The organism is Solwaraspora sp. WMMA2101 (assembly GCF_049179175.1).
In the GTDB taxonomy this organism is placed as follows: Bacteria; Actinomycetota; Actinomycetes; order Mycobacteriales; family Micromonosporaceae; genus Micromonospora_E.
Map to the genome: position 1 here is coordinate 3,665,291 of NZ_JBMHMA010000006.1, position 113,201 is coordinate 3,778,491.

Consider the following 113,201-nt stretch of genomic DNA (forward strand, 5'->3'; position numbering starts at 1 on the left):
GGTCCGCGTCGAGGTCGGTCTGCTGGATCCCGACCGGGTCCAGCCTCGACCACAGTGGCTCGACCGGCTGTCGGCGGCGCTCGACGCGGTACTCGACGGGGGCCGGTCCACCGCCGTACCGGAGCCGGTGGGGATCCGCCGGTCGACGCAGCCGCCACCGGAGTTGCTCAACAGCGGATGGACGCGGGTCGGTACCCGGCTCTACCGGCACACAGCCGAGCCCCAGTTGGTGGCGGAGGTCTCCGCAGCCGGCGTCCTGCTACGCAGGGCGGACGAGTTCCGCCGCGCGGACCTGGCCTTCATCGACCCGGCCACCGGCATCCTGAGGCCCGATGCGGCGGCGTCGCGGCCACTGATGGCGGCGCTGCGCCGGGTCGTCGCGATGGCTCCCGACGGTCTGCTGGTCGACCTGGGACCGGAGCAACCGGTAGCCGTACGGCCGGCCGGGTCGCAGCCCGACCGACCGGTCGAGGCGTCGACGGGGGAACCGGTCGAGAAGGGGTACGTCGACCAGTCCGCCGCCGGGCCTCCGCCGCCGGCCGATGCAGCACCTCGCTCGACTGTGCCGTCGCAACCGGCAGTGGCGCGCCGGCCAGCCGTCGCGTCTCGACCAGTGACACTCGCGCCGGGACTGGACCCGGTCGGGCCGGTGCCGCAGTCGGCGCCACCGCACGTGTCACCGGCGCCCGCACCGGCATCACCTGCGTCGCCGGTGCTCGCACCCCCTCCGACGTTCCCGGCGCCCGCACATCCCGCACATCCCGCACCGACCCCGATCCCGACGCCCGCACCGCCACCGCCGTCGTTCGCCTACCCGCCGGTGATCACCAGCTCCGGACCGGACCCGGACGTGGCCGAGGACGAGCGGCCGGACGACGTCCCAGCGACGGTGGACGTACTACCGCCGGCGGTGATTCCGCTGCCGGCAACGTCCGCCGGGGAGTCCGCCGTGGCGGACAGCGACCACGCCGGACCGGCCGGCCGGTACGTGCCTGCTGTCGCGACAGCGGTACCGGACCGTGACAGTACGCCGGCCGAGCAGCGTGAGTTCACCGCAGCCCTCGGATCGGCGTACACGGATTCGATCACCACGGTGAACGCAGCGCTGGCCGCCTGGCCCTCGCTTCGCCAGGACATCTCGGCGACCGCGAAGACCGACCTGGTGGCGATACGGGTCTACTTCGGCCGGTCGGAGCTGGGCGCGGCACGACTCAACGCCGGGTTGCGGGCCGGGCGGCAGCCGGAGCTGACCAGCTATCTGTCGTGCCTGGTGTCCGGGTTACGCCGGCTGCCGCCGTGCCGACGGGCGATGCTCTGCCAGAGCCGGTTGGCGGTGCCGGCACGACAGCTCTACTCGGAGGGGGCGACGCTGGTCGAGCCGGGCTTCCGCAGCGTGAGCGGAGCCGGGCTGGCCGTCGAGGGTGCCGACGTCGACTATCTGGTCTGGTCCCGTACCGCCCGTCAGGCCGGCGCCCTCGCCGAGCGACAGGAGCTGGACGAGGCGGTCTTCCTGGCCGGGGCCCGGTTCAAGGTGCTCGCCGTGCGGGACATCGGCAAAAGGTGTGTCCATTTCGGCATCGGCCTTGCCGCCTGCCGGGCGGCCTGCCCCGACACCGACAACAGGCCAGCTCGAGCCCGGTAACCTGCCCCGGGGCGGCGCGGCACCATCTCCATGTCGATCTCCCGCAAGAGTCGACCGCGCCGCCCCACCAACCCCAACACCCCACCAACCACCCGACGCCCCAGCACGACCACCGACCACACGCCCGGCAACACCGCCCACCCGCCAGCCGCAAACATCCGACAACCCAGGTAGCAGACAGGCCGACGTAGGGCCCGCAGCCAGGCGGAGTAGGGTAGGCCCTTGACGGGCCGTTAGCTCAATCGGCAGAGCTGAGGACTTTTAATCCTTAGGTTCTGGGTTCGAGTCCCAGGCGGCCCACCACCTGAACTGGGAAAATATAAGTTCATAAATGGAAGGCTCGGCTTTATCGAGCCGGGCTTGTCGGAAATGTGAGCTCTGCGGGGAACACCCAAGGAACACCCAGGTGCCACGACGGCATCGGCTGCGCGGGAGATGCTGGACCAGTGACCGCGTTCGCCGCCGAGTTCAGCCAGGTCATTCCCGGTAGCATGGGGGTGTGTGCCGAGGAGCGCCAGCACTGGACTCGGTCCTCCTCGGTGGTACTGCCCGTCTGATCGCGACGCCCGGTGCTGTCGTACTCGCCGTCACCGCTTGACTGGCGCGGATACCCACGCGACCGATTGGCCCGCCGCATCGGCGGGCGAGGGCCCCACCACACCGGCTACTCCTTGACCGGCTCGACCCTCCCATTGCCCAGGTGGGAGGGTGTCCTCCGTAGCGGCGCGGTGCCCGGTGTCGGCGTACAGGTAGCAGTCCACAGCCAGGTACCCCGTCAATAGGCCTAGGGCCAGTGGGCGTCGTCGCTGCGCTACCACGACGGCATGTTCTACGTCGCGTTCAACACCAACAACCTGGGCGGCGCCTACATCTACCGTACCGACGATATCGACGACGGCGCCTGGCAGCGGACCGCGCTCGGCCGCGGCCTGCACGACCCGTCGCTCTTCTTCGACCTCGACGGCACCCCGTACATCTTCTACGGATCCGGTGGCACCAGCGCGGTGCGGCTCAACGCCGACCTGACCGCCATCGAGCAGAACTACCCGAACATCTTCACCGCCGCCGACTACGCCGGCCAGCCGTTCATCGGCGGACTGTTCGAGGGCGCCCAGTTCTACTACATCGACGGCTACTACTACGCGGTGATCATCACCTGGCCGTCCGGGCAGGGCCGGCAGGTCGTCATGTTCCGCTCGACCGAGCTGCTCGGCCGCTACACCTCGGCCGGTGGCGTCAACACGTACGTCGCCCGTGGGGTGCTCAACTCCAACGGCTTCGCCCAGGGCAGCCTGGTGCCGATCGCCACCGCCGACGGCGGCACCGACTGGCACGGCATGTTCTTCCGCGACACCTTCCCGATCGGCCGCATCCCGGCGCTGATTCCGGCCGTCTGGTCCGACGGCTGGCCGGTCTTCGGCACCAACGGCGTGGTGCCGGTCGGCGGCGCGTTCGACAAGCCGATCCGGCTCGACCCGGCCGAGGAGAGCTACCAGCGGCAGCAGAGCATCGTCGCGTCCGACGACTTCGCCAACGACGCCCCGCACAAGGCGTACCAGGATGAACAGTGGACGATCCCGGACCCGCCGCCGACCGGCGAACCCCCGACCGAGGCGGAGATCGCCCCCAACGGTTCCCGGCTGGACATGGCCTGGCAGTGGAACCACGCCCCGGACAACCGCTACTGGTCGCTCACCGACCGCGACGGCTGGCTGCGGCTGACCACCGGCAAGGTCGTCACCGGCGGGTACGTCTACACGAAGCTGTCCAACCGGGCCGAGCTGGCCTGGTTCGAGGAGGCCCGCAACACGCTGTCGCAGCGGACCTTCGGCCCGCGCCAGTCGGCCGAGACGAGGATGGACGTCTCCGCGATGCGCGACGGCGACGTCGCCGGGATCGCCGCCTACAACCGGGGATTCTCGTACGCGGCGGTGAAACGCGTCGCCGGCGTCAACACCCTCGGCGTGGTCAACCGGGGCCAGCCGTTCGCGGTCGACCTCGACCAGGCGACCCTGGAGAACTTCCTGCCGGGCAGCACCGTGCCACTGGGCGACGCCACCGAGGTGCACCTCAAGGCGGACCTGGACTTCGCCGCGCCGACCGGACAGCTCTGGACCACCTTCCACTACAGCCTCGACGGGCTCAGCTGGCACCAACTCGGCAGCCGGGTCGGCCCGCAGACCCTCGACGGCTCGCTGGCGCACTTCATGGGCCACCGGGTCGGCCTGTTCAACTACGCGACGCAGACCACCGGCGGGCACGTCGACTTCGACCACTACCTGCTCAGCGACACACTGACCGCGCAGGGCCGGCCGCTGGACACCGGTGCGCTCGACGACGCCATCGCGTACGCGGCGACGCTGCGCGAAGCCGACCACCCGGCGGACGCCTGGGCGGCGATGCGGGCCGCGCTGGACGACGCGGTGACCGCGCGGGCCGGTCAGTTCGGCACCCAGAACCAGATCGACGCGCCGGAGCGGGCGCTCAGCTACCAGCTGGCCCGTCTCGGCGTGCTCCGACTGGACACACCGAGGCTGCTGTCGGTCACCACGTCGAGCCGCTGCCTGGCGAAGAAGGTGCAGCTCGTCGTGGAGCTGACCGGTGTCGCACCGGCACGGGTGACCGGCACGGTCGCCTCGCCGTACGGCACCAAGGAGTACGGGGTCGCTCCGTCCGCGAGCAAGGTGCGGACCTTCCCGACCGGTACGGCGTCGATGCCGGCCGGTGCGGTGACGGTGACCGCGACGGCCCGCGTCGACGGCACCCCGGTCAGCGCGACCGTGACCGTGCCGTACGCCGCGCGGACCTGCCAGTGACCTGTTCTTCCACCGGCAGTCAACTCGCAGATCAGAAGGGATCCTCGTGAGACCACCCGTGCACCGCACCACCCGCCGGCGCGCCACGGCGCTCGTCGCGGTCAGCGCCCTGGTAGTCGCCGGGTTCGTCGCCCCGGCGTCGCCAGGGTACGCCGACGACGCCGATCTCATCGTCAACGGCGGCTTCGAAACCGGCCTCGACGGCTGGTTCGTCAACAACGGCAACGCCACCGACAGCGCGACCCGCTGGAACCGGGGCAGTGACCTTGACATCGCAACTCCCTTGATCAACTCAGGTGTTGCGACGACCCATTGAACCCGAGCGCCGAAAGTCGTCACCCGCCCACGGCCGACTTTGATACACGCCCTAGTCCTCGGATCCTGTCCACGGTCGGCGCGGACAGGTTCCGAGTACGGGCCGGTGCCGGTCAGCGGTGGGCGGTGCTGAGCTGGGTGACGAAGGTCGACCAGGCGGTGGGGTGGAAGGTGAGGGTGCCGCCGGTGCGGTCCTTGCTGTCGCGGACCAGTACGCGGCCCGGCAGGTTGTCGGCGACTTCGACGCAGTTGCCGCCGTTGCTGTTGCTGCGGCTGGCGGTGCGCCACGCTGGCTCGGTCATGATCTGCCCTGCCGATCTTCGCGGTCGGATGTTGGCGGCTACCCGGCCTGCGGGGGCCTGCCCGGCCGAGGCGTGGGCAGGCCCCCGCAGCGGGTGTCGATGGTCGACGGCGTCGGTCAGTGGCCGGTGGCGCTGACCTGGGTGACGAAGGTCGACCAGGCGGCCGGGTCGAAGGTGAGGGTGCCGCCGGTGCGGTTTTTGCTGTCGCGGACCAGCACCCGGCCCGGCAGGTTGTCGGCGACCTCGACGCATTCGCCGCCGTTGCTGTTGCTGCGGCTGGCGGTGCGCCACGCTGGCTGGGTCATAGCTCTTCTGCCATCCTCGCGATCAGGTCCCGGGACGCGTCCCGGGGCAGTGCTACCGAGCGTATCGCCTCCCATGCGTTGACGAAGGCGCCGACCTTCGCCGGCTCCTCGTAGGTGCGGCCGTCCACCGGGTTTTCCGTGTAGGCCACCGTCGTCCCGTCCGGCAGCGTGCCGAGGATGAAACTGCCGAGCTGGCCGGTGTAGAGCCCGGCGTCGAGCGGCACCACGTGCAGCAGCAGCCGGTCGCGCCGCGACATCTCCACCAGGTGCAGCAGCTGCTCCTTCATCACCACCGGGTCGCCTCGGCGCAGCGCCGCCTCGTCGACGATGAACGAGGTGACCGGCGGCGTCCTGCGGTCGAAGACGGTCACCTGGCGGGCGAGCCGGTGCGCCAGCCGCTGCTCGGCCACCTCCGGCGGGAGCATGCCGACGGCGAGCACCGCGCGGGCGTACGCCTCGGTCTGCAGCAGGCCGGGGACGTAGGTCGACTGGTACGCGCGCAGCATCTCGGCCTCGGCCTCGTACTCCGGCCAGGGCTGGAACCAGTCCGGTGGGACGGCCCGGCGGGCGTCGTCGGCGGTCTCCTGCACCAGCGTGCCGCTGCCGAAGACCTCGTCGATCTGCACGGCGGTGTCCGGCAGCGGGATCTGCCGGGCCGTCTCGAACTTGGCAATCAGCGAGGTGGAGACGCTCAACCGCTGCGCCAACTGCTCCTGCGTCATGCCGCCGTTGAGCGTACGGAGGAACTTGAGGATGCGAGGAACCCCGTTGGTGGTCACGAATTACCGGTCCTTCCCGATTCAAGATCGAAACTTCGGAACGGGTTCTGTTGGTGGAAATCCTTCCACTGCGGACCGGCTGCGTCCAGGGTGGATGTCGTCGGGATCACGGAACGGGAGGGATTCGATGATCAATAAGGAGTCGGGCTCCGATGCGGACGTGGATGTAGACGCGGACGCCGAACGGGTGTTGCGGCACGCGCGGGAGACCGCCGAGAAGCACCTGCCGCTGCGGACCGGCGAATGCCCGGCCTGCGGATCGGCGGCGTTCTGCGCCCCGTTCACCATGGCCCTGGCGATCCTCGACCGGCGTGACGTGCCGATAGCCCGCCGGATCCGTACGGTGCTGATCGTCGCCGGGTTGTCGCCGCCGGAGTTTCCGCACCCGCCGCAGAACGGTGACGACGGGCGGTCCGACCGTGCCCAGTGAACCGTTGATCAAAGTCGGCGACGTGCTGCGGCTGCGCGCCGAGGACTGGGCGTTCGGCAACGGCCCGGTGGCAATCCGGATATCCCATCTGCGGCACGGTCACGACGTTCCGCAGGTGACCATGATCGCGGTCATGGGTACGTTCGTCACCGGTCCCCGGACCGGTCAGATGATGCTGCTGTCGGTGTTCAAACATGCCCTCCGGCGACCTGGAGTCGTCGAACGCGACGGCCGTCCCGTGATCACCGCCGAGCAATGATTCCTCGAAGGGACCGATTCGTCATGCGTCGACTTCTGCACCTTTTGCTGTTTCCTCGGCGTACCCGCCGACAGGCCCGGGTGCTCGCGGACCTCGCCGCCCAGGCACGGCCGCCGGCCCCGGCGCGGCGCGGCCGCAACGCCGCCGCCCACCGCTACGTCGGTGCGGCGCGGCCGTCGATCAGCCCCAGCCAGGTCCGCGACCGCTGGTTCAGCGAGCGCACCCGGCGAGGTTGCGACCCGACCGAGGTACGGGCGTTCCTGCACCTGGTTGCCGACGAGTTGACGGCGGTGCGGGACGAGCTGGCGGCCACCCGGGACGAGAACGTACGGATCAAGCAGGCGTTGCGGGACTGGCAGTCGCAGCAGTTCCAAGCGGCGTCCTGACCGTCGCCGCGCTGTTCGCCGCCGTGGTCGCGTTGGGTGGAGCCTCCCCAGAACCCACCTGCTCGCGACTAGTCGAACGTCCAGAAGAAGTAGTAGACGGAGGGCGGGTAGCCGTACGCGCGGTACTGGCAGAGGTACGAGCTCCACATGTCGTTCTGGATGCCGTAGTTGCCGTACCAGTGGCAGAAGCTCAGATCACTGTAGACGTTGCGGAGCGTGCCGCCCGGCGGATCCGGGTAGTCCGCTGACGCCGGGGCGGCGGTGGTCGCGAACAGGCCGGCCATGGCGATCGTGAACGCCACCAGCAATGTGGTCAGTCTTCGCATACATACTCCCATCGGGTCGTTCGTCGACCTTCACGGCCCTGATGCCATGACATCGACGCATAACGATCACATGATTCCATTGTGATCGATGCGATGGAAGGGGTGCTGTCAAATCATCGGTCGAGGCAGAACTCATTTCCCTCGATGTCGCGCATAACACGGCACGACTCGCTAAAACCATCTGTGGCCAGCAATTCCACCCGTACCGCGCCGAGCGCGACCAACCGGGCGCATTCGGCTTCGAGCGCGGCCACCCGCTCGTCACCCATGAGTCCGGTGCCGACCGCTCGGGCTGGGAGTGCACCGCGGTGGCCTGGTGGTGTCGCTGTAGACCGTGACGCTGGATCGCCCGTTGCTCTGGTAGCCCTCGGTTGCCATGATCATGTAGCCCATGGGCGCATCGAGGTTCAGGCCGGCGCGGGCCCACGCGTCGAAATGGTCGCCGGTGTTGATCGTTCCGCTGGACCGCGGCTGCTGCCGGACGCTGTAGTAGCGGTAGTACGGCGTGATGCCGACGCCGAGAATTTGTCGGTAGATGTCGTAGGTGCTGCCCTCGCTGACGACGGTGCCCATCGCCGTACCGGTGGGCCGCCAGGTTCCCCAGTTCTCGACGACGTAGTACTCGGCGATCGGTGATGTCGTGTACCCGTAGAGCGATAGGAACGAGACGCCGCCCGGCTGGAAGGTCGCGCAGTAGTTGAAGGTCCGGCGATGACCGGTCGCCCAGCCCTTGCCGCCGAACCAGTTGAAGACGCCGTTCCAGTGAGCGCTGTACTGGCCCTGCGGGCCCAAGGTCATGGTGGCGTTGCCGACGTCCTTCCAATAGGCGTAGAAGTAGCCGTCGTGGGTGCCGGTCTGGTTGGAGGTGATGACCGGGCGGTCGGGCGGCAGCTGTGTCACGTGCGTCGTGTCGAGGTGGGCACCGACGTGCGTCGTATCGGCGCGTGTGCCAGCGTACGCCGTCGTATCGGCGTGCGCCGTGTCGGCGTGGGCGCTGGTGACCGGTGCTGTTACCAGGAGCGTCAGGATCGCGGTGCAGGCGACGCCGACAGAAAGTCTGGTGCGGCCGCGCCGACTGCTCGCCGACCTCACGTCGGGTGTCTCGCTCATCGGTCCGTCACTTCCTCTCGGATGCGGGCACCGACAATCGCCACCGATCGACCACAGTCGATGTATTTCGATCGAGTGTCGACCGGACTACGGTGATGTGTCAACGGTTGGCTGGGTGGTCCACCAGGCCTGTCTGTGCGCCCCGCGTCCAACGGCCGGAAGTGCCGTCTGCGTCGAGATGTGGCCGGTCAGTCGAGGCAGAACTCGTTGCCCTCGACGTCGCGCATCACCAGGCACGACTCGCTCAAGCCGTCGGCGCGCAGCAGTCGTACGCGCTCCGCCCCGAGCGCGACCAGTCGGGTGCATTCGGCCTCAAGTGCGGCCAGCCGCTCGTCGCCCGCGAGCCCGGTGCCGACCCGTACGTCGAGGTGCACCCGGTTCTTGACGGTCTTGCCTTCGGGGACGCGCTGGAAGAACAGCCGCGGGCCGACGCCGGTCGGGTCGACGCAGGCGAACGCCGACCCCTGGCGCTCCGGCGGCAGCGCCTGATCGAACTCGTCCCAGGAGGTGAATCCTGGCGGCGGTGGCGGCACGACGTACCCCAGCACCTCGCACCAGAAGCGGGCGACGCGCTCGGGCTGCGCGCAGTCGAAGGTGACCTGGAACTGCTTGACCGACGCCATCGGCTCACCATAGATGCAGGTGCACTTGCCTGTCGCCCGGTTTCACCCGGCACGCCGGGCTTGACTTTGTCCCACAGTCTGTCGCAAGCTCATGGGACAAAGTCTGCGACAGAAGGATGTGTTGACATGAGCCAGACGGCGCACCCGGAGACCAGACAGTGGCTGGACCGGCACGGTCTCACCGAGGCGGAGCCGACCCCGCTGCTTGCGGCGCGGCTGGCCGTACGCCGACAGGCCAACTCCTACGGCAGCCTCCTGCTGGCCACGTTCATGATCGGCGCGTCGCTCACCCACGTCTCCCGGCTCGGCGACGGCACGTCCGCCGAGTTCCGACTCCTGGCACTCTCCGCGCTGGTGGTCGCACTGCTGACCGGCCAGTGGCTGCTCGGCTGGTGGATCCGTCGCGCCGATCAGCGGGCCGGCGCCGCGCTGCCCCGACGGGTGGCCCACCCGGTCGGCTTCGGCTGGCAGGCGGTGCTGGGCCGGCCGTACGCCGTCTTCGCGGTCGCGACGTTCGCCGGCGCGCTGCTGCTCGCGCTCAGCGTACTGCCGATCTCCGATCCTGACCTGCGCGCCGGGGCGGCCGTCGTCCTGATCGGACTCGCTGGTGCCGCCGCCGGCGCCGTGCTGCAACTACGCCAGGTGCTGACCAGCCCGGCGGTGGCGCAGGACGAGGCGTCGCTCACCGCCGACGTCATCATGCGAGTCGAGGACGCCCGCGCCCTGGTCACCCCCAACCTGGTCTGGATTCTGCCGGCGATTTTCCTGTACGGGGAGTCGCTCGGCTGGTGGAACGCGGTCGCGATCGGCCTCGTCCCGGTCGGCGTCGTCGCGCTCGCCCTGATCCACCGCCGGACTGCCGACGTCGGGGCGACTGCCCGGCAGGCCATGATCGTCCGATGATCGTCATCGACGCCGCGTCGCCGACGCCGCCGTACGAGCAGCTGCGGGCCCAGCTCGCGAAGCAGATCCAGGACCGGTCGCTGGCCGTCGGCACCCGGTTGCCGACGGTCCGCCGGCTCGCCGCCGACCTCGGTCTCGCCGTGAACACCGTCGGTCGGGCGTACCGGGAGTTGGAGGAGGCCGGCCTGATCGAGACCCGGGGGCGGGCCGGCTCGTTCGTCTCGGCCGCCGGTGACCAGGCTCTCGAACAGGCCCGCCGCGCCGCCCGCGACTACGCGACGATCATCAGCCGGGTCGGCATCGACCCCGCCGAAGCGGTCCGGATCGTCCAGGCGGCCCTGGCCCACCCGACTTCACCGTAGACACCTGCGCTAGGTGTGGGCGGTGCCGGCGGCCGTCGGTTGCTGGTCGCGGCGGTACCGCCGCCAGCGGTCGATGCCGAGGTGCATAAGCACCAACGGCAGTACGCCCACCGGGTACCACGCCAGATCGGTGGCGTCGAACTGGACGCCCAGCACCAGCCGCGCGATGACGCTGCGCTCGGACAGCGCCGCCGGGATCCCGGTCAGCTGCAGAAGCTCGACGAGCCAGCAGAAAGCGACGGCCACCACGCCAGCCACGACCGGCGTGACCCGGGGGGCGAGGACGAAGACGCCCGCGTAGACCATCGACGCGTACAGGGCGGTGCCGGAGTGCTGCTGCAGCACACCGGAACTGTCCAGCACACCGTCCCCACTGGCCAACAATCGGATGCCGAGGGCGATCGCGAGGAACCCGCCAGCGGCCGCCAGGGATGCCAGCCGCACCCGCCACCCCGGCACCCATGAGCTCCGATCCGTCACAGCGCCCAACCGTAGCCGCCTCCACAGTGCTCCCGACAGGCATGATCAAGATCAATGTGAGCGTCGTTGTTGTCAACAGCGCGAGATGACAGCAACGACGCTCACATTGATCTTGCGTCAGGGCGCCTGGGCCGGGCGGCGCAGGGTCAGCGACTGGAAGCGGAAGCCGCCGTCGACGTCGAGGGCGTGGAAGTCGACGAGGTCGAAGACGTCGGTGGCGTACCGCCGGATCTGTTCGTCGGTGCGCATCGAGAAGAACCGGGGCGGGTCGTGATCGTCCCAGTCGGCGACGCCCTCGCTGCCGTCGCCGCCGTAGACGCCGAGGAAGAACAGCCCGCCCGGCCGCAGCACGTCTCCGATCGCCGTCAGGGCGGCCGGCAGGTCGGCGTTCGGCACGTGCAGCAAACAGTTCATCGTGTAGACCGCGTCGAACGACGCCACCGGGAAGTCCATGGCCAGGACGTCCATCAGCCGGGCGTCGAGGCCCTTCGCCCGGCAGGCGGCGACCATCGCCGGGGTGAGGTCGGTGGCGACCACGTCGAAGCCCTGCTCCTGGAAGTACCGGCTGTCCTGTCCGGTGCCCGCACCGATCTCCAGCAGGGACCGGGCCCCGCGTCGCGCCAGCCGGTCGCCGAACGCGGATCGCTCGGCGATCTTCCACGCCGACTTCGGATGCTGGTCGCGGGCGGCGGCGCCCGTGTCGTACGCCCGGCGTAGTCGTTCCAGCATCGCGTGGCGGCGGTCACCCGTCATCGGGCCCACCCTAGCCTGGGATCGACAGGTCCTGGCAACGATCCACATCGGTGATCAGGGTGGAAGGGCAGCCGACCGGTTGCCCGCCACCGGGTTCCACCCGGCGCGCCCCGTCCGACGCCGTTCGGAGATGATCGATGATTCCAGGTTGGCCGCCAGCAACCTGGCCGACTACATGGTCCCCGTCAACGCCGACATTCCGGTCATCGACGTTCACTTCATCGACCGGCCCGACCCGGTCGTCAACGGTCTCGGTGCGCGTGGCGTCGGTGAACTCGGCACCGTCGGGTCGGCGGCAGCGATCGGCAACGCCATCTACAACGCCACCGGGATCCGGGTGCATGATCTCCCCATCACCCTCGACAAACTGCTGTGAGCTGCGGACACTCCGCTGCGTGCTGTCCGGTACGCGAAGTATCCGCACCGTGTGATGATCAGCTTGGCATGGAACTGAGGGTAATGGATATTGATATGACCATGTGACTAATGGTGCAGTTGTGCTCACTAGCGGAGTCCTCCCCACCCCCAGGAGGTCTACATGCGATTCCGCGCACCATCTGCGAACGCCGCCGGCTCGTGGCGCAGGACCACCGTCCTGCTGATCGCCACCGTCGTCGGCCTGTTCGCCGTCGTGACCGGCCCGGTATCGGCCGATCCCAAGCCCAGCGGCGTCGACCGGGACTCGATCGCCGGTCCGTACCGGGTCCTCGGGCCGAAGACTTTCGCCGACCGCGACGCGGTGGCGAAGACCGGCGCCGCCATCGACTTCATCGAACACGGCGTCATCAACGTCACCGCGACCCGCAACGAGGTCACGGCGATCCAGGCGCTCGGCTTCGACGTCGAAGCGGTCCGTGCCCCGGTCCGTGCCACCGACGACGTGGGCACCCTGGACTTCCCGCCGTCGGACTCGGCGTACCACAACTACGCGGAGATGACCGCCGCCGTGAACCAGGTGGTCGCGGACCATCCGAGCATCGCCCGCAAGGTCAGCATCGGTACGTCGTACGAGGGTCGTGACCTGATGGCGGTCAAGATCTCCGACAACGTCGGCACCGACGAGAACGAACCGGAGATCCTGTTCAACTCCCAGCAGCACGCCCGCGAGCACCTCACCGTCGAGATGGCGATCTACCTGCTGAACCTGTTCACCGACAGCTACGGCAGCGACTCGCGGATCACCAACATCGTCAACAACCGGGAACTGTGGATCATCCCCAGTGTCAACCCGGACGGCAGCGAGTACGACATCGCCACCGGCTCGTACCGGTCCTGGCGAAAGAACCGGCAACCCAACAGCGGGTCGTCGTTCGTCGGCACCGACCTCAACCGTAACTGGGGCTACCTGTGGGGCTGCTGCGGCGGCTCCTCCGGATCGCCGTCGTCGGACACCTACCGTGGCCCGTCGGCGTTCTCCGCCCCGGAGACCCAGGCGCTGCGCAACTTCGTCAACAGCCGGGTCGTCGGCGGCACCCAGCAGATCAAGGCCAACATCGACTTCCACTCCTACTCGGAGCTGGTGCTCTGGCCGTTCGGGCACACCACCGCCAACACCACCACCGGGATGACCGTCGACCAGTACAACACCTTCGCCACCATCGGCGGCCAGATGGCGGCCACCAACGGCTACACCCCGGAGCAATCGTCGGACCTCTACATCACCGACGGCAGCAGCATCGACTGGATGTGGGCCCAACACGGCATCTGGGCGTACACCTTCGAGCTCTACCCCCGGGGTGCCGCCGGCGGCGGCTTCTACCCGCCCGCCTCGGTCATCAACCGGGAGACCACCCGCAACCGGGACGCGGTGCTGATCCTCAGCGAGTACGCCGACTGTCCGTACCGGGCGATCGGCAAGCAGTCCCAGTACTGCGGCGGCGGCGACCCGGACCCCGACCCGGGCACCACCGTCTGGTCGGACACCTTCGAGACCGCCACCGGCTGGACGACCAACCCGGCCGGCACCGACACCGCCACCGCCGGGCAGTTCGAGCGCGGCGTGGCGCAGGCCACCAGCTCCGGCGGGGCCCTGCAGCTGACCGCCTACGCCGGCAGCAACAGCCTGGTCACCGGCCGGCTCGCCGGTAGCTCCGCCGGTGTGCACGACGTCGACGGCGGGGGCACCAGCGCCCAGTCGCCGGCGATCACGCTGCCGTCGAGCGGCACCCTCACGCTGTCCCTGGCGTGGTACCTCGCCCACCTCAACAACTCGTCGTCGGCCGACTACCTGCGGGTCAGCGTGGTCCACAGCGGCGGCACCACCACCCTGCTCAACCAGTCCGGGGCGGCCAGCAACCGGTACGGATCCTGGTCGACCAACAGCTACAACCTGACCCCGTACGCGGGCCAGTCGGTGCGCATCCTGGTCCAGGCGGCGGACACCTCCACCGCCAGCCTGGTCGAGGCCGCCATCGACAACGTGACGATCACCCGCTCCTGACCCTCCGGCGACACCCTTCTACGACCAGGGCTGCCGTGCGGCGAACATCACCGTACGGCAGCCCTGGGCTGTCGCGATGACGACCCGGCGGCACCGGTGGGTTACCGTGCTAACGACCGCCCCGCAGCGAAGCCGGTGTGAACCCGGCGCTGTCCCGCAACTGTGATGCCCCGACCGGCGAGCGCCGCCCGGGGTGAGCCAGGTCGCCTGCGGTGTGGTCGCGAACCGCGCTCTCGAGGAAGGGCGCCTCGCCAACCTGGCCGGGGCCAGCCCAGCGGCACCCCGGACCTGTCGGCGAAGCAGCACCCCTCGACCGACAGGAGGACCAATGAGGACACCATATCGGCTGCGGGCGGCGCTGCTGCGTACCGCCGCGGTCACCGCCGCCGCCACGCTCGCCCTGGCCGGCTGCGGCTCCGGCGACGCCGACGACGCACAGCCCGGCGCGAGCCCGCAGGCGGGGGCCAGCTTCCCGGTCACCGTCGGCGACCTGACCCTCGACGTACGGCCGGAGAAGATCGTCTCGCTGTCGCCGACGCTGACCGAGATGCTCTTCGCGATCGACGCCGGTGACCAGGTAGCCGCCGTCGACGACAACTCCAACCACCCGGCCGAGGCACCGACCACCGACCTGTCCGGGTTCACCCCGAACGTCGAGGCGATCGTCACCTACGAGCCCGACCTGGTGGTGCTCTCCACCGACGCCAACGGGGTGGTGGCCGGGCTGGAACGGCTTTCGGTCCCGGTGTACGTCGCCGACGCCGCGGTCACCCTGGAGGACACGTACCGCCAGATCACCGAACTGGGCGCGCTCACCGGGCATCCGGACGCGGCGGCCGACCTGGCCGACAGCATGCGTACGGAGATCGACAAGCTGGTCGCCGACGCGCCGGAGCTGGCCGAGCCGCTGACCTACTACTACGAGCTGGACCCGACGTTCTACACGGTGACCAGCCAGACCTTCGTCGGTTCGCTGTTCGCCATGGTGGGGCTGACCAACATCGCCGACGCGGCCGACCCGCAGGGCGACGCCGGCGGCTACCCGCAGCTGTCCGCCGAGGCGCTGATCGACGCCGACCCGGACCTGATCTTCCTGGCCGACACCAAGTGCTGCGAGCAGGACGCGCAGACCGTGGCGGCCCGCGCCGGCTGGTCCACGATCACCGCCGTACAGGCCGGCCAGGTGGTCGAACTCGACGACGACATCGCCTCCCGGTGGGGCCCGCGCGTCGTCGACCTGGTCCGGGCGATCGTCGACGCGGTCGACGCGGCGACGAACTGACATGCTCCGGACGGCCCGCCGGCCGTCGGCGGGCGGACTGGACGGCGGCCGCCACCGGCCGGGCCTGACCGTCGGCTGGTTCGCCGCAGCGGTGACCGCCGTCGTCCTGGCGGTGCTGGCCGGGCTCGCTTTCGGCCCGGCCAGCCTGCCGCCGCTGGCGGTCGGCGTCGAACTGCTCGACCAACTCCCCGGGGTGGAGCTCGACAGTGGACTGACTGACCGGCAGGCCGCGATCGTCACCCAGCTGCGGCTGCCCCGGGTGGTGCTGGCGCTGCTGGTCGGCGGCATGCTGGCCCTGGCCGGCGGCTGCTACCAGGGGGTGTTCCGCAACCCGCTGGCCGACCCGCACCTGCTCGGGGTCGCCGCCGGGGCCGGGCTGGCGGTGACTGCGGTGATCGCGCTTCGCCCCGGCACCGGAGTGCTGACCGGGCTGCCGGTCACCGTACCGGTGGCCGCCTTCGTCGGCGCCGTCGGCGCGGTCGCGCTGACCTACCTGCTCGGCGCGGCCGGCGGCCGGGACCGGTCCACCGCGACGCTGATCCTGGCCGGCGTCGCGGTCTCGGCGTTCCTCGCCGCCGGCCAGACCTACCTGCTGCAACGGCACGTCGACACGATCCGGGAGGTCTACTCCTGGCTGCTCGGCCGGCTCGCCACCGACGGCTGGCACGAGGTGCGGCTGATCGCCCCGTACGCGGTGCTGGCCGGCCTGGTGGTGCTGGTGCACGGCCGGGAACTCGACGTACTGTCGGTCGGCGACGAGGAGGCCGCGAGCCTCGGGCTGCACCCGCAGCGGTCCCGCTATCTGCTGCTCGCTGCGGCGTCGCTGGGCACCGCGGCGGCGGTGTCGGTCTCCGGGCTGATCGGGTTCGTCGGGCTGATCGTGCCGCACCTGGTCCGGTTGGTGGTCGGCAGCAGCTACCGGGTCATTCTGCCGCTGTCGATGCTGCTCGGCGGTGCGTTCCTGACCGTCACCGACGTCGTGGCGCGGACCGTCGCCGCCCCCGCCGAGATCCCGATCGGCGTGGTCACCGCCTTCTTCGGTGCCCCGTTCTTCGTCCTGGTGCTGCGCACCACCCGCCGGACGGTGACGCTGTGACCGCCCGATCCGCCCCCGACCCTGCCGGTCCCGTCGCCGACTCCGTCGTGGTCCAGGTTCGTGACCTGCGGGTACGCCTCGACCGTACGCCGGTGCTCGACGGAGTCGACCTGACGGTGCGCGCCGGGGAGTGGGTGGCCGTGATCGGCCCCAACGGTGCCGGCAAGTCGACCCTGCTGCGGGCGGTCGGCGGGCTGGTGCCGGCCACCGGCACCCTGGAGCTGTTCGGTACGCCGATCGCCCGGCTCGGCCGGCGGGACCGGGCACGGCGGGTCGCCACCGTCGTGCAGTCCCCTGTGGTGCCCGCCGGGATGGCCGTCGCCGCGTACGTCCTGCTCGGACGGACCCCGTACGTCCCGCCGTTGGGCCGGGAATCGGCCGCCGACCTGGCGGTGGTCGACGAGGTGCTGGACCGGCTCGACCTGTCCGGGTTCGCGCACCGGCAGCTGAGCACCCTGTCCGGCGGCGAACGCCAGCGGGTGCTGCTGGCCCGGGCGCTCGCCCAGCAGGCCCCGCTGCTGCTGCTCGACGAGCCGACCAGTGCGCTGGACATCGGCCACCAGCAGGAGGTGCTGGAGCTGGTCGACGAGCTGCGCCGCGACCGGGGGCTGACCGTGCTGGCGACCATGCACGACCTGTCGGTGGCCGGTGAGTACGCCGACCGGCTGGTGCTGCTCGCCGCCGGCCGTGCGGTCGCCGACGGCCCACCGGCGCAGGTGCTGACCGAGGAGAACCTGGCCCGCTACTACCGGGCCCGGGTACGGGTGCTGCCGGGCGCCCACGGCCCGCTGGTCGTCCCGGTCCGCGACCGGTCGACCCACGCGACCGGGCAGCCGTCAGTCCCCGGCGATGCGGATGACCGAGAAGAACGCCCCCTGCGGGTCGTGGAGCACGGCGAACCGGCCGTGCGGCAGGTCGGTGGGGGCGACTGACACGGTGCCACCGAGCGCGGTGGCGTGTTCGACGGTCGCGTCGCAGTCGTTGACCGCGAAGTAGACCATCCAGTGGGCGGGCAGCTCGGCCGGCCAGTCGTCGCCGACCATCGGAATCATCCCGGCGACCGGCTGCTGCTCGACCAGCCACTCCGTGTACATGATCGGGGGGAACGGGGTGTCGCGTACCTCCCAGTCGAACACCTCGCCGTAGAACTCCTTGGCACCGTCGGGGTCGCGGGTGGTCAGCTCGTTCCAGCAGAGCGCACCGGGCACGTTCATCAACTCGGCACCGACCATCCCGACCGGCTGCCAGACGGCGAAGCTGGCACCGCCCGGGTCGGTGAAGACGGCGGCCCGCCCCCGGTCCAGCACGTCGAACGGCGGCATCAGTACGGTGCCGCCGGCCGACTCCACCAGTTTGGCGGTGGCCTGGGCGTCCAGGGTGCCGATGTAGGTGGTCCAGGTGGGCGGTTGCCCGTCGGTGGAGACCGCGCCGGCACCGGCGACCAGCTTGTCGTCCTTGCTGAACAGGACGTACCCCTCACCGTCCGGCTCATCGGGCATCCGGGCGGTCCAGCCGAACAGTTCGCCGTAGAACCGGATCGCACCAGCCAGGTCGGGGGTGCCGAGATCGACCCAGGCGGGGACCCCGGCTGCGGCGACGGACATGACGGCCTCTCCTCCTGCGGGACGTCGGGCGCACCCCACTGACCGCATCGTGGCACCCGACCGGGCCGTGGCGCGCGCGATCGGGCCGAAACGACCGGCGGTACGGCGAATCTTAGGCGCGGTGTCGGGTATCCGCGCCACAGGCGGGCGGCCACCCAGCGGCGGTGGCGCGCGGGACGGACGCGACCAGGGGGAGCGATGGGACAAGTGATCGAGGCGCTGCCGGGTGACATCGACCGGGCGATCCGCGACGACCACATCCTGCTGGACCGGATCTTCCAGCGGCTGGAGGCAGGCCAGGGGGACCGGCGGATCCTCGCCGACCAGGTGGTGTTCCGGATGTCCATGCACCTGGTCGCCGAGGAGCAGACCCTCGACCCGGTACTCGACGAGCCCGAGGTGGCGCAGCGGATGGCGGCCGGCGGGCTGCCGGCCGAAGCGGTGGCCGATCTGATCGGCCGGGGCCGGGACACCCGGCAACGGATCAAGGAGGCGGCGGCGGAGATCGACCGGTCCAAACCCGGCAACCTGGACTTCGAGGAGGCGCTCAACCACCTGATCGCCGACGTCCGGCGGCAGGCCACCGAGCAGGAGGGCATCCTGCTGCCGGCGTTGCGGGCCGCCGTCGGACCGCAGCGGATGGCGCAGCTGGGGGAGCAGTTCAGCGCCGCCAAGCACCGGGCACCGACGCACCCGCACCCGCAGGCACCGAACACCGCCCGGGGCGGTCGGCTGCTGGGCGGGCCGACCGCGCTGCTCGACCGGCTGCGGGACCGGACGTCGGGGCGGCGCGGCTGGGTCGCCACCGACGCCTCCGGGTTGCTGGAGCCGCAGTCGCAGGCGCTGCTGGACGCGTTCGCCGCGCTGGGGCCCCGGCCGACCGAGATCCTCGACCCGGCGGAGGCCCGCCGGCAGCCGACGCTCACCGACGCGGTGGCCCGGATCCGCGCCGACCGGGGCGACCTCGACGAACGGGAACCGGTCGACTCGGTCTTCGACTACGTGATCGACGGGCCCGGCGGCGGGCTGACCCTGCGGGTGTACCGGCCGACGTCGGCCTCACCGTCGGCCGGCCTGCCGGTGCTGGTCTACCTCTACGCCGGCGGCTGGGTGGTCGGCAGCCTGGACACCTACGACGCCACCCCCCGGGCGCTGTGCAACCGGGAGCGGTGCATGGTGGTCGCCGTCGACTACCGGCACGCGCCGGAGCATCCCTTCCCCGCCGCCCACGACGATGTCCTCGCCGCCACCCGGTGGCTGCTGGCCAACGCCGGGGAGATCGGCGGGGATCCGCAGCGGATCGCGATCGCCGGGGAGGCAGCCGGCGGCAACATGGCGGCGGCGACCTGCCTGCAACTGCGTGACGCCGGCGAACGGCTGCCCCTGCTCCAGGTGCTGATCTACCCGCTGACCAGCATCGTCGTCGATGACGACTCGACCGTGGACGCCGCCGACGCGGCACCGTTGAACCGGGCGATGCTGAGCTGGTTCGCCCGGCACACCTTCCCGTCGGCGCAGCTGCTCGCCGATCCCCGGGTGGCGCTGCTCGACGTGCCGGTGCAGCGCCTCGCCGGACTGCCGCCAGCGGTGGTGATCACCGTGGAGCGGGATCCGCTGCGCAGCCAGGGGCAGGAGTTCGCCGCCCGGCTGCGGGCCGCCGGGGTGCGGGTCGAGCACATCCACTACGACGGCGTACCGCATGAGTTCTTCGGCATGGGGGCGGTGCTGGACGTGGCGGTGCAGGCCCAGGACCGGGTGGCGGCCGCACTGCACGCGGCGTTCAACCCGTCCGGTCAGTCGTCCAGTGGCTGGCCCACCGGGATCTGACCCCGGCGGCTGCGGTTCAGCGTTCGACGAGGTCGGCGACGGTGTTGACCAGGCCGGCCACGGTCGCCGCGTCCCGGGTGCTCGCCACGAGGTAGCGCCCGCCGGACAGCTCGACCCGCACCCCCGGGCCGGATCCGGTGATCAGGCCGCGACCCCGCATGTCGGGATGCAGCCGGTATCCCCAGCCGCCCCACTCGGCGACCCGGACGGTGGTTTCGACCGCGCCGGCGATCTCCCGCGCCGGGACCGTCAGCCGGGGCCAGCCGAACGGGCCGAACCCGATGTGGATGCCGGTCCGGTCGATGCTCAGCCGGTTGACCAGCGTCAGGCCCACCAGCGCTGCGGCGAACAGCGCCGGGCTGGCCGCCCAGATGTTGAGCCAGAACGCGACCAGCGCGGTCAGCAGCAGCAGCGGGACCAGCAGCCAGAACCCGTGACGGGACACCGCCGCCGGCGCGGTCCAGCTGCCCGTACCGGGCGGCAGCGGCACCCGGGGCAGGTCGGCGGCGGGTCGGCCGGCTGCGGCCGGTGCCGCCGGTGGTGGGCCGCAGGCCCGGTACGCCGCGAAGGTCCAGCCGCTGACGCCGATCAGCAGCGCCGGCACGTGCCAGCTCGGTGCCGGTGCCTGCGCCGGATCCAGTACGTCGATCGACAGCGACACGGTGGTCAGCCAGATCGCGGCGACGAAGGCCGCCACCGCCGCCCCGATGGTGATCAGCCACCGGCGGAGCCGCCACCGCAGCCCCAGCGGCAGCACGCCGACGGCGGCGAGCACCGCCCCGACGGAGGCCCCGATCGTGTACCCGGTGACGCTGTTGGTCAGCGAACTCGTCGCGTCGACCACGTCGGCGGCGTTCCAGTGCATCGGCAGCCGGTGCGGCAGCCGGTGGCGCAGCAGTTCGGCGGTGATCGGCACCAGGGCGACCGGTACGACGGCGAGCAGGAAGGCGAGCAGCCGGCGCAGCCCGCCGCCGGTCGACTTCTCCTCGCTCACCTGGCGATTGTTCCGCAGCGGTCGGTGCCGGACCGGGGCGGGTCCGGGGTGGTCACACTCAGTCGTCTGCTAGCGCCGCCGACGGGCTGGCCGGCGCGCCCAGCCCGGCCATGAGCGTGGCGGTGACCGCCGGATCCGGTAGCTGGTCGACGGTCCGCTGCGGCCAACTGCGCTGCACGCTCTGGAAGATGACCCGGTCGAACTCCGGCACCTGACCGGCGCGGGCCATCGGCAGGAAATCGTCCCAGTGCAAGGTGTGCAGCTGCGCGAAGTACGGTGTCAGCTGCGCCTCGGCCAGGTAGAAGAACGAGTCGTACACCACCAGGGTCCGACCGGGCACCATCGGCGTACCGTCCGGGGCGACCGTGGTGTGGACCCGCTCGGTACGCCCCGAGGCCAGCTCGGTGGCCGTGGTCTCCACGGTGACACCCTCCCGGCGCACGACCCAGTTCGCCACCTTGTCCTTGCGGGGGATGCCCATCAGCGGGTAGAGGTCGCCGGCCAGGCTCCGGTCGGGCCGCTGCTGCGCGCCCGGTGCGTCGCGCAGCTCGTCCGGCGCACCGCCCCGGACGGCCAGTCGCTCAAGTACGGCACGGGTGAACATCATCGCGCCCTGGTAGCTCCAGTGGCTGTCGCCGGTCTGCCAGATCCGACCTGGTTCGGCCAGCTCCGCTTCGGCGAACTGTGGCCAGAGGGTCACCACCGGCCCGGCGTGGTCGTCGCCCCACTGTGCCTGGGACTGCTCCCGCACCGGGTCGGCGCAGACCATCAGCACGTCCGCCGGCCAGCCGAGCTTGTGCCGCAGTACGGAGGTCTTGTCCGGCGCGACGACGAAGAGCACGTCCTTGCCGGAGGCCCGGGCGGTTTCCTCGAACGACCGCAGGCGGGCGTCGACCGCCTCGGCGTCGAAGGGCGTGAGGCAGGGTTTGGTGAAGTCCTCCGTGAAGAACGGCACCTGGTCCTCGCCGACGTAGACCCTGCTGCTGAAGCTGGTCCCCAGCCCGTCGTACCCGACTTTGCCGACCGCCTTGACCACCTGACGCCGCAGGGTCAGCCGGTCCCGCAGGGCCGCGTCGAACTGGCGGTAGGTGTCGGTGTCGGCGACCGTGTCGGAGTTCAGCTCGGGGAAGGGCACCGAGGCCCGGTTCTCCACCGCGTCGTCGGCATCCCGGATGCTCATCAGGGTCGGCACCAGCAGTAGTGCCGCCAGCCCGAGGGTGAGCAGCCGGGCCGCGAGTCGACTACGCCGACCGGCCTGCGCCGTACCGTCGGCCGGGTCGCCGGGGTCGGTCGTGGTGCCCGGGCTGTCGGTCTGCCCACGGTCGCGTGCGAGATTCGGCGTCTGGGTCATCGGAATCCTCAGAACTGGAAGTAGAGGAACGGGCTGAAGTCGATCCAGAGCGCGCCCACGACCGCCACGCCGAGCAGCACCGGGGCGGTGACGGTGGCCACCCGCATGCGGAAGCCCTGGAACTGGCCGTGCACCAACTGGAAACCGGTCGTCGACCGGGGCGCGAAGAACGCGGCCACGCCCAGCAGGATCGCCGCGACGGTCAACGGGGTGAGCGTGACCAGCACCACCGGCGGTGGCGCGGCCAGCCCGCCGGTCACCATCGCGTTCCAGATCTGCCCGGTCTGGGTCATCGTCTGGGACCGGAACGGGACCCAGGCGGCGATGATGAACACGGCGGTCACCACTCGACGTAGCCAGGTCAGCCGGGTGCTGTCACGAACGCCGGTGATCCGTTCGACCAACAGACCGAGGCTGTGCAGCCCGCCCCAGACCAGGAACGGCCAGGTGGCGCCGTGCCACAGCGAGGTGAGCAGGAAGGTGATCAGCAGGGCCGCGTACTCCCGCCGGAGCCCGTGTCGACTGCCGCCGAGCGGGATGTAGACGTAGTCCCGGAACCACCGGGACAGCGTCATGTGCCAGCGCCGCCAGAAGTCCGCCGGCCCCAGCGCGGTGTACGGCGCCCGGAAGTTCTCCGGGAAGCGGAACCCGAACAACATGGCCAGCCCGATCGCCATGTCGGAGTATCCGCTGAAGTCGAAATAGATCTGGACGGTGTAGGCGACGGCGGCCAGCCATGCCGTCGGGGCGGACATGTCACCGCCTGCCGAACCGAAAGCGGCGTCCGCGACGATACCTGCGGAATCGGCGATGCACACTTTCTTCGCCAGACCCCAGGCGAATCGGGTGATCCCGTACACCGCCATTTCCAGGTGCACGTCGCGGCGGCTCTTCAGTTCGTCGACGATCTCCGCGTACCGGACGATCGGGCCGGCGATCTGGTGTGGAAAGAGGAAGAGGTAGAGCAGGTAGTCGCGTAGCGACCGTTCTGCCGGGATCGCGCCCCGGGCGGTGTCCACGACGTACGAGATGGCGTGGAAGGTGAAGAACGAGATACCCAGCGGCAGCGCCCAGGTGACCGGACCGACGCCGAACCGGTCGCTCCACCCGATCGAGTCCGCGAAGTCGGCCAGGGGTGGCAGATATTTGAAGAGGAAGAGTGGTACGAGAAGCAACGCGATCAGCGAAACGATCGCGGCCTTCGGCATTGCGGCCCGGCCCCCGGCGTCCTGCGCGGCCTGGGCCCGTCGCCCGGCCCGCCATCCGATCAACGCCCCGAAGAAGCTGATCAGCCCCACGTAGAGCAGGACGCCGATTTCACCGCCGGCACCCCAGAAGTAGAAGAGCATGCTCGCGGCCAGCAGCCACAGGTTGCGCAGTCGGGCCGGCGCGGCCAGGTAGCCGAGCAGGGTCAGCGGCAGGAACAGGAACAGGAAGGTAGGGGACGAGAAGGCCATTCTCGGACTTCCAGGTGAGTGGGGGGGGCGGGCAGTGGCGGTACGGGGTGGGTCTGAGGCGAAAGGGTGTGGGGAGAAACGCGTCATGCTAACGGCAACTCGCGGTCGCCCCGACGCCGACTCCCAGTCGAGTGCGGACAGTGAAGTCGTTGTGGCCGAAGGTGTTTGGTGGACGGTGTTCGGGGCGCAGCGGCCGGTCAGTCGTCGGCGAGTGCGTCCGGCAGCGGCGCGCTGTGCAGCACCACCAGCCGGGACACCGCGCGGGTCAACACGACGTACAGCCGGTGCAGGCCGCGTGGCTCGGCGGCGACGATCTGTGCGGGCTCGACGACGATCACGTGGTCGTACTCCAGGCCCTTGACGTCGGTGGCGGCGACCACGGTCACCCGTACCGCCGGGTCGGGGTCGTCGACGTCGGTGGTCGCGACGCCGGCGGCGGCCAGCGCGTCCCGCAGGCCGGCGGTCGTGTCCCGTGCGGCGATCACCCCGACCGAGCCGTCGTGCGTCAGGGCCGCGCGGACCTCGGCCACCGTGGCGGTCGCCAGGTCTGCGACGGTACGCACGGACAGCGAGCCGTCGCGCCGCAGTGACACGGCCGGGGGCACGTCCACCCCGAGCGCGGGCAGCAACCGGTTCGCCAGCGCCACCACCACCGCCGGCACCCGGAACCCGACCGACAGCGGCACCACCCGGGTCTGCGGGCGGCCCAGGTGGGTCAGGGCGTCGCGCCAGTCGGTGGCCGCCCACACGGCGGTGCCCTGCGCCAGGTCACCGAGCAGGGTGATCGAGCCGTGTTCGCTGCGCCGGGCGATCACCCGGCACTGCATCGGGGACAGGTCCTGTGCCTCGTCGACGATGACGTGGCCGAACCCGGCCGGCCGGTGCAGCAGCCCGGCGACCTCGTCGATGAGCACCAGATCGGCGTCGGTCCACCGCACACTGCCCAGCGAGCGGGCCGCCGGACGGATCAGCGCCGCCTGCTCGGCGTCGTCGAGCACCCCGGTCGCCGCGTCGGCCAGTCGGCGCGCGTCGGTGAGCAGCGCCGCCACCACCTGCGGTGCGGTCGGTGCGGGCCAGACCTGGTCCAGGAAGCCGCGTACCGGCGCGACCCGCGCCATCCGCCGCAGCCAGGCGTCGCTGGGCGACTCCGCCCGCCGGGTCTCGGCCTGGCGTTGCAGCAGCGCGACGACGCGGGCCAGCACCCGTTCCCGGCCGAGCAGGTACGGCGGATTCTCGGCGCGGACCGTGGCGACGACCCGGTGCAGGGCCTCGGCACCGATCCGCCAGCGGTACGAGCCGTCGGCGACGGTGATCGGCTCCTGCGGCTCGCCGAGGTACGCGGCGACGGCCCGGCGCAGCACCTCGGCCATCCGGGGGTCGTGTTTGAGCGCGGCGACGGCGGGGTCGTCCACGCCCCGGACCGGCACCGCGTCGATCAGGTCGGCGATCGTGCACTGGGCGACCTCGACCTCGCCGAGCGCGGGTAGCACGTTCGCGATGTACGCCAGGAAGGCCCGGTTCGGTCCGATGATCAGCACTCCGGCGCGGCGCAGCCGCTCCCGGTAGGCGTACAGCAGGTATGCGGCCCGGTGCAGGCCGACGGCGGTCTTGCCGGTGCCGGGCGCCCCCTGTACGCAGATCGAGGTGCCCAGGTCGGCGCGGACCAGCGCGTCCTGTTCGGGCTGGATGGTGGCGACGATGTCGCGCATCGGTCCGACCCGGGGCCGTTCGATCTCGGTGGTGAGGATGCGGGAGCTGGTGCCGAGCTCCTCGCCCCGGTCGAGGTGTTCGTCCTCGAAGCCGGTGATGTCGCCACCGACGTAGCCGAACCGGCGGCGGACCCGTACCTGCTGCGGGTCGGCGGCGCTGGCCTGGTAGAAGGCGCGGCTGACCGGTGCCCGCCAGTCCAGGACGAGTGGTTCGCCGGCGTCGTCGGCGACGTGCCGCCGGCCGATGTGGTGGCGGCCTGTGATCTGGTCCGTCGGTGCGGTGGCCTGGTCCGTCGGTGCGGTGGCGTCGTCGGCCGGGCCGAAGTCGAGGCGGCCGAAGAACAGCGGGGTGTGCGGGTCGTCGGCCAGTTCGGCGACCCGTCGGGACAGGTGCCGGCCGAGGGTCTCGGCGGTGTACGCGTCCCCGGCGACGGTGTCCCCGGCGGCGAAGAGGGTCTCCGCCCGCTGCCGCATCCGCTGCAGCGCGGCGCGGGACGCGGCCAGGTGGGCGCGTTCGGTGGCGAGTTCGGTGTCGAGATCTGGTACGGGCATGCGGACTCCAGCGCGGATCGTCGGCGTGCTCGCTCGCGTGTCCGGGTCGCCCGTCGGGGCCCCGGCGCGGTGACGTCCGTCAGCGGTGCCTGTTCACCATGGCCGTCAAGCGACCAGTGACACTACTCGCCGTCGTCGACGTCCTCCACCGATTTCGACCCGTACGCCGTCCGCCGGGTGTGGCGTCCGGACCGGCGCGGCGACCTCACAGGTCCAGGTGCAGCCGGATGGCGGCGTCGAGGTCCCGGAGCTGCTCCGGGGAGAGTGCACCGAGCCGGCGATGCACCCGGGCGACGTCGATGGAGCGGATCTGCTCGGCCTGGCATTTGGAGGCCACGGTCAGCCCGGTACCCGGATCCGGCGGCAGCAGGATCTGAAACGGGTAGACCCGGGAGGTGTTGCTGGTCACCGGCGCGACGGTGATGACGCCCCGGCCGCGCGACACCGCGCTGCGGTTGGCGGCGTCGTTGCTGACCACGACCGATGGTCGGCGCTTGGCCGCCTCCGCTCCGATGATGGGGTTGAGGTCGACCAGGACCACGTCGCCCCGTTTCACCGCAGCAGGTCTCCGGTCACGGCGTCCCAGACGTCGGCCTCACCGCTGGACACCCATTCGTCGTTCGCCGACTCGTACTCGGCGGCCAGGTCGCGCCGACGCAGCAACTGGACGGCCTCGTGCAGGACGGCGGAGCGCGTCTTGCCACGGTCGCGGGCATAGCGTTCCACGAAGGCGAGGTCGTCGTCGGGCAGACTCACACTGACCTTCATACCGCGATGCTACCGCGTTCCTACCTTCGTTGCTACCGTCTCGCGGGCGGCCACGGGGTTGTCCCGGCAAACGGCGACGAATATCCGGCCGGGTCGTCGGGTCGCCCCGGACTGCGTGGTACGCCACTCGCCGGCCGTGTACCCGCGCCGCCCGGCGGACCGCCCGATACGGTGGGGATCATGAGTCGTGGTGACGGGGGAGCGGGCGGCGAGCTGCGCCGGCCCCGGGTCGGGCACATCCAGTTCCTGAACTGCCTGCCCATCTACTGGGGGCTGATGCGCTCCGGCGCGCTGCTCGACGTCGACCTGCACAAGGACTCGCCGGAGCGGCTCAGCGCCGCGCTGGTCGCCGGTGACCTCGACATCGGTCCGATCTCGCTGGTCGAGTACCTGCGGCACGCCGACGAGCTGCTGTTGCTGCCGCAGATCGCGGTGGGCAGCGACGGCCCGGTGCTGTCGGTGAACGTCGTCGCCACCCGGCCACTGGAGGAGCTGTCGGGCCGGCCGGTCGCCCTCGGCTCCACCTCGCGTACCGGGGTGTTGCTGGCCCGGATGCTGCTGGCGCAGCGGTACGGGGTCACCCCGGAGTTCTTCACCTGCCCGCCCGACCTCACCCAGATGCTGCTGGAGGCGGACGCGGCGGTGCTGATCGGCGATGTCGCGCTGCGGGCGCACTACGAGGCCCCCGCCCGTGGTCTGACCGTCACCGACCTGGGGCAGGCCTGGCGGGACTGGACCGGTCTGCCGATGGTGTTCGCCGTCTGGGCGGTCCGCCGTGACTTCGCCGCTGCCCATCCTGGCCGGGTCAAGGAGGTCCACCAGGCCTTCCTACGCTCCCGTGACCTGTGCCTGGCCGAGCTCGACGACGTGGCGCAGGCAGCCGCCCGGTGGGAGCCGTTCGACGCGGCGACGCTGGCGTCGTACTTCCGGGTGTTGGATTTCTCCCTCGGCGACCGGCAGGTGGCCGGTCTGCGGGAGTTCGCCGGTCGGGCCGCCCGGCTCGGCGAGGCGCCGCCGCTACCCGCCGACGGCCCGGAGTTCTTCCTGGCCTGACGGCCGGCCCGCCCCTGCGCCGGTGCCCGTGCCGTCGACCTCGACGTCCGGCGGTGCCGCGGACTCCGCAGGTGTCGCTGCCTCCGCAGACGTCGCTGCCGCCGCGCGGAGCTGGGCGGTCACGTCCTGGCACACCTGGCCGCCGTAGCTGTAGTCGTGGCTGGTCGGGAAGCGGACCATCACGCCGATGCTCCAGCCGTCACCGATCGCCAGGCAGTTGACGTGCCACTGCCGTTCCTCGTCGCGGATCACCCAGCCGTTCTTGATGGCGATGTCGGCTGCCTCGGCGCCGTCGAAGGCCTGCAGTACGCCGAAGTCGCCGGGGCTGCGGACGGTACGCATCTGGGTCAGCAACCAGTCCGTCCAGGTCGCGCCGGCCGCCCGCCCGTCGGCGATGCAGGCGCCGAGCCGGGCGACGTCGCGGGGGGACAGCAGGGTGGTGCTCCACCGGTTCTCGGTGGAGCTGCTGTCGGTGAGTCCGCAGATGTCGATCATCCGGTCGATCGCCGCCGACCGGCCGATCTCCTGCCAGAGCTGCTCGGCCACCGCGTTGTCGCTGTCCCGGATCATGATCTCCAGTTGGTACATCCGGTAGTCGTCCGGCGTACGGCCGTCCTCGGCGGCCCGGCGCAGGTAGTCGGCACCGATCCAGGCCTTGATCAACGACGCGGTGGTGCTGGTCTCGGCCAGGTTGGCCGACCCGTGGATCTCCCCGGTGCGCTGGTCGAGCAGCGCCCACGACCACCAGCCGTCGACGTCGAGTTGTACGTCGGCCGGCGCCACCGCCAGCGGTGGCAGCGTCGGGCTGGCCTGCGGGGTGGGTGTGGGATCCGACTGCGGTACGCCGTCGTGCCACTGCCCGGCGGCGGGCTGCTCGGCGGCGCTGGCCAGCGGCGCGTCGGGGACGAACCGTAGAGCGGCGACCGTGACGGCGATCATCACCAGCACCCCGGCCAGCGCCAGCGGCACCGGCCAGCGGCGTCCGCCGAGGCGCCGGCCGGGTCGCCGGCCGTGGCGGGCGATACCGGTCGGTCGGGTGTGCGTGACCGGGATCCGGGGGTGTGGGACGTCACCGGCCCGGTCGGTGGGGTGTCGATCCGCCATGTCAGCTACGGGGTGCCGGCGTGGCGGCGGTGGCGGGAAGCTGGATCGACGCGCCGGCGTGCGGGGTGACCAGCTGCCGGGTGACGTCGCGGCAGAGGTTGGCACCGTAGTCGAGTCCGTACTCGCCGGGGTAGCGGGTCAGCACGGCGAGCACCCAGTCGTCGGTGACCGCGAGGCAGTTCAGGTGCCAGGAGGCATCGGCCCAGATCCGGGTCCAGCCGTTCTTGATCCCGACCTCGACTGAGTCGAGGAGGCTCTGTGGCAGCCCGTCGACGATCCCCCAACGGCCGCCGCCGGAGCGGGCCTGCTGGTCCGTCGCCGCGGTGCTGCCCCGGACCTGCGCCATCTCGTTCAGCACCCAGTCGGTCCATTTCGGCCCGGCGGCGGTGCCGTTGCGGACACACTCGCCCATCAGGACGGCGTCGCGGGCGGACATCTGGGTGTAGCTCCACCAGATGTTGCGTTCCCCCGGCGGGATCACCGCCCGGGTCTGCGCCAACCCGCACATCTTGATCATCCGGTCGAGCACGATGTCGCCGCCGGCGGCGTAGTAGAGCCGGTTGGTCGCGTCGTCGTCGCTGTCCCGGATGGCCAGCTCGGCCTGCGCCAGGTTGTCCGGGCTCGGCTCGGCCTCGCCCAGTTCGCGCAGGTAGTCGGAGACGATCCAGATTTTGATCATCGACTCGGTCGAGCTGGTCTCGGTGATGTTGTCCGAGCCGTTGATCTCGCCGCTGGCCCGGTCCAGCAGTGCCCAGGAGAGGAATCCGTCGACGGGGACGGAGACCGGTGCGGCCCGCAGCGTCGGTACGGCGGGCGGCTCAGGAGACTCGGGGGCGGTCGGCGTCGACTCGGTCAGCGCGGTCGCCGGCTGGTTGTCGGCGTTCGACGTCATGTCGCCCACCAGGCGGGCGGAGGCGGTGGGGATCATCAGGACTGCGCCGACCACCAGGGCTGCCAGCACGACAGTGACCGTCACGCGTGAAGTCATTGGGGGCTGCTCCGGGAGGTGAGCGTGGATGATTCTGCGTCGGATGTCCTGATCGACGGTGGGTGTCCGGCCTGGCGCGCTCGGTGTGGCCCGACGCGACACAGGGCAGTTTACGTCGGGAATCTCGATCGGCCAGTGGAGGGAGTTTCAAGTTCAGGTTAATTGCGGCGACAATGAACGTTTATGTCCAATTAGTTCCATAATAATGGCACAATAGGTGGATCGGAATCATGTCCGTGGTGAGTTGCCTCATGGGATCGCCGATGGTGCATCTCCCTGCCGTCCGATGCTGCCCGGAGTCTGGACTGTTTTGTTACAGGCCTTGGCGTACGGGTGGGTCAGTTGTAACACTGGACGGGTGGACGGCGATCACCCCCAGTCGATGCGTGAGACACCGGGCGGCATCCTCGGCGAAGTCGAGGCCGCCGAGGCGGAGCTGCGAGCGGCCGCAGCCCGGCACCGGGCCGGGCCGACTGCCGACCCGGGGCGGCATGACGACCCCGCCACGTACTTCACCGGGACCATCGAGGCGGACCAGAAGATCGAGCCGCGCGACTGGATGCCGGACGGCTACCGGCGCACCCTGATCCGGCAGATCGCCCAGCACGCGCACTCGGAGATCATCGGTATGCAGCCCGAAGGGAACTGGCTCAGCCGGGCCCCCAGCCTGCACCGCAAGGCGATCCTGCTGGCCAAGGTCCAGGACGAGGCGGGCCACGGCCTCTACCTCTACGCCGCCGCCGAAACCCTCGGGGTGACCCGCGAGGAACTTGTCGACCTACTGCTGTCCGGCCGCCAGAAATACAGCTCCATCTTCAACTACCCCACGCTGACCTGGGCCGACGTCGGTGCCATCGGCTGGCTGGTGGACGGCGCCGCGATCATCAACCAGGTGCCGCTGTGCCGCTGCTCGTACGGCCCGTACGCCCGCGCCATGATCCGCATCTGCAAGGAGGAGTCGTTCCACCAGCGTCAGGGGTACGAGATCCTGCACACCCTCGCCCACGGCACCCCTGGCCAGCGACAGATGGCCCAGGACGCCATCGACCGCTGGTGGTACCCGTCCCTGGCGATGTTCGGCCCACCCGACGCCGACTCCACCCACTCGGCCCAGTCGATGAGCTGGAAGATCAAGCGTTTCTCCAACGACGAGCTGCGGCAACGCTTCGTCGACATGTGCGTCCAGCAGATCGGGTCCCTCGGCCTGACTCTGCCGGATCCGCACCTGCGCTGGAACGAGCAGCGTCAGGCGTACGACTTCACCGCTCCCGACTACGCCGAACTGCACCGGGTGATCAGCGGCGACGGCCCCTGCAACCGGCAGCGGCTCGCCCACCGTCGGGCGGCACACGACGACGGCGGGTGGGTGCGCGCCGCCGCCCGGGCGTACGCCGACAAGCAGGCCGCCCGGTCCGCGACCGCGACCCGGTCCGCCGCCGCGACGGCCGGGGCGGGCGCCCGATGAGCGAGCAGGCCAACGCCACCACCCCCACCCCGCTGTGGGAGGTCTTCGTCCGCCCCCGGCGCGGTCTGGCCCACACCCACGTCGGCAGCCTGCACGCGCCCGACGCGGTGCTGGCCCTACGGCACGCCCGCGACCTCTACACCCGCCGCCAGGAAGGCGTCTCGATCTGGGTGGTGCCGGCCGAGGCGATCACCGCCTCCAGCCCGGACGAAAAGGACGCCTTCTTCGACCCGGCGGCCGACAAGGTCTACCGGCATCCGACCTTCTACGAGGTGCCGGACGGGGTGCGTCACCTGTGAGCGGCAGCACCCCGGTCGACCAGCTGCTCTGCTGGGCCGACGACGCGTTGATCACCGCCCAGCGGTTGACCTGGTGGTGCACCCGGGCTCCCGAGCTCGAAGAGGACGTCGCGCTCGCCAACGTCGCGCTCGACCAGCTCGGTGTGGCCCGGCTGCTGCTGACGTACGCCGCCGAGCAGCTGCCACCCGGTGCCGTGCCGGCCGCCCCGGCGGACGCCCCGATCACCGAGGACACCCTGGCGTATCTGCGTACCGACCAGGAGTTCCACAACTGCCTGCTGGTCGAACTGCCCGACGACGACTTCGCGGTCGCCATCGGCAAGCTGCTGTTCGTCGCCGCCTACCAGAGCCAGCTCCACGCCGTGCTGCGGTCCGGCCCCGACTCCCGGCTCGCGGCGATCGCCGGCAAGGCGGCGAAGGAATCGGCGTACCACTTCGACCACGCCCGGATCTGGACGCTGCGACTCGGCGACGGCACCGAGGAGTCGCACCGGCGGATGCAGCGTGCGGTCGACCAGCTGTGGCCGTACACGCACGAGCTGGTCGCCCCGCCGCCCGGCGGCGGGGTCGCCGACCTGCGCGAGAGCTGGCTCGGCATGGTCGGACCGGTCCTCGACGAGGCGACACTGCGCCGGCCCGACGACGGCTGGCGGCCCGACGGTGGCCGGCACGGCCGGCACACCGAGCACCTGTCCTACCTGCTGGCCGAGATGCAGGTGGTGCACCGGGCACATCCGGGAGCGCGGTGGTGAGCGCCACCGAGAGCGCTGCCCGGGCGGCGGCCGCCGCGGTGGTCGACCCGGAGATCCGCGTCCTCACCATCGACGACCTCGGCATCCTGCGCGGCGTCGAGCTCGACGCCGCCACCGGTGCGGTCCGGGTGACCATCACCCCGACCTACACCGGATGCCCGGCGATGGAGCTGATCCGCAGTGAGATCCGGGCGGCACTGGCCCGCGCCGGCTTCGCCGAGGCGACGGTCGTCACCGTGCTGGCCCCGGCCTGGAGTACCGACTGGATCTCCGCCGCCGGCCGGGAGAAACTCGCCGCCGCCGGGATCGCCCCACCGCATCCGGTGACCACCGGGCCGGTGCCCGTGCCGTTGACCGTGCGCTGCCCCGCCTGCGGGTCGCCACGGACCGAGCAACTCAGCCGGTTCGGCGCGACCGCCTGCAAGTCGCTGTGGCGGTGCCAGGCCTGCGCCGAACCGTTCGAGCAGATCAAGGCCCTGTGATGGCGGGCGAGGGGGGGTGCCGCGATGGCGGTGACGATCAGCCGGCCGGTGCGGCGGCGGCCGGTGTTCCACCCGCTGCCGGTCTTCGCCGTCGACCGGCTCACCGACGACGCGGTCGCGGTCACCTTCGCCGTACCGTCGGCGGTCCGCGAGACGTTCCGGTTCGCCGCCGGGCAGCATCTGACCGTACGGCTGGTCGACCCGGCCGGCGGCCCCGACGTGCGCCGCTCGTACTCGATCTGCTCCACCCCGGCGGAGCTCGACGACCACGGCCGGCTGCGGATCGGCGTGCGGCAGGTGCCCGGCGGCGCATTTTCCGGGTACGCGGTGCGTCAGCTCACCGTCGGGGCGACCGTGGACGTGCTGCCGCCGCTCGGGAACTTCACCACCGGGTTCGCCCCGCAGCGCAGCCGGCACTACGGCATGCTGGCCGGCGGCTCCGGCATCACCCCGGTGCTGTCGCTGCTCGCCACCGGACTGGCCACCGAGCCGGCCAGCCGGTTCACCCTGATCTTCGGCAACCGGTCGGCGCACACCGTCATGTTCGCCGACGAGATCGCCGACCTGAAGGACCGGTACCCGACGCGGCTGCAGGTGGTGCACGTGCTCTCCCGGGAGGTCACCGGCGCGCAGCTGTTGTCCGGGCGGATCGACGCCGCCCGCTTCGGCCAGCTGTTGGACACCCTGGTGCCGGGTGACCGGATCGACGAATGGTTCCTCTGCGGACCGTACGGTCTGGTGACTGCGGCCCAGCAGGTGCTCGGCGACCGGGGTGTGCCGGCCGGGGCGGTGCACAGCGAGCTGTTCCACGCCGGCGACGCGCCGACCGTCGCCACGCCGGCCGAGCCGGTACCGGCCGCTGCCGAGGCGACCGGCGCGGAGGCGACCGGCGCGGAGGTGACCGTGCTGCTCGACGGACGGGCCTCGACGGTGCGGATGCAGCCGGGGGAGCGGGTGCTCGACGCGGCGCTGCGGGTCCGCTCCGAGCTGCCGTACGCCTGCCGGGGCGGGGTCTGCTCCACCTGTCGCGCGAAGGTGGTCGACGGCGCGGTCACGATGGTCCGCAACTACGCCCTGGAGCCCGACGAGCTGGCCGCCGGCTACGTGCTGACCTGTCAGTCCAGCCCGACCACCGACCGGCTCACCGTCGACTACGACGCCTGACGGCGCAGCTCGACGCGGGAGTTCACCGGTCCAGGTCGTGCAGCAGTCGTCGGGCCTGGGCGTGTGCGGTGATCCGGACGATCCGCAGGTGACTCCAGCGCGGGTCGGTCAGCGCGGCCTGGTAGCGGCTGCGGTAGTGCGGGTACTGCTGCCACGCCCAGACGACGATCGAGTGTTCCGGGTCGCGGCTGAGCAGGTTGGTCCAGCGTTCCCGGTTGCCGTTCCACAGCTCGACCCGACTCCACGCCCGGTGCACGGTGCGCCACACGATCTGGCGCATCACCTGCCAGCGGGGCAGGTCGTACCAGATCACCGTGTCTGCGCGCTGCCAGATCGTCTCCTGCACCGACGAGTAGTTGCCGTCGGCGACCCAGCCGTCGCCGGCGGTCGCGTCGGCCACCGCGGCCCGGAACTCCTCGGGCGGCGTCGGCTGCCAGTCCGGCTGATGGAACAGCGCGTCCAGCTCGACGTGCGGTACGCCGAGCCGGGCCGCCAACGCTGTGGCCAGGGTGGACTTCCCCGACCCTGGCACCCCGACCACCGACACCCGCCGCACGACCGATCAGGCTAGCGGCGGGCCGCCAACTCGGCATCCGGATTCGGCACCTGTTCGACGTCGCCGGCCCGCTGGCCGGGGACCGGGGCTGCCGACAGGGCGACCTCGACGGTGCCACGGGTGCCCCAGCCGGTCTTCCAACAGGTGGCCACGCCGTACCAGCGGGTGGCGCGCAGCACCAGCATCGCCCAGGCCACCGCGATCGGCGCGAGCGCCCAGGTGCCCCACTGGTACGCCGTCGACTGGTCGGACCGGCGGATCGTCAGGTACCGCAGGCACTGCGCGTACCCGATGACGATCGGGACGCTGACCAGCCAGGGCAGGGCGGCCAGCGACGGCTCCCGGATCGGGATCACCACCGCAACGGTCACGAACAGCGTGGTGGACAGCAGCGTCGTCGCCCACCGGATCAGGTGCAGCCAGTAGGCCCACGAACGCAGCGGCAGGTACCGCATCCGCCACAGCGACCGGATGAACGAGCCCCGCATCCAGCGGACGAACATTCGCAGGAAATGGCCGGCCTTCTCGGGCATCAGCGCGAAGGCGAACGCCGAGGGCTGCTGGACGGTCCGACCCGCCAACATGGCGAACAGGGTCAGCATCGAGTCGTCACTGAACGGCACCCGCCGCCCGGCGAAGGTCTCGTTGAGGTAGCTGTCCAGGTTGTCGCGGATCACCCGGCCGCGGTAGACCGCGATCGGTCCGGAGTTGACCCAGACGGCGTTGAGGACGGAGAGGCTGGACCGGTCGGTCAGCTGCCCGGTGACGAACCACAGGTCGGTGAAGCGGGTCAGCAACGACGACCGGACGTTGGCGGCCATCACGATCCCCGCGACCGACTGCACCGCCGGGTCGGCCAGTGGCGCGAGCAGCTCGCCGAGGGCGTGCGGATCGCTGATCGTGTCCGAGTCGACGGTCCAGTAGACGTCGGCGTCGGGTGCGGAGACGACGGCGGCGGCCTGGGCGTGGCGTTTGCCCGCGTTGTCCTGGCGTCGCCACACCGGCCGGATCCCGGCCTGGGTGGCGGCCGGCCCGAACCAGTCCCGGATCTCGGCGTAGGCGTCCGCACCGGTGGTGGAGCCGTCGTCGACGACGACGATCGTCCGGGGCCGTCGGCGTTGCCCGATCATCGATTCCAGGCAGGCGCGCAGCGCCGTCGGGTCCTCGTTGTACACCGGGACGAGGGCCGCCACGTCGAGCGCGTCGAGGGCCCGCCGCCCGGCGCGGCCGACCCGGTACGGCTGATTGAGGTAGGCGAACCCCAACTGCCACACCAGCAGGCCGTACATGAGCACGTAGATCGCGGTGAAACGGTGCCCGGAACCGTGGGTGAGCAGGCCGAACGCGGCGAGCGCGTGATGGGCGGCCCACACCGCCACCGCTGCCAGCAGGGCAGCGGCGGCGGCGTAGGTGCGCCCCGGTACGAGGGTCGCGGTCACCGGTTCGACGCGGGGCGACCCGGACGGAAGGACAGCCGGACGAGCAACGCACCAATGACGATCATGGTGACTGCGGCGGTGACCAGGGCCGCCGGCAGCGGAAGGCTCAACTGGCCGATACCGCCAATTCCGCCGATGGTGACCGCGGCGCTGGTGCCGGTGCGCGGCAGGGAAGCAGCAGACATCGATTGTCTCCTTGGAGATGAGCGGGTGAGATGGGGGAATCCGGGCAGCATGATCCGTCGCACCCGGCGGCATTCGACGTCGTGGTGCGAAACAATTTCACGCGGATCGTGGAACCCGCGACAGTTTCTAACTGTCGCGGTGTCGGCTGAATCGAGATAGGCGGATCTGTATCAGCTCCATCGACATCGGGGGCGCTGCCGGACGACCGGGCACCGGCGGGCGAGCCGGTCCCGGAGTCGCGGCCCAGCGTAGTTGCGGTGTCCCGGTCGCGCCAGAGTTGGTCACGCTCATTTGCAAAATATGGTGGACGTGAATTCCTCTACGATTTACTGCGCTTGCCTTTCGGAGTCCGACTGCCTTGTCGTGCCGCCTTACCGTGTTTCCCGGTCGGCGTGGTCGGCGTGGTCGGCGTGGTCGGTCTGGTCGGCAGTCGCCGTGGCACCCTGCACGTCCCGATGGATCAGACCCTGTGCGGCCAACGCGACCGTCGCCGCCGCCAGCGGCAGGGCCGGAAGCGCGTAGCGCGGCTCGTACATGCCGATCGCCACGGTGAACACGGCCAGACCCGGCCCGGCGAGCACCAGCAGGACCGTGTCGAGCCGGATCCAGCCGGCTACCCGGCGGCCGGCGACCAGCGCGGCGATGGTCAACAGCACCGCCAGCGACAGCACCACCGGGATGCCCCGGGTCCAGGTGCCGTACCAGTGCAGGGCGCGGCTGAGCGTGGTGGCCGGGGGTGCCACCGCCGGCTCGGCGACCTGGGGATGGTAGGCGGCGGAGGCCTGGGCGGGCGGGCAGTGGTCCTCGACGCGGACCTCGGCGGAGCGGAACCGCGCCGGCGGCACCAGGCGCTGCCGCAGGCAGTCGTTCATCGGTCCGAGGTACAGGCCCGGCACGAAGTGCGCGGCGCTCTCCTTGCCGACGGTCGCCAGGTAGTCACCGGGCTGCTGACGGATCACCGACCGGGAGAAGCTGGTCAGCACCCGGGTGCCCTCGTCGGTGTAGACCCAGTTGCCGAGCCGGTCGGGCCGCCGCCAGAAGAACGCGTCGGCGCGGTCCCACCGCTGCCCGAGCTGCTGGTCGGGGCAGGCGATGCGTTCCTCGTCGGTCAGCTCGATCCGGTCGCAGTCGGCGATCATCGCGGCGCGGCCGTACAGGGCGGTGCCGCTCTGCGCGCCGTACACGCTCTGCCGGTCACCAACCCAGACCATGACCAGGACGTACGGCACGGCGAAGGCGACCAGGTAGCCGACCACCGGACGCCAGCCGACCCGCCGGACGACCAGATAGATCGCCAGTAGCAGGGCGACCGGCAGGGCGGTGGGTTTGGTCACCCAGGCGAGGGCGATCAGGCCGCCGGAGACGATCGCGGCGACCAGGCCCGGCCGGGGCGACCAGAGCAGCGCGCCGACGGCAGTGGCGAACAACACCATGAAGAGCAGGTCGGGCAGCAGGTAGTGGCCCATGGTGAGGACAAGGGAGTCGAAGATCACCGGTACGGCGGCCAGCGTGGCCAGCCACTGGGCGACTCCCCGGTGCAGCAGCAGGGCGTACAGGCCGACCGCGAGCAGCAGGCTGAGCAGGTGCTGGACACCGGCGACGGCGGCCAGGGTGCGGGTCGGCTCCAACGCGGCCAGCAGCAGGACGTAGCCGAGCGGCCGGTTCGGGTGCGGCTCCAGCGGCTGGTCGAGCATCAACAGGTAGGCACCGCTGTCGCCATGGAACCAGAAGGCCGGCTGGTACGCCATCAGGTAGGCGACCCGCAGCGCGACGCCGGCGGCGAGCAGGATCACGATGGGCAGGTGCCGACGGAGCAGGGTCATCCGGTGGCTCTGCCTCTCCTGCACCCGGGCAGTACGCTTCATGCGTGACTACCAGCCGGGAGATCGACAGCATCCTGCAGCGTGGCGCCGACGGTGGCCGGATCACTCCGGAGGAGGCGCTGCTGATCTACACCGACGCGCCCTTCCACGCCCTCGGTGAGGCCGCCGACGCGGTACGCCGCCGCCGGTACCCGGACAACGTCGTGACCTATCTGATCGATCGCAACATCAATTACACCAACGTCTGCGTCACGGCGTGCCGGTTCTGCGCATTCTTCCGCGCTCCCAAGCATGCCGAAGGTTGGGCCCACCCGACCGAGGAGATCCTGCGTCGCTGTGGTGAAGCGGTCGAGCTCGGCGCGACCCAGGTGATGCTGCAGGGCGGGCATCACCCTGACTTCGGTGTCGAGTACTACGAGGAACTGTTCGGCGCGGTGAAGTCCGCGTTCCCCCAGTTGGTGATCCACTCGATCGGCCCGAGCGAGATTCTGCACATGGCCAGAGTATCCGGTGTCACCCTGGACGAGGCGATTGCCCGGATCAAGGCGGCGGGTCTGGATTCGATCGCCGGGGCCGGCGCCGAAATGCTGCCGGACCGGCCGCGTCGGGCTATCGCGCCGCTCAAGGAGTCCGGTGCGCGCTGGCTCGAGGTGATGGAGTTGGCGCACCGGCACGGCATCGAGTCGACCGCGACGATGATGATGGGCACCGGGGAGACCAACGCCGAGCGGATCGAGCACCTGCGGATGATCCGGGACGTGCAGGACTCCACCGGTGGCTTCCGGGCGTTCATCCCGTGGACGTACCAGCCGGAGAACAACCACCTGAAGGGCCGTACCCAGGCGACGACCCTGGAATACCTGCGCATGATCGCGGTGTCGCGGCTCTTCTTCGACCAGGTCGCGCACCTGCAGGCTTCCTGGTTGACCACCGGCAAGGACGTCGGGCAGCTGGCCCTGCACATGGGCGTCGACGACCTGGGTTCGATCATGCTGGAGGAGAACGTGATCTCCTCCGCCGGTGCCCGGCACCGGTCGAACCTGCACGAGCTGATCTGGATGATCCGGTCGGCCGGCCGGATCCCGGCGCAGCGCGACACCGAGTACCGCCACCTCGCCGTGCACCACACCCCGGCGGACGACCCGACCGACGACCGGGTGGTGTCGCACTTCTCGTCGATCGCTCTGCCCGGTGGTGGCGCCCGCCGGGATCTTCCGCTGGTCGACGCCCACTGACGGGCACCGCCCACCGCCGGGGCATCGGCCCGCTGAGCGGCCCGCTCTCCCCTGATCGGGGGAGCCTGGTGACCGACCGGACGAGTCGACTTCATCGGTACGGCGATCACGCTCGGCCGGTTGTGGTGCGTACCGCTGTCGATGCGGCGGAGGGTGCGCGCACCTTAGGTCAGAGGGCCATAACGTGTTGATCACGAGGCGCGCGAAGCTGCGGGCCGGCCGCTAACGTCGCCGTCAACAACGTTCCGGCAGCCACCCACGCCGCGCCGACGCCCCCTGTCGGTGCTGGTCACGTCCCCCAGGGCGGGTTGCCGGAAGGGTACTCCAGCGGCCCGCGGGGGCCGTCTACATAACGCACGGCGCGTCGGGCGGGATGGTTCAACCATCCCGCCCGACGTGTGTCCGGGTGTCGGGCGTGCATTCAGTGCATTCGATGGCTACGCTACGTCGCCATGGGCTGGAAGTGGAAACTGCCAGCGGTCCGGCGTACGGCAACCGTCGCGTTCGTGGCCGCCTGGATGTGCGTCGCCGTCGGTCCGGTCGCCGGCCCGGCCGCTGCCGCCCCTGCCCCGGCCGACCCGACTCCCTCGGCAACCGTCGCCACGCCGGTCGCCGCGCCGGCCTCCCCGGACGCTGACCTGGCGGTACGGATCACCGGTGCCACGATCAACGCGCCCGGCTACAAGTCGACGGTGATCACGGTGACCAACCACGGGCCCGGTACGGCCAGCGGAATCATCCTGGATCTGAGCGAGTCGAGGGTGGACAGCGAAGCGGTCGACGCCGGCACCATCTACTTCTGTGACACCCTGCCCGGGACGATGCCGCCCTACGATCCGCCGTCGCCGGACCCGGACTTCCCCAACCGGGGCTACGACATCCCGGTGGCCGGCGAGTGCGCGTTGGACGACCTGCCGGCCGGGCGCTCGATCCGGCTCGAGACCCGGATCCGGCCGTGGATCGGTGCCGGCATGCGGATCGGTGTGCTCCGGGCGACGGTGCGCCACGACGGTCGCGACCCCGACCCGGCCAACGACAGCACGCAGGCGCCGGTGAGCATCGCCGGTTCACCGGTCACCGACGTCTACGTGCGGGCGTGGGACGTGCCGTACCTGCCCGACGACCCGGCGGCGACGGTGGCGCCGGGCGACACCACCGCGCTGCGGTACGAGGTGGGCAACGTCGGCACGGTGCCGGTGACCGGAATCACGCTCACTGTGCGCCTGCCCGAGCACGTGACCTTCGCCGAGACCCTGCCGGGCTGCCGGTATGCGGCCGACCGGGCCGAGGCCACCTGCGCGTACCCCGAGCTCGTCCTGGCCACGAGGTCGGCGCAGACCGGTTCGGCGGTGGTCTTCACCCACCCGGTCCAGGTCGGGGCGGGTGCCCCGGCCCCGGCGGTGCTTGCCGGCGGCGTCGTCACGGCGGCGATCGACGAGGTGGCCGACCCGGTGGCGCTGGCGGCGGCCGACCCGGTCGCCACGCTGGCGACCCTGCCGGCCGGCGCGGTGGCCGCGACCGCCGTGGACGTCGATCCCAGCGACAACCAGGACACGTTCACGGTGCTGACCGCGCCGCCCGGCGGCGACGGTCTGCCGGTCACCGGACCGTCGGTCGCCACCCTGGTCGGGCTCGGCCTGGTCGCGGTGCTGCTGGGGATGCTGGTGAGAGTGGTCGGGACCCGCTCCGCCGGTCGCCGCCGGTAGCTGGCAGAGTGCGAAGGTGTGAACCAGAATCCGCCTGCCGTCCGCGCCAGCCTGGACAAACAACCGGCCGAGGTCGCCGCGATGTTCGACGGCGTGGCCGGCCGTTACGACCTGACCAACACGGTGATCTCGTTCGGCCAGGACCGCCGGTGGCGTCGGGCCACCCGGGCGGCGGCAGAACTGCGCCCCGGGGACAAGGTCCTCGACGTCGGGGCGGGGACCGGGGTGTCGACCGCCGAGCTGGGCCGCGACGGAGTGTGGGCGGTCGGCTCGGACATCTCGCTGGGGATGCTGCGGGCCGGTCGCCGGGCCCGTCCGCAGGTGCCGCTGCTCGCCGGTGACGCCCTCGCCCTGCCGTTCCCGGACGCGACCTTCGACGCGGTGACGATCTCCTTCGCGTTGCGCAACGTGGTCGACACCGATGCCGCGTTGGCCGAGTTCGCCCGGGTGACCCGACCCGGTGGGCGGCTGGTGGTCTGCGAGTTCTCCCAGCCGACCAACCCGGCCTTCCGGACCGTCTACCTTTCCTACCTGATGCGGTCGTTGCCGACCGTGGCACGCGCGGTGGCGAGCAACCCGCAGGCGTACGTCTATCTGGCCGAGTCCATCCGGCAGTGGCCGGACCAGGCGGCGCTGGCCGGGCGGATCGGCGGGGCGGGTTGGCGGACGGTGCAGTGGCGCAACCTGACCGGCGGCATCGTGGCGCTGCACCGGGCTACCCGGGCGTAGCCGGTCCGGACCCGCTCGCGCGGGCGTAGCCGGTCCGGTCCGGGCGCTGCGGGCGTAGCCGGTCCGACCCGTTTCCGGCGGTGGTGTCGCGGTCCGGTTACTCCTCGGTGTCCGTCGATGGGAGGTTCCGTGTCGTCGGTCACCTGACGGGGTCGCTACCTCGCAGGGTTAGGGTCGCCTAACCGATCGCCGCCCTGTTAACGGTTCTAGACTCACCCCGAGACGGCTTGTGAAGCATTTCACGAGCGGCCCGGAGGTGAATGGGAGGTGGCTGTGAGCGACACCGAAGCCGACGTCATCGTCGTCGGCGCGGGTCCAGGAGGGTCTGCGACCGCCTACCACCTCGCCCGGCACGGCGTACGGGTGCTGCTGCTGGAGAAGACCAGCTTCCCCCGGGAGAAGGTCTGCGGTGACGGGCTCACCCCGCGTGCCGTCAAGCAGTTGATCAAGCTCGGGGTGGACACCTCGCCGGAGGCCGGCTGGCTGCACAACCGCGGCCTACGGGTGATCGGCGGCGGTATCCGGCTCGAGCTGGACTGGCCCGACCTGGCCAGCTTCCCCAACTACGGCCTGGTGCGCACCCGGCTCGACTTCGACGACCTGTTGGCCAAACGGGCGGTCGAGGCCGGCGCGCTGCTGCACACCGGCACCAACGTGGTCGCCCCGGTGCTCGACGACACCGGCCGGGCGGTCGGGGTCACCGCCGAGGTCGGCCCGGACAAGCAGCCGACGACCTTCCGGGCCCCGCTGATCGTCGCCGCCGACGGCGTCTCCGGCCGGTTCCCGCTGGCCATGGGGCTCGCCAAGCGGGAGGACCGGCCGCTGGGCGTCGCGGTCCGCCGCTACTACCGCTCCCCCCGCCACTCCGACGACTACCTGGAGTCCTGGCTGGAGCTGCGCAGCCGTGAGGGCGGCGACACACTGCTGCCCGGCTACGGCTGGATCTTCGGCATGGGCGACGGCCGGGTCAACGTCGGTCTCGGTGTGCTCAACTCGTCGTCGGCCTTCGGTAAGACCAACTACCGGCGGATGCTGACCGACTGGCTGGGCAGCACCCCGGCGGACTGGGGCCTGGCCGACGAGGCCAACGCCGACGGTCCGATTCTCGGCGCGGCGCTGCCGATGGGCTTCAACCGGGTGCCGCACTACACCCGGGGAGTCCTGCTGGTCGGCGACTCCGGCGGTATGGTCAACCCGTTCAACGGCGAGGGCATCGCGTACGCGATGGAGTCCGGTGAGCTGGCCGCCGAGGTCGCGGTGCAGGCACTGGCCCGGTCCGCCGGGGCCGACCGGGAGCGGGCGCTGGCGCAGTACCCGGCCGAGTTGAAGATCCGGTACGGCGGCTACTACCGGCTCGGCAACATCTTCGTGAAGCTGATCGGCAATCCACAGATCATGCGGATCGCCACCAAACACGGCATGCCGCATCCGACACTGATGCGGTTCGTCCTGAAACTGCTGGCGAACCTCACCGATCCACGGGGTGGGGACGCCATGGACCGGATGATCAACGCGATGACCAAGGTGGCTCCCGCCGTGTGACGCCACCACGAGCACGACCGGGCCGGCACCGGCCCACCGCAGCAACCACCGGGGCGGGCAAGGGTGCCCGACCCGGGCAGTCAACACGCTGGATCGCTGGAAACTGACCGCGGGCAGGGAAGGACGAGCAGGAGAAGACCATGTCGCTCTCGCCTTACATACCCATCGTCGGGGTGTTCGCCCTCGCCTCGGCCTTCGCGCTGTTCTCGGTGGCCGCCGCCCGGCTGGCCGGACCGCTGCGCTACAACCGGGCGAAGCTCGAAGCGTACGAGTGCGGCATCGAGCCGAGCCCGGAGCCGGTCGGCGGCGGTCGGATCCCGATCAAGTTCTATCTGACCGCGATGATGTTCATCATCTTCGACATCGAGATCATCTTCTTGATCCCGTGGGCGGTCTCGCTCGACCCGCTCGGCGCGTTCGGGTACGTCGCGGTCTCGCTGTTCATCGTCGCCGTCTCGGTCGCCTACGTGTACGAGTGGCGGCGCGGCGGGCTCGACTGGGACTGACGGAGGAACCATGGGAATCGAGGAGAAACTCCCCGCCGGCGTACTGCTCACCTCGGTGGAGAAGCTGGTCAACTGGTCCCGTAAGACCTCGGTCTGGGGGGCGACCTTCGGGCTGGCCTGCTGCGCGATCGAGATGATGGCGGCCGGTGCCCCGCACTACGACATGGGGCGTTGGGGCATGGAGGTCTTCCGGGCCTCGCCCCGGCAGGCCGACCTGATGATCGTCGCCGGCCGGGTCAGCCAGAAGATGGCCCCGGTGCTGCGGCAGATCTACGACCAGATGGCCGAGCCGCGCTGGGTGCTGTCGATGGGCGTCTGTGCCTCCAGCGGCGGCATGTTCAACAACTACGCGATCGTGCAGGGCGTCGACCACGTGGTGCCGGTCGACATGTACCTGCCGGGCTGCCCGCCGCGTCCGGAGATGCTCATCGACGCGGTCCTGAAACTGCGCGAGAAGATCGGCCACGAGCCGCTCGGACCGAACGGCCGCAAGATGCTCGAGGCCCGCCGCGCCCGCGGTGACGTGCCGGTGGTCGCCCCCGGGTCGATGCCGTCGTCGTACCGCTCCGACAAGACCCGCCGGGCCGAGTGGGAGCAGGCCGTCCGCGAGGGCCGCGAGGAGCAGCTGCGGATCGAGAACTGGATGAAAGCCGAGAACCACCTGCACGTCCGGGAGCGGCTGAAGTGATGTCCGCGTCGACCAGCGAAAGGACGATCCAGTGACGGGGCCGACCAACGCGCCGAGCGAGCAGCCCGGTGGCGGCGTACCCGCCGCCGCGCCGCCGGTCGGGGCGACCAGCGGCGCGCCGGCCGAGTACCCGCCGGCAAGTCCGGCCGGGCGTGGCATGTTCGGCATCCAGGGTTCCGGCGACACCTCCGGCTTCGGCGGCCTGGTCCGCCGCCGGTCCTCCGTGGCCGGCAGCGAGCGGCCGTACGGCGGCTACTTCGACGAGGTCTGCGACGCGCTGGAGGAGGCCTACCCGGCGTTCGCCGACGCGATCGAGAAGGTCGTCGTCGACCGGGGCGAGCTGACCCTGCACATCAAGCCGGAGCGCATCGCCGAGGTGTGCCGGGTGATGCGCGACGACGAGTCGCTGCGTTTCGAGCTCTGCTCCTCCGTCTCCGGAGTGGACTACCTCGGTGCCGACGAGCGTCGACTGCACGTCGTCTACCAGCTGACCTCGATGACGTACCGCCGTCGGGTCCGGCTGGAAGCGGCGGTCAGCGCCGAGGACCCGCACCTGCCCAGCGTCACCGCCGTCTACCCGACCGCCGACTGGCAGGAGCGGGAGACGTACGACATGTTCGGGGTGGTCTTCGACGGCCACCCGGCGCTGACCCGGATCCTGATGCCGGACGACTGGGAGGGCCACCCGCAGCGCAAGGACTACCCGCTGGGCGGTGTCCCGGTGGAGTACAAGGGCGCCGAGATCCCACCGCCGGACAAGCGGAGGAGCTACCAATGACCGCCGGATACGCAACCGAGCGCGACACCGACGAGGGCAAGGTCTTCACCGTCACCGGTGGGGACTGGGACACCGTGGTCGGCGGCACCGACCCGCTCACCGACGAGCGGATCATCGTCAACATGGGTCCGCAGCACCCGTCCACCCACGGCGTACTGCGCCTGGTGCTGGAGCTGGAGGGTGAGACGGTCCGGGAGGCCCGGACGGTCGTCGGCTACCTGCACACCGGGATCGAGAAGAACCTCGAGTACCGCAACTGGGTGCAGGGCACCACCTTCGTCACCCGGATGGACTACCTGGCGCCGATCTTCAACGAGACGGCGTACAGCCTCGCGGTCGAGAAGCTGCTGGGGATCACCGACGACATCACCGACCGGGCGAACACCATCCGGGTGCTGATGATGGAGCTCAACCGGATCTCCTCGCACCTGATCTGGCTGGGCACCACCGGTCTGGAGCTCGGCGCGATCTCGATCATGCTGTACTGCTTCCGGGAGCGCGAGTACATCCTGGAGATCTTCGAACTGGTCTCCGGGCTGCGGATGAACATGGCCTACGTCCGTCCCGGCGGGGTCGCCCAGGACATCCCGGACGAGGCGATCACCAAGATCCGCGAGTTCCTGAAGATGATGCCGAAGCGGCTCAAGGAGTACGAGGACCTGCTCTCCGGGCAGCCGATCTGGCTGGAGCGGACGCAGAACGTCGCGGTGCTCGACGTCACCGGCTGCCTGGCGCTGGGCATCACCGGTCCGGTGCTGCGCTCGGCCGGGCTCGCCTGGGACCTGCGCAAGACCATGCCGTACTGCGGCTACGAGAACTACGAGTTCGACGTACCGACCACGCCGACCGCCGACGTCTGGGGCCGCTACCTGGTCCGGATGGCCGAGATGCGGGAGTCGCTGAAGATCGTCGAGCAGGCGCTGGACCGGCTCGAGCCCGGCCCGATCATGGTGGCCGACAAGAAGATCGCCTGGCCGGCGCAGCTGGCCATCGGCGTCGACGGCATGGGCAACTCGCTGGAGCACGTCGCCAAGATCATGGGTCAGTCGATGGAGTCGCTGATCCACCACTTCAAGCTGGTGACCGAGGGCTTCCGGGTGCCACCCGGCCAGGTGTACGTCGGCATCGAGTCACCCCGGGGCGAGCTGGGCGTACACGCCGTCTCCGACGGCGGGACCCGCCCGTACCGGGTGCACTACCGCGAACCGAGCTTCGTCAACCTTCAGGCGATCCCGGCCATGGCCGAAGGCGGGCTGCTCGCCGACGTGATCGCCGGGGGCGCCTCGTTGGACCCCGTGATGGGTGGGTGTGACCGCTGATGGGCTTCAGTCAGGAAACGCACGACCGGGCCCGGGAGATCATCGCCCGGTATCCGGCGGACCGGTCCCGCTCGGCGCTGCTGCCGCTGCTGCACCTGGTGCAGTCCGAGGACGGCTACGTCTCGCCGGCCGGCGTCGAGTTCTGCGCCGAGCAGCTGGGGATCAACAAGGCCCAGGTCAGCGCGGTCGCCACCTTCTACACGATGTACAAGCGCCGGCCCACCGGTGACTGGCTGGTCAGCGTCTGCACCAACACCATGTGCGACGTGCTCGGCGGGCAGCGGGTCTACGACGCGCTCAGCGAGCACCTCGGTGTCGGGCACGAGGAGACCACCGCCGACGGCACGGTCACCCTGGAACACGCCGAATGCCTGGCCGCCTGCGACTACGGCCCGGTGATGACGGTCAACTACGACTTCTTCGACAAGGTCGACCCGGACATCGCGCTCGGGGTCGTCGAGGAGTTGCGCGCCGGCGGCCGGCCGACCCCCACCCGGGGTGCCCGGCTGTGCACCCTGAAGGAGATGTCGCTGCAGCTCGCCGGCTTCTCCGACACCCGCGAGGGTGCGGTCGCCGACGGACCGGCCGGCGACGCCACCCTGCGCGGGCTGCGGCTGGCCCAGCAGCACGGCATCGCCGTCGCCGGCTTCGACCCGAACACCCCGATCACCGGCGACGCGCCGGAGCCGGCGGCCAGCCGGCCGGCACCGGCCGCGACCGGCAGCACCGCTCCGGACGTCAAGGCCCCGCAGGCCAAGTCGCCGGAGATCCGGGCCGCCGAGACCCGCGCGCCGGACGCGAAGACGCCGGCGCCGGACGCGCCCGGCACCACCGTGCCGGCCGACCGGGCCGAGCCGGACAGCGACGCCGAGGCCGCCGAGGCGGCCGGCACCGCCGCCAACCCGCCGGCCGGCGACGCCAAACCGGCCGGTGACAGCCCGCAGCCGCAGCGTGAGGCGCTGCGGGACGCGCGCAGCGAGGAGGGCACGGCATGACCGAGCCGCGACGGGAGACCCTGGAGAAGCTGACGCCGGTGCTGACCAAGCGCTGGCTGTCGCCGGACGCCTGGAAGATCGACGTCTACGAGCAGCTCGACGGCTACGCGGCCCTGCGCAAGGTGCTCGCCGGTACGCCGAGCGGCCGGGGCCGCGCCAGTGACCCGGTGCACCCGGACGACCTGATCAAACTGATCAAGGACTCCGGGCTGCGTGGTCGCGGCGGGGCCGGGTTCCCCACCGGGCTGAAGTGGGGCTTCATCCCGCAGGGCGACGGCAAGCCGCACTACCTGGTGGTCAACGCCGACGAGGGCGAGCCGGGCACCTGCAAGGACCTCCCGCTGATGATGTACGACCCGCACTCGCTGGTCGAAGGCGTCATCATCGCCTCGTACGCGATCCGGGCCAGCCGCGCCTTCATCTACATCCGGGGCGAGGCGGTGCACGCCGCCCGGCGGCTGCGTAACGCCGTCGACGAGGCGTACCGGGCCGGCTACCTCGGCACCGACATCCTCGGCTCCGGCTTCGACCTGGACCTGGTGGTACACAGCGGTGCCGGCGCGTACATCTGCGGCGAGGAGACCGCGCTGCTGGACTCCCTCGAAGGTTTCCGGGGCCAGCCCCGGTTGCGGCCACCGTTCCCGGCCACCCACGGCCTGTACGCCTGCCCGACCGTGGTCAACAACGTCGGCACCATCGCCAGCGTGCCGTACATCGTGCTCGGCGGCGCCAACTGGTGGAAGTCCATGGGTACGGAGAAGTCGTCCGGCCCGATGATCTACTCGCTCTCCGGCCGGATCGCCAACCCCGGCCAGTACGAGTGCTCGATGGGCATCACCCTGCGCGAGCTGATCGAGCTGGCCGGCGGCATGCAACCCGGGCACGAGCTGCGGTTCTGGACCCCCGGTGGGTCGTCCACCCCGCTGCTGACCGCCGAGCACCTGGACGTGCCACTCGACTTCGAAGGGGTGGCCGCGGCCGGGTCGATCCTCGGTACCACCGCCACCCAGATCTTCTCCGACCAGGACTGCCCGGTGTACGCGACCTACCGGTGGCTGGAGTTCTACCACCACGAGTCGTGCGGCAAGTGCACCCCGTGCCGCGAGGGCAACTACTGGATGGTGCGGGTCTACCGGCGGATCCTGGCCGGTCAGGGCACCCACGAGGACCTCGACACCCTGCTCGACACCTGCGACAACATCCTCGGCCGGTCGTTCTGCGGCCTCGGTGACGGTGCGACCAGCTCGGTGACCTCCTCGCTGAAGTACTTCAAGCAGGACTACCTCGACTACATCGAGGGCCGCACGGCGCCGAAGCTGTCGGAGAAAGCATTGGTAGGTGCGCACTGATGAGCGACGTAGCCAAGACCACCGAGACGGTGACGTTGACCATCGACGGCGTCGAGGTCACCGCGCCCAAGGGGGCGCTGCTGATCCGGGTGGCCGAGAAGCTGGGCATCGAGATCCCCCGGTTCTGTGACCACCCGCTGCTCGCCCCGGCCGGTGCCTGCCGGCAGTGTCTGGTCGACGTCGAGGGCCAGCGCAAGCCGGTCGCCTCGTGCACCCAGACCGTCGCCGAGGGCATGGTGGTCCGCACCCAGCTCACCTCCGAGGTGGCCAAGAAGGCCCAGCAGGGGGTCATGGAGCTGCTGCTGGTCAACCACCCGCTGGACTGCCCGATGTGCGACAAGGGCGGTGAGTGCCCGCTGCAGAACCAGGCGATGTCCACCGGTCGGCCGGACTCCCGCTTCCACGAGCACAAGCGGGAGTACCCCAAGCCGGTCGAGATCTCCAGCCAGGTGCTGCTGGACCGGGAACGCTGCGTACTGTGCCAACGCTGCACCCGGTTCTCCGAGGAGATCGCCGGTGACACGTTCATCGACCTGATGGACCGCTCCTCCGGCGAGCAGATCAACGTCTACCGCGACGAGGCGTTCGGCGCCGACCCGGCGGTCGACGGCGAGGCCGGTGCCGGCGACGAGCCGTTCAACTCCTACTTCTCCGGCAACACCGTGCAGATCTGCCCGGTCGGCGCCCTCACCGGCGCCCAGTACCGGTTCCGGGCCCGCCCGTTCGACCTGGTGTCCACGCCGAGCGTCTGCGAGCACTGCTCGGCCGGCTGCGCCCAGCGCACCGACCACCGGCGCGGCAAGGTGATGCGCCGGCTGGCCGGCGACGACCCGGCCGTCAACGAGGAATGGAACTGCGACAAGGGCCGGTGGGGTTTCCGCTACGCCACCGCCACCGACCGGCTGACCACCCCGCTGGTGCGCGACGCCGACAGCGGTGAGCTGCGCGAAGCGTCCTGGAGCGAGGCCCTGGCGGTCGCCGCCGACGGGCTGCGCAAGGCCCGCGACGGCGCGTACGGCGTCGGGGTGCTCACCGGCGGCCGGCTCACCGTCGAGGACGCCTACGCCTACGCGAAGTTCGCCCGGGTGGCGCTGCGTACCAACGACATCGACTTCCGGGCCCGGCCGATCGCCGGTGCCGCCGGCTCCACCGAGGAGGCCGAGTTCCTGGCCGCCCGGGTCGCCGGCAGCGCCGAGGTGACCTACGCCGACGTCGAGCAGGCCCCGGTGGTGGTGCTCGCCGGGCTGGAACCGGAGGAGGAGTGCCCGATCCTCTTCCTGCGGCTGCGTAAGGCGTACACCAAGAAGGGCCTGCGGGTGGTGGCGCTCGCGCCGTACCTGAGCCGGGGCCTGGAGAAGCTCGGCGCCACGCTGGTGCCGACCGTGCCCGGCGACGAGGCGCGGCTGCTCACCGAGGATGCCACGGTCACCGAGGCACTCGCCCGCTCCGGCGCGATCCTGATCGTCGGCGAGCGGCTGGCCGGCGTACCCGGCGGGTTGTCGGCCGCCGGCGCGGTCGCCGACCGGGCCGGCGCGAAGCTTGCCTGGGTGCCCCGCCGGGCCGGTGACAGGGGCGCGGTCGACGCCGGCTGCCTGCCGAACCTGCTGCCCGGTGGCCGCCCGGTCGCCGACGCGGCGGCCCGCGCCGAGCTCACTGGAGCCTGGGACATCGGGGCCGGGATCATCCCGGCCGAGCCGGGCCGCGACGTCGACGCGATCGTCGCGGCGACCGCCGCCGGCAAGATCGGCGCGCTGGTCGTCGCCGGCGTCGACCCGGCCGACCTGACCGATCCGCGGCTGGCCGAGCAGGCCCTGGACGAGGTGCCGTTCCTGGTCAGCCTGGAGATCCGGCACAGCGCGGTGACCCGCCGCGCCGACGTGGTCTTCCCGGTCGCCCCGGTGGTGGAGAAGGCCGGCAGCTTCGTCGACTGGGAAGGCCGGCTGCGCACCTTCGGGGTGGTGCTGGAGACGACCGCGATGCCCGACGCGCGGGTGCTCGACGCGCTCGCCGCCCAACTCGGCGTCACCCTCGGCACCGGCGAGGTCAACCTGATCCGCCGGGAGCTTGGCGCGCTGCCGGCGACCAAGGCCCAGCGGCCCGGTCTGCCGCTGGTCGACCCGGTCGCGGTGGCGGCACCGGGAGCCGGCGAAGCGGTCCTGGCCACCTGGCACCACCTGATCGACCTCGGCACCCTCACCGACGGCGACACCCACCTGGGTGGCACGGCGCGGCGGCCGGTGGTCCGGCTCGGCAAGGCGCTGGCCGGCGCGCTCGACGTCGCCGACGGCGACCCGGTCACCGTCGGCACCGACCGGGGCGCGGTCACCCTGCCGGCGGCGGTCACCGACGGGCTGCCCGACGGGGTGGTCTGGCTGCCGACGAACTCGCCCGGCTCCACCGTGCGCCGCAGCCTCGGCGTGGCCGGCGGAGCGGTGGTCCGGGTCGGCGCGGCCGCCGGCCCGACCGGCGACAGCACGGCCGCCGGTGGTGCGGTCGGCGGCAACGGCGCGACGAACCTCAACGTAGGGGGTCTGCGGTGAACCCAGTGGCACAGGATCCCACCCTGGCCGACTTCGGGCTGGACCCGTGGTGGCTGATCCTGATCAAGGTGGTCTTCGCCTTCGTGTTCGGCCTGGTCGGCACGCTGCTCGGCGTCTGGTTCGAGCGGCGGGTCGTCGGCCGGATGCAGGTGCGGCCCGGCCCGAACCAGGCCGGTCCGTTCGGTCTGCTGCAGACCCTGGCGGACGGCCTGAAGATGGCCTTCAAGGAGGACATCCTGCCGAAGGCCTCCGACAAGGTGGTCTACTTCTTCGCCCCGACGATCTCGGTGATCTGCGCGGTGACCGCGCTGTCGGTGATCCCGTTCGGGCCGATGGTGAGCATCTTCGGCACCCGGACCCCGCTGCAGGTAACCGACGTGCCGGTGGCGGTGCTGGTGCTGCTGGCCTGCTCGTCGATGGGCGTGTACGGCCTGGTGCTCGGCGGCTGGGCGTCCGGGTCGACGTACCCGCTGCTCGGCGGCCTGCGCTCGACGGCGCAGGTGATCTCCTACGAGATCGCACTCGGGCTGTCGGTGGTCGGCGTGTTCATGACCGCCGGCACGATGTCGACCAGCGGCATCGTCGCCGCCCAGTCGGGCGGTGACCGGGTCACCTCGATCGCTGGCTTCGACCTGTACGCGCCGGGCTGGTACGCGATCCTGCTGCTGCCCAGCTTCATCATCTTCTTCATCGCGGCGGTCGCCGAGACCAACCGGGCACCGTTCGACCTGCCCGAGGCCGAGTCCGAGCTGGTCGCCGGCTACATGACCGAGTACAGCTCGCTGAAGTTCGCGCTGTTCATGCTCTCCGAGTACGTCGCCATGGTGACCATGTCGGCGGTGACGGTGACGCTGTTCCTCGGCGGCTGGCGGGCACCCTGGCCGATCAGCATCTGGGACGGGGCCAACTCCGGCTGGTGGCCGATGCTCTGGTTCATGGGCAAGGTCATCGCGCTGGTGTTCGTCTTCGTCTGGCTGCGCGGCACCCTGCCCCGGTTGCGCTACGACCAGTTCATGCGGTTCGGCTGGAAGGTACTGCTGCCGATCAACCTGCTCTGGATCCTGGCGCTCGGCGGTATCCGGGTGACCAGCGGCTGGGAGCGCAACGACCGGCTGGTCGCGATCGGCATCCCGGTCGCGATCCTGCTGGCCGTGGTGATCTTCTGGCCGAGCCGCAGGCAACAGCCGACGCCGACCCTGCAGGAGCAGGTCGACACCCGTCCGCCGGGCAGCTTCCCGCTGCCCCCGATGGACCTGCAGGTCCCGCCCAGCCCCCGGGCCAAGCGGGCGGTAGCCGAACGGGAACCGGCCCAGGTCGGTCCCGCCGCCGACGACAAGGAGGTGTGACGTGGGCGCGATCACGGGAACGTTCAAGGGGTTCGGGGTCACCTTCTCCCACATGTTCCGCAAGGTGGTCACCACCGACTACCCGTTCAAGCCGCCGGTGTCCGCGCCGCGTTACCACGGCCGGCACATTCTCAACCGGCACCCGGACGGGCTGGAGAAGTGCATCGGCTGTGAGCTGTGCGCGTGGGCCTGCCCGGCGGACGCGATCTACGTCGAGGGCGGCGACAACACCGAGGAACAGCGGTTCTCCCCGGGTGAGCGGTACGCCAGCACGTACCAGATCAACTACGCCCGGTGCATCTTCTGTGGGCTGTGCATCGAGGCCTGCCCGACCCGCTCGTTGACCATGAGTAACGAGTACGAGCTGGCCCGCGACTCCCGGCAGGACCTGATCTTCACCAAGGAGCAGCTGCTGGCGCCGCTGCTGCCGGGCATGGAGCAGCCGCCGCACCCGATGCGGCTGGGCGACAGCGAGAAGGACTACTACGTCGGGGCGCTGACCAACCCCGGTACGTCGGCCGGTGCGGAACGGGCGCCCTGGTCGGAGCAGGGCACCGAGGACGGCTCGGGGACGACGACGGGAGAGGCCAAGCCATGACCGAGGTCCTCGCAGCGGAGGTCTCCACTGGAGAGGCGGTGACCTTCTGGATCCTGGCTCCGCTCGCGCTGCTCGGCGCGATCGGCATGGTGTGGGCCCGCAACGCGGTGCACTCCGCGCTCTGGCTGGTCCTGACCATGCTCTGCCTCGGCGTCTTCTACGTCGTGCAGGGCGGGCCGTTCATCGGCCTGGTGCAGATCATCGTCTACACCGGCGCCATCATGATGCTGTTCCTGTTCGTGCTGATGCTGGTCGGCCGGGACGCCTCGGACTCGCTGATCGAGACCCTGCGCGGGCAGCGGGTCGCCGCCGTCGTGCTCGGCGTCGGCTTCGCCGCGCTGGTCGGCACCGGGCTGTATCGGGGCCTGGGCGGGGTGCAGGCGGTCGGTCTGGAGCAGGCCAACGCGGACGGCAACGTCCAGGGCATCGCCGCTCTGCTGTTCACCCGCTACCTGGTCGCCTTCGAGGTGACCGCCGCTCTGCTGACCACCGCCGCGATCGGCGCGCTGATCCTGGCGCACATCGAGAAGCGCAAGGAGGAGCGGCGCGGTCAGCCGGAGATGATGCGGCAACGGTTCGCGCCGGGCAACTACCCGGGCCCGAAGCCGGGGCCGGGTGTCTACGCCACCTCCACCTCGGTCGCCACGCCGGGCCGGCTGCCCGACGGCACGCTCACCGAGCGGAGCATCCCGGCGATCCTGCCGACGCGTGAACTTTCGCCGAGCGAGGCCGCCCCGAAGGGGACTGACAAATGACTCCGGACAACTACCTGATCCTGTCGGCGGTGCTGTTCACCATCGGCGCGGTCGGCGTGCTGGTCCGCCGAAACGCGATCGTGCTGTTCATGTGCATCGAGCTGATGCTCAATGCGGCGAACCTGGCGCTGGTCACCTTCAGCCGGATCAACGGTGACCTCAACGGCCAGATCATCGCCTTCTTCGTGATGGTCGTGGCGGCCGCCGAGGTGGTCGTGGGGCTCGCCATCATCACGACCATCTTCCGGACTCGACGCTCGGCGAGCGTCGACGACGCCAACCTGCTGAAGTACTAAGGGGCCCACACGTGGAACCGACTGTGGAGTACGCCCAGGCCACGGGGCTGCTGAGTAGCGTGTGGCTGCTGGTGGCCATCCCGCTGGCCAGCGCGGCGATCCTGCTGCTGCTCGGCAAGCGCGCCGACAAGTGGGGGCACTGGCTCGGCGTGGTCGCCGTCGGGGCGATCTTCGTCCTCGGCCTGACCTACTTCTTCCAGCTACGCGGCCTGGACAACCGGGCGGTCGAGCTGAGCCTGTGGCAGTTCATCGAGGTCGGTGGCCTGTCGGTGGACTTCGGGCTGCTGTTCGACCCGCTGTCGGCGGTCTTCGTGCTGCTGATCACCGGCGTGGGTTTCCTGATCCACGTGTACGCGGTCGAGTACATGTCGCACGACGCGGGGCGGCGGCGCTTCTTCGCGTACTTCAACCTGTTCGTCGCCGCGATGCTGGTGCTGGTGCTCGGCAACAACTACGTGATGCTCTTCCTCGGCTGGGAGGGCGTCGGTCTGGCGTCGTACCTGCTGATCTCCTTCTGGTACAACCTGCCGGCCGCGGCGACCGCCGGTAAGAAGGCGTTCCTGATGAACCGGGTCGGCGACGCCGGCCTGGTGCTGGCGATCTTCCTGATGTTCGCCACCCTCGGCACCACCCAGTTCGACGCGGTCTTCACCGGCGCCGGCGCGCTGGCCTCCGGCACGATCCTGGCGATGGGCCTGCTGCTGCTGCTCGGTGCCACCGGTAAGTCCGGCCAGTTCCCGCTGCAGGCCTGGTTGCCCGACGCCATGGAGGGCCCCACCCCGGTCTCGGCGCTGATCCACGCCGCGACGATGGTCACCGCCGGCGTCTACCTGATCGCCCGGTCCAACCCGATCTTCTCGGCCAACCCGACGCTGCAGACCGTGGTGGTCAGCGTCGGTGCGGCCACCCTGCTGATCGGCGCGATCATCGGCTGCGCCAAGGACGACATCAAGCGGGTGCTGGCCTGGTCGACGGTCTCCCAGATCGGCTACATGTTCCTCGGTGTCGGGCTCGGCGGCGGCGCGTACGCCCTGGCGATCGTGCACCTGCTGGCGCACGGCTTCTTCAAGGCCGGGCTGTTCCTCGGCGCCGGCTCGGTGATGCACGGCATGTCCGACCAGACCGACATCCGCCGCTTCGGTGGCCTGTGGCGCTACATGAAGATCACTTGGGCCACCTTCGGGCTGGCCTGGCTGGCGATCATCGGCATCCCACCGTTGTCCGGCTACTTCTCCAAGGAGCCGATCATCGCGGTGGCCTTCGAGCGGGAGGGCTGGACCGCCTGGCTGTTCGGCGGGGCCGCGCTGCTCGGTGCCGGGCTGACCGCCTTCTACATGACCCGGCTGTTCGTGCTGACCTTCCACGGCCCGAAGCGGTGGACCTCCGACATCGACCACCCGCACGAGTCGCCGGCGCTGATGACCGTACCGCTGATTCTGCTGGCGGTCGGCTCGGTCGCCGCCGGTTGGCTGATGTCCACCTCGGTGCCCGAGTGGCTGACCCCGGTCTTCGGGGCCGAGGAGAGCGGCCACGAGGCGATGCTGTCGCACACCGCAGTCACCATCCTGGCGTTGGTGGTCACGGTGATCGGCGCGGTCGGCGGCTGGCTGCTGTTCCGCAACGGCACCGCCGAGCAGGAGCAGCCGGCCGGCGTACTGGTCACCGCTGCCCGCAACAACCTCTACACCGACGCGGTCAACCGGGCGGTCTTCGAAAAGCCGGGTGTCTTCCTCACCCGGGCGCTGGTCTTCCTCGACAACCGGGGAGTCGACGGCCTGGTCAACGGCCTGGCCGCCGCGATCGGCGGCAGCTCCGGGCGGCTGCGGCGGCTGCAGACCGGCTTCGTGCGTTCGTACGCGATGTCTGTGCTCGCCGGTGCCTTCGTGGTGGTCGCGGCGTTCCTCGCCCTGCAGATGGGATGGCTGGCGTGAACGACTTTCCGTTCCTCTCGGTGCTGACCGTGGCGCCGCTGGTCGGCGCGCTCGTGGTGGCGCTCGTCCCGCGCCGCCAGGGGGAGCTGGCCAAGTGGCTGGCGCTCGGCTGGTCGGTGGCGGTGCTGGTGCTGTCACTGGTGATGTGGTTCGCCTTCTCCGCCGGTGGTGAGCGCTTCCAGTTCCGTGAGTCGTACCCGTGGATCCCCAACTGGGGGGTGAACTTCACCTTCGCCGCCGACGGCATCGCGCTGGTCATGCTGATGCTGATCGCCGTACTGGTGCCGTTGGTGATCCTCGCCTCCTGGCACGACGCGGAGGCGTCGAAGCGGTCGGTGCCGGTCTACTTCGGTCTGCTCCTGCTGCTCGAAGGCACGATGATCGGCGTCTTCGCGGCCGCCGACATCTTCCTGTTCTACGTGTTCTTCGAGGTCATGCTGGTGCCGATGTACTTCCTGATCGGCAGCTACGGCGGCCACCAGCGGCAGTACGCGGCGGTCAAGTTCTTCCTCTACTCGCTGGTCGGCGGCCTGTTCATGCTGGCCGCCGTGATCGGCCTGTGGGTGGTCGGCGGGCAGACCTTCGACTGGCAGGCGCTCAGCCAGATCGACATGTCCACCGGCGTGGAGCGCTGGCTGTTCCTCGGCTTCTTCGTGGCGTTCGCGATCAAGGCACCGTTCTTCCCGTTCCACACCTGGCTGCCCGACGCCGGTGGCGCCGCGCCGGCCGGCTCGGCCGCGCTGCTGGTCGGCGTGATGGACAAGGTCGGTACGTTCGGCATCCTGCGCTACTGCCTGGGGCTGTTCCCGGAGGCGTCCCAGTGGTTCGCCCCCTGGGCGTTGACGCTGGCGGTGATCGGCATCATCTACGCCGCGCTGCTCGCGGTCGGCCAGAACGACCTGAAGCGACTGGTGTCGTACACCTCGATCTCGCACTTCGGGTTCATCGGCGTCGGCATCTTCGCGTTCACCACCCAGGCCGGCACCGGTGCGGTGCTCTACATGGTCAACCACGGGCTCGCCACCGGCCTGCTGTTCCTGGTCGTCGGCATGTTCGTGGCGCGGCGCGGATCCGCGCTGATCAGCGACTTCGGCGGTGCCGGGAAACTGGTCCCGGTGCTGGCCGGCGTCTTCTTCTTCGCCGGACTGGCGTCGCTGGCGCTGCCCGGCACCGCCCCGTTCATCTCCGAGTTCCTGGTGCTGATCGGCACCTTCTCGGTGAACAAGCCGGTCGCTGTGATCGCCACCCTCGGCATCATCCTGGCCGCCGCGTACGTGCTGTGGATGGTGCAGCGCACCACCCAGGGCACGCTCAATCCGGCGTTGACCGAGGTCGAGGCGATGAAGCGGGACATCACTCTGCGGGAGAAGATCGTGGTCGCCCCGCTGATCGCGCTGATCCTGCTGTTCGGCTTCTACCCCAAGCCGTTGACCGACGTCATCAACCCGGCGATCGAGGCGACGTTGTCCGATGACGTCGGCAGGTCCGACCCCGCCCCGACCGTGGGCGTTATTCAGGAGGCGGCCCGGTGAGCGACATTTCGTTCCCCGAGATCAGCTACGCGGCGATCGCGCCGATGCTGATCCTGTTCGGCGCGGCGATGGTCGGCGTGCTGGTCGAGGCGTTCGTGCCCCGGTCGGTACGCAACCCGGTGCAGCTGGTGCTCACCCTTGCCAGCATGGTCGCCGCCCTGGTGGCGGTCGTCATGCAGGGCGGCACCCGGACGGTGACCGCCGGCGAGGCGATCGCGGTGGACGGCCCGACGCTGTTCCTGCAGGGGGCGATCCTGGTCCTCGGGGTGATGGCGATGCTGCTGATCGGCGAACGGTCGCTGGAGACCGGCGGCGCCTTCGTCGCGCAGGCGGCGATCGTGGTCAACTCGCCGGAGGACCGTAGGCAGGCGGCCGGCCGGGGTGGCGCGACCGAGGTCTACCCGCTGGCGTTGTTCGCCATCGCCGGCATGCTGCTGTTCGTCGCGGCCAACGACCTGCTGACGATGTTCATCGCCCTGGAAGCCTTCTCGCTGCCGCTGTACCTGCTCTGCGCGTTGGCCCGCCGTCGGCGGCTGCTCAGCCAGGAAGCCGCCCTGAAGTACTTCATGCTCGGCGCCTACTCGTCGGCGTTCTTCCTGTTCGGGCTGGCGCTGACCTACGGCTTCACCTCCGGCGTGGACAGCCCGACCGGACCGGGGGTCGACTTCGCCACCATCCGTACGGCGGTGGAGACCTCCAACGCCAGCCCGGTGCTGCTCTTCGCCGGCATCGCGTTGATCTCCGTCGGGCTGCTGTTCAAGGCGACCGCGGCGCCGTTCCACGTCTGGGCACCGGACGTCTACCAGGGCGCGCCGACCCCGGTCACCGGCTTCATGGCCGCCTGCACCAAGGTCGCCGCGTTCGGCGCGCTGCTGCGGGTGCTGCACGTGGCCTTCTACGGGGCCGCCTGGGACTTCACCCCGGTGCTGGGCGTGATCGCCATCCTGACCATGCTGGTCGGGGCGATCATGGCGGTCACCCAGACCGACATCAAGCGGCTGCTGGCGTACTCGTCGGTGGCCAACGCCGGCTACCTGCTGGTGGGTGTGCTGTCGCTGTCCGCCGAGGGCCTGGCCAGCACGATGTTCTACCTGGTGGCGTACGGCTTCATCGTCATCGCGGCGTTCGCCGTGGTGACCCTGGTCCGCGACGACGAGGGTGAGGCCACCCACCTGTCCCGCTGGGCCGGGCTGGGCCGCCGGTCGCCACTGTTCGCCGGGATCTTCACCTTCATCCTGCTGGCGTTCGCCGGAATCCCGCTGACCAGCGGGTTCACCAGCAAGTTCGCGGTGTTCGGGGCGGCGGTCGGGGACGGTCAGGTCTGGCTGGTGATCGCCGGTGTGGTGACCAGCATGATTCTCGCCTTCCCGTACCTGCGGGTGGTGGTGATGATGTGGCTGAGTGAGCCGAGCGAGACCACCCCGACGGTGGTGATCCCCGGGGCGCTGACCTCGGCGGCGCTGATGATCGGCGTACTGGCCACGCTGCTGCTCGGGGTCGCGCCGGGCGCACTGCTGGATCTCACCAGCAACGCCGCCGAGTTTGTCCGATGAGTCACCTCACCCGCCCCCAACCTGGGCCGCACGGACCGCTGTGGCATGGTTGGGGGTGTGGTGAGGACGGCTGACGGCAGCTCCATCGCGTCTGGCGGCGGGGCGGTGACCTCGATCGGGATCGACATCGTCGACCCGCGCTTGCAGGCGTCCGTCACCGGCATCATGGCGTCGGTCGAGGCCGAGTTGCGCGACAGTGTGTTCAGCGCCGATCCGTTCGTCACCGAGGCGGCCCGACACCTGGTCGAGGCCGGCGGCAAGCGGTTCCGGCCGCTGCTGGTGGCGCTCGGCGCGCATTTCGGCGACCCGGACCGGCCGCTGGTGGTGCCGGCGGCGGTGGTGATGGAGCTCACTCACCTGGCGACGCTCTACCACGACGACGTGATGGACGAGGCCCCGGTGCGCCGGGGTGCGCCCAGCGCCAACTCCAGGTGGACCAACTCGGTGGCGATCCTGGTCGGCGACTACCTGTTCGCCCGGGCCGCCGATCTCGCCGCCGACCTGGGTATCGAGGCGGTCCGGCTGCAGGCCCGCACCTTCGCCCGGCTGGTGCACGGTCAGATCGCCGAGACCGTCGGTCCGCGCGACGGTGAACCGTCGGTCGACCACTACCTGCAGGTGATCGGGGACAAAACAGGCTCGTTGATCGCGACGTCCGCCCGGTTCGGCGGCATGTTCGGCGGTGCGACGCCGACCCACGTCGAGGCCCTCGGCGGGTACGGCGAGATCATCGGCGTGGCGTTCCAGCTCTCCGACGACCTGCTCGACATCGCCTCCGAGTCGGCCCAGTCGGGCAAGACACCCGGCACCGACCTGCGGGAGGGGGTGCCGACCCTGCCGATGCTGTACGCCCTGGCCGACGACGACGGGGACGCCGCCTCCCGGCGGTTGCGGGAGATCCTGGCCGCCGGCCCGGTGACCGACGACGACCTGCACGCCGAAGCCCTTGGCCTGCTGCGCGAGTCGCCGGCGCTCAAGCGGGCCCGGGAGACCGTGCGCAGCTACGCCGAGGAGGCGCGGTCCCGGCTGGCACCGCTGCCGGCGGGGCCGGCCCGGCAGGCGATGGAGTCCCTCTGCGACTTCATCGCCGACCGCACCAACTGACGAGGTCCGTACCGCCGACGGCCGGCTTGCCGGAGGGTGTCGTCGGCGTAGCCTGGCAGTCGGATTTCCGCTGTCCAGGGGCGGTACGGCGGGGGCGGTGGGTGCTCCCATTTGCGAGGAGCTCAGGCCAGCCAATAGCATGAACCGTACGTGTCGGGCGCCACACCGATAGTCGCCATCTGGTGCCCCTGATTCGAAAGGGCATTCCACAGGCGGCTGTCTTTTCATATGGTGTAAGTCCCCGGCGGCGGAGGTGGTTGTGCGCGACCCCTTGGCGGAACCTTCGGACCTCATCCGGAGCGTTTCACGGGCACTTCGGGTGCTCGAAGCGGTCGGTCGTGCCCCGCGCGGACTGACCGTCAAACAGATTGCCCGGCGCTGCGAGCTGACCGTGGCCACCACGTACCACCTGGTGCGCACCCTGGCGTACGAGGGTTATGTGATCCGTCGTGAGGACGGCACCTACATCGTGGGGCTCGAGGTCGCCGACCGGTACCGGGAACTGGTGGCCGCGTTCCGTGGACCGCCGGCGGTGGGCGAGGCCCTGCGCCGGGCGGCCGTCGAGACCGGCTACAGCCACTATCTCGGCCGGTTCGTCGGCACCCAGGTGGCCGTGACGGCCTCAGCGGACGGACTGCGGTCGCCGTACCTGGAGGACATGGTCCCCGGCTTCGACGAAGGCGCCCACGCGACCGCGCTCGGCAAGGCGCTGCTCGCCACCCTCACCCCCGATCAGCGGTTCCGCTACCTCAAGGAATTCGGCATGCGGCCGTTCACCTCGGCGACGATCACGACGATCGAGGGGTTCGAGGCCGACATCGCGGTCGGCGACCGGCGCGGTATGCATCTGGAGATCGGTCAGTACCGGCAGGGGGTGGCCTGCGCGGCGGTGATGGTCAACGTCGACAAGGACGTCGAACGACGGGTCGCGATCGCGTGTGCGCTGCCGGCCGCCGAGATGATGACCTCGGCCCGGGTGGTCCGCGCGAAGCTGCTGACCGCCGCCCGAGCGGTCGCCGACGCGATGACCGCGCCGGAACAGCCGATGAACTGAGCTGTTTTCGCAGGACGTTGAACCGCCGGGCCGGCGGCTACGTGTCAAGAGGCGGAAGGGAAGGGCGCCTCTTGACCGACCAGGATTCACAACTGATGCGCGCGTTGCACGAAGAGCACGGCGACGCGCTCTTCGCCCATGCCCTGCGGCTGGCCGGCGGTGACCGCCAACGAGCCGAGGACCTGGTGCAGGAGACGCTGCTGCGGGCCTGGCGACACCCCGAGTCGCTGGACCCGGAGCGAGGCTCCGTACGGGCCTGGCTGTTCACCACGGCCCGCAACCTCGCCATCGACGCCTGGCGTCGACGCAGCGTACGGGTCGGGGAGGTCGTCACCGACGAGCTGCCGGAGCCACCGCCCGCGGTGGACGAGGCGGACCGCGCGGTGGAGGCGTGGACGGTGGCCGAGGCTCTCGGCCGGTTGTCCCCACCGCACCGCGAGGTGCTGATCGAATGTTTCTACCGGGGTCGCTCGGTCTCCGAGGCGGCCGCCCGGCTCGGGGTGCCACCCGGGACCGTGAAGTCACGTACACATTACGCACTGCGCTCGCTACGGTTGGTGCTGGAGGAGATGGGGGTGACCCAGTGAAGTGTGACTACGCGCACGACGACGGCGCGTACGTCCTGGGTGCCCTGTCCCCGTCGGAACGTGCCGCGTACGAGCACCACCTCAGCGGATGTCCGAGCTGCCGGCAGGCGGTCGCCGAGATCGCCGTACTGCCGGGTCTGCTCGGCCGGCTCGACCCGGCGGGTTTCGAGCAGATCAGCGACCCACCGTCGGCCGGACCCCGGCTGGCGACGCTGGTCACCGCCGCCGGACAGGCCCGCCGCAAGGGCCGCCGGATGCGGCGCTGGCAGACCGCCGGCGCGACGTTGGCCGCCGCCGGACTCGCGATCGTGGTCGGTTTCGGGGTCGGCTGGGTCGGTGCCGGCGGTACGCCGGAGACCAACCCCGGCACGCAGCTCACCGCGATGCAGCCGGTGGCGTCGCAGTTGCCGATCCACGCCGAGGTCGGCCTGCAGAACGTCGCCAACGGCACCGAGGTGACGATGCGATGCTGGTGGGAGCCGACCAATCCGGACGGTGAACCGATGAACTTCGAGCTGGTCGCCTACGACCGCGACGGCGCGAAGCAGCGGGTCGGGTCGTGGGCGGTGAGTCCCGGCGCGGAGATCGTCTTCACTGGTGCCACCCGGTTCGCCCAGACCGACCTGGAACGGCTGGAGCTGGTGCGGGCCGACGGATCGGCGATCCTGACCCACCAGGTCGGTTGACCCACCAGGTCGGCCGGGCTGCCGGGCCGGGCCTGCGGTCAGCGGCCGAGGGCCGGATCGGCAGTCGGCGGTGCCGTCAGCTCCATCCAGCGGCCGGGCTCGGCCAGCGGGGCGAAGCCCAACGCGGCGTAGACGCCGTGCGCGTCCAGGGTGCCCAGCAGCAGCCGGCGTACGCCCCGCCGGGCCAGCTCGTCGCGGGCCGCCGCCACCAGCCGGCGGCCGAGTCCACGACCCCGTACCGACCGGTCGATGTAGACGTCACAGAGCCAGCCGAAGGTCGCCTGGTCGGTGACGACCCGGGCGAAACCGACCTGGCCACCGTCGCCGCCCCGGTACACGCCGAACACCAGTGAGTTGGCGATCGACCGGGCGACCACCTCCCGGGGGCGGCCCAGCGCCCAGTACGCGTCAGTGGAGAGCCAGTCGTGGACCCGGTCGACGTCGACCCGGGTCGGGTCGTCGCAGATCTGATGGCCGTCCGCAAGCATGATCGACACCATTCGCCGACCGTAGGCCCCGGCCGACCGGCTGTCGTACGAGTTTCCCAACGGGTGACGCGATGTCCGGCGGTCAGTCCCGGTCCAGTACCAGCCCCAGCAGCCAGGTGACCACGCTGACGAACAGCGCGCCGAGCACGGCGGCCGGCCAGAACCCGTCGACCTGGAACGGCAGGTCCAGCTGCTCGGCGATGACCCCGGTCAGCAGGAACAGCAGTCCGTTCACGACGATCGCGATGAGGCCGAGCGTCAGCACGTAGAGGCCGCAGCCCAGGGTCTTGATGATCGGCTGCAGGATCGCGTTCACCAGACCGAAGATCACCGACACGAACAGCAACGTGACGATGCTTTCGCCGACCGCGTCGGTCTCCAGGCTGATGCCGGGGATGACGAAGGTCGCGAGCCAGAACGCGAGCGCGGTGCTGCCGAGCCGAATGAGCAGGCTAGTCACGAAACCCATCCCCGGATCTTGCCATGACTGCGGATCGCCGTACCGCCCCGCATCGTCGGTCGGCGATACGATCTCTCACCGTCGACCGACCGGTCACGCCGGGTTGTCGGCGCTGTCCCAGGTGGAGTGCGGAGGTGGGCGATGGCATCGCGGCGGGAACTGCTGCGGTCGCACCGGTACGCGGGGAACCGGACGGTGGCCGCACTGGTGACCGGCGACGCCGATCCGGCCCAGCCGGTGCCGGGCGGTCGGGCCGGGACCGTGGCCCTGGCCGGCCTGCTGGCCGCCGTCATCGGAGTGGGCGGTGCGGCGGCGTACGGAGCGGTCGCCGGGTCGGCCCGGCAGGACTGGCGGGACGGTCGGGCGATCATCGTCGAGCGCGAGTCCGGTGTCCGGTACGTCTTCCGCGACGGACTGCTCCATCCGGTGCACAACTACAGTTCGGCGGCGCTGCTCGTGGCGAGCGCGCCGCCGCGCACCGTGCTGGTGTCCCGCGACGCGCTGCGGAGCGTGCCGCGGGGTGCGCTGCTGGGCATCCAGGGCGCTCCCGACTCGCTGCCGCAGCAGCAGGACCTGCTCGACGGCGCCTGGACGGTCTGCACGGGCACCACGCCGGCAGTGTCCGCCGCGACCGGCCCACCGGCGTCGGTGGTCCAGGTCGGGGTCACGAGCGCGGCGAACCGTCCGCTGGGTGAGGACGGGCTGCTGGTCCAGACGCCCGACGGCGCGGTCGCGCTGCTCTGGCGCGGCCGGCGGCACGGCGTACCGGAGCCGCAGCTGGTGCGCGGCGCGCTCGGCTGGGGGCAGCACCGGCCCCTGCCGGTCGCGACGGCGTTCCTGCGGGCGGTGCCGGCCGGTGCCGAGCTGGTCGGGCCGACGGTGCCCGGCGTCGGTGACCGGTCGTCCGGCGTACCGGGGGCCCGGGTCGGCGAGGTCTTCGTGGTGGCGACCCAGAGCGGATCGCGACAGTACGCGGTGGCGGTGCGCGATGGACTGGCGCAGATCACCCAGGTGCAGGCCGATCTGCTGCTCACCAGCCACGACCAGGCGGTGCCGACTCCGCTGACGCAGGGCAGGTTCCGTGCCCTTGCCGGCGCGGGGGACCTGACGCCGTCCGGGTCGGCGCCACCACCGGCGACCACACCGCGACTACGTGAAGCCGCGAAGGGTCGGCTCTGCGTACGGATCGCCGCGCCGGACGCTCCGGTGGAGATCGACCTGGATCCGTCGGGGCCGTCGGGGCCGGCGGCCGGTGGGGTGCAGGTGCCACCCGGCCGCGCGGCGCTCGTCCGGGCGGTCTCGGCAGGCGACGGTACGGCGCCCGCCTCCGCGACCGCCTCCGCGCCAGCGCCCGCGCTGTCGCCGGCGCCGGTCAGCCTGGTCACCGAGACCGGGGTGCGGCACGAGGTCACCGATCCGGCGACGCTCGCGGTGCTCGGCTATCCCGACGCGGTGCCGGTACCGATGCCCGCCGACGTGGTCGGGCTGGTCCCGGCCGGCCCGGCGTTGGACGCGCGGGCCGCTCTCCGGTGACGGCCCGCAGCGGCAGCGGGCGGCACGTCATCCACAGCGGACGGGTTCGGGGCAGCGCCGGGGGGCCGGCCCGGCTACGTTCGTCGGTGAGGGTGACGGCAGGCGAGACATGACGGGTGGTCAGATGTCGCAGACACAGGTCGATCCGGCGGCGATGCAGCAGGTCGCCGCCCGGTTCGAGCAGACCGACGAGGAGCTGCAGGCGATGTTGCGCGGGCTGCTGCAGCGCCTCGAGTCGGTGCGCAGCGCCTGGCGGGGCGCCGGCGGCCGATCGTTTGAGCAGGTCAAGACGGCGTGGGCGCAGGAGCAGGCGGCCCTGCACCGGGCGCTGCGCGAGACGGCGGGTGCGGTGCGCGGCGCGGGCGTGCACTATCGCGGCACCGACACGGCCGCCGCCGACCGGGTCGCGGCCGTCGCCCGACGCATCGAGCTGCCGCTGTGAGCCGAGGTGTGCCGGTTCCGGGTGCCGGCGGGTCGGTGGTGACCCGATGAACGACGACGTCCTGGTGGTCGACTTCCGGGTGCTGCAGCAGGCGAGCGTCGACATCCAGCAGGCGTTGCGCACGCTGGAGACCCAGCTCGATCAGGTGGAGCGCGACGCCGCGCCGCTGGTCGGCAGTTGGGACGGCGCGGCCCGCCAGGCGTACGAGGCCCGCCAGGCGCACTGGCGGGCGGCGGCCGGCCGGTTGCGCACGATGCTGCAGGAGATCAAGGTGGCGGTGGATGAATCGGCGGCCGACTATCTCAGTACGGAGCAGCGCAACGTCCGGCTGTTTCAGTGACCGGCCGGGGAAATTGTGTTTCGATCGGCACGCTGAGTGATAGTCGGGGCGTGATCGAGAACGCCTCCCCGCCGGCCGTTGTGATCGCCGCCCCACCTTGTAGGTTGTATCCGACGCGTGTGGCCTGTCCGGCGGAAGGGGGGCGGCCGTGACCGACTGGGAACCGGCCACCGAGGTCGAGGCCGCGATGCGTGATGCGCTGCTCCGGCAGGACCAGGAGCTGTACTTCCAGATCCTGGCCGGTACGGAGCTGCTGCTGCCGGTGTCGGCGGAGGCGCTGGCCGGTCAGGCTCCACTCGGCTGGGGTACCTGGACCACCAACGGCCGGACCCACGTGCTCGCCTTCACCTCCCCGGTCACCCTGCGCGCCTGCCTCGGTGACAACGGCAGTTCCGCCCGTCGGGTGACCTTCGCCGAGCTCGCCGCCACCTGGCCGAATCTCGAGTGGTGGCTGGCGGTCAACCCCGGTCTGCCGATCGAAGGCTGGCTGCCGGCCTGGTTCGTCGCTCAGCTGGCGCGGGGCGACGCGCGACTGCCGAACCGCGGCGGGCAGGCCCGCGCGCGGGCCACCGCCACCGTGCCGACCGGCATGGGGCCGACCGGCATGGGCGGTCACGGTGATCAGGGCGGTCACGGTGCTCCGGCCCGGCCCGGGGAGCCCGTGCCGCCGCCGCACGACCGGTACACCACCGACCACGCCGCACCACCGGCACCCGCACCACCGGCACCCGCGCCGCCGACCACCCCGGCCCCGCAGGGCCAGTGGCCGCACCGCCCGCAACCCGACCTCGCCACGGCGTCACCGACCGCGCCGCCGGCGCCTGCCAGCCCACCGCCGTACGGGTCGACCCGTACGAGTGGCAGTGCCGGTGGCGGCGTAGGGCCCAACGGCCTGCCGCGTCGTGTCCCGACACCACCTGCCGGTCCGGCGCCGGTCGAACCTGCGGCGTCGGCCCCCGCATCGGCTGCTCCGGCCCCGGCGAACGTCGCCCCAGCTCCAGCCCCCGCCCCAGCCCCGGTCGAGGTCGCGGCACCGGGCCCGGTCCCCGCGCCAACGGTCGCCCCGGTCGAGCGCGTCGAACAGCCCGTACAGCCGCAGCCCGAGCCAGAGCCACAGCTGCCGGAGCCTGAGCCGGCCGTCGTCTTCGATCCGGCGAACGACGTCGAGCGCGACCTGGTCGCCGCTGCCGGTGGCGGCGGCAGCAACTCCTTCCTCTCCACGCTGCTGCTCGCCCGGGTCCTGCTGCCGGTCTCGCCCGAGTCTGCGGCCGGGGCGCGGCCCGGCGACGACGGCTTCGTGTGGCGTACCGAGACAGTGGACGGTGACACCTTCGTCCTGGTGTTCACGTCGCCGGAACGCATCGCCGACCACTTCGACAGCCCGCTCGAAACGGTCGAGGTCAAGTTCGTCCAGCTGATCCGGCGTTGGCCCGACACCCAGTGGTCGTTCGTCATCAACCCCGGCACCCCGGTCGGCGCGAAGCTGCCCGGCACCGAGATCGTCGGCCTGGCCAGCTGGGCCGCCGAGCTCGGCCTCGGTGACGAGACCGAGGCCGAGCCGGCGGAGGCCCGGCCGGCCGAGTCGCCGGTCGCGCAGCCGGTCGCCGCGACCGGTGGCACCGATCCTGACCAGCCGACGATGATGCAGAAGGCCATCGCGGCCAGCCAGGTCGACTACTACCTGGAGCGCGGATACGACCGGGTGTCCGGCTTCGTGCACCGGGCCGCCGAGGTCGCCCATCTGAACACCCCGGGCAAACTGCACGCCGCGCTCGGCCTGGGCTACGCGGGCTCACCGTTCGACCGGGCGGCGACGGAGATCTTCGTGCTCCGCTGGCCGGCCTACCGGCCGAGTCTCTACCGCATCCCCTACGGCGGGCAGCACGAGTCCGCGATGCGGGCGATGGAAGGCTGGGTCATCGAGCGTCCGCCGTTCCGGGGCAACGGGTTCGCCCCGGGCGAGAGCAGCGACGTGGTGGCCGAGTTCAAGGTGGACAGCATCCGGCTGCCGCACGGATCCCAGCTGTGGCGGCTGACCGCCGACGGCACCGAGACTCTCGTCGCCCGCCTGGACGTCGACGAGGCGGCGTGGCAGCGGGTCAAGGAGGAATGATGCGTGACGGCTACGTCGCCCGCTGGCGGGGGCAGGAGTACGACGCCAGCCCGGACGGCGACCACGTCCGGATCTACCAGCCCACCGACGGCGACGGATTCACCGCCATCCGCCCCGGCCGGTGCGTCCGGGTGGTGCCGGCCGCCGAGATCGACGACCTGGCGTACGTGCGGACCACCTGCACCTGGCACGGCCAGCCGTTCGTGGTGCTCGCCAAGCACGACAGCTGGCTGCGGGTCGAGTACACCGGCGGACGCGCCCCGGTCGCCCAGTCCCTCGGGCTGGAAGAGTTCGACTTCGGTGTCTACCAGGGCTGGGCACCGGCCAACGAGGTCACCGAGCTGCGGGAGCAGCGGGTCTGAGCCGCGGATCCGCCGCCGGGCCGGGGCGCCGCTGGATCGGCCCGGTCAGCTCTTCGCCCACCGCAGCACCTCACCGAGGACCACGTCGGGAGATTCGACGTGCGGGAAGTGGCCCACCCCGTCCAGTAGCCGCCACTCGTACGGGGCGATCACGTACCGCCCGGAGCCTTGCGCGGTACGCGGCAGGACCGCCGGGTCCAGCGCACCGTGCAGCTGCAGCGTCGGCGTCACCAGCGGTTCCTGCAGCAGTTTCACGAAGCGGTAGCCGTGCAGCCGCAGCAGTGACCGGAACGCCCAGCGGTAGCCCTCCAGCGCGCAGAACGACGCCTGCGGGATCCGCATAGCGGTGCGGCACCGCTGCTCGTACTCGGCGAAGCGCGGCCCGTCCGTCCAGGCCGGCCCGCCCCAGCGTCGGAGGAATTCACCGATCATCGTGGCGTCGTCGCGGGTCAGCACGTGCTCGTAGCGGGGCAGCTGGAACCGTAGTGACGGGGTGGAGGCGGTGAACTGCCCCCGTGGATCGGAGAAGATCGCCGATCGTAGCCGCAGCGGGTGGGCGGCCCCGATGACGACCAACCGGCGCACCATCCGGGGGTGGAACGCGGCGGCCGTCCAGCCGATCATGCCGCCGAACCCGGCGCCGACGATGACGGCCGAACGCTCGCCGAGGGCCCGGATCAGGCCGGTGACGTCGGCGGCCAGCGTGTAGCCGTCGTAGCCACGGGGTGGTTTGTCGCTGGCCCCGAAGCCGCGCATGTCGACCGCGACGGCCCGGTACCCGGCGTCGGCGACGGCCGGCAGCATCTCGTGCCAGGCCCACCAGAACTCGGGAAAACCGTGCAGGAACAACACCAGCGGGCCGGTGCCCGCCTCGACGACGTGGAACCTGCTGCCGTTCGCGCCGACGTACCGGTGCTCCCATGGGCCGTCGATGAGCACGCAGGACTCGTCCACCGGACCGACCGCCCCGCCGTCATCTGCCATGGCCACAGCGTAGGCGGCCGCCGCACCCTGCGGATAAGGCCTGGTCAGACAATCAGGGAAGATTCCGGGGCAGGTCTCGTCACTGGCGACGATAGGGTGATCCCCGTGGCTGATGATGTCGCCCGGCACGATCTGCGGGCCCCGCTGCGCGTCGCCGGAGTCCCGGTGGTCGACGTCACCGGCGCGCCCGCCGAGTGCGGTGCCGGGTACGGCGTCGCCGCCGCCGATCTGATCGCCGACAACGTCGACCGGTACCTGCGCCGCTTCCTGGACGAGGCCGGGCTGAGCCGGGCAGCGGTACGCGTGGCCGGAGGCACGTTCCGGAACGCCAGCCGGGCCGTGCACCCGCGAGTGACCGACATGCTCGACGGGCTGGCCGAGGGCGCCGGCGTGCACGTCGACGAGATCTACGCGCTCAACGCGCGTACCGAACTGCTCTACGGCACCCGGCCCCCCGCCGCGCCGGCGCATCCGGACGGTGCCGACGGCGGCTGTACGGCGGTCGGCGTGCTCGGCACCCACACCACCGACGGTCACCTGCTGCTGGGGCAGAACTGGGACTGGCACCCCGATCAGCGGGACACGATGGTGGTGCTGCGTACCGTCGACGAGCGTGGCGACGCGGTGCTCACCCTCGCCGAGGCCGGCATGCTCGCCAAGACCGGGCTGAACTCCGCCGGCCTCGGGGTCTGCGTCAACATGCTCGGCACCGACCGGGACGGGCTGTCGGCCGGCCGTACGCCGGGGGTGCCGTACCACGTTCTGCTGCGTGCCGTGCTGGAAGCCGGCAGTCTCGGTCAGGCGACCAGGGTGGCCTGCCGTACGCCGCGCAACGCCTCGATCAACATGCTGCTCGGTCAGGCCGGGCCGGGCGGCGGCGAGCTGCTGGATCTGGAGGTCGTACCCGGTGACGTGGGCTGGCTGCACCCGGCGGACGGGGTGTTGACGCACGCCAACCACCTGGAGAGCGCCCTGGCGGTGCGGGACACGATCAAGGACATGGGCGGGTCGTCGCTGTTCCGTTCGGCGCGGGCCCGACGGCTGCTGGTCGAACGGGCCGGTCGCGGCCCGGTCGGGCTCGACGCGCTGGCCGACGTGTTCCACGACCACCTGGGGCTGCCGTTGGCGATCTGCCGGCACCTCGACGAACGGGACGCCCCGGCGGACCAGGCCGAGACGGTCCACTCGGTACTGCTCGATCTGGACAGTCGACGACTGGGTCTGGCGGCGGGGCCGCCGTGCCGGCACGACTACCAGTGGCTGGAGCTGGCCGACGACGCCGACGTCAGCGCAGCAGCTCCGCGCGTACCAGCCGCCACGACTGACCGGGCCCGCAGCTGATCCGTACGTCGAGCGGCTCGACCTTGACCCGGATGCGGGTGTGCCGGACGAGTGGTGCACCAGCGTCGCCGTACAGCGCATGCTCCACGCCGTCGTCGGTGACCAGGCCGTAGCAGGGGCCGGTGCCGCCGGTGGTGACGGTGCCGACCAGCCAGTCGCCGGTGATCAGGTCGGACGGTGTCGACGGCGGCGTACCGGGGCGGGTCGGCACCGGCGGGTCGGTGCGCGACAGCGGCGGCCCCGTCGGGTCGGCGGACCTGGTCGGGGTCTCGCCTGGCTCCGTCGGGGTCTCGCCGGGCTCAGTGGGCATCGTGTCTCCCGGCTGCGGGGTGGCCGACGTCGTGTCTCCCGGCGGTGGGGCGCAGGCCGCGGCGGTGAGGGCGAGGGCGCAGACGCCGACGGCCAGCCACCCGGCGCGGGTCGGACGACGCCGGATGGCTGACCGATGAATCAGCTGCGGAGGTGTCATGTCGGGTTGGACGCCGCCCGGCCGGCCGACGTTGCATCCGCCGGCCGGGCAGCACCGGCTCAGGAGATCCTGATCTTCATGGTGGTGCCGTCGACATCCACCACCCGGATCTTGACGCCGACGGCCGGCAGCTTGACCCCGTGGTTCGGCAACTCCTCGAAGAAGTACTTCTTGGTGTCGTCGAACACTGGTTGGGCCGCCTGGCCACGGATGTACTGCGGCTGGCTGTTGATGTGCAGGGTGAACGAGTCGGCCTTCTCCAAGCTGAACGGCGCGTCGTACACCTGGACCCGGGCCCGCCACGGCGCGCCGGTCAGGTTGTACATCGGCCGTGGCCGGGAGTCGATGTAGAGGTTGCGACCCTCACCCGGGTGCACGTTGGTGTTGTTGTCGGCCTGGGAGGTGTCCCAGTACGAGATCAGCAGACCCTCCTGGTAGGCGTAGTGGTCCACCCAGTCCGGCTTGCTGTCGGCGTAACCGAAGTAGTACGGACCGGTCTCGAGGTACCGGTCGTAGGAGACGTACGAGCGGTGCCCGGCGATGTAGTAGTTGTCGAACTCGCCGGTGGCGCTGGCGCCGACCGCCGACCAGCCGGTCAGGGTCCAGTCGCCGTCGCCTTCCGCGCCGTCGGTGAAGATCGGCGATCCGTCGGCGGTGACGACGATCTCGTCACCGAAGAAGCCGCCGTACGCCACCGCGCCGTCGGTGCGGTAGAGCAGCCGCACCAGCACCTCGTCACCGGCGTACGCGTCGAGCGGTACGGCGATGTCCACCCACTGGCCACCGGTCGAGCTGTCGATCGCCGGGGTGCCGCTGCCGTCGGTGCCGAACGGGTCGCCGTTGATGGTGCCGTCCAGCGACGTCCAGCTCGCGCCGCCGTCGGTGGACGCCTGGTAGTACAGGTAGTCGTAGTCGTCCTCGATGTCGTAGCGGGCCTTCATCGACAGGGCGGCGGTGGCGGCCCCGGTCAGATCGAACTCGCGGGTCATCGTGTTGTTCAGGTCGTCGGAGTTGCCGGAGAAGTACTGCAGGTCACCGGCGTACGGTTCGCCGAGCTCGGTGGTGACCTCCTTCTTCGGCAGGACCACCACGACCGCCTGCGCCCGCTTGGTGTTGTACTCCTGCGGTCCGAGGTGCAGGGTCCGCTTCTGGCCGGCGACCACCACCTCGTAGTCCAGCCAGCCGAGCTGCAGCTTGTTCCAGGCACCGAGGTCGCCGGGGCGCTCGCCGATTCCTTCGTCGGTGGCGGCACCGAGTCGGCTCTGCGCCATCAACGTCCAGTGCTCGTTGTTGTTGTCGCCACCGCCGGAGGTGTCGTAGTCGTCCGGCAGGCCCAGGTCGTGGGCGTACTCGTGGACGAAGACGCTCAGGCCGCCGTTCTCCGGCTGGATGGTGTAGTCACCGATCCACAGTCCGGTGTCGGCGATCTGGGTGCCGCCCAACAGGTTGTCGGCCGGGCCGGTCAGGCCGGCGTCGCTGGCGAAGGCGTACCAGCGGTGGCTCCAGATGGCGTCCTCACCCTGCCACGGGTCGCCGTCCTCCTGGCCGTGACCGGCGTGGACGATCTGGAAGTGGTCGAGGTAGCCGTCGGGCTCGTTGAAGTCGCCGTCGCCGTCGAAGTCGTACCGGTCCCACTTGTCGAACTCGCGCAGCTCGGCGGTGATCTCGGCGTCGGTGCGCCCGAGCGCCCGCTGGTCGGCGACCCACTGGTTGGCGGCGTCACGGACCAGCTGCCAGACGTTGCTGCACACGTTGCTGCCGCACAGGTCGCGGCCGTAGCGGGCGCCGTTGTAGCGGACCTTCACCCAGTCGGTGACGGTGCCGTCGACGCTGTACCGGCCGGAGGACTGCGTCTCGAAGTACGTCTTGACCGACTCGACGCCCTCGCCGGCGCCGAAGTACAGCTGCCGGTAGTGCTCGGCGGAGTAGTCGGCCTGCCAGACGGTGCTGTTGTTGACCGACCGGTCCGGCTCGGGGATCTGGTTGTGCAGCGGTCCGTCGAAGCTGACCGGGCCGGGCCAGCCGGGGTTGCTGTCCACGTCCGGGTAGCTGGGGTGCCGTTCGTCGCCGTACTCGGCCAGGATCACGAAGATCCGGTCGGTGGTCTCCCGGGAGAGCTCGACGTACTGGTCCTTGCCGGCGGCGGCGGTGCCCCGCCCAGCGAGGCCGGTGCCGGCTGTCTCACCGACCTTCGCGACGGTGCTGGCCCCCCGGCGCTGCGGGGCGATCCGTCCGCTGACGACCTCGCTGACCGCACGTTCACGCAGCTCACGCCGCTTTTCGCCGAGCGGGTTGGGCAGGTCGTCGATGCTGGGGGCTACGGCCTGGGAGGGCGCTGCCGCCGGTGTGTCCACCGGCGGTGCCGCCCCCGCTGACGCGGGGAGAGCGACACCCATTCCCGAGGCAAGCGACACGGTGAGCATTCCCACCATGACTTTGCGCACGTGGTTACCTCCGGTTCGGGGGATACCGAGCCGCCACTTGGGTGAGTGGGGCTGGGGGTTCCGGATGATCCGGCCTCGTGTTGCGGGGCCATCGTGAACCTAGTCACCCGAGGGAACTTCTGTGAAGGTCCATGCGTCGATTTGTTTCACGATCATGGTTGGAACGCCCTGATATGTCACAACGCTCAGGGCACGCGAAAAAGCCGGTCCGGCCGCCGAAGCGGCCGAACCGGCCAGAATGTCCAGCTCCGAAGGTAGGCTGTCAGTCCTCGTCGGACTTGCCACCCTGCATGCCGGAGGAGATCAGCTCCATCACCGTGGAGTCCTGCAGGGTCGTGACGTCACCGAGGGAACGGTTCTCGGCGACGTCCCGCAGCAACCGGCGCATGATCTTGCCGGACCGGGTCTTCGGCAGCTCCGGCACCAGCATGATCTGCCGGGGCTTGGCGATCGGCCCGAGCGTACGGGCGACGTGGTTGCGCAGCTCCTGGATCAACGCCTCGCCCGCGTCGCCGGCCGTGTCGGCGCTGCCCCGGGGGATCGCGAACGCGACGATCGCCTGACCGGTCGTCGGATCGGTCGCGCCGACCACCGCCGCCTCCGCCACCGACGGGTGCGACACCAGCGCCGACTCCACTTCGGTGGTCGAGATGTTGTGCCCGGACACCAGCATCACGTCGTCGACCCGGCCGAGCAGCCAGACGTGCCCGTCGGCGTCCTTCTTGGCCCCGTCACCGGCGAAGTACATCGTGTCGAACCGCGACCAGTAGGTGTCGATGAACCGCTGGTCGTCACCCCAGATGGTGCGCAGCATCGACGGCCACGGCTCGCGCAGCACCAGGTAGCCGCCGCCCCCGTCGGGCACCGACGCACCCTGGTCGTCGACCACGTCGGCGCTGATCCCCGGCAGCGGGGTCATCGCCGAACCCGGCTTGGTCGCGGTCGCGCCGGGCAGCGGCGAGATCATGATCGCCCCGGTCTCGGTCTGCCACCAGGTGTCCACGATCGGACACCGGCCGGCACCGATGTGCTCCCGGTACCACATCCAGGCCTCCGGGTTGATCGGCTCACCGACGCTGCCGAGCAGCCGCAGCGAACCCAGGTCGTACTTGGCGGGGATGTCCTCGCCCCACTTCATCATGGTGCGGATCAGCGTCGGCGCGGTGTACAGGATGCTCACCTTGTACTTCTGCACCAGCTCCCAGAACCGGCCCTTGTGCGGGGTGTCCGGGGTTCCCTCGTACATCAACTGGGTGGCACCGTTGGACAGCGGCCCGTACACGATGTAGGAATGCCCGGTGACCCAGCCGATGTCGGCGGTGCACCAGTAGACGTCCGTCTCCGGCTTGAGGTCGAAGACCGCGTGGTGGGTGTACGACGCCTGGGTGAGGTAGCCGCCGGTGGTGTGCAGGATGCCCTTCGGCTTGGCCGTGGTGCCGCTGGTGTAGAGGATGAACAGCGGGTGCTCGGCGTCGAACGGCTGCGCCTCGTGCGTGCTGCTCGCCGTCTCGACCGTCTCGTGCCACCAGTGGTCCTTGTCGGTCCAGGCGACATCCTCGCCGGTACGCCGTACCACCAGCACGTTCTCCACCGACGGACACTGCGCGACCGCCTCGTCGACGGTCGGCTTGAGCGCCGACGGCTTGCCCCGGCGGTAGCCGCCGTCCGCCGTGACGATCACCTTGGCGCTGGCGTCGCGGACCCGGCCGGAGAGCGCGTCGACGGAGAACCCGCCGAAGACCACGTTGTGGGTGGCGCCGATCCGGGCGCAGGCCAGCATCGCGACCGCGGCCTCCGGGATCATCGGCAGGTAGATCGCCACCCGGTCGCCGGCGGTGACGCCGAGGTCGGTCAACGCGTTCGCCGCCTGGCAGGTCATCCGGTGCAGTTCGGCGTAGGTGATGGTGCGGGTGTCACCCGGCTCGCCCTCCCAGTGGATGGCGACCCGGTCACCGGCGCCGGCGGCCACGTGGCGGTCCAGACAGTTGTACGCGACGTTGAGCTGACCGCCGACGAACCACTTGGCGAACGGCGGGTTGGACCAGTCCAGCACCTGGTCCCACTCCTTGGCCCAGTGCAGCCGGCGGGCCTGGTCCGCCCAGAAGCCGAGCCGGTCGGCGGCCGCGGTGTCGTAGGCGGCCGCAGTGACGTTGGCCGCCCCGGCCAGTTCGGCCGGCGGCTCGAACCGCCGATTCTCCTGAAGTAGGTTCTCCAGCGTTTCGCTCATCCGTGGGGCTCCTCACACGTCGCTTGACTTGCTCCGAGGTTAGTGTCGCGGTCCAGCCGGCACGAGAGTTGTCGGATACCGGGGTACCCACCACGCGCCGAAAGGCCACACCCGCGCGGCGGGCGGTTGCTCGCGCCGGCTTGTACCGTGGCCGACGTGACAAGGACCGATCCGCTCGCCCCGCTGCTGGACCTCGCCGACGTGGCACCGGCGCTGGCCGCCGTCCGCGAACAGGTCGACGCCGCGCTGCGGCACCGCGCCCTGCGCCGCCACGGCGGAGCGGTCGCGGCCGAGGTCAGCCTGCGTTCGGCGGTCGCCAGCGCCGCGCTGGAAGGCCACCCGCACCCGGTCGCCGACGTCCGCGCCGGCACGGTGACGGACCCGGTGACGCAGGGGGCGCTGCGGGTGGCCGAGGCGGTGCCCGGGCTGGCCGACCGGTGGCCCCGTACCCCCCGTCAGGTCCTGGCCAGGTTGCACGTGCTCGCCGCCCGCGACCAGGTCCCGGCCGACCAGCTGGGGCGTCCGATCAGCGGTACGCCGGCCGTCGCCGCCCGGCTGGACGGGCTCGCGGAGCTGGTCGGCGGCGGTACGTCGGCCCCGGCGCTGCTGGTGGCCGCGGTGGTGCACGCCGAACTGCTCGCGCTGCGCCCGTTCGCCGGCCCGAGCGGGCTGGTCGCCCGGGGTGCCGGGCGGCTCACCCTGGTCGCGGCCGGGGTGGATCCCCGTGGCCTGCTCGCCGTCGAGGTCGGCCACCGCGAGCGCGAACCGGAGTACGTCGGCGCGGCCGGTGCCTTCGCGACCGGTACGCCGGACGGCATCCGCTCCTGGCTGCGGCACTACCTCACCGCGGTCGAGTTGGCCGCGCGGGAGCTGACGACCGTCGCCGACGAGGTGCTGGCCACAGCCTGACCCGCCGGTCCGGTCCTCCTGGTGCGGCGGGTCTCGTCGGTGTCGTCAGACCGAGGTGGCCCGGGTGCGGCGGTGCCGGCCGTACCAGGCGATGCCGATCGCGACCCCGACCCCGACGCTGAGCGCGGCGGCGGCGACCGGCACGGCCGGACGTTCCCGCAGCCGACGCCCGAGCGGTACGGGGTGGCGGAACGCCAGCACCGGCCAGCCCTGCTCGGCGGCGATCCGACGCAGTTGCCGGTCCGGGTTCACCGCGCTGGGGTGCCCGACGCATTCCAGCATCGGCACGTCAGTGTAGGAATCGGAATAGGCGTAGCACTCCGCCAGGTCGTAGCCACGCTGCTCGGCCAGCTCGACGATGCCCGTCGCCTTGGCCGGACCGGCGGCATAGAACTCGATGTCGCCGCTGTAGCGGCCGTCCTCGACCGCCATCCGGGTGGCGATGACGTCGGTGATCCCGAGCAGCTCGCCGATCGGCCGGACCATCTCCTCGCCGGAGGCGGAAACGAGCACCACGTCCCTGCCTGCGGCCTGGTGTTCCTCGATGAGCGCGGCGGCCTCGGCGTACACGTACGGGTTGATCAGCTCGTGCAGGGTCTCGGCGACGAGCTGGCGGACCTGCTCCACCGGCCAGCCCTTGCACAGCGCGGCGAGGTAGTCCCGGGTGCGGGCCATGGTCTGCTCGTCGGTGCCGCCGAGGCGGAACAGCAACTGCGCGTACGCCGACTTGACCACGTCCCGGCGGGTGATCAGCCCATCGCGGTAGAAAGGCCGGCCGAACGCCAAGGCGCTGGACTTGGCGATGACGGTCTTGTCGAGATCAAAAAAAGCGGCGCTGCGGCCCACGACGCTGAAGTCTAGCCGTACCGCGCCGCTGTCGGCGGTCCCCGGGGTGGCCCCCCGGGCGGGACCAGCGGGCAGCCCCGGTTACTGACCGTTGGATCAGCGGCCGGGCGGCTGCGGCCGCTGCTCGGGTCGGCTGCCGTTACGCGACTCGCCGGAAACACCACTCGACGTGTGGCGGTCCGCTCAGGCATGCTTGTTTGTGACACGGTTTCATCTCCCGGGTCGCGGCATCCAACAGACGCTCGGCGGTTGCACCCCCCGTGACCGCTGAGAGGGTTCGGCTCGACCCCCCCGGAGCCGAACCCCAGACGACCCCCGCCATCCCCCCGGCGGGGGTCGTCGCTATCTCCAGGTCGGTGCCCGGCGGTTCGCGTGCCGCCCTCGCTGTAGCAGATCAACTGGCTGTCCACGGCGTTGTCCACAGGCGGCCCGGTTGTCCACAGGCCGCCCGGTCGACAGCGCGCCGGGCCCAGATCTGCACCCAGAGTTACGGCATCCCTCACCGACCGCAGGAGGTCCGGATGCCGCCGCGTACCAGCACCGTCGTACCCCGCCGGCTGCCGCTGGTCGTCACCGCCGACGAACGGCTCCTCGACGACCTGCTGCGCCTCGCGGCGCTCGCCGGCACCGAGGTCGACCTGGCCGCCGACCCCGTGGCCGCCCGCTCCCGGCAGGCCGTCGCCCCACTCGTTTTGGTCGGCGCCGACCAGGCCGACGCCTACCTGCGGGCCCGGCTGCCCCGCCGACCCCGGCTGGTCCTGGTCGGCCGCGCCGACCAGGAGCCGCCCTGGCAGATCGCCGAGGTGCTCGGTGCCGAGCACGTCGCGATCCTGCCGGCCGCCGAGCCGTGGCTGGTCGACCGGTTCACCGACGACGGCGACGCCGAGCGACCAGCCGCGGCGGTCGTCGGGGTGATCGGCGGCCGGGGCGGGGCCGGCGCCAGCGTGCTGGCCGGTGCCCTGTCGGTCACCGCCGCCCGGCGTGGCCTGCGCAGCCTGCTGGTCGACGCCGACCCGCTCGGCGGCGGCCTCGACCTGGTCCTCGGCTGGGAGCAGATCGACGGCCTGCGCTGGCCGGCCCTGGCCGACAGCGACGGCCGGATCGACCCGGCCGCCCTCGCCGTCGCCCTGCCCTGCCGGGGCGACCTCGGCCTGCTCTCCTGGGACCGGGGCGAGCCGCTGCCGTTGCCCGCCGCGACGATGACCGCCGCGCTCGACGCCGCCCGGCGGGAGCGGGACCTGATCGTCGTCGACCTGCCCCGCCGGCCCGACGACGCTGCCGTCGCCGCGATGCACCTCACCGACCGGGTCCTCGTCCTGGTCCCGGCCGAGTTGCGGGCCACCGCCGCGACCGCCCGGGTGATCGCCCGCATCCACCGGCACTGCACCGACCTGTCGCTGGTCGTGCGCGGGCCGGCACCGGGCCGGCTACGGGCCCGGGAGATCGGGCGGACCCTCGGGCTGCCGGTGACCGGGGTGCTGCAGCCTGAGCCACGGGTCAGCCGTGGGCTGGAGCGCGGCGAAGCGCCGGGTGCGTCGGGTCGCGGCCCGTTGGCCGAGTTGTGTCAGCGGATCGTCGCCGGCCTGGTCGACCGTACGGCGGCAGCGTCGTGACGACCGGTCCGGCTCGTTCGGACGCGGGCGACCGACGTTCCGGTGATGCGGCCTCCAGGCACACGCCGTTATCGCAGTTCTGCTATATTGGCCAGGCGTCGTGGCCTGTCTACTACCACCCCGAGGCGGAAGCGGAGTTGCGTGAGTTGCGAGCCGCTGAGCGTGTGGCGATCGGCCATGCAGTAGACAAACTGGTAGCAATCGGGCCAAACCTTGGGTACCCGCACTCGAGCGACATCAAGACAGCCACAAACCTTCGGGAGCTACGCCCACGAGCCGGCCGTAGCCGCTGGCGAGCCCTCTATCGCCAGGTCGGCAACGCCTATGTCATCGGAGCCATCGCCCCCGAGGTGAGCGTCAACCAACGAGCCTTCCGAAAGGCAATCGCGGTAGCTGAGAAGCGCATCGACGAAGTGAGGGGCGACGAGTGATGAACCTGTCCGATCTGAAGACCTCGGCCCAAGTCCACGACGAGCAGCGCCACGACCCAGAGTTCAGCTCGGAGTGGAACCGCACAGCGTTCGCTAACGATGTCGCACTGCGCATCTTGCGCTACCGCCGGGAGCATGGCCTCACTCAGACGGCGCTCGCCCGCGAGGTCGGGATGACCCAGTCGGTGATCGCGCGCCTTGAGTCGGGCGACCAGCCGCCGTCGATCGCGACCCTGGCCAAGCTGTCGAAGGGTACTGGCATGGACTTTGAGGTGCCCCGAGGATTCCGGACAGGGAGCCAATAAGGTTACCCTGTAAGGAAAGTCGAGGGAAGAAGCACGATGGCACGCATAAGCTCATACACCCCAGAGTTCCGTGAAGAAGCAGTGCAACTCGTTCTACAGTCGAACAAGCCAGTGTCGCAGGTTGCCCGGGAGATCGACGTTCACCCGGAGACGCTCCGTTCCTGGGTCCGCCAGTACCGGCGGGAAAACAGCGGCGCCCAGGACAGCCCACCGATCGGCGTCGACGAGCGCGCTCGACTGAAGGAACTCGAACGTCGCAACCGGGAACTCGAAATGGAGAACAGCTTCCTGAAAAAAGCCGCGGCGTACTTCGCGAAGGACCCTCGGTAACGAGCTTGTACGAGTTCATCGAGACGATGCGACTCGACACCGCGAAGTACGCCTACCCCGTCGACTTCATGTGCGAACAACTCGGCGTGTCCAGGTCCGGATACTACGAATGGCGAACCCGCCCCGACTCCGCGACCGCCACCCGCCGCGCCCACCTTCGATCGGCATCGAGGAGGTGTTCGCCGCGTCCGACGGCACCTACGGGCATCGACGTGTCCACGCGCAACTGCGGCGCCAGGGCGTGTCCGCCGGGCCGGAACTCGTCCGCCAGCTGATGCGCGAGCTCGGGCTCGTGCCGTGCCAGCCCCGCCCGAGGCGGTGGGGTCTCACCCAGTCGTCGTCCGGCACGGTGCCTGACCTCGTCGGCCGGGAGTTCACCGCCGACGCGCCTGGCGAGAAGCTCGTCGGCGACATCACGTACATCCCGACCGGCGAGGGGTGGCTGTATCTGGCGACCGTCATCGACTGCTGCACGAAGGAAGTCATCGGATACGCGATGGACGACCACTACCAGACGCCGTTGATATCCCGCGCCATCCGTAACGCCGCCCGGAATCGCGAACTCAGGAAGAACGCCATCTTTCATTCGGACCGGGGCAGCAACTACATGTCGGACGACTACGGCAGAACGCTGCGGGATCTGAGGTTGCGGCGATCTGCTGGCCGGACCGGAACTTGTTTCGACAATGCGATGGCGGAATCGTTCTTCGGTGCGCTGAAGAACGAACGCGTGTCGCGTGTGAAGTATCCCACTCGTGAGGCGGCACGCCGGGACGTTACTGCCTACATCGAATTCTGGTACAATCGTCAGCGTCTGCATTCAGCGGTGGGCTACCGACCTCCCCGGGAAGTCCACGCAGAGTTCGAGAACCTTCAAATCGCGGCGTGAAAGAACCGGCCGAACCACTGTCCGGAAAACGCGAGGCCCCTCACTTCAATATCAAGGTCAGCAGTGGTGCTGTCGAGTTCATCGCAGCCTGACCGCCTGCCCTGACGCCAGCGTATGCCCCTGGTCCCGTTCATGGGATCAGGGGCAGGCGTTCAGTGAGTTCAGAGGTCGAACTGGCCGACCTTGATTCCCTGGACGAAGCCGGTCCAGGTGCCGGCGGTGAACGACAGGATCGGCCCGGCCTGGTCCTTGCTGTCACGGACCTGGGCGGCTTGGGCGACGAACCGGGCTTCTACACAGTCACCGGACGAACCAGACCGGGTGTTCTTGCGCCACGCCGAGTCCACGTCATGCTCCTTCTGCTGAGTCGGCTGCCGATGCCAGACCTCGTAGTAGCCCTGAGGGCTGACACGCGCCTCGCTCGTCGCGCGTCGGTCGGCCCTTGGGCCCTGGCAAATCCGTTGATCGTCGTGACGGCAGCATCCGCGATCATGTTTCTGGTGCCCTGCGCGATGCGCCGATAGTACGGTGCCCGGACATTATCAAGGCCTTGGCCGAGCTCATGCGAGCCATCCGCTCTGAAGGTCGAGGCGAGGCGACGTGACCAGCAATCGGGCAGTTGGTGTACATCTCGCCCGTCACGCTGAGTGTTCGTACATGTGTCGGAGGTGCAGTGCTGGGCATGGAGTCGCCGACGTACACGACTCTCTAAAATCACACAACATCTTGTGTGCAGGTCTCGTCTAGGCGGCACATGTAGACGGGTCGTCGAACTGCGCGGGTGTGTGATCAACTTGACGGGGCTGGGTCCGGCCCCTACGCTTCGTGACCGAGGCAGAGAAAAGGACCCCAGACCCAGATGGTCGAAGGTCCGACATCCGGGCTGAGGTCCACTGCAACTTGGCAGGTCGCAGTGTGACCTTACAACGGGTGTGCCCTGACGCGCACGGCGAGTCGGGCACAGTTGTCCGGGATGGCTCTGCCTCGCTGTGCGCTGCCGACAGACGGCAGGCGCCCCGGAAGGTGAGCAAGTGGAAATCCAGATCCATTACTCGAGCAACCCGACGCAGCAGTACTACTGGCAGATCGTTGCCAGCAACGGCCGGATCCTCGCCACGTCGGAGACGTACTACAACAAGAGCGACGCGATGAGCGCCGCCCGGTCCGTCAAGTACCAGGCGGGCTCCGCTCCGATCGTGGACCACACCGTCGGGTCGTCGTCGTACGGCCGTTGGTGATCTGACGCCCCGATCTGCCCTCGGTCCCATGCCTGGGATCGGGGGCAGCCGGTCAGCGAGTTCAGAGGTCGAACTGTCCGACCTTGATCCCTCGGACGAAGCCGGTCCAGGTGCCGGCGGTGAACGACAGGATTGGTCCGGCCTGGTCCTTGCTGTCACGGACCAGGACTGCTCGGTTGGGGCTGGCGACCTCGACGCAGTCCCCGCCGGCGTTGCTGCGGGTGCTCTTCTTCCACACGAGTTCGGTCATGTCAGTTCCTCCGCGATCGATGAGATGAGTTTGCGAGACTGCGCCTCGCTCAGTGCCGTGGACTCGACGGTTGACCAGACCTCCTCGTACGCCGCCGCCTCGGCGGGCTTGTCGAGGTAGAGCGCACCGGTCAGCCCGTCGGCGTAGACGATCGTCGGTTCGTCGGAACCGTCGAAATCCAGGATGGTGAACGCGCCGTTCGCCAACGTAGCGCGGTGCAGGCCCGCGCTGAACGGCACCACCCGGACGGAGACGTTGGGTTGGCGGCTGACGGTGACGATCTGGTTCAGCTGCTCAGCGTCGATGTCGCGCCGGAGCACGGCCTCGTCGAGGATGATGTCGACCTGCGGCGCGGGTGGCGTGGCTCGGGTCAGTAGCGCCTGACGGTCGAGCCGCAAGGCAACCCCTCGGTCGACGTCCTCGCGCTTCATGTCGGGGCGTCCGGCCTCATATACCCGGGTCGCGTACGCCTTGGTCTGCAGGAGGCCGGGGATCAGGTGTGCCTCGTACTTGCGCAGCCGGGTCGCGCCTGACTCAAGGCCGACGTACAGCTCGAACCACTCAGGGATGGCATCGCCGTACGAGTGCCACCAGCCACGGGCCCTGGTTTCCTTGGCGAGACCCATCAACGCCTCGGTGATTTCTGGTGACGCTCCGTACACCTTGCACATGGCTTCGACGTCGAGGGACCGCATCGACGTCGCACCGGTTTCGATGCGCCAGATCTTGGGCGTGGACCATTCCAGCGCGGTGGCCGCAGCCTTCACGGTCATGCGGGCCTCCTCGCGGAGCTGCCGTAGATGCCTGCCGAGCTGTCGCCTCGGGACGGTCGAGCCGGTGTCGGTCGTCACTGGATTCTCCTCTCCGCGACTACACACCGGGCGACATTCGCACTCGATATGTAGCACCCATCGACCACGCTCGGCAATGAAACATCACTAGATGAAGTATCGTCAAGTGTTTCATCTAGAATGTAATATTGCATTGATCATGGTTCGTGAGAACCATGGTTGCTGGGTGTGGCGGTCGGATGACCGATAGGCCCGGCCGTCACATCCCCTCACTGAAGGAGGGGCTCATGACCCAGCGCATCACCTACGAGGCGTACGTCGTCGCGGTCGCACGGACTCTGGCCAGGCGACATCGGCCGGTGTGGTCCTGGAGCAAGTGGCAGCAGGTCTGTCGGTGCGGGTCGGCGTTGCCCTGCCGGGCGCGGCACCGGATACCGATCAACCGGGGCCACTGGCCGGAGGATGGCGAGTGAGCGTCCACATTCCGATCCAGCCGGCGTGGACCTGCGCGGGATGCGCGGATCCCTGGCCCTGTCACAGCCGTCGTCAGGAACTGCTCGCGGAGTACGCGGGGGCAACGGTGTCGCTGTCGGTCTACATGGCGACGTGCCTGCTCGACGCGATGATCGACCTGGCCGACGACCGCAGCGGCTACCTGTACTGGCGCTTCATGGGGTGGTGGCGCTGATGTCGGTCATCCGGCCCGGCGACGAGGACATGCACTTCGAGGACGGCTCGCACCGCTGGTACCCGTTCGATCCCGCCGACGACGACCAGCAGGCATGGGAGGACCGGGTGCGCGAGCACCAGCGCCAACACCGCGAGGAGGAGCCGCGCCCACGCCGGCGCTGGCCACGCCGTTCGATCTGACCCGGTCGATTCGGTGCCCCGGTTGCCATAGCAGATCACCTGCGCCGGGAGGAGTTATCCACAGGCAGGTCGGTTGTCCACAGGCTGTCTGATCGGCCAGGCGTGGACGCCGTGTCGACGTCCACAGTTTCGGCATCGCTTCCTGATCTGTAGGAGGGCTCAGATGCCGCCGCCGTACCCCACCGCGATGCACCGCACCAACCCGCCGCTCGTCACCGCCGAGGGGCGAACCCGGGGTGACGTCGCGGGCCAGGTCGATCGTGCGGCGGTGGCGGCCCGGGTGCGGGAGCGGTTCGTCGCGGACGGTACGCCGGTGACGCCGGCGTCGGTGGTCAGTGCGGTGCGGGCCGAGCCTGGGGCGGCGTTGCGCGGTGACGCCGGGTTGTTGCGGCTGGCCGACCGGGTGCACGGGGAGTTGGCCGGCGCCGGGCCGTTGGCGCCGTTGCTGGCCGACGTACGGGTGACCGATGTGCTGGTCAACGGCGTGCAGGTGTGGGTGGACCGGGGTGGCGGGCTGGAGCGGGCCGCGGTGGCGTTGCGGTCGGTCGACGAGGTACGGCGGTTGGCGCAGCGGCTGGCGGCGGCGTGTGGGCGTCGGCTCGACGACGGTTGCCCGTACGTCGACGCCCGGTTGCCGGACGGGACGCGGTTGCACGCGGTGTTGCCGCCGGTGGCGGCGACGGGTCCGTACCTGTCGTTGCGGACGTTTCGGCAGCGGCCGTTCCAGTTGGCGGAGCTGGTGGCCAACGGCATGGTCGACGACCGGGTGGCGCAGCTGCTGCGGGCGGTGGTGGCCGGCCGGTTGGCGTACCTGATCGCGGGCGGGACGGGGTCGGGCAAGACGACCCTGTTGAACACGATGCTCGGGCTGGTGCCGGCCGGTGAGCGGATCGTGATGGTGGAGGACGCGGCGGAGTTGCGGCCGGAGCATCCGCATGTGGTGACGCTGCAGGCGCGGACGGCCAACGTGGAGGGTGTCGGGTCGGTCGGGCTGGGGGAGCTGGTCCGGCAGGCGTTGCGGATGCGGCCGGACCGGCTGGTCGTCGGCGAGTGCCGGGGCGCCGAGGTCGTCGATCTGCTGGCCGCGCTCAACACCGGCCACGACGGCGGTGCCGGCACTCTGCACGCCAACGCGGCCAGCGACGTACCGGCCCGGCTGGAGGCGTTGGGGCTGCTCGGCGGGCTGCCGCGCGCCGCACTGCACGCGCAGATCGCCGCCGCGATCCAGGTCGTCGTCCAACTGCGCCGGATCGGCGGGCGGCGGGTGGTCGACGCGGTGTGCCTGCTCACCCCGCAGGGCCCGGACCAGCTGATCACGGTCACCTCGGCCTGGCGGCGCGGTGCGGGCCCGCAACCGGCCGGGCCGGCCCTGGCCCGGTTGCTCACCGAACGCGGCGTACCGGTGCCGGCGGTGCTCGACGGCGGGGGACCGCGATGACCCCGCCCGGCCCACCAGACCGGCCCGACCCGCCGCGCCGGCGTCCCGGTCCGCTACTACTTCGGCGCTGGTCTCGCCCGTTGCGGCCACGGAGCTACCGCCGTCGGCTGCTGGCGGTGACCGGCCCGGCCCCGACGCTGCCGGCACCGACCGCACCGGCGAGCACCCAGGTCAGCGTCCGGCTGCGCGCCGGGGCGCGGTGGCTCGGCGACGCCGCCCGCAGGCATCCACGCTGGACGCTGGTCGCGTTGGCCGGCGGCGGTGGGCTGGCCGCCGGGTGGCTGGGCGGGCCGGTGGCGGCGGTGGTCGCCGCCGCGTACCTGGGGCTCGGCCTGCGGACGGCGGCGGTCCGCGCGGCCGGCAAGGCCCGACGGGACGGGCGGGTACGGCAGGTGGACGCACTGGCCGCGTACGCCGCCGACCTGCGGGCCGGCCTTCCGGTGCAGCCGGTGACGCTGACGGCCGTACCGGCGGACGCCGCCGCGACGCGGCTCGCGCACCTGTCGGCCGCCGCCGTACGGCTGGCGGAACGCACCGGCGCGCCTCTGGCCGACCTGATCGAACGGATCGAAGCCGACGCCCGGGCGGTGGACCGGTCACGGGAGGCGGCGGCCGCGCAGGCCGCCGGGGCGCAGATGACGGCCTGGCTGCTGGCCGGTCTGCCGGTCGGCGGTCTGGCGCTCGGCTACAGCATCGGAGTGGACCCGTTGGCGGTGCTGCTGCGGACCCCGACCGGTGCCGGCTGCGCGGTGGCCGCCGTCGCCTTGCAGGTCGCCGGGCTGGCCTGGACCGAGCGGCTGAACCGGGCACCGGAGGCGACCAGCTGATGGCGACCAGCATCCGTGCGCCGCTGCGGGTCGCCGCCGGGCCGGTCACGGCGCGTGCTGCCCGCCGCAGGCTGGCCCGCCTCGGCGGGGAACCGGCACCGGAGTTCGATCTGTCCCGGCTGGTGCGGCCGGTCGCGGCACTGTCCGGCCTGGCGGTGCTGGTGATCGGCGGCAGCGGGTGGTACCTGCCGGTGGCCGTCGGGGTCGCCGTCGGGGTCGACCGGTCGCTGCGGCGGATCGAACCCCCGTCGGTACGCCGTCGACGGCTGCGCGCCGCCGCTGACCTGCCGTTGGCCGCCGACCTGTTGGCGGCGGCGTTGCGCGCCGGAGCGCCGGTGGATCAGGCGGTGGTCGCCGTGGCCGACGCCGTCGCCGGGCCGCTCGGTGCCCGGCTGGGCCGGGTGGCGCGGGCGTTGCGGCTCGGGGCGGAACCGGTCGAGGCGTGGCGGCAGCTCGACGCGGTGCCGGGCGGCGACCGGCTGGCCGCCGCCGCGGTGCGCTCCGCCGCCAGCGGAGCGGCTCTCGCCGGTGCGGCGATCCGGCTCGCCGACGACCTGCGGGCCGGCCGTTCGGCGGCGGCCGAGGCGGCGGCCCGTCGCGCCGGGGTGCTGATCGTGCTCCCACTCGGGCTGTGTTTCCTGCCCGCCTTCATTCTCGCCGGCCTGGTGCCGGTGATCGTCGCCGTCCTCGGCGACGTCCTCTGAGGAAAGGAACGACCATGCGGTTGACGAAGGTTCCGCTCGACGCGGCGACGACGACAGCGGAGGTGACGACAGCGGAGGTGACGACAGCGGAGGTGACGACGACAGCGGAGGTGACGGCGGCCGGCGCGTCCGGCCGGCCCTCGGGTGGCCGGTGGCGTGCCCGGTTGGCCCACCGGCTGCGCGACGACGCCGGGATGAACACCGCCGAGTACGCCGTCGGCACCCTGGCCGCCGTCGCCTTCGCCGGGATCCTGCTGAAGGTGCTGACCAGCGACGGTGTGCAGGCAGCCCTCGCCTCGGTGATCGATCGGGCGCTCGGATGAGGCCGCGCCGGCGGACCGGCGGTGACCGGGGTTCGTTCACCGCCGAGTTGGCCGCCGGTCTGCCGGCGCTGGTCCTGCTGCTGGCGGTCGGGCTCTCGGCCGTCGCCGCCGTGGTCACCAAGGCCGAGTGCCTCGACCTGGCCCGGTCGGTCGCGTTGGCCACCGCCCGTGGCGACCGTACGGCGGCCCCGCCCGGCCCGGCCGGGGCCGAGGTCCGCGTCGTCGTGGACGGTGACCTGGTCACGGTGACCGTCCGGGCACCGTTGCGGGCGTTGGGTGCCCGACTCGGGCCGGCGGCGGTCACCGCCTCGGCGACCGCCGCCCTCGAACCCGGTACCACCGACGCGCCGGGGAGGGCCGACCAGCCCAGCTCCACCGACGTGCCCGGCTCCACCGACGGCACCGACGCCCCGGTGGAGCACCGGTGACCGTGGGCCAGCGTCGGTCGGATCCTGCAGCCGGCGACCGGCAGCGGGGCAGTGCCAGCCTGTGGCTGCTCGCGGTCGGGTTGACGCTGGTCGCCGCCGGTACGGCCGGCGCGCTGATCGGTGCGGTCCGCCTCGCCCGCCAGCAGGCCTCGGTGGCGGCCGACCTGGCCGCCCTGGCCGGTGCCGCCCGGGTGTTCGCCGGCCCCGACGTCGCCTGTGCCCGGGCGGCCGAGGTCGCCGGGCGCAACGGCGGACGGCTGCGGGTCTGCACCGTCGACGGGCTGGAGGTCGTCGTCACCGTCGAGGTGACGTTGCCGCCGGCCACCGGCGTCGACCGGCCGGTGACCGCCACCGCCCGTGCCGGGCCACTCCGGGCCGATCCATGGGGAGGCGCCGACGCGCAGGACTGAGCCGGAGATCAGCGGGCCGGACCGTCGGCGGTGGTGGCGTGCATCGCCCACCGCGAGATGACCTGATGGATGTTGTAGAGGCGTTGCTGGATCAATTCCAGGCGCTCGGCCTGCGCCAGGGACGCGTACGCCTGGGCCAGGGCTATCTGCTGGTCGACGGTGAGGTTCTGCTGGTCGATCGAGTAGAGCAACTCGACGGTCTCGGTCACGGTGTCGGCCACGGCGTTCTCCTCCGGCGACGTGCTGGAAGCGCTCCCATGACCTAATCTATCCAGATCAGCTGAGATCTATGCCAGCAAATCAACCAGGATCCGATGGTTGATCGGCCGATGTCGGCGGCAGGTTCGTCAACACCACGTCCAGCACCCGCACCGCGTCGGCCTTGCCCAGCGGGTTGTTGCCGTTGCCGCACTTGGGTGACTGGACGCACGACGGGCAGCCGGTGTCGCAGCCACAGGCGGCGATCAGGTCACGGGTGGCACCGAGCCAGGTGCGGGCCGCCCGGTACGCCCGTTCGGCGAAGCCGGCACCACCGGGGTGGCCGTCGTAGACGAACACGGTCGGTGCCTCGGTGTCGGCGTGCGACGCCGTGGACAGGCCGCCGATGTCCCACCGGTCGCAGGTGGCGACCAGCGGCAGCAGGCCGATCGCCGCGTGTTCGGCGGCGTGCAGCGCACCCGGTACGTCGGCCGGGTCGATCCCGGCGGCGGCGAGCGCGGCCGGCGACGCCGTGAACCACACCGCGACGGTACGCAGCTGCCGGGCCGGCAGGTCCAGCGGTCGGGTGTCCAGTACCTCGCCCGAGCCGATCCGCCGCCGCTGATAGGAGACGATCTGGCTGGTCACGTCGACGTCACCGACGAACAGGCCGACCGGTCCGGCGTCGCGGTACTCGCGTACCGACACGACCGACAGTGAGGTCACCTCGCGGGCGTGGGTCGACCAGTCCGGCTCCTCGGCGTGCACCAGGGCGTAGGCGTCGGCCAGGTCGAGGTCGTCGACGACGTACGACACGCCCTGGTGCAGGTAGACCGCGCCGGGGTGGACCAGAAAGTGCGACGAGCCGGGGTCGACGGTGCCCAGCAGCCGCCCGGTGGCCTCCTCCACCACCTGGACCGGCGCGCCGCCCTCACCGCGCAGGTCCACGTCGGGTCGACCCGCCGCCGTCCAGTACCAGCCGGTCGGCCGACGGCGCAGCAGCCCGGCCGCGACCAGTTCGTCCAGCGTCTGCTTGACCACCGCGCCGCCGAACAGTTCGACGTCGGCCGAGGTGAGCGCCCCTTCGGCGGCGGCGCAGCACAGTTGCGGCCCGAGCACGTACGGGTTCGTGGGGTCGAGCACGGTGGCTTCGACCGGCCGGCCGAAGACCGCCTCCGGGTGGTGCACGAGGTACGTGTCGAGCGGGTCGTCGCGGGCGATCAGCACCGCCAGGGCCTCCCGTCCGGCCCGGCCGGCGCGCCCCGCCTGCTGCCACAGCGACGCCCGGGTGCCGGGGTAGCCGCAGATCAGCACCGCGTCCAGACCGACCAGGTCCACGCCGAGTTCCAGCGCGTTGGTGGTGGCCATCCCGAGCAGTTCGCCGCTGGCCAGGGAGCGTTCCAGCGCGCGACGTTCCTCGGCGAGAAACCCGGCCCGGTACGCCGCCACCCGCGCGCCCAGCCCGGGGACCGCCTCGTCCAGGGCCCGGCGGGCGGTGGTGGCGACCACCTCGGCACCCCGCCGGGAACGGACGAACGCCAGCGTCCGTACCCCGGCGGAGACGGCGTCGGCGAGCAGGTCGGCGCTTTCCCGCAGGGCGGAGCGGCGGGCCGGGGTGAGGTCCTCGGTGTCGGCGCGGGCGCCGGGCAGCAACGGCGGCTCCCACAGGGCGAACGTCACCGCGCCCCGAGGCGCCCCGTCCTCGGTCACCGCCGTCACCGGCAGCCCGGTCAGCTGCCCGGCGGACTGCTCCGGCGCACCGGAGGTGGCCGACGCGAGAACGAACGTCGGCCCGGCCCGGCCGTCGACCCCGGCCCGGCCGGCAGCGCCAGTCCGGCCGTCGACCCCGCCCCGGCGGGCAGCGGGTACGCCGGGCTGCTGGCGGACCCGGCCGTACCGCTCGGTCTGTCGGCGCAGCCGACGCAGGACGTGTGCCACGTGGGAGCCGAAGACCCCCCGGTAGCTGTGGCATTCGTCGACGATCACGTACGTCAGCCGGCGCAGGAACTGCGACCAGCCGTTGTGCCCCGGCAGGATGCCCCGGTGCAGCATGTCCGGGTTGGTCAGCACGAAGCGGGCGTGCTGGCGGATCCAGGCCCGTTCGCTCTGCGGGGTGTCGCCGTCGTAGCAGGCCGGTCGGACGCCGTCCAGGCCGAGCCCGGCGACGGTCCGCAGCTGGTCGGCCGCGAGGGCCTTGGTCGGTGCCAGGTAGAGCACGGTGGCCCGGGGGTCGGCCAGCAGCGTCGCCAGCGCCGGCAGCAGGTACGCCAACGATTTTCCCGAACCGGTGCCGGTGGCGACGACGACGTGGCGTCCGGCGCGGGCCAGCTCGGCGGCGTACGCCTGATGTTGCCAGGGCCGGTCGACCCCACGGGCCGCCAGCGCCGCGCGCAGCTGGTCCGGCACCCAGTCGGGCCACGGCACGCTCACCCCGTCCCGGGCCGGCAGCCGCTCGACGTGGGTGACCGCGTCCGGCCCCTGCCGGGGCAGCTGCCCGCCGGCCCGCCAGCGGCGCAGCAACCCCGCCGGGTCCGGTGCCGGCCCAGGCGTTACGGTGGCGGGTGAGGTCACCACTGCACTCTCGCACTGGTGTGCGGACGTCGGCACCCCGGGGGCGCACGCGGTCGACGGACCGGCAGCCGCGCGGCGCGGGTGTGCCGGTCGGTGGTTAGATGCCAACAGCACGCGTCGCAGCCGAGGAGGAGACCGATGGAGCTGTCGTTGTCGACTCGCACGGCGGGCGAGCACACGGTGCTGGAAGTCGGCGGCGAGGTGGACGTCTACACCGCTCCACGCCTGCGGGAGCGGCTGATCGAGCTGATCGACGCCGGCAGTCGCAAGATCGTGGTGGATCTGCGGCGGGTCGACTTCCTCGACTCCACCGGACTCGGTGTGCTGGTCGGCGCGCTCAAGCGGCTGCGCCCCGCTGGCGGCACCTTCGGGCTGGTCTGCGACAAGGAGCCGCTGTTGAAGATCTTCCGGATCACCGCGCTGGACCAGGTCTTCCCGATCTTCCCGACGGTCGAGGCCGCCACCGGCGACGGACCGGACGGCCCACTCGGCGTAGCTCCGACGGCGTGATGGCCACGGTCCGCCTGTCGTTCTCCCCGGCACCGGTGCACGTGCGCACCGCGCGCCTGGTCGGCGTCGCTGTCGCGCGTCGTGCCGGTGTCGCCGAGGAGCTGCTCGACGAGGTGCGGTTGGCGATCGGTGAGGCGTGCACCCGGGCGGTCGCCCTGCACCGCCAGTACGGGCTGGCCGACCTGGTGCAGGTCGAGATGTCCGATGAGGAGACGTACACCGTACGGGTGATCGACCGGGCGCCGATCGAGGCCGGTCTGGGGCTCAGTGCGTTGCCGCCGGACGAGCTGGCCGACGAGTCGCTGACCGACGAGGCGTTGACCGTCGGCGTGGGCTTCGCGCTGCTGGCCGGCTTCGTCGAGGATCTGCAGGTGCGCCCGGTCGACGAGGGCATCGGCACCGAGGTACGGATGGTCTGGCCGGTCGGCCGCTGATCCCGCTGATCCCGTTGCACGCAGCCGCTGGATCGTGCCGTTGGGCGGTCCATCGATGCCACCCACCGCAGCGTCGATGCCACTGAGCGCAATGTCGGCGAGTGCCCCCAAACCGACGAAGATCAACATCGGTCGTCACATAATTCTCGCTGCCTGCGAGAATGATCCACAACTCGGTGGGTAGACGGTGTGACCTGGCTTACCTCGGGCCGCTAGAGTACGCGGGTTATCACCAACTGTCCTGGCCCCACAAACCGTGGGCGCCAGCAGACCTCGTTGCTCCCCGCGTGGAGTCGCCCCGACGGTTCGTCCACCGGCCGGGGCGAGCGTTCGGTACAGGAGGACACTGATGTCCGGGACCACCTTGGCCGCCGAAGGCGGCGGGCTGTCCCTTACCGGCTCACACCTGACGTACGTCGTCATCGCCGCGGTCATCGCGCTGGTGGCACTGGGTTTCGCCGCCGCCCTGGTACGGGCGGTGCTGGCGACCGGTAAGGGCACCACGAACATGCAGGAGATCGCCGGCGCCGTGCAGGAAGGCGCGTCGGCGTACCTGTTCCGCCAATTCAAGACCCTCGGCGTGTTCGTCGTACTCGCCGTCGTACTGCTGTTCCTGCTGCCCGTCCACGAGACACAGGGCAGCGAGACGATGGTGAAGATCGGCCGGTCCGTCTTCTTCGTGGTGGGCGCGGTGTTCAGCGCCTTCATCGGCGGCGCCGGGATGGCCCTGGCCACCCGGGCGAACCTGCGGGTCGCCGCCGCCGCCGGGACCGGCCAGGGCGGCCGGGAGAACGCGATGAAGATCGCCTTCCGCACCGGCGGTGTGGTCGGCTTCCTGACCGTGGGTCTCGGCCTGTTCGGCGCGGCCCTGGTGGTGGTCATCTACCGGGTCGACGCGCCGACCGTCCTCGAGGGCTTCGGCTTCGGCGCCGCCCTGCTGGCCATGTTCATGCGGGTCGGCGGCGGCATCTTCACCAAGGCCGCCGACGTCGGCGCCGACCTGGTCGGCAAGGTGGAGCAGGGCATCCCGGAGGACGACGCCCGTAACCCGGCGACCATCGCCGACAACGTGGGCGACAACGTGGGTGACTGCGCCGGCATGGCCGCCGACCTGTTCGAGTCGTACGCGGTGACCCTGGTCGCCGCCCTGATCCTGGGCCGGGCCGCGTTCGGCGAGGAGGGCCTGGTCTTCCCGCTGATCGTCTCCACCATCGGCGCGGTGATCGCGCTGTTCGGCGTACTGATCACCCGGCTGCGCCCGTCGGACCGCAACGGCATGGTGGCGATCAACCGGGCCTTCTTCACCTCGGCGGTCCTCGCCGCCGTACTGGTCGCCATCGCCGCCTTCCTCTGCCTGCCCGGCAGCTGGACCGACCTGCTCGGCGACGACTGGCGTACGCAACTCGGCGTCGACGACGGCGTGGACCTGCCGCTGTCCCCGGCCGGCCTGGCCATCGGCTCCGTGATCATCGGTATCGTGCTGGCCGCCGCGATCCAGCTGCTCACCGGCTACTTCACCGAGGTGCACCGCCGCCCGGTGCAGGACATCGGCAAGAGCTCGCTGACCGGCCCGGCCACCGTCATCCTGGCCGGCATCAGCGTCGGCCTGGAGTCGGCCGTCTACTCGGCGCTGCTGGTCGGCGCCGCCGTGTTCGGCGCGTTCCTGCTCGGCGGCGGCTCCATCACCCTGTCGCTGTTCGCCGTGGCGCTGGCCGGCACCGGCCTGCTCACCACGGTCGGCGTGATCGTGGCGATGGACACCTTCGGCCCGATCTCCGACAACGCGCAGGGCATCGCCGAGATGTCCGGCGACATCGACGAGGCCGGTGCCCGCACCCTCACCGAGCTGGACGCGGTCGGCAACACCACCAAGGCGATCACCAAGGGCATCGCGATCGCGACCGCCGTACTCGCCGCGACCGCGCTGTTCGGCTCCTACACCGACACGGTCAGCATCGCCCTCAACGACGCCGGCATCGACGACGTCCCGGCGTACCTGGCCGACTCGCTCAACGTCGCCAACCCGGGCAACCTGGTCGGTCTGATCATCGGCGCCGCGGTGGTCTTCCTCTTCTCCGGCCTGGCGATCAACGCGGTGTCGCGCTCCGCCGGCGCCGTCGTGATGGAGGTCCGTCGCCAGTTCCGGGAGCACCCCGGAATCATGGAACGGACCGAACGGCCGGAGTACGGCAAGGTCGTCGACATCTGCACCCGCGACGCCCAGCGGGAACTGCTCACCCCGGGTCTGCTGGCGGTGCTGGCACCGATCGCGGTCGGCTTCGGCCTGGGCGCCGGTGCGCTCGCCGCGTACCTGGCCGGTGCGATCGGCACCGGTGTGCTGATGGCGGTCTTCCTGGCCAACTCCGGTGGCGCCTGGGACAACGCCAAGAAGCTGGTCGAGGACGGCGCGCACGGCGGCAAGGGCTCCGAGGCGCACGCGGCGACGGTCATCGGCGACACCGTCGGCGACCCGTTCAAGGACACCGCCGGCCCGGCGATCAACCCGCTGCTGAAGGTGATGAACCTGGTGGCGCTGCTGATCGCGCCCGCCGTGATCATGTGGGGTGTCGGGACCGACCAGAACGACCCGCTGCGGATCACCATCGCCGTGGTGGCCACGCTGATCGTGGTGGCCGCCGTGGTGTTCACCAAGCGCAAGCCGATGGCGATGGGCGAGAACATCGGCGACGGCCCGGCCGGCGGCGCGACCGGCTCGGAGACGGAGCGGGTGAGCGTCTGACCCGTCCGGTGGCCCCGGGCGGCCCGCGCACCCCTCGCGGGTGGGCCGCCCGGGGCCACCGGCATCGACGTATCGTGCCACCGGCGGCGGGCCGTACGGCTGTCGGCGCCGGTGCGTACGCTGCACATCATGGGAGCGCACCACGTGGGATCCACCGCCCGGACCACAGTGGTGCTCGTCGTCGCCGTACTGACTCTGGCCGCCTGCGGCGGTGGGCCGAGCCCGGTCATGTGGGCCGCCGAGGTCTGCACCGCGCTGCGCCCGTGGCGGGCGGAGATCAGCAACCTGACCAGCAGCACCCAGCAGCAGATGACGGCGCAGACCACCCCGGCGCAGGCCCAGGAGAACCTGGTGCGGCTGCTCGCCGGGGCGGAGGCCGCCACCGAGACCGCCCGGACCCGGGTGGCCGACGCCGGGATCCCCGACGCCGACCAGGGCGAGCAGGTCGCCGCCGGCTTCGTCGCGTCGCTCGGTGCCGTACGGGACGCGTACGGCAAGGCCGAGAAGGGGATCGCCGGGCTGGACGCCAGCGGTCCGTCGGACACGTTCTACGACGGGGTCGAGGCGGTGCTGGCGACGCTCACCGACGACTACCAGCGCAGCGCGTTGGACACCAGCTCGTTGGATTCCGCCGAACTGAACCGGGCCTTCGACGAGGTCCCGGAGTGTCGCTGACCCCGCCGGTCGAGCCGTCCGCCGGTGCCCTGACCGCGCGGCAGTTGTCCCTGTTCGGGGTGGCGGCGGTCGATCCGACGCCGGGCGATCTGGCGGGCCTGCTCGCCGGGCCGGGCCGGATCACCCGGATGGGCGGTACGGTCCGGGTGTCGGTGCGGGTCGACCATCCCTGGCGGGTGCACGTGCTGGTGGCCGAGCTGCGGCTGCGCGGGTTGACGCCGAGCTGGCGGCAGCTGCCGGAGGGCGGCGGCCTGGTGGTGCGGACCGCCTACACGGCGGTGCTGGCCCGGTTGGGCACCGACTGGCTGCGTCCACCGCTGCTGGTCAAGCGGCCGCCGGCGGGCTTTCACCTGGCCGGGCAGCGGCTCCGGCTGTGGGCCGCCGCCGCTGGCCTGCGCGACCAGCTCGGCTACCGGCTCGGCCTGGACGCGGCGGACGCCGACAACTGGCCCCAGGTGGGTGCGGCGCTCGCCGCGATCGGCCTGCCGGCGGTGCTGCTCGACGCCGGGTCGGGTGGTCCGGCGTACCGGATCGTCGGCCGGCGGCGGCTGACCCGGCTGACGGAGCTGCTCGGCGACCGGCCCGCCGCCGCCCCGGTCGACGGCTGGGCGTGACGCGGGGAGAGCTGGGCGTGACGCGGGGAGCTGGGCGTGACGCGGGGGACAGGTACGGTTTTCGTCGGTATTCCTGTGAGGAATAATTATTCCCTACAGGAATACTGCTGGAAAGCAGTACCTGTACGGTGGGCGGGCAGGTGCCGGCCAGAGTCACTGGCCGGGTTCGATCCGGTGCGGTGCGCCACGTCACGCCCACCGTTCGGTGTACCGTGTCGCCGTTGGTGCGGTGGGTACGAGCTGGTTCAGCGTCGGGCGGGCTGCTGGTCGGCTGCAACGGAACAACCGGACGACCGAGGCGAATCGGGCGTACGGCTGGTGTGCGTGTGCCCCACTGGCCCCGGGTTCGCGTTACGTTGGACGTCGTGACTGTCGCCCGCCCGCCGTGGCGGGCGCCGGTCGATCTGGGCCGAGGTCAGGAGAGAAGTGCCGAGCAACACCTCAAGCAGCCGTCTGGTCATCGTCGAATCGCCGGCGAAGGCCAAGACGATCTCGGGCTACCTGGGCCCGGGGTACGTCGTGGAGGCCAGCCTCGGGCACGTCCGGGACCTGCCGCGCAACGCAGCCGACGTGCCCGCCCGCTACAAGAAGGAGCCGTGGGCCCGGCTCGGCGTCGACGTGGACAACGGATTCTCCGCCCTGTACGTCGTCTCCCCCGACCGTAAGCAGCAGATCGCCAAACTGACCAGGCTGGCCAAGGAGGTCGACGAGGTCTTTCTCGCCACGGACGAGGACCGCGAGGGCGAGGCGATCGCCTGGCATCTGGTGGAGACCCTCAAGCCGAAGGTGCCGGTCCGGCGGATGGTCTTCCACGAGATCACCCGGGCCGCCATCCAGGCCGCCGTGGCCAACCCCCGGGAGATCGACCGGGACCTGGTCGACGCCCAGGAGGCACGGCGCATCCTGGACCGGCTGTACGGCTACGAGGTCTCGCCGGTGCTGTGGAAGAAGGTGATGCCCCGGCTCTCCGCTGGCCGGGTGCAGTCGGTCGCCACCCGGATCGTGGTGGAGCGGGAACGGCAGCGGATGGCTTTCCGTACCGCCGAATACTGGGACATCCAGGCCACCCTGGCGCTGACCGGCCGGACGGGCGCCGACGCGGACGGACCGCGCAGCTTCACCGCCACGCTGATCGCGCTGGGCGGGGACCGGATCGCCACCGGCAAGGACTTCGAGCCGACCACCGGCCGGGTCCGCCCGGAGGCGTCGGTGGTGCACCTCGACGGCGACGGGGCCCGGGGTCTGGCGGCCCGCCTGGACGGCCGACCGTTCACCGTCACCCGGGTGGAGGAGAAGCCGTACCGGCGTCGGCCGTACGCCCCGTTCATCACCTCGACGCTGCAGCAGGAGGCGGCCCGCAAGCTGCGGTTCTCCTCGCAGCAGACGATGCGCACCGCGCAGCGGCTGTACGAGAACGGCTACATCACCTACATGCGTACCGACTCGGTCAACCTGTCGGAGACGGCGATCGCCGCCGCCCGCAGCCAGGTCGCCGAGCTGTACGGCGACCGGTTCGTGCCGCCGGAGCCGCGCCGCTACACCGGCAAGGTCAAGAACGCCCAGGAGGCGCACGAGGCGATCCGGCCCGCCGGGGACCAGTTCCGGACCCCCGGTGAGCTGGCCAACGAACTGTCCGGCGAGGAGTTCAAGCTCTACGAGCTGATCTGGCGGCGGACCATCGCCTCGCAGATGACCGACGCGGTCGGTTCCAGCGTCTCGGTGCGCATCCGGGCGGTCTCCACCGCCGGCGAGGAGTGCGACTTCGGCGCCACCGGCAAGACGATCACCGACCCCGGGTTCCTGCGTGCCTACGTCGAGTCCTCCGACGACGAGTCGGCCGAGGCCGAGGACGCCGAGCGGCGGCTGCCGAACCTGACCAAGGACCAGCCGCTGACCGCCCAGGAGCTGGCCGCGGTCGGCCACAGCACCCAGCCGCCGGCGCGTTACACCGAGGCGTCGCTGGTCAAGGCGCTGGAGGAGCTGGGCATCGGCCGGCCGTCGACCTACGCGTCGATCATGCAGACGATCCAGGACCGGGGGTACGTCGCCAAACGCGGGCAGGCGCTGATCCCGTCGTTCCTGGCGTTCGCGGTGATCGGCCTGCTCGAGACGCACTACCCGCGGCTGGTCGACTACAACTTCACCGCCAGCATGGAGAACGAGCTGGACGAGATCGCCTCCGGCGACCACCAGGCGGTCGACTTCCTGACCTCGTTCTACTTCGGCAGCGACAGCGCCGGCGACCAGTCGGTCGCCCGCTCCGGCGGTCTGAAACGGCTGGTCACCGAGAAACTCGGCGAGATCGACGCGCGCAGCGTCAACTCGATCCCGCTGTTCGCCGACGACGACGGGCGGCAGGTCGTCGTCCGGGTCGGCCGGTACGGCCCGTACCTGCAGCGGTTCCTGCCCGGCGCGGACGGTGCCGGCGGCGCGGACGGTGCCGACGGCGCGGACAACGCCGAACGGCCGGCCGAGGACCGGGTGTCGCTGCCGGAAGGGATCGCCCCGGACGAGTTGACGCCGGAGAAGGTCAACGAGCTGTTCCTCGGCGGTGGTGGCGAGCGCAAGCTCGGCGAGCACCCGGAGACCGGCGAGCCGATCGTGCTGAAGTCCGGCCGGTTCGGCCCGTACGTCGCCAGCGGCGAACGTCGATCATCGCTGTTGCGCTCCCAGTCGCCGGAGTCGTTGAGCATCGCCGAGGCGCTGCAACTGCTCTCCCTGCCCCGGCTGGTCGGCACCGCACCCGACGGCGCCGAGGTGCTCGCCGCAGCCGGCCGGTACGGCCCGTACGTGAAGAAGGGCGACGAGTTCCGGTCGCTGGAGTCCGAGGAGAAGATCTTCACCGTCTCGCTGGACGAGGCGCTGGCGTTGCTCGCCGCGCCGAAGACCCGGCAGCGGCGGGCCGCCGCGCCGCCGCTGCGCGAGATGGGCGTGGATCCGCTCACCGAACTGCCGCTGGTGATCAAGGACGGCCGGTTCGGTCCGTACGTCACCGACGGCGAGAGCAACGCCTCGTTGCGGCGGGGCCAGACCCCGGAGTCGCTGACCATCGAGCAGGCCTCGGAGATGCTCGCCGAGAAGCGGGCGAAGGGGCCGGCACCGCGCAAGAAGGCGGCTGCCAAGAAGGCCACGCCGGCGAAGAAGGCGACCGCGACGAAGTCGACCGCCGCGAAGAAGGCCAGCACCGCCAAGAAGGCCACCACCGCGAAGAAGGCCGCGCCCCGTAAGGCCACCACCGCCCGCAAGGCGACCGGCCAACCGGACGAGGGCTGACCGGGGCCGGGGCGGCTGACCGGGGCCGGGGCGGCTGACCGGCGGTCAGCCGCCGAGGACCCGCTCGGTGTAGTCGTTGGCGAAGACCCTGCCCGGGTCGAGCCGGTCGCGGACCGCCAGGAAATCGGCGAACCGTGGGTACGCCGACGCGAGCGTCTCGGCGGTCCGCCAGTGCAGCTTGCCCCAGTGCGGCCGCCCGCCCAGGTCGGTGGCGACCCGCTCGAACGCCTGGAAGTACTCCTCGTACGGCATCCCGGTGTACTGGTGGATCGCCACGTACCCGCAGTCCTGCCGGTGGCCCGGTGACAGCCAGCTGTCGTCGCCGGCGCTGAACCGTACCTCCACCGGCAGCATCACCCGGTGCGGTAGGCGGTCGACGATGTCGGCCAGGGCGGTCAACGCCGGGTCGAGTGCCGAGCGGGGCAGCGCATACTCCATCTCGGCGAACCGCACCCGACGGGGGCTGCAGAAGACCTGGTCGGAGCGGCCGGTGTAGCTACGGGTGGCTGCGGCGCGGGCGGTGAGCGTGTTCAACGTCGGCACGACGCGGGGTATCGCCCGGCCGAGCCGGCAGACCCCGTCGAGCACGGTGTTGGCCATGAAGTCGTCGTCGAACCAGCCGCGCCAGGACGGCAGCGGCTGGTCGTCGACCGGGGTCCGGTTGTTGACCCGCAGCTGCACCCGGTCGGTGTACGGGAACCAGAAGAACTCGGCGTGGTCGTTGCCGTCGGCCAGCTCCGACAGGGTGGCGCGGACGTCGGCGAGGGTGCCGGGCCGTTCGGCGGCGCGCAGCACGAAGGCGTCCACGCAGCGCAGGGTCACGTCGACGAGTACGCCGAGTGCGCCGAGGCCGACCCGGGCGGCGGCGAACACGTCCGGGTGCTGCCGCTGCGAACAGTGCAGCACCTCGCCGTCGGCGGTGACCATGGTGAGGGAGTCGACGAACCCGGCGAGCCCGGGCAGCCCGGCGCCGGTGCCGTGGGTGCCGGTGGAGATCGCCCCGGCGATGGTCTGCGCATCGATGTCGCCGAGGTTCGGCAGGGCCAGCCGGTGGCTGGCGAGCAGGGCGTTGAGTCGGCGCAGCGTCATCCCGGCCGGTACGGTGACCAGCCGCGCCCCGGTGTTCACCGTCACCGCGGTGGTCAGGGCGCTCAGGTCGAGCTGCCGGTCGGGGGCGCTGGCGATGTCGGTGAACGAGTGCCCGCTGCCGACCGGCTTCACCCGGCCGCCGGCGTCGGTGGCGGCCCGCACCTGGGCGCAGAGCTCGTCGACGGTCGCCGGTCGCAGCACCTGTCGGACCGTGACCTGCTGGTTGCCGGCCCAGTTCGACCAGTGCACCGGGCCGGTCGGGGGCGACGCGGCAGTGGCTGACATCCGGCCTCCCGGGCGCTGGGACACACGTGAATCATCTTCATATCAGCCCCATCCTGGGCAGGTAAATACCGATATCGGGTTCGATCGTTAATCCGAGTAACGTTTTCGATCTCGCTGCTGCTGACGTGCATCCGACGCGCGGGGGATCCTTCTCGGAAAGGAGTGGGACAAGTGTCGACACCGGCCGTCACCAGTGGCCCGCTGCGTCGGGTTCCGGTCCAGGGGCGAAGTCTCGCCCGGGTCCAACGGATGCTCGACGCGTGCGCCGAGATCGTCGACGAGGTGGGCTACGAGGGCCTGACCACCACCTTGCTGGCCGAACGGGCCGAGGTGGCCATCGGCTCGGTCTACCAGTTCTTCCCCGACAAGCGGGCGATCGTGCAGGCGTTGACGCTGCGCAACATCGAGGCCTATCTGCAACGGCTGAACGACCGGTTCGCCGGGGGCGACTTCGCCCACTGGTGGGACGGTGTCGACGCCGGCATCGACGAGTACATCTGCATGCACCGTACGGTGCCCGGATTCCGGACCCTGCACTTCGGCGACGTGGTGGACGTCCGGCTGCTGGACGACAGCCGGGACAACAACGCGGTGATCGCCGGGGAGCTGACCAGGGTGCTCGTGGAGCGGTTCGGCATCCCGGACGAACCGCGACTACGGTTCGCGTTGCAGATCGCGGTGGAGGCCGCCGACGCGCTGATCAAGCTGGCGTTCCGCCGCGACACCGAGGGCGACGACAGCGTGCTGCGCGAGGCCAAGGCGCTGATCCGGGAGTACCTGCACCGCCACGTCGACCCGGCGGACGCCCCCACGGCCCGTACCGCACCGCAGCAGTAGGGCACCGACGGGTCAGCTGACGTCGCACCGGGTTCAGAGGAAGGCGAAGCCCTCACCACGGTAGGTGGGTGCCGCGCCGTCGAGCCGGTCACCGGTCACCAGGTGCAGTTCGGTGACGTGTTCGCACAGTTCACCGGCTTTCGCGTGGCGGAACCAGACCCGGTCGCCGACCCGCAGCCCGGCGGCGTCCGGCCCGACCAGCGGGGTCTGCACCTCGCCGGCGCCCTCGGCGCCGAGCAGCCGCAGCCGGCCCGGCAGCCAGGGGCTGGGCAGCCGGTCCCGCTGCGCCGGCCCGGAGGCGATCCACCCGCCGCCGAGCACCGTGGCGATGCCGGGCGCCGGCCGGCGTACCACCGGCAGGGCGAACAGCGCCGCCGGCTGCGGCTGCCAGGCCCGGTAGTGGTCGAACAGGGTCGGCCCGAACAGCCCCGATCCGGCGGTCACCTCGGTGACCGCCGGATCGGCGCTGGTGGCCGCGACACTGCCGGTACCGCCACCGTTGACGAACTCCAGTTCGGCGTACCGGGAGACGGCCGCCACCGCCGCCGCCCGGCGGCGCAGCAGTTCCTGGTACGACCGCCGCTGCACCGCCCGGATCGCCGCCGCCCGCAGCGCCTGCCGGGCGGGCGCGTCGCCGAGCCCGGCGATCTGCGCCTCGTACGCCATCAGCCCGACCAGGCGGAAACCGGGCCGCCCGGCGATGACGGCGGCCAGGTCGGCGGCGGCCGTGGCGGCGTGCACCGGGGACCGGCGTACCCCGACGTGGGCGCGGTCGGTGCCGAACGGCCGCCAGGAGGCGTCCAGGTCGACACAGACCCGGACGACCGGCCGGTCGCCCGGTCGCCGGACGGCGTCGACGATGTCCAGCTGGGCCGGGTCGTCGACCATCAGGGTGACCCCGCCGGCCAGTGCTTCGCTGCTGGTCAGCGCGCCGAGCGCGGTGCGGTCGCAGGTCGGGTAGGCCACCAGTGCGTCGTCGGTGACGCCGGAGCGGACCAGCCAGTTCGCCTCGGCGAGGGTGTACGCCAGCACCCCGCGCCAGCCGTCGCCGGCCAGCACCCGCCGCAGCAGCTGCCGGGACCGGACGGATTTGCTGGCCACCCGCAGCGGCTTGCCGTCCGCGCGGCGGACCAGCGCGGCGGCGTTGGCGTCGAAAGCGGCCAGGTCGACGACGGCGAACGGCGGGTCCAGCTGGGCGGTGGCCCGGTCGAGTCGGGCGCGCAGACGCTGCCGGTCGGAATCCACGTACGCACGGTAGCCGGTGCCGACGGAACGCGAAACAGGCTCGTATCTTGCGGGTCGTGGGCGGGCCCGGTACGCCGCACGAATGTCGGTCGGGGGCAGCTGCCGGCCACGATTAGAGTGTCAGCGGGGCCCGACGCCGGCCCGACGGGGAGGAACGATCATCGACGACAACGTCAGCGGTCCGCGACGCGGTGGCGCGCCGGACGCGCCACCCGCCGACCAGGCCGCTGCGCCGGTCGACCTCTCCGGCCTGCCCGCGCTCCGCTCGGTACTGCGGATCCGGCCGTTCCGCCGGCTCTGGCTGGTGCTCAGCGTCGCCTCCTTCAGTGACTGGCTCGGCCTGCTCGCCACCTCGGTCTTCGCCGCCGCCCAGGTCTCCGGCAGCGCGGCGCAGGGTGCCGCGTTCGGCGGGGTCATCGCCGTACGGCTGCTGCCGGCGCTGGTGCTCGGCCCGGTCGCCGGGGTGCTGGCCGACCGGTTCGACCGCCGCTACACCATGGTCATCTGCGACCTGCTGCGGTTCGCCCTGTTCGCCTCCATCCCGCTGCTGCCGATGTTCGGGGCCAGCGGGGCCGCCACCGTGGCGTGGGCGGCGATCGCCATCTTCCTGATCGAGACGATCACCCTGATCTGGATCCCGGCGAAGGAAGCCGCCGTCCCCAACCTGATTCCCCGGGCCCGGCTGGAGATCGCCAACCAGTTGACCCTGATCGCCACGTACGGCATCACCCCGGTGCTGGCCGCGATCAGCCTGGCGGTCCTCGACGGCGCGGTCCGGGCGGCCGGTGGCGGCGGCGAGCTGCCGTCCTGGGTGGAGCCGGCGCAGCTCGCGCTCTTCTTCAACGCCGCGTCCCGGCTGGCCACGGCGATCGTCGTCTTCTACGGCATCAAGGAGATCAGCGGCCGCGCCGGGGCGGCCGAGGCCAGCCAGCAGAGCATGCTGCGCCAGTTCGTCGACGGCTGGCGGTTCATCGGCAAGACCCCGCTGGTGCGCGGCCTGGTGCTGGGCATCTTCGGTGCCTTCGCCGGCGGCGGCATCGTCATCGGTACGGCCCAGTTCTTCACCGCCTCGCTCAGCGCCGGTGACGCCGCCTTCTACCTGCTGTTCGCCGCCCTGTTCGTCGGCCTGGGCGCCGGGATCGGGCTCGGCCCGACCATCGTGCGGGACCTGTCCCGGCGGCGCTGGTTCGGGTTGAGCATCATGCTGGCCAGCGGCTCGGTGCTGATCCTGGCCCTGTCGATCCACCTGTCGATGGCGATCCTCGGCGCGGTGCTGGTCGGGGCGGCCGCCGGGATGGCGTTCCTGGCCGGCATCACCCTGCTCGGCGGGGAGATCGCCGACGACGTACGGGGCCGGGTGTTCGCCGTCGTGCAGACCGGCACCCGGGTGGTGCTGATGCTGGCCATCTCGCTGAGCAGCGTGCTGGTCGGGGTCGGCGGCTCCCGCCAGTTCCAGGTGGCGAACCTGGGCCTGTCGTTCTCGTCGACCCGACTGTTGCTGCTGCTCGCCGGAGCGTCCGGCATCTTCGCCGGGCTCAGCGCGTTCCGTCAGATGGACGACAAGCCGGGCGTGCCGATCCTGGCCGACCTGTGGGGGTCGGTCCGCGGCCGGCCGCTTGCGCCGGCCGAGCCGTTCACCTCCAGCGGGGTCTTCATCGTCTTCGAAGGCGGCGAGGGCGCCGGCAAGTCGACCCAGGTCGCCGAGCTCGCGCAGACCCTGCGGGAGCAGGGCCGGGACGTGGTGGTGACCCGCGAACCGGGGTCGAGCGGCCTCGGCGAGAAGATCCGCCGGCTGGTGCTGGAGGGCGGGGCGGACGCACCGTCGCCCCGCGCGGAGGCCCTGCTGTACGCCGCCGACCGGGCCCACCACGTGGCGACCGTGGTCCGCCCGGCGCTCGCCCGGGGCGCCGTGGTGATCAGCGACCGGTACGTCGACTCGTCGCTGGCCTACCAGGGTGCCGGGCGGGTTCTGCCGGTGGAGGAGGTCACCTGGCTCTCCTCCTGGGCCACCGGTGGGCTCAAGCCGGACCTGGTGGTGCTGCTGGACATCGAACCGGCGGCGGGGCTGACCCGGGCGCAGCGGCGCGGTGCCGGCGTGGACCGGCTGGAGAGCGAGTCGCTGGCCTTCCACGAGCGGGTCCGGTACGCGTTCCTGGACCTGGCGGCCGCCGACCCGAAGCGTTACCTGGTGCTCGACGCCAGCCGGGCACCGGACGAGCTGCACGACGCGGTCCGTACCCGGGTCGCGCCACTGACCGGCCCGGCCGATGACCGTCCGGCCGGCGCAGCGGCGGCCGGCCCACCGGCGGCCGACGCGGAAGCCGGCCGGCGCGGGTGAGTGTCATGGCGGACACCGACGTCTTCACCGAACTGGTCGGCCAGGACGAGGCGGTGCAGATCCTGCGCCGGGCCGCCGCGGCCGCCGCCGACCTGCTCGCCGCCGGCGACGGCGAGCCACCGCCGTCCGCCGCCGCGATGACCCACGCCTGGATCTTCACCGGGCCACCCGGTTCCGGCCGGTCGGTCGCCGCCCGCGCCCTCGCCGCCGCCCTGCAGTGCGTGCACGGCCGGGGTTGCGGCGAGTGCCCCGGCTGCCACACCACCCGGGCCGGCACCCACGCCGACGTCCGGTTCGTGGTGCCCGACGGGCTCTCCATCGGCGTCGGCGAAATGCGTGCCCTGGTGTTGCGCTCGGCCAGCACCCCGTCCGGCGGCCGCTGGCAGGTCCTGGTCATCGAGGACGCCGACCGGCTCACCGAAGCCGCCGGCAACGCACTGCTCAAAGCCGTCGAGGAGCCACCACCCCGGACGGTGTTCCTGCTCTGCACCCCGTCCACCCACCCGGACGACATCTCGGTCACCATCCGGTCCCGCTGCCGGGTGGTCGCCCTGCGCCAGCCGCCGGCCGACGCCGTCGCCCAGGTGCTGACCAGCCGCGACGGCGTACCGCAGGAGACCGCGATGTGGGCGGCGGCCGCCGCCCAGGGCCACGTCGGCCGCGCCCGACGGCTGGCCCGGGACCCGCAGGCGCGGCAGCGGCGGGAGGCGGTGCTGGCCGTACCGCGTCGGTTGACCAACGTCGGTGCCTGCTTCGACGCCGCCTCCGCGCTGATCGAGGCCGCCGAGGCCGAAGCCGAGGCGGCGGTCGCCGAGACCGACGCGGCGGAACGCGCCGCCCTGCAGACCGCGCTCGGCGCCGGCGGCACCGGCCGCGGCGCGGCCGGTGCCGCCCGGGGCTCCGCCGGCCAGCTCAAGGAGCTGGAACGGCGGCAGAAGTCACGGGCCACCCGGGCCCAGCGCGACGCCCTGGACCGGGCCCTGGTCGACCTCGCCGGCTTCTACCGCGACGTGCTGGTGGCGGCGCTGCGGGCACCGGTGGCGCCGGTGCACACCGACGTCGCGCCGCTGGCCGACGCGGCTGCCGAAAAGTGGACACCGGAGGCGACGCTGCGCCGGCTGGAAGCCGTACTGACCTGCCGGGACGCCATCGCCGGCAACGTCAAGCCACGCATCGCCGTCGAAGCGATGATGCTCAGCCTCTGGCGCGGCTAGACCTCCGCCCGGTACGGTTCGGTGCCGTAGCGCAGCCCCATCCGTACGTTGGGTGCAGACGTCGTCTGCGTCCGTTCGCCGCGAACGATGGTGAGGGATCCCGGTGGTACGCGAGATCGACGAGGCGTGGATCGAGGACGCGGTCGAGCGGTACCGCGGCATCGAGGCCCGGCAGGCCGAGTTCGACAAGGCGGTACACACCGTCGAGGTCACCGTCCGCTCACCGGACGGGTCGGTCGAGATCGTGGTCAACGCCGCCGGCACCGTGACCGACGTACGGATCCTCGGCCCGTTGCACTCCCGCAGCAACGCCGACCTGGCTGGCGCGGTGCGCTCCACCGTGGTCGCCGCCGCCGACGCCGCCCGCTGGGCCCGGGAGAAACTGTGGGCCGAGACCGTCGGCGGCCATCCGACCCTGCGGGGGGTCTGAGTGGACGCCGTCACGCAGGTCGCCGCCGACCTGACCCGCTGCGCCGACCAGCTGGCAGAGACCGCCCGTCGACTGCCTGACCTGGACAGCGCGGTCGACGCCGTACTTGGCGGGGACGCGCCGGGGCGGCTCGGGGAGCTGACCGCCACGCTGGTCGGGCACTGGCACGCCGCCACGGCGCAGCGGGCGGCCGAGGCGGCCGAGGCGGCGCGGCGGCTGACCGACACCGCCGCAGCGCTGCGCGCCGTGGCGCAGGCGTACCGGGACATCGACACGCAGGCCGGGCAGCACCACCCGGAGGCACCGTGATGGACGCCCTGGACCGGGTCGCCGGGCCGGCGCTGACCCTGCTGACACTGGTGGACACCAGCCTGGCCCGCAACGGGGCCGCCGCCGACGACCCGGTCTGGCCGCTGGCGCGACGGCTGCGGGCGCTGCCGGGGGACGCGGTGGCCGCGTTCGTCGCGGTCCGACCCACGCCGCTGGTCGCCGCCGGCACCGCGATCGGACCGCACCTCGACCGGTACGCCGAGGCGGCCGACGCCCTGGCGGTGCACCGGGACTGGTCCGGTGCGGCGGCGCAGGCGTACGACGCAGGCCGGCAGGCGCTGGCGGCCCGGCTGGTCGGCGGTCCGGACCCGGGGGCGGTCAGTCACGCCGGCCGGTTGGCGGCGACCGCCGCGTACGCCGAGGCGACCGCCCGGTGGGTGTCGTTGAGCCGGGCGGCGTTGGCCCGCACCCTGGCCGAGGTGCTGGGCTCGGCCGATGCGGTCACCGTCACCACGGGCTCTGGTGCCGGCACCGGTGCCGGCACCGGTGCCGATGGCCCGGGTGGCCCGGCCGGCGCGGACGCGGCGGCGCGCATCGCCGTACCGGTGCTGTCGGTCCTGGTGGAGATCGTCGAGCACGGCGAGAGTCTGGCGGCGTGGTGGGGGCCGCTGCTCGCGCCGACGGACGCCGCCGGCCCGGTCGACGAGGCACCCGTACGGCCCGACGGGTCGATCCGGCTGCGCTACTGACGCCGGCTGGCTGTCACCCGGCGCCGGACATGGCGACGACGCCGGACATGGCGACGGCGCCGCGCTCAGGGAGCCAGGCTTCTCGCCTATTGCTCCCGGCTGCGACGCCGTGGCCCTTTCCCTGCACCCCCCGCAGGCTTGTGACACCGGGTGGAACGCGGCCGGCCGTTGCGGGTTACGCCCTGCCCGCCGGATCCGGCCGTTCGGTCGGCCGGCACTACCGGATCGGGCAGCGCCGGGACGGCTGTTCGACGTACGGCGGCCTTCTCGGCGTGCCCGCGGGGACGTAGGGTGGGGGCCATGGGGATGCTCTGCGCGGTCAGCTTCAACCGGTACGGGCGCCTCTTCTACCTCGACCCGGGCGACCTGCGACCGGCGGTCGGTGACAAGGTCCTGGTGCCGACCGACGACGGCACCGAGGTCGCCGAGTGCGTGTGGGCGCCGCAGTGGGTCGACGAGCCCACCGACGGGTTCCCCCGGCTCGCCGGCGTCGCCACCGACCAGGATCTGCGCCGCGACGAGGTGCAGCGCAAACGCAAGGCGGAGGCGAAGGTCGCCGCGAAGCGGCTGATCCGCGAGCACGGCCTGCCGATGAAGGTCGTCGCCGTCGACCACGTGCTGGAGCCCGGCACGTTGAACAGTTCCCGCGCCACCATCTACTTCACCGCGCCGCACCGGGTCGACTTCCGGTCCCTGGTGCGTGACCTCGGTGCCACCCTGCACTGCCGGGTGGAGCTGCGCCAGCTCTCCGCCCGTGACTCGGCGCGGGTGCAGGGCGGGATCGGGTCCTGTGGGCGGGACCTGTGCTGCGCCACGTTCCTGACCGACTTCGAGCCGGTGACGATCCGGATGGCCAAGGACCAGGACCTGCCGCTGAACCCGCTGCGGATCTCCGGTGCCTGCGGCCGGCTGATGTGCTGCCTGAAGTACGAGCACCCGCTGTACGCCAAGTTCACCGAGTCCGCCCCGCCGATCGGTGCCCGGGTCTCGACCCCCGACGGTGACGGGCGGGTGGTCGGCCACAGCGTCCCCCGGGACGCGGTCGTGGTCCGGATGGACGCCGACGGCAGCCGGTGCAGCTGCAGCCGGGCGTCGGTCTGCGGCCCGCGAAAGGCCCACGACGAGGCGTACGGCTGACCGCCAGCGTTCGCTGCCGGCACCGCCGATGGTCGCTCGCTGCCGCTGGCACCGCCGCTGCGCGTCGCGTCACCGGACGGTGATCGGCTCCTCGGCGAGCCGGGCGGTCAGCGGCTGCTCCGGCACGATCCACGGGTCGTGCGGTGCGCCGGCCGGGTCGGCCCGCCAGCGCCGGCACACCCGGTCGACCGCCATCGGGTAGATGGTCAGCGCCCCGTCGGCGGTGATCCGCATCCGGACGAAACTCTTCGAGTCCTCGATGCCCTGCCCGGCGAAGAGCTCGTTGACGTTGACGTCGAAGGCACCGGCCAGCACCAGGTAGCCGGCGGTCAACTGGCTGGCGACCAGGCCGGCGACCGGCCCGTACACGACGGCGGCGGCGACCACCGGCAGCGGCCACGGCCAGTCGACGAACGGCAGCTGCAGCCAGATCAGCGCGCCGACCCAGGCCAGCGCGATGTGCGCGGCGCCGTGCCCGAGCCCGAGCAGCCAGTGCCGGGAATGTCGCACGCCGCTGGCGCTCGGTGGCTTGGCGAAGACCACCGACGCGCCGAGGGTGAGCACCACCATCGCGACCAGCGGGATGCTGAACAGCCGCTGCCCGTTGGTGTCGGCCCAGGAGACGATGACGCCGGCGACGGCCAGCATCAGCAGGGTCTGCAGGGTGCCGAGCAGGGTGGCGAAGCCAGGGTTGCGGCGCGGCAGCCGGTGGAAGATGCCCCAGCTGTAGCGGCGGGACCGGTCGGCCTGCGGGTAACGCCCGGCCAGGGCGTACTGGCGGCGCGGGCTGGTGTTGCGGGTGATGGTGTCGACCGGCGGCACGGTGATCCGCTCCGGCAGCTTGTGGGTGGCCGACAGGTAGGCGCCACCCCCGCCGCAGGTGATCAACTCCCGCTCCGGGTGGGCGTACCGGGCGTAGTGGTGCTGGTCGCCGGAGATCATCAACGGCACCCGGGCACCGGTCGGTTTGATCACCGTACGCAGGAAGTAGTCGACGGCGTCGTATGCCTGGTGGTCGACGACAGCCTTGACCCAGGTCGGCTCCGGCACGGCCAGAATGATCCGGTCGTCCGGCCCGAGCTGCTCGGCCGCCTTCTCGAAGTAGATCAGCTGCGGGTCGTCCAGGTATGCGCCGAACTGCTCGTCGATGGCGAACAGCCACCAGTTGTGCGGCAGCCGGGCGGCGAAGTACGACCGCTTCTGCTCGGTGCGCCAGCCGCCGATCGAGGCGTCCCGCCGTCGGGCGAACAGCCGCAGGAACGCGGTGAGCCCGTCGTACCAGTCGTGGTTGCCCGGGATGGCGTACAGCGTCGGCGGCGGCTGACCGGCCGGTGTCGTCGGCAGCGCCGCCTGGTACGGCCCCTTGCACCGGTCCTCGTACGCTTCGCCGCTGGCCGACGGGTAGACCTGGTCGCCCCCCATCACCAGCAGATCGCCGCGGCGCAGCCGGCCGGCGCCGTCGACCGCCAGCTCCGGCTGCGCCAGCAGGTACGCCAACGAGTACGTGGCCGGGAAACCGTCACCGAGGTCGGCGACGTAGTCGATCCACAGCTCGCCGTCGACCGCGTCGTGCTGGTGCACGTCGTCGGGGAGCGCGCCCTGCAGTTCCCGTTTGTCGAGGTACGCTCCGAACAGCATCGCCAGCACCGTCCGCAGCCCGGTGCTGAGCAGCAGCATCGGGGCGAGCCACGGCACCGGCGGTCGGGGCGTGAAGCCCAGCTCCGAAGGGTCGAGTGAGCGGGGCCGGGGGCGGCGGTCGCCGGTCGGATCGACGCTGCCCGTGCCGGTCTGGCCGGGGCCGGTCGGGGAGTCGGGCGGGGCGGTTCCGGTCGGATCGTCCACGTCTGGCAGCCTACTGTCGGTCATCGACCTCTGTCATCCGCCGGCCTGGTGCCCGGTCGGGGCCGGCTTCCGGCCGGCGGGCGTACCGGCGGTGCGGTGCCGTACACTGGTTGATCGTTGCCGCCTTAGCTCAGTCGGCAGAGCGACGCACTCGTAATGCGTAGGTCGACGGTTCGATTCCGTCAGGCGGCTCGGCAACCGGTGCCCCCGTCACCTCGGCGAACAGCCGAGGCGACGGGGGCACCCTCGCATCCGATCAAGCTGACCAAGGTCAGCGGGCGGCACCGTTGCGGTACGCCCAGATCACGACGTTGAGCCGGTCCCGGACCCCGAGCTTGGCCAGTATTCGGCCGACGTGGGTCTTGACGGTCACCTCGGCGAGATGGAGTCGCTGGGCGATTTCGGCGTTGCTGGCTCCGGCGAGGATGAGGTTGAAGACGTCGCGTTCCCGGGTGGTGAAGGTGTCCAGCGGCGCGGGGTCCCGGGGCGGGAGTGGTGGTGTGGTGCGGGCGGCGACCAGGTGGTGGGTGGTGGTCGGGGCGAGGACCGATCCGCCGTGGTGGACGGTGCGAATGGCGGCGGTGAGGCCCTCGCCGGTGGTGTCCTTCAGCAGGTAGCCGCTGGCACCAGCGGTGAGGATACGAGTGGCGTAGTCGCCGCTGTCGTATGTGGTGAGGGCGAGGATTTTCGGTGGGGGGTTGGCGCTGGCGAGGATGACGCGGGTGGCGGTGATGCCGTCGAGTTCGGGCATGCGGATGTCCATCAGAATGATGTGGGGTCGGTGTCGGGCGGCGAGGGCGATGGCTGCGGAACCGGTGGCTGCGGTGGCGACGACCCGCATGTCGGGAGCGGCGTCGACGACCATGGCGAAACCGGTACGGACGAGGTCCTGGTCGTCGGCGATGAGTACGTCGATCGTCATACCCGTGCTCCTTGGGCGGTCAGTGGCCAGGTCGTGGTGACGGTGAGGTCCTCGCCGGTGCTGATGGTGCAGGTGCCGTTGAAGAGCGCACACCGGTGGCGGATGCCGGTCAGGCCCCGGCCTGGGATGGGTGGTTCGTTGTGGCTGGGCGACAGAGGGCTGCGCACCGTGACGGTGAGCAGGGTGGGTGTCCACTGCATGGCCAGGTGGGCGCGGCGTTCGTGGGTATGTTTCAGGACGTTGGTCAGGGACTCCTGGATCACCCGGTAGACGGCGAGGTCCATGCCTGCTGCCAAGGGCTGATCCTCCCCGCTGGACTGGGCGGTCAGGTCGAGGCCAGCGTCGATGAACCCGCCGAGGAGCTCCGGGAGCCGGCCGAGTCCTTCGCCTTGCCAGTCCTGGTTGCCGTCCTCGACGACGGTCAGCAGCCGTTTCACGTCGGTGAGGGCCTGCCGGCCGAGGTGCGCGATCCGGTCGAGAACGGGGCCGACGGCTCCGCTGTCGACCCTGGCGGTGGCGCGGCCACCTTCGGCCTGGGCGATGATGGAGGCGAGGGAGTGCGCGATGATGTCGTGCATCTCCTGGCTGATTCGGATGCGTTCCTCCTGGGCGGCCAGTTGAGCCCGGATAGCGCTGTCCTGCTCGGCCAACCTCCGGCGGTGCTCGGCGTCGGCAACAGCGATCCGTTGCTGACGTTGCATCAGGCCGGTCGACCAGGCAGCCAGTACGGTCGCCATGATCAGCACGGCGGGCAGGGCGGCACCGAGCCGCCGGTCATGCAGCGCTTGGGCGACGACCAGTATCGCGCTGGCGGCACCCGGCAGCAGTCCCGCGTGCCGCCAATGTCTGGGGGCGTAGGCTGCGGTGGCGTGCACGGCAACGAGGCTGACGAGGTCGCCGGGGAACATGAAACTCCGGGAGACGGCCAGGTGCGCGGCTGAGATGGCGGCGACTACCGCGAGAAACAGCAGCGGTGCGCTGCGGCGGATCAGCAGGGGCACGGCGATCATCG

General features: G+C 71.3%; 112 protein-coding genes, 2 tRNA genes, 3 pseudogenes and 1 riboswitch (2 of these 118 running past the window's edge). Of the genes and pseudogenes, 78 read left to right on the forward strand and 39 right to left on the reverse strand.

Annotated features, from left to right (window positions below; all coding sequences use genetic code 11):
• The 4 genes from ACN28F_RS17545 to ACN28F_RS17560 form a co-directional block, all read left to right on the forward strand.
• A protein-coding gene (locus ACN28F_RS17545; protein ID WP_421358701.1) for a hypothetical protein crosses the window boundary here: on the forward strand, positions 1-1,642 show its 3' portion. Its footprint begins 752 nt before the window's first position; only the last 1,642 of its 2,394 coding nucleotides appear in the window; its start codon lies off the left edge, out of view; the stop codon is at positions 1,640-1,642.
• 227 nt (positions 1,643-1,869) lie between these two features.
• Positions 1,870-1,945, forward strand: a tRNA-Lys gene (locus tag ACN28F_RS17550).
• Positions 1,946-2,448: 503 nt separating this feature from the next.
• Positions 2,449-4,458: a family 43 glycosylhydrolase gene (locus ACN28F_RS17555; protein WP_421361432.1), complete on the forward strand. Its 2,010-nt coding sequence runs from the start codon at positions 2,449-2,451 to the stop codon at positions 4,456-4,458.
• A gap of 46 nt (positions 4,459-4,504) precedes the next feature.
• Positions 4,505-4,774, forward strand: a complete 270-nt coding sequence (locus tag ACN28F_RS17560; protein WP_421358703.1) for a hypothetical protein — start codon at positions 4,505-4,507, stop codon at positions 4,772-4,774.
• Between the two features lie 112 nt (positions 4,775-4,886).
• Here ACN28F_RS17560 and ACN28F_RS17565 read toward each other — a convergent pair whose 3' ends face one another.
• The 3 genes from ACN28F_RS17565 to ACN28F_RS17575 form a co-directional block, all read right to left on the reverse strand.
• Entirely contained in the window at positions 4,887-5,075 is a 189-nt protein-coding gene (locus ACN28F_RS17565; RefSeq protein ID WP_421358705.1) for a DUF397 domain-containing protein, read from the reverse strand.
• 116 nt (positions 5,076-5,191) lie between these two features.
• On the reverse strand, positions 5,192-5,380 hold the full coding sequence (locus ACN28F_RS17570; protein ID WP_421358706.1) for a DUF397 domain-containing protein: 189 nt from the start codon (positions 5,378-5,380) through the stop codon (positions 5,192-5,194).
• Entirely contained in the window at positions 5,377-6,159 is a 783-nt protein-coding gene (locus tag ACN28F_RS17575; protein WP_421358708.1) for a helix-turn-helix domain-containing protein, read from the reverse strand. Before ACN28F_RS17575 ends, ACN28F_RS17570 begins: the two co-directional genes overlap by 4 nt.
• Positions 6,160-6,319: 160 nt before the next feature.
• Between ACN28F_RS17575 and ACN28F_RS17580 the strand changes: the two genes are divergently transcribed.
• From ACN28F_RS17580 to ACN28F_RS17590, 3 genes are read left to right on the forward strand one after another with little or no spacing between them, the layout of a single operon-like run.
• On the forward strand, positions 6,320-6,589 hold the full coding sequence (locus ACN28F_RS17580) for a hypothetical protein (RefSeq protein ID WP_421358710.1): 270 nt from the start codon (positions 6,320-6,322) through the stop codon (positions 6,587-6,589).
• On the forward strand, positions 6,579-6,848 hold the full coding sequence (locus ACN28F_RS17585; protein ID WP_421358712.1) for a hypothetical protein: 270 nt from the start codon (positions 6,579-6,581) through the stop codon (positions 6,846-6,848). Before ACN28F_RS17580 ends, ACN28F_RS17585 begins: the two co-directional genes overlap by 11 nt.
• A 23-nt stretch (positions 6,849-6,871) precedes the next feature.
• Positions 6,872-7,234, forward strand: coding sequence for a DivIVA domain-containing protein (locus tag ACN28F_RS17590; protein WP_421358714.1), 363 nt, complete (start codon positions 6,872-6,874; stop codon positions 7,232-7,234).
• 68 nt (positions 7,235-7,302) lie between these two features.
• On the opposite strand, the gene ACN28F_RS17595 is transcribed toward ACN28F_RS17590, so the two are convergent.
• The 4 genes and pseudogenes from ACN28F_RS17595 to ACN28F_RS17610 all read right to left on the reverse strand — a co-directional run bounded on the left by ACN28F_RS17595 (position 7,303) and on the right by ACN28F_RS17610 (position 9,293).
• Positions 7,303-7,560: a hypothetical protein gene (locus ACN28F_RS17595; protein WP_421358716.1), complete on the reverse strand. Its 258-nt coding sequence runs from the start codon at positions 7,558-7,560 to the stop codon at positions 7,303-7,305.
• 113 nt (positions 7,561-7,673) lie between these two features.
• Positions 7,674-7,844: pseudogene (locus tag ACN28F_RS17600) on the reverse strand (VOC family protein); the annotation flags it as partial.
• Positions 7,822-8,670, reverse strand: coding sequence for a glycoside hydrolase family 11 protein (locus tag ACN28F_RS17605; RefSeq protein ID WP_421358718.1), 849 nt, complete (start codon positions 8,668-8,670; stop codon positions 7,822-7,824). The pseudogene ACN28F_RS17600 and the gene ACN28F_RS17605, both read right to left, overlap by 23 nt.
• 188 nt (positions 8,671-8,858) lie before the next feature.
• Entirely contained in the window at positions 8,859-9,293 is a 435-nt protein-coding gene (locus tag ACN28F_RS17610) for a VOC family protein (protein ID WP_421358720.1), read from the reverse strand.
• A 126-nt stretch (positions 9,294-9,419) separates the two neighbouring features.
• On the opposite strand from ACN28F_RS17610, the gene ACN28F_RS17615 reads away from it, so the two are divergent.
• Positions 9,420-10,196, forward strand: a complete 777-nt coding sequence (locus ACN28F_RS17615) for a hypothetical protein (RefSeq protein WP_421358722.1) — start codon at positions 9,420-9,422, stop codon at positions 10,194-10,196.
• On the forward strand, positions 10,193-10,558 hold the full coding sequence (locus ACN28F_RS17620; RefSeq protein ID WP_289209022.1) for a GntR family transcriptional regulator: 366 nt from the start codon (positions 10,193-10,195) through the stop codon (positions 10,556-10,558). The genes ACN28F_RS17615 and ACN28F_RS17620 overlap by 4 nt, the downstream gene beginning before the upstream one ends.
• A gap of 9 nt (positions 10,559-10,567) precedes the next feature.
• On the opposite strand, the gene ACN28F_RS17625 is transcribed toward ACN28F_RS17620, so the two are convergent.
• Together ACN28F_RS17625 and ACN28F_RS17630 are read right to left on the reverse strand one after the other, a co-directional pair.
• Positions 10,568-11,002: a DUF2809 domain-containing protein gene (locus ACN28F_RS17625; protein WP_289209023.1), complete on the reverse strand. Its 435-nt coding sequence runs from the start codon at positions 11,000-11,002 to the stop codon at positions 10,568-10,570.
• A 153-nt stretch (positions 11,003-11,155) separates the two neighbouring features.
• On the reverse strand, positions 11,156-11,791 hold the full coding sequence (locus ACN28F_RS17630; protein WP_289209024.1) for a class I SAM-dependent methyltransferase: 636 nt from the start codon (positions 11,789-11,791) through the stop codon (positions 11,156-11,158).
• A gap of 148 nt (positions 11,792-11,939) precedes the next feature.
• On the opposite strand from ACN28F_RS17630, the gene ACN28F_RS17635 reads away from it, so the two are divergent.
• The 5 genes and pseudogenes from ACN28F_RS17635 to ACN28F_RS17655 form a co-directional block, all read left to right on the forward strand.
• On the forward strand, positions 11,940-12,167 hold the full coding sequence (locus ACN28F_RS17635) for a hypothetical protein (protein ID WP_289209025.1): 228 nt from the start codon (positions 11,940-11,942) through the stop codon (positions 12,165-12,167).
• A gap of 162 nt (positions 12,168-12,329) precedes the next feature.
• Positions 12,330-14,231: a M14 family zinc carboxypeptidase gene (locus ACN28F_RS17640; protein WP_421358725.1), complete on the forward strand. Its 1,902-nt coding sequence runs from the start codon at positions 12,330-12,332 to the stop codon at positions 14,229-14,231.
• 131 nt (positions 14,232-14,362) lie between these two features.
• A riboswitch (cobalamin riboswitch) is annotated at positions 14,363-14,434 on the forward strand.
• A 125-nt stretch (positions 14,435-14,559) separates the two neighbouring features.
• A complete protein-coding gene (locus tag ACN28F_RS17645; protein ID WP_289209027.1) occupies positions 14,560-15,513 on the forward strand; it encodes an ABC transporter substrate-binding protein in 954 nt (317 codons plus the stop codon).
• Position 15,514: 1 nt separating this feature from the next.
• Complete coding sequence (locus ACN28F_RS17650) at positions 15,515-16,609, forward strand: FecCD family ABC transporter permease (RefSeq protein ID WP_289209028.1); 1,095 nt, start codon at positions 15,515-15,517, stop codon at positions 16,607-16,609.
• 47 nt (positions 16,610-16,656) lie between these two features.
• A pseudogene (locus ACN28F_RS17655) lies at positions 16,657-17,427 on the forward strand (ABC transporter ATP-binding protein); the annotation flags it as partial.
• A gap of 18 nt (positions 17,428-17,445) precedes the next feature.
• Here ACN28F_RS17655 and ACN28F_RS17660 read toward each other — a convergent pair.
• Complete coding sequence (locus tag ACN28F_RS17660; RefSeq protein ID WP_421358727.1) at positions 17,446-18,213, reverse strand: VOC family protein; 768 nt, start codon at positions 18,211-18,213, stop codon at positions 17,446-17,448.
• Positions 18,214-18,411: 198 nt separating this feature from the next.
• Between ACN28F_RS17660 and ACN28F_RS17665 the strand changes: the two genes are divergently transcribed.
• The gene (locus ACN28F_RS17665) at positions 18,412-20,040 is read left to right on the forward strand and encodes an alpha/beta hydrolase fold domain-containing protein (protein ID WP_421358729.1); all 1,629 of its coding nucleotides are present in this window, start codon (positions 18,412-18,414) and stop codon (positions 20,038-20,040) included.
• Between the two features lie 16 nt (positions 20,041-20,056).
• Here ACN28F_RS17665 and ACN28F_RS17670 read toward each other — a convergent pair whose 3' ends face one another.
• The 6 genes from ACN28F_RS17670 to ACN28F_RS17695 all read right to left on the reverse strand — a co-directional run bounded on the left by ACN28F_RS17670 (position 20,057) and on the right by ACN28F_RS17695 (position 26,871).
• Positions 20,057-21,034, reverse strand: a complete 978-nt coding sequence (locus ACN28F_RS17670; protein ID WP_289209031.1) for a hypothetical protein — start codon at positions 21,032-21,034, stop codon at positions 20,057-20,059.
• A gap of 58 nt (positions 21,035-21,092) precedes the next feature.
• Complete coding sequence (locus ACN28F_RS17675; RefSeq protein ID WP_289209032.1) at positions 21,093-22,385, reverse strand: hypothetical protein; 1,293 nt, start codon at positions 22,383-22,385, stop codon at positions 21,093-21,095.
• 8 nt (positions 22,386-22,393) lie between these two features.
• Positions 22,394-23,842 carry an MBOAT family O-acyltransferase gene (locus ACN28F_RS17680; protein WP_289209033.1) on the reverse strand — a complete coding sequence of 483 codons (1,449 nt, stop codon included), beginning with the start codon at positions 23,840-23,842 and terminating at the stop codon, positions 22,394-22,396.
• Between the two features lie 197 nt (positions 23,843-24,039).
• Positions 24,040-26,103 (reverse strand): HelD family protein, encoded by a 2,064-nt coding sequence (locus tag ACN28F_RS17685; protein WP_421358731.1) that lies wholly within the window; start codon positions 26,101-26,103, stop codon positions 24,040-24,042.
• Positions 26,104-26,308: 205 nt separating this feature from the next.
• Positions 26,309-26,659, reverse strand: a complete 351-nt coding sequence (locus ACN28F_RS17690; protein WP_289209035.1) for a type II toxin-antitoxin system PemK/MazF family toxin — start codon at positions 26,657-26,659, stop codon at positions 26,309-26,311.
• Positions 26,656-26,871 (reverse strand): ribbon-helix-helix protein, CopG family, encoded by a 216-nt coding sequence (locus tag ACN28F_RS17695; RefSeq protein WP_421358734.1) that lies wholly within the window; start codon positions 26,869-26,871, stop codon positions 26,656-26,658. The genes ACN28F_RS17690 and ACN28F_RS17695 overlap by 4 nt, the downstream gene beginning before the upstream one ends.
• 180 nt (positions 26,872-27,051) lie before the next feature.
• On the opposite strand from ACN28F_RS17695, the gene ACN28F_RS17700 reads away from it, so the two are divergent.
• The gene (locus tag ACN28F_RS17700) at positions 27,052-27,924 is read left to right on the forward strand and encodes a menaquinone biosynthetic enzyme MqnA/MqnD family protein (RefSeq protein ID WP_289209037.1); all 873 of its coding nucleotides are present in this window, start codon (positions 27,052-27,054) and stop codon (positions 27,922-27,924) included.
• On the opposite strand, the gene ACN28F_RS17705 is transcribed toward ACN28F_RS17700, so the two are convergent.
• Positions 27,889-28,863 (reverse strand): hypothetical protein, encoded by a 975-nt coding sequence (locus ACN28F_RS17705; RefSeq protein ID WP_421361434.1) that lies wholly within the window; start codon positions 28,861-28,863, stop codon positions 27,889-27,891. The genes ACN28F_RS17700 and ACN28F_RS17705 overlap by 36 nt on opposite strands.
• Before the next feature lie 166 nt (positions 28,864-29,029).
• A complete protein-coding gene (locus ACN28F_RS17710; protein ID WP_289209038.1) occupies positions 29,030-30,016 on the reverse strand; it encodes a hypothetical protein in 987 nt (328 codons plus the stop codon).
• Between the two features lie 382 nt (positions 30,017-30,398).
• Between ACN28F_RS17710 and paaA the strand changes: the two genes are divergently transcribed.
• Genes paaA through paaE form a run of 5 tightly spaced genes read left to right on the forward strand, consistent with a single transcriptional unit; the run spans position 30,399 to position 34,178 of the window.
• Positions 30,399-31,481, forward strand: coding sequence for a 1,2-phenylacetyl-CoA epoxidase subunit PaaA (gene paaA, locus ACN28F_RS17715; protein WP_289209039.1), 1,083 nt, complete (start codon positions 30,399-30,401; stop codon positions 31,479-31,481).
• Positions 31,478-31,780, forward strand: a complete 303-nt coding sequence (gene paaB / locus ACN28F_RS17720) for a 1,2-phenylacetyl-CoA epoxidase subunit PaaB (RefSeq protein WP_289209040.1) — start codon at positions 31,478-31,480, stop codon at positions 31,778-31,780. The genes paaA and paaB overlap by 4 nt, the downstream gene beginning before the upstream one ends.
• Entirely contained in the window at positions 31,777-32,532 is a 756-nt protein-coding gene (paaC, locus tag ACN28F_RS17725) for a 1,2-phenylacetyl-CoA epoxidase subunit PaaC (RefSeq protein WP_421358737.1), read from the forward strand. Before paaB ends, paaC begins: the two co-directional genes overlap by 4 nt.
• Positions 32,529-33,014, forward strand: coding sequence for a 1,2-phenylacetyl-CoA epoxidase subunit PaaD (gene paaD, locus ACN28F_RS17730; protein WP_421358739.1), 486 nt, complete (start codon positions 32,529-32,531; stop codon positions 33,012-33,014). Before paaC ends, paaD begins: the two co-directional genes overlap by 4 nt.
• Positions 33,015-33,038: 24 nt before the next feature.
• Positions 33,039-34,178 (forward strand): 1,2-phenylacetyl-CoA epoxidase subunit PaaE, encoded by a 1,140-nt coding sequence (gene paaE / locus ACN28F_RS17735; RefSeq protein ID WP_289209043.1) that lies wholly within the window; start codon positions 33,039-33,041, stop codon positions 34,176-34,178.
• Between the two features lie 22 nt (positions 34,179-34,200).
• On the opposite strand, the gene ACN28F_RS17740 is transcribed toward paaE, so the two are convergent.
• The 4 genes from ACN28F_RS17740 to ACN28F_RS17755 form a co-directional block, all read right to left on the reverse strand.
• Positions 34,201-34,734 carry an AAA family ATPase gene (locus ACN28F_RS17740; RefSeq protein ID WP_289209044.1) on the reverse strand — a complete coding sequence of 178 codons (534 nt, stop codon included), beginning with the start codon at positions 34,732-34,734 and terminating at the stop codon, positions 34,201-34,203.
• Between the two features lie 11 nt (positions 34,735-34,745).
• Positions 34,746-36,173: a glycosyltransferase gene (locus tag ACN28F_RS17745; protein ID WP_289209045.1), complete on the reverse strand. Its 1,428-nt coding sequence runs from the start codon at positions 36,171-36,173 to the stop codon at positions 34,746-34,748.
• Positions 36,170-36,358 carry a hypothetical protein gene (locus tag ACN28F_RS17750; protein WP_282224288.1) on the reverse strand — a complete coding sequence of 63 codons (189 nt, stop codon included), beginning with the start codon at positions 36,356-36,358 and terminating at the stop codon, positions 36,170-36,172. The genes ACN28F_RS17745 and ACN28F_RS17750 overlap by 4 nt, the downstream gene beginning before the upstream one ends.
• Before the next feature lie 372 nt (positions 36,359-36,730).
• Positions 36,731-38,224, reverse strand: a complete 1,494-nt coding sequence (locus ACN28F_RS17755) for a hypothetical protein (protein ID WP_421358742.1) — start codon at positions 38,222-38,224, stop codon at positions 36,731-36,733.
• Between the two features lie 2 nt (positions 38,225-38,226).
• Between ACN28F_RS17755 and mqnC the strand changes: the two genes are divergently transcribed.
• The 22 genes from mqnC (at position 38,227) to ACN28F_RS17865 (ending at position 63,011) form a co-directional block, all read left to right on the forward strand.
• Positions 38,227-39,417: a cyclic dehypoxanthinyl futalosine synthase gene (mqnC, locus tag ACN28F_RS17760; RefSeq protein WP_289209047.1), complete on the forward strand. Its 1,191-nt coding sequence runs from the start codon at positions 38,227-38,229 to the stop codon at positions 39,415-39,417.
• Between the two features lie 452 nt (positions 39,418-39,869).
• A complete protein-coding gene (locus ACN28F_RS17765) occupies positions 39,870-41,123 on the forward strand; it encodes a hypothetical protein (RefSeq protein WP_421358744.1) in 1,254 nt (417 codons plus the stop codon).
• Between the two features lie 18 nt (positions 41,124-41,141).
• On the forward strand, positions 41,142-41,852 hold the full coding sequence (locus ACN28F_RS17770) for a demethylmenaquinone methyltransferase (protein ID WP_421358746.1): 711 nt from the start codon (positions 41,142-41,144) through the stop codon (positions 41,850-41,852).
• Positions 41,853-42,125: 273 nt separating this feature from the next.
• The gene (locus tag ACN28F_RS17775) at positions 42,126-43,394 is read left to right on the forward strand and encodes a geranylgeranyl reductase family protein (protein ID WP_289209050.1); all 1,269 of its coding nucleotides are present in this window, start codon (positions 42,126-42,128) and stop codon (positions 43,392-43,394) included.
• Positions 43,395-43,534: 140 nt separating this feature from the next.
• Positions 43,535-43,900, forward strand: a complete 366-nt coding sequence (locus tag ACN28F_RS17780) for an NADH-quinone oxidoreductase subunit A (protein ID WP_123607118.1) — start codon at positions 43,535-43,537, stop codon at positions 43,898-43,900.
• Between the two features lie 10 nt (positions 43,901-43,910).
• On the forward strand, positions 43,911-44,588 hold the full coding sequence (locus ACN28F_RS17785; RefSeq protein ID WP_289209051.1) for a NuoB/complex I 20 kDa subunit family protein: 678 nt from the start codon (positions 43,911-43,913) through the stop codon (positions 44,586-44,588).
• A 31-nt stretch (positions 44,589-44,619) separates the two neighbouring features.
• Positions 44,620-45,366, forward strand: a complete 747-nt coding sequence (locus ACN28F_RS17790; protein ID WP_421358749.1) for an NADH-quinone oxidoreductase subunit C — start codon at positions 44,620-44,622, stop codon at positions 45,364-45,366.
• On the forward strand, positions 45,363-46,685 hold the full coding sequence (locus ACN28F_RS17795) for an NADH-quinone oxidoreductase subunit D (RefSeq protein ID WP_289209053.1): 1,323 nt from the start codon (positions 45,363-45,365) through the stop codon (positions 46,683-46,685). Before ACN28F_RS17790 ends, ACN28F_RS17795 begins: the two co-directional genes overlap by 4 nt.
• Entirely contained in the window at positions 46,682-47,680 is a 999-nt protein-coding gene (gene nuoE, locus ACN28F_RS17800) for an NADH-quinone oxidoreductase subunit NuoE (protein ID WP_289210802.1), read from the forward strand. Before ACN28F_RS17795 ends, nuoE begins: the two co-directional genes overlap by 4 nt.
• Positions 47,677-49,029 (forward strand): NADH-quinone oxidoreductase subunit NuoF, encoded by a 1,353-nt coding sequence (gene nuoF, locus ACN28F_RS17805; protein WP_289209054.1) that lies wholly within the window; start codon positions 47,677-47,679, stop codon positions 49,027-49,029. Before nuoE ends, nuoF begins: the two co-directional genes overlap by 4 nt.
• Positions 49,029-51,569, forward strand: a complete 2,541-nt coding sequence (locus ACN28F_RS17810) for an NADH-quinone oxidoreductase subunit G (protein ID WP_421358751.1) — start codon at positions 49,029-49,031, stop codon at positions 51,567-51,569. The genes nuoF and ACN28F_RS17810 overlap by 1 nt, the downstream gene beginning before the upstream one ends.
• A complete protein-coding gene (gene nuoH, locus ACN28F_RS17815) occupies positions 51,566-52,915 on the forward strand; it encodes an NADH-quinone oxidoreductase subunit NuoH (protein WP_289209056.1) in 1,350 nt (449 codons plus the stop codon). The genes ACN28F_RS17810 and nuoH overlap by 4 nt, the downstream gene beginning before the upstream one ends.
• 1 nt (position 52,916) lies before the next feature.
• Positions 52,917-53,513: an NADH-quinone oxidoreductase subunit NuoI gene (gene nuoI / locus ACN28F_RS17820; RefSeq protein ID WP_353850503.1), complete on the forward strand. Its 597-nt coding sequence runs from the start codon at positions 52,917-52,919 to the stop codon at positions 53,511-53,513.
• Positions 53,510-54,268: an NADH-quinone oxidoreductase subunit J gene (locus ACN28F_RS17825; protein ID WP_289209057.1), complete on the forward strand. Its 759-nt coding sequence runs from the start codon at positions 53,510-53,512 to the stop codon at positions 54,266-54,268. The genes nuoI and ACN28F_RS17825 overlap by 4 nt, the downstream gene beginning before the upstream one ends.
• Positions 54,265-54,564, forward strand: a complete 300-nt coding sequence (gene nuoK, locus ACN28F_RS17830; RefSeq protein WP_289209058.1) for an NADH-quinone oxidoreductase subunit NuoK — start codon at positions 54,265-54,267, stop codon at positions 54,562-54,564. Before ACN28F_RS17825 ends, nuoK begins: the two co-directional genes overlap by 4 nt.
• 11 nt (positions 54,565-54,575) lie before the next feature.
• Positions 54,576-56,495, forward strand: coding sequence for an NADH-quinone oxidoreductase subunit L (nuoL, locus tag ACN28F_RS17835; protein WP_289209059.1), 1,920 nt, complete (start codon positions 54,576-54,578; stop codon positions 56,493-56,495).
• Positions 56,492-58,027, forward strand: a complete 1,536-nt coding sequence (locus ACN28F_RS17840) for an NADH-quinone oxidoreductase subunit M (protein WP_289209060.1) — start codon at positions 56,492-56,494, stop codon at positions 58,025-58,027. Before nuoL ends, ACN28F_RS17840 begins: the two co-directional genes overlap by 4 nt.
• 44 nt (positions 58,028-58,071) lie before the next feature.
• The gene (nuoN, locus tag ACN28F_RS17845; protein WP_421361436.1) at positions 58,072-59,580 is read left to right on the forward strand and encodes an NADH-quinone oxidoreductase subunit NuoN; all 1,509 of its coding nucleotides are present in this window, start codon (positions 58,072-58,074) and stop codon (positions 59,578-59,580) included.
• A 45-nt stretch (positions 59,581-59,625) separates the two neighbouring features.
• Positions 59,626-60,684 (forward strand): polyprenyl synthetase family protein, encoded by a 1,059-nt coding sequence (locus tag ACN28F_RS17850; protein ID WP_289209062.1) that lies wholly within the window; start codon positions 59,626-59,628, stop codon positions 60,682-60,684.
• A gap of 259 nt (positions 60,685-60,943) precedes the next feature.
• Positions 60,944-61,738 (forward strand): IclR family transcriptional regulator, encoded by a 795-nt coding sequence (locus tag ACN28F_RS17855; protein ID WP_282224271.1) that lies wholly within the window; start codon positions 60,944-60,946, stop codon positions 61,736-61,738.
• 92 nt (positions 61,739-61,830) lie between these two features.
• Positions 61,831-62,325 (forward strand): sigma-70 family RNA polymerase sigma factor, encoded by a 495-nt coding sequence (locus tag ACN28F_RS17860; protein WP_282229466.1) that lies wholly within the window; start codon positions 61,831-61,833, stop codon positions 62,323-62,325.
• A complete protein-coding gene (locus ACN28F_RS17865) occupies positions 62,322-63,011 on the forward strand; it encodes an anti-sigma factor family protein (RefSeq protein WP_421358755.1) in 690 nt (229 codons plus the stop codon). The genes ACN28F_RS17860 and ACN28F_RS17865 overlap by 4 nt, the downstream gene beginning before the upstream one ends.
• A 38-nt stretch (positions 63,012-63,049) precedes the next feature.
• On the opposite strand, the gene ACN28F_RS17870 is transcribed toward ACN28F_RS17865, so the two are convergent.
• Together ACN28F_RS17870 and ACN28F_RS17875 are read right to left on the reverse strand one after the other, a co-directional pair.
• Positions 63,050-63,511, reverse strand: coding sequence for a GNAT family N-acetyltransferase (locus tag ACN28F_RS17870; protein WP_421358757.1), 462 nt, complete (start codon positions 63,509-63,511; stop codon positions 63,050-63,052).
• A 70-nt stretch (positions 63,512-63,581) separates the two neighbouring features.
• Positions 63,582-63,968: a phage holin family protein gene (locus tag ACN28F_RS17875; RefSeq protein ID WP_289209065.1), complete on the reverse strand. Its 387-nt coding sequence runs from the start codon at positions 63,966-63,968 to the stop codon at positions 63,582-63,584.
• Positions 63,969-64,100: 132 nt separating this feature from the next.
• On the opposite strand from ACN28F_RS17875, the gene eccB reads away from it, so the two are divergent.
• The 5 genes from eccB to ACN28F_RS17900 all read left to right on the forward strand — a co-directional run bounded on the left by eccB (position 64,101) and on the right by ACN28F_RS17900 (position 68,749).
• Positions 64,101-65,492: a type VII secretion protein EccB gene (eccB, locus tag ACN28F_RS17880; protein ID WP_421358758.1), complete on the forward strand. Its 1,392-nt coding sequence runs from the start codon at positions 64,101-64,103 to the stop codon at positions 65,490-65,492.
• A gap of 124 nt (positions 65,493-65,616) precedes the next feature.
• Positions 65,617-65,934 (forward strand): WXG100 family type VII secretion target, encoded by a 318-nt coding sequence (locus tag ACN28F_RS17885; RefSeq protein ID WP_289209067.1) that lies wholly within the window; start codon positions 65,617-65,619, stop codon positions 65,932-65,934.
• Positions 65,935-65,980: 46 nt separating this feature from the next.
• Positions 65,981-66,274, forward strand: coding sequence for a WXG100 family type VII secretion target (locus ACN28F_RS17890; protein ID WP_289209068.1), 294 nt, complete (start codon positions 65,981-65,983; stop codon positions 66,272-66,274).
• Positions 66,275-66,422: 148 nt separating this feature from the next.
• Entirely contained in the window at positions 66,423-68,387 is a 1,965-nt protein-coding gene (locus ACN28F_RS17895) for an SseB family protein (protein ID WP_289209069.1), read from the forward strand.
• Positions 68,384-68,749 (forward strand): hypothetical protein, encoded by a 366-nt coding sequence (locus ACN28F_RS17900; RefSeq protein WP_289209070.1) that lies wholly within the window; start codon positions 68,384-68,386, stop codon positions 68,747-68,749. Before ACN28F_RS17895 ends, ACN28F_RS17900 begins: the two co-directional genes overlap by 4 nt.
• A gap of 45 nt (positions 68,750-68,794) precedes the next feature.
• Here the strand turns inward: ACN28F_RS17900 and ACN28F_RS17905 are convergent, their stop codons facing one another.
• Positions 68,795-69,733, reverse strand: coding sequence for an alpha/beta fold hydrolase (locus ACN28F_RS17905; RefSeq protein WP_289209071.1), 939 nt, complete (start codon positions 69,731-69,733; stop codon positions 68,795-68,797).
• 105 nt (positions 69,734-69,838) lie between these two features.
• On the opposite strand from ACN28F_RS17905, the gene ACN28F_RS17910 reads away from it, so the two are divergent.
• Positions 69,839-71,074, forward strand: coding sequence for a C45 family autoproteolytic acyltransferase/hydolase (locus tag ACN28F_RS17910; RefSeq protein WP_289209072.1), 1,236 nt, complete (start codon positions 69,839-69,841; stop codon positions 71,072-71,074).
• Here ACN28F_RS17910 and ACN28F_RS17915 read toward each other — a convergent pair.
• From ACN28F_RS17915 to acs, 3 genes are all read right to left on the reverse strand, one after another.
• Entirely contained in the window at positions 71,019-71,384 is a 366-nt protein-coding gene (locus tag ACN28F_RS17915) for a hypothetical protein (protein ID WP_289209073.1), read from the reverse strand. The genes ACN28F_RS17910 and ACN28F_RS17915 overlap by 56 nt on opposite strands.
• 218 nt (positions 71,385-71,602) lie before the next feature.
• Complete coding sequence (locus ACN28F_RS17920) at positions 71,603-73,972, reverse strand: immune inhibitor A domain-containing protein (RefSeq protein ID WP_421361438.1); 2,370 nt, start codon at positions 73,970-73,972, stop codon at positions 71,603-71,605.
• A gap of 277 nt (positions 73,973-74,249) precedes the next feature.
• Positions 74,250-76,214 carry an acetate--CoA ligase gene (acs, locus tag ACN28F_RS17925; protein WP_421358762.1) on the reverse strand — a complete coding sequence of 655 codons (1,965 nt, stop codon included), beginning with the start codon at positions 76,212-76,214 and terminating at the stop codon, positions 74,250-74,252.
• Between the two features lie 156 nt (positions 76,215-76,370).
• On the opposite strand from acs, the gene ACN28F_RS17930 reads away from it, so the two are divergent.
• A complete protein-coding gene (locus ACN28F_RS17930; protein ID WP_421358763.1) occupies positions 76,371-77,123 on the forward strand; it encodes an oxidoreductase in 753 nt (250 codons plus the stop codon).
• Positions 77,124-77,168: 45 nt separating this feature from the next.
• Here the strand turns inward: ACN28F_RS17930 and ACN28F_RS17935 are convergent, their stop codons facing one another.
• A complete protein-coding gene (locus ACN28F_RS17935; RefSeq protein WP_421358765.1) occupies positions 77,169-77,969 on the reverse strand; it encodes an HAD family hydrolase in 801 nt (266 codons plus the stop codon).
• A gap of 521 nt (positions 77,970-78,490) precedes the next feature.
• On the opposite strand from ACN28F_RS17935, the gene ssd reads away from it, so the two are divergent.
• The 4 genes and pseudogenes from ssd (at position 78,491) to ACN28F_RS17955 (ending at position 81,537) form a co-directional block, all read left to right on the forward strand.
• On the forward strand, positions 78,491-79,582 hold the full coding sequence (ssd, locus tag ACN28F_RS17940; RefSeq protein WP_421358767.1) for a septum site-determining protein Ssd: 1,092 nt from the start codon (positions 78,491-78,493) through the stop codon (positions 79,580-79,582).
• Positions 79,579-80,013: a type II toxin-antitoxin system RelE/ParE family toxin gene (locus ACN28F_RS17945; RefSeq protein WP_353850504.1), complete on the forward strand. Its 435-nt coding sequence runs from the start codon at positions 79,579-79,581 to the stop codon at positions 80,011-80,013. The genes ssd and ACN28F_RS17945 overlap by 4 nt, the downstream gene beginning before the upstream one ends.
• Positions 80,013-80,318: a helix-turn-helix domain-containing protein gene (locus tag ACN28F_RS17950; protein ID WP_421358769.1), complete on the forward strand. Its 306-nt coding sequence runs from the start codon at positions 80,013-80,015 to the stop codon at positions 80,316-80,318. The genes ACN28F_RS17945 and ACN28F_RS17950 overlap by 1 nt, the downstream gene beginning before the upstream one ends.
• 36 nt (positions 80,319-80,354) lie before the next feature.
• Positions 80,355-81,537, forward strand: a pseudogene (locus ACN28F_RS17955) (IS3 family transposase).
• Positions 81,538-81,698: 161 nt separating this feature from the next.
• On the opposite strand, the gene ACN28F_RS17960 reads toward ACN28F_RS17955, so the two are convergent.
• Positions 81,699-81,884, reverse strand: coding sequence for a DUF397 domain-containing protein (locus ACN28F_RS17960; RefSeq protein WP_421358771.1), 186 nt, complete (start codon positions 81,882-81,884; stop codon positions 81,699-81,701).
• 684 nt (positions 81,885-82,568) lie between these two features.
• Here ACN28F_RS17960 and ACN28F_RS17965 point away from each other — a divergent pair.
• Positions 82,569-82,775 (forward strand): YegP family protein, encoded by a 207-nt coding sequence (locus ACN28F_RS17965; RefSeq protein ID WP_289209079.1) that lies wholly within the window; start codon positions 82,569-82,571, stop codon positions 82,773-82,775.
• Between the two features lie 61 nt (positions 82,776-82,836).
• On the opposite strand, the gene ACN28F_RS17970 is transcribed toward ACN28F_RS17965, so the two are convergent.
• Entirely contained in the window at positions 82,837-83,025 is a 189-nt protein-coding gene (locus ACN28F_RS17970) for a DUF397 domain-containing protein (protein ID WP_289209080.1), read from the reverse strand.
• The gene (locus tag ACN28F_RS17975; RefSeq protein ID WP_289209081.1) at positions 83,022-83,876 is read right to left on the reverse strand and encodes a helix-turn-helix domain-containing protein; all 855 of its coding nucleotides are present in this window, start codon (positions 83,874-83,876) and stop codon (positions 83,022-83,024) included. The genes ACN28F_RS17970 and ACN28F_RS17975 overlap by 4 nt, the downstream gene beginning before the upstream one ends.
• A gap of 227 nt (positions 83,877-84,103) precedes the next feature.
• Here ACN28F_RS17975 and ACN28F_RS17980 point away from each other — a divergent pair, with 227 nt between their 5' ends.
• The 9 genes from ACN28F_RS17980 to ACN28F_RS18020 all read left to right on the forward strand — a co-directional run bounded on the left by ACN28F_RS17980 (position 84,104) and on the right by ACN28F_RS18020 (position 88,816).
• Entirely contained in the window at positions 84,104-84,289 is a 186-nt protein-coding gene (locus ACN28F_RS17980) for a hypothetical protein (protein WP_421358773.1), read from the forward strand.
• Positions 84,286-84,504: a hypothetical protein gene (locus tag ACN28F_RS17985; protein WP_289209083.1), complete on the forward strand. Its 219-nt coding sequence runs from the start codon at positions 84,286-84,288 to the stop codon at positions 84,502-84,504. Before ACN28F_RS17980 ends, ACN28F_RS17985 begins: the two co-directional genes overlap by 4 nt.
• The gene (locus ACN28F_RS17990) at positions 84,504-84,686 is read left to right on the forward strand and encodes a hypothetical protein (RefSeq protein ID WP_282224249.1); all 183 of its coding nucleotides are present in this window, start codon (positions 84,504-84,506) and stop codon (positions 84,684-84,686) included. Before ACN28F_RS17985 ends, ACN28F_RS17990 begins: the two co-directional genes overlap by 1 nt.
• Positions 84,687-84,849: 163 nt before the next feature.
• Positions 84,850-86,124, forward strand: coding sequence for a TadA family conjugal transfer-associated ATPase (locus ACN28F_RS17995; RefSeq protein WP_421358776.1), 1,275 nt, complete (start codon positions 84,850-84,852; stop codon positions 86,122-86,124).
• Between the two features lie 116 nt (positions 86,125-86,240).
• Positions 86,241-86,951, forward strand: a complete 711-nt coding sequence (locus tag ACN28F_RS18000; RefSeq protein ID WP_421358778.1) for a type II secretion system F family protein — start codon at positions 86,241-86,243, stop codon at positions 86,949-86,951.
• The gene (locus ACN28F_RS18005; RefSeq protein ID WP_421358780.1) at positions 86,951-87,655 is read left to right on the forward strand and encodes a type II secretion system F family protein; all 705 of its coding nucleotides are present in this window, start codon (positions 86,951-86,953) and stop codon (positions 87,653-87,655) included. Before ACN28F_RS18000 ends, ACN28F_RS18005 begins: the two co-directional genes overlap by 1 nt.
• 194 nt (positions 87,656-87,849) lie before the next feature.
• Positions 87,850-87,978 carry a DUF4244 domain-containing protein gene (locus ACN28F_RS18010; protein WP_282229464.1) on the forward strand — a complete coding sequence of 43 codons (129 nt, stop codon included), beginning with the start codon at positions 87,850-87,852 and terminating at the stop codon, positions 87,976-87,978.
• Entirely contained in the window at positions 87,975-88,406 is a 432-nt protein-coding gene (locus ACN28F_RS18015; protein ID WP_289209087.1) for a TadE family type IV pilus minor pilin, read from the forward strand. The genes ACN28F_RS18010 and ACN28F_RS18015 overlap by 4 nt, the downstream gene beginning before the upstream one ends.
• Positions 88,403-88,816, forward strand: a complete 414-nt coding sequence (locus ACN28F_RS18020; RefSeq protein WP_421358783.1) for an Rv3654c family TadE-like protein — start codon at positions 88,403-88,405, stop codon at positions 88,814-88,816. Before ACN28F_RS18015 ends, ACN28F_RS18020 begins: the two co-directional genes overlap by 4 nt.
• An 8-nt stretch (positions 88,817-88,824) precedes the next feature.
• Here ACN28F_RS18020 and ACN28F_RS18025 read toward each other — a convergent pair whose 3' ends face one another.
• The gene (locus tag ACN28F_RS18025) at positions 88,825-89,037 is read right to left on the reverse strand and encodes a hypothetical protein (RefSeq protein ID WP_289209089.1); all 213 of its coding nucleotides are present in this window, start codon (positions 89,035-89,037) and stop codon (positions 88,825-88,827) included.
• A gap of 79 nt (positions 89,038-89,116) precedes the next feature.
• On the reverse strand, positions 89,117-91,585 hold the full coding sequence (locus ACN28F_RS18030) for a DEAD/DEAH box helicase (protein ID WP_421358784.1): 2,469 nt from the start codon (positions 91,583-91,585) through the stop codon (positions 89,117-89,119).
• 138 nt (positions 91,586-91,723) lie between these two features.
• Here ACN28F_RS18030 and ACN28F_RS18035 point away from each other — a divergent pair, with 138 nt between their 5' ends.
• The 6 genes from ACN28F_RS18035 (at position 91,724) to topA (ending at position 99,831) form a co-directional block, all read left to right on the forward strand.
• The gene (locus tag ACN28F_RS18035; protein ID WP_282224242.1) at positions 91,724-92,095 is read left to right on the forward strand and encodes an STAS domain-containing protein; all 372 of its coding nucleotides are present in this window, start codon (positions 91,724-91,726) and stop codon (positions 92,093-92,095) included.
• On the forward strand, positions 92,092-92,529 hold the full coding sequence (locus ACN28F_RS18040) for an ATP-binding protein (protein WP_289209091.1): 438 nt from the start codon (positions 92,092-92,094) through the stop codon (positions 92,527-92,529). The genes ACN28F_RS18035 and ACN28F_RS18040 overlap by 4 nt, the downstream gene beginning before the upstream one ends.
• A 349-nt stretch (positions 92,530-92,878) precedes the next feature.
• Complete coding sequence (locus ACN28F_RS18045) at positions 92,879-95,269, forward strand: sodium-translocating pyrophosphatase (protein WP_421358787.1); 2,391 nt, start codon at positions 92,879-92,881, stop codon at positions 95,267-95,269.
• A 129-nt stretch (positions 95,270-95,398) separates the two neighbouring features.
• A complete protein-coding gene (locus ACN28F_RS18050; RefSeq protein ID WP_421358789.1) occupies positions 95,399-95,944 on the forward strand; it encodes a hypothetical protein in 546 nt (181 codons plus the stop codon).
• Complete coding sequence (locus ACN28F_RS18055; RefSeq protein WP_289209094.1) at positions 95,935-96,558, forward strand: hypothetical protein; 624 nt, start codon at positions 95,935-95,937, stop codon at positions 96,556-96,558. The genes ACN28F_RS18050 and ACN28F_RS18055 overlap by 10 nt, the downstream gene beginning before the upstream one ends.
• Before the next feature lie 426 nt (positions 96,559-96,984).
• Positions 96,985-99,831 carry a type I DNA topoisomerase gene (topA, locus tag ACN28F_RS18060; protein WP_421358791.1) on the forward strand — a complete coding sequence of 949 codons (2,847 nt, stop codon included), beginning with the start codon at positions 96,985-96,987 and terminating at the stop codon, positions 99,829-99,831.
• 45 nt (positions 99,832-99,876) lie between these two features.
• On the opposite strand, the gene ACN28F_RS18065 is transcribed toward topA, so the two are convergent.
• Entirely contained in the window at positions 99,877-101,205 is a 1,329-nt protein-coding gene (locus ACN28F_RS18065; RefSeq protein ID WP_421358793.1) for a D-arabinono-1,4-lactone oxidase, read from the reverse strand.
• Positions 101,206-101,376: 171 nt separating this feature from the next.
• On the opposite strand from ACN28F_RS18065, the gene ACN28F_RS18070 reads away from it, so the two are divergent.
• Positions 101,377-102,042 (forward strand): TetR family transcriptional regulator, encoded by a 666-nt coding sequence (locus ACN28F_RS18070; protein WP_421358795.1) that lies wholly within the window; start codon positions 101,377-101,379, stop codon positions 102,040-102,042.
• 33 nt (positions 102,043-102,075) lie between these two features.
• Here ACN28F_RS18070 and ACN28F_RS18075 read toward each other — a convergent pair whose 3' ends face one another.
• Positions 102,076-103,287, reverse strand: coding sequence for an alanine racemase (locus ACN28F_RS18075; RefSeq protein WP_421358797.1), 1,212 nt, complete (start codon positions 103,285-103,287; stop codon positions 102,076-102,078).
• Between the two features lie 304 nt (positions 103,288-103,591).
• On the opposite strand from ACN28F_RS18075, the gene tmk reads away from it, so the two are divergent.
• The 6 genes from tmk (at position 103,592) to ACN28F_RS18105 (ending at position 109,425) form a co-directional block, all read left to right on the forward strand.
• Positions 103,592-105,625: a dTMP kinase gene (gene tmk / locus ACN28F_RS18080; protein WP_421361440.1), complete on the forward strand. Its 2,034-nt coding sequence runs from the start codon at positions 103,592-103,594 to the stop codon at positions 105,623-105,625.
• Positions 105,626-105,630: 5 nt separating this feature from the next.
• Complete coding sequence (locus tag ACN28F_RS18085) at positions 105,631-106,839, forward strand: DNA polymerase III subunit delta' (RefSeq protein WP_421358799.1); 1,209 nt, start codon at positions 105,631-105,633, stop codon at positions 106,837-106,839.
• Positions 106,840-106,942: 103 nt separating this feature from the next.
• The gene (locus ACN28F_RS18090) at positions 106,943-107,269 is read left to right on the forward strand and encodes a YbaB/EbfC family nucleoid-associated protein (RefSeq protein WP_289209101.1); all 327 of its coding nucleotides are present in this window, start codon (positions 106,943-106,945) and stop codon (positions 107,267-107,269) included.
• On the forward strand, positions 107,270-107,578 hold the full coding sequence (locus ACN28F_RS18095; protein WP_289209102.1) for a hypothetical protein: 309 nt from the start codon (positions 107,270-107,272) through the stop codon (positions 107,576-107,578).
• A complete protein-coding gene (locus ACN28F_RS18100) occupies positions 107,578-108,288 on the forward strand; it encodes a hypothetical protein (RefSeq protein ID WP_421358800.1) in 711 nt (236 codons plus the stop codon). Before ACN28F_RS18095 ends, ACN28F_RS18100 begins: the two co-directional genes overlap by 1 nt.
• Positions 108,289-108,588: 300 nt before the next feature.
• Positions 108,589-109,425, forward strand: coding sequence for a PSP1 domain-containing protein (locus tag ACN28F_RS18105; RefSeq protein ID WP_289209104.1), 837 nt, complete (start codon positions 108,589-108,591; stop codon positions 109,423-109,425).
• Positions 109,426-109,494: 69 nt separating this feature from the next.
• Here the strand turns inward: ACN28F_RS18105 and ACN28F_RS18110 are convergent, their stop codons facing one another.
• The gene (locus ACN28F_RS18110; RefSeq protein ID WP_289209105.1) at positions 109,495-111,291 is read right to left on the reverse strand and encodes a metallophosphoesterase; all 1,797 of its coding nucleotides are present in this window, start codon (positions 111,289-111,291) and stop codon (positions 109,495-109,497) included.
• Between the two features lie 95 nt (positions 111,292-111,386).
• Between ACN28F_RS18110 and ACN28F_RS18115 the strand changes: the two genes are divergently transcribed.
• Positions 111,387-111,459, forward strand: a tRNA-Thr gene (locus ACN28F_RS18115).
• Between the two features lie 79 nt (positions 111,460-111,538).
• On the opposite strand, the gene ACN28F_RS18120 is transcribed toward ACN28F_RS18115, so the two are convergent.
• Positions 111,539-112,189, reverse strand: a complete 651-nt coding sequence (locus ACN28F_RS18120; protein ID WP_289209106.1) for a response regulator — start codon at positions 112,187-112,189, stop codon at positions 111,539-111,541.
• Positions 112,186-113,201: the 3' portion of a sensor histidine kinase gene (locus ACN28F_RS18125; RefSeq protein WP_421358803.1), read on the reverse strand. The gene runs 112 nt beyond the window's last position; only the last 1,016 of its 1,128 coding nucleotides appear in the window; the start codon falls outside the window, past its right edge; it ends in the stop codon at positions 112,186-112,188. Before ACN28F_RS18125 ends, ACN28F_RS18120 begins: the two co-directional genes overlap by 4 nt.

Coding starts and splice junctions, on each gene's coding strand:
- ssd (WP_421358767.1), top strand. CDS start 78,491: ATGCCGCCGCGTACCAGCACCGTCGTACCCCGCCGGCTGCCGCTGGTC.
- ACN28F_RS17850 (WP_289209062.1), top strand. CDS start 59,626: ATGGTTGGGGGTGTGGTGAGGACGGCTGACGGCAGCTCCATCGCGTCT.
- ACN28F_RS17710 (WP_289209038.1), bottom strand. CDS start 30,016: ATGACTTCACGCGTGACGGTCACTGTCGTGCTGGCAGCCCTGGTGGTC.
- ACN28F_RS17610 (WP_421358720.1), bottom strand. CDS start 9,293: ATGGCGTCGGTCAAGCAGTTCCAGGTCACCTTCGACTGCGCGCAGCCC.
- ACN28F_RS17620 (WP_289209022.1), top strand. CDS start 10,193: ATGATCGTCATCGACGCCGCGTCGCCGACGCCGCCGTACGAGCAGCTG.
- ACN28F_RS18050 (WP_421358789.1), top strand. CDS start 95,399: ATGGGAGCGCACCACGTGGGATCCACCGCCCGGACCACAGTGGTGCTC.
- ACN28F_RS17825 (WP_289209057.1), top strand. CDS start 53,510: ATGACCGAGGTCCTCGCAGCGGAGGTCTCCACTGGAGAGGCGGTGACC.
- ACN28F_RS17660 (WP_421358727.1), bottom strand. CDS start 18,213: ATGTCCGTCGCCGCAGCCGGGGTCCCCGCCTGGGTCGATCTCGGCACC.
- ACN28F_RS17630 (WP_289209024.1), bottom strand. CDS start 11,791: ATGACGGGTGACCGCCGCCACGCGATGCTGGAACGACTACGCCGGGCG.
- ACN28F_RS18120 (WP_289209106.1), bottom strand. CDS start 112,189: ATGACGATCGACGTACTCATCGCCGACGACCAGGACCTCGTCCGTACC.
- ACN28F_RS17615 (WP_421358722.1), top strand. CDS start 9,420: ATGAGCCAGACGGCGCACCCGGAGACCAGACAGTGGCTGGACCGGCAC.
- nuoF (WP_289209054.1), top strand. CDS start 47,677: ATGACCGAGCCGCGACGGGAGACCCTGGAGAAGCTGACGCCGGTGCTG.
- ACN28F_RS18015 (WP_289209087.1), top strand. CDS start 87,975: ATGAGGCCGCGCCGGCGGACCGGCGGTGACCGGGGTTCGTTCACCGCC.
- ACN28F_RS17915 (WP_289209073.1), bottom strand. CDS start 71,384: ATGCCCACTGAGCCCGGCGAGACCCCGACGGAGCCAGGCGAGACCCCG.
- eccB (WP_421358758.1), top strand. CDS start 64,101: ATGGCATCGCGGCGGGAACTGCTGCGGTCGCACCGGTACGCGGGGAAC.
- ACN28F_RS17605 (WP_421358718.1), bottom strand. CDS start 8,670: ATGAGCGAGACACCCGACGTGAGGTCGGCGAGCAGTCGGCGCGGCCGC.
- ACN28F_RS17970 (WP_289209080.1), bottom strand. CDS start 83,025: ATGACCGAACTCGTGTGGAAGAAGAGCACCCGCAGCAACGCCGGCGGG.
- ACN28F_RS17590 (WP_421358714.1), top strand. CDS start 6,872: ATGCGTCGACTTCTGCACCTTTTGCTGTTTCCTCGGCGTACCCGCCGA.
- paaB (WP_289209040.1), top strand. CDS start 31,478: ATGAGCGAGCAGGCCAACGCCACCACCCCCACCCCGCTGTGGGAGGTC.
- ACN28F_RS18085 (WP_421358799.1), top strand. CDS start 105,631: ATGGCGGACACCGACGTCTTCACCGAACTGGTCGGCCAGGACGAGGCG.
- ACN28F_RS17685 (WP_421358731.1), bottom strand. CDS start 26,103: ATGCCCGTACCAGATCTCGACACCGAACTCGCCACCGAACGCGCCCAC.
- ACN28F_RS17890 (WP_289209068.1), top strand. CDS start 65,981: ATGAACGACGACGTCCTGGTGGTCGACTTCCGGGTGCTGCAGCAGGCG.
- ACN28F_RS18100 (WP_421358800.1), top strand. CDS start 107,578: ATGGACGCCCTGGACCGGGTCGCCGGGCCGGCGCTGACCCTGCTGACA.
- ACN28F_RS17665 (WP_421358729.1), top strand. CDS start 18,412: ATGGGACAAGTGATCGAGGCGCTGCCGGGTGACATCGACCGGGCGATC.
- ACN28F_RS17885 (WP_289209067.1), top strand. CDS start 65,617: ATGTCGCAGACACAGGTCGATCCGGCGGCGATGCAGCAGGTCGCCGCC.
- ACN28F_RS18005 (WP_421358780.1), top strand. CDS start 86,951: ATGGCGACCAGCATCCGTGCGCCGCTGCGGGTCGCCGCCGGGCCGGTC.
- ACN28F_RS17645 (WP_289209027.1), top strand. CDS start 14,560: ATGAGGACACCATATCGGCTGCGGGCGGCGCTGCTGCGTACCGCCGCG.
- nuoK (WP_289209058.1), top strand. CDS start 54,265: ATGACTCCGGACAACTACCTGATCCTGTCGGCGGTGCTGTTCACCATC.
- ACN28F_RS17675 (WP_289209032.1), bottom strand. CDS start 22,385: ATGACCCAGACGCCGAATCTCGCACGCGACCGTGGGCAGACCGACAGC.
- ACN28F_RS17650 (WP_289209028.1), top strand. CDS start 15,515: ATGCTCCGGACGGCCCGCCGGCCGTCGGCGGGCGGACTGGACGGCGGC.
- ACN28F_RS17870 (WP_421358757.1), bottom strand. CDS start 63,511: ATGGTGTCGATCATGCTTGCGGACGGCCATCAGATCTGCGACGACCCG.
- ACN28F_RS17810 (WP_421358751.1), top strand. CDS start 49,029: ATGAGCGACGTAGCCAAGACCACCGAGACGGTGACGTTGACCATCGAC.
- ACN28F_RS17785 (WP_289209051.1), top strand. CDS start 43,911: ATGGGAATCGAGGAGAAACTCCCCGCCGGCGTACTGCTCACCTCGGTG.
- ACN28F_RS17795 (WP_289209053.1), top strand. CDS start 45,363: ATGACCGCCGGATACGCAACCGAGCGCGACACCGACGAGGGCAAGGTC.
- ACN28F_RS17765 (WP_421358744.1), top strand. CDS start 39,870: ATGGGCTGGAAGTGGAAACTGCCAGCGGTCCGGCGTACGGCAACCGTC.
- ACN28F_RS18010 (WP_282229464.1), top strand. CDS start 87,850: ATGAACACCGCCGAGTACGCCGTCGGCACCCTGGCCGCCGTCGCCTTC.
- ACN28F_RS17640 (WP_421358725.1), top strand. CDS start 12,330: ATGCGATTCCGCGCACCATCTGCGAACGCCGCCGGCTCGTGGCGCAGG.
- ACN28F_RS17875 (WP_289209065.1), bottom strand. CDS start 63,968: ATGGGTTTCGTGACTAGCCTGCTCATTCGGCTCGGCAGCACCGCGCTC.
- ACN28F_RS17705 (WP_421361434.1), bottom strand. CDS start 28,863: ATGATCGCCGTCACGGTCGCCGCTCTACGGTTCGTCCCCGACGCGCCG.
- ACN28F_RS17700 (WP_289209037.1), top strand. CDS start 27,052: ATGAGTCGTGGTGACGGGGGAGCGGGCGGCGAGCTGCGCCGGCCCCGG.
- ACN28F_RS17750 (WP_282224288.1), bottom strand. CDS start 36,358: ATGTCTGCTGCTTCCCTGCCGCGCACCGGCACCAGCGCCGCGGTCACC.
- acs (WP_421358762.1), bottom strand. CDS start 76,214: ATGAGCGAAACGCTGGAGAACCTACTTCAGGAGAATCGGCGGTTCGAG.
- nuoN (WP_421361436.1), top strand. CDS start 58,072: ATGCTGATCCTGTTCGGCGCGGCGATGGTCGGCGTGCTGGTCGAGGCG.
- ACN28F_RS18110 (WP_289209105.1), bottom strand. CDS start 111,291: ATGACCGACAGTAGGCTGCCAGACGTGGACGATCCGACCGGAACCGCC.
- paaE (WP_289209043.1), top strand. CDS start 33,039: ATGGCGGTGACGATCAGCCGGCCGGTGCGGCGGCGGCCGGTGTTCCAC.
- ACN28F_RS17980 (WP_421358773.1), top strand. CDS start 84,104: ATGACCCAGCGCATCACCTACGAGGCGTACGTCGTCGCGGTCGCACGG.
- ACN28F_RS17595 (WP_421358716.1), bottom strand. CDS start 7,560: ATGCGAAGACTGACCACATTGCTGGTGGCGTTCACGATCGCCATGGCC.
- ACN28F_RS17780 (WP_123607118.1), top strand. CDS start 43,535: ATGTCGCTCTCGCCTTACATACCCATCGTCGGGGTGTTCGCCCTCGCC.
- ACN28F_RS18045 (WP_421358787.1), top strand. CDS start 92,879: ATGTCCGGGACCACCTTGGCCGCCGAAGGCGGCGGGCTGTCCCTTACC.
- ACN28F_RS17565 (WP_421358705.1), bottom strand. CDS start 5,075: ATGACCGAGCCAGCGTGGCGCACCGCCAGCCGCAGCAACAGCAACGGC.
- ACN28F_RS17950 (WP_421358769.1), top strand. CDS start 80,013: ATGAACCTGTCCGATCTGAAGACCTCGGCCCAAGTCCACGACGAGCAG.
- ACN28F_RS17995 (WP_421358776.1), top strand. CDS start 84,850: ATGCCGCCGCCGTACCCCACCGCGATGCACCGCACCAACCCGCCGCTC.
- ACN28F_RS17990 (WP_282224249.1), top strand. CDS start 84,504: ATGTCGGTCATCCGGCCCGGCGACGAGGACATGCACTTCGAGGACGGC.
- ACN28F_RS18035 (WP_282224242.1), top strand. CDS start 91,724: ATGGAGCTGTCGTTGTCGACTCGCACGGCGGGCGAGCACACGGTGCTG.
- ACN28F_RS17905 (WP_289209071.1), bottom strand. CDS start 69,733: ATGGCAGATGACGGCGGGGCGGTCGGTCCGGTGGACGAGTCCTGCGTG.
- ACN28F_RS17900 (WP_289209070.1), top strand. CDS start 68,384: ATGATGCGTGACGGCTACGTCGCCCGCTGGCGGGGGCAGGAGTACGAC.
- ACN28F_RS17755 (WP_421358742.1), bottom strand. CDS start 38,224: ATGAAGCGTACTGCCCGGGTGCAGGAGAGGCAGAGCCACCGGATGACC.
- paaA (WP_289209039.1), top strand. CDS start 30,399: ATGCGTGAGACACCGGGCGGCATCCTCGGCGAAGTCGAGGCCGCCGAG.
- ACN28F_RS17680 (WP_289209033.1), bottom strand. CDS start 23,842: ATGGCCTTCTCGTCCCCTACCTTCCTGTTCCTGTTCCTGCCGCTGACC.
- ACN28F_RS17695 (WP_421358734.1), bottom strand. CDS start 26,871: ATGAAGGTCAGTGTGAGTCTGCCCGACGACGACCTCGCCTTCGTGGAA.
- ACN28F_RS18105 (WP_289209104.1), top strand. CDS start 108,589: ATGGGGATGCTCTGCGCGGTCAGCTTCAACCGGTACGGGCGCCTCTTC.
- ACN28F_RS17570 (WP_421358706.1), bottom strand. CDS start 5,380: ATGACCCAGCCAGCGTGGCGCACCGCCAGCCGCAGCAACAGCAACGGC.
- ACN28F_RS18065 (WP_421358793.1), bottom strand. CDS start 101,205: ATGTCAGCCACTGCCGCGTCGCCCCCGACCGGCCCGGTGCACTGGTCG.